The 115,343-nt window shown below is 72.5% G+C and carries 77 protein-coding genes (2 of these 77 cut by a window edge); 39 read left to right on the forward strand and 38 right to left on the reverse strand.

Annotated features, from left to right (window positions below; all coding sequences use genetic code 11):
• A protein-coding gene (locus tag PV682_RS05900) for a TIR-like protein FxsC (protein WP_319724705.1) crosses the window boundary here: on the forward strand, positions 1 to 245 show its final stretch. Its footprint begins 1,237 nt before the window's first position; only the last 245 of its 1,482 coding nucleotides appear in the window; its start codon lies off the left edge, out of view; its stop codon occupies positions 243 to 245.
• On the forward strand, positions 242 to 4,294 hold the full coding sequence (gene fxsT / locus PV682_RS05905; protein WP_319724707.1) for an FxSxx-COOH system tetratricopeptide repeat protein: 4,053 nt from the start codon (positions 242 to 244) through the stop codon (positions 4,292 to 4,294). Before PV682_RS05900 ends, fxsT begins: the two co-directional genes overlap by 4 nt.
• Positions 4,295 to 4,301: 7 nt before the next feature.
• Here the strand turns inward: fxsT and PV682_RS05910 are convergent, their stop codons facing one another.
• From PV682_RS05910 to PV682_RS05950, 9 genes are all read right to left on the reverse strand, one after another.
• Positions 4,302 to 5,195: an alpha/beta fold hydrolase gene (locus PV682_RS05910; protein ID WP_319724709.1), complete on the reverse strand. Its 894-nt coding sequence runs from the start codon at positions 5,193 to 5,195 to the stop codon at positions 4,302 to 4,304.
• A gap of 135 nt (positions 5,196 to 5,330) precedes the next feature.
• Positions 5,331 to 6,152, reverse strand: coding sequence for a PaaX family transcriptional regulator (locus PV682_RS05915; RefSeq protein WP_319724711.1), 822 nt, complete (start codon positions 6,150 to 6,152; stop codon positions 5,331 to 5,333).
• A 225-nt stretch (positions 6,153 to 6,377) separates the two neighbouring features.
• Positions 6,378 to 8,063, reverse strand: coding sequence for a PHP domain-containing protein (locus tag PV682_RS05920; RefSeq protein ID WP_319724713.1), 1,686 nt, complete (start codon positions 8,061 to 8,063; stop codon positions 6,378 to 6,380).
• Between the two features lie 35 nt (positions 8,064 to 8,098).
• Positions 8,099 to 9,952 (reverse strand): LamG-like jellyroll fold domain-containing protein, encoded by a 1,854-nt coding sequence (locus PV682_RS05925; protein WP_319724715.1) that lies wholly within the window; start codon positions 9,950 to 9,952, stop codon positions 8,099 to 8,101.
• Between the two features lie 37 nt (positions 9,953 to 9,989).
• Positions 9,990 to 12,905 (reverse strand): glycoside hydrolase family 2 TIM barrel-domain containing protein, encoded by a 2,916-nt coding sequence (locus PV682_RS05930; RefSeq protein ID WP_319724717.1) that lies wholly within the window; start codon positions 12,903 to 12,905, stop codon positions 9,990 to 9,992.
• Positions 12,905 to 13,750 carry a carbohydrate ABC transporter permease gene (locus tag PV682_RS05935; protein WP_319724719.1) on the reverse strand — a complete coding sequence of 282 codons (846 nt, stop codon included), beginning with the start codon at positions 13,748 to 13,750 and terminating at the stop codon, positions 12,905 to 12,907. The genes PV682_RS05930 and PV682_RS05935 overlap by 1 nt, the downstream gene beginning before the upstream one ends.
• A 12-nt stretch (positions 13,751 to 13,762) precedes the next feature.
• On the reverse strand, positions 13,763 to 14,716 hold the full coding sequence (locus PV682_RS05940) for a carbohydrate ABC transporter permease (protein ID WP_319724721.1): 954 nt from the start codon (positions 14,714 to 14,716) through the stop codon (positions 13,763 to 13,765).
• Entirely contained in the window at positions 14,716 to 16,002 is a 1,287-nt protein-coding gene (locus PV682_RS05945) for an extracellular solute-binding protein (protein ID WP_319724723.1), read from the reverse strand. Before PV682_RS05945 ends, PV682_RS05940 begins: the two co-directional genes overlap by 1 nt.
• Before the next feature lie 66 nt (positions 16,003 to 16,068).
• Positions 16,069 to 17,094, reverse strand: a complete 1,026-nt coding sequence (locus PV682_RS05950) for a carbohydrate kinase family protein (RefSeq protein ID WP_319724725.1) — start codon at positions 17,092 to 17,094, stop codon at positions 16,069 to 16,071.
• Positions 17,095 to 17,235: 141 nt separating this feature from the next.
• On the opposite strand from PV682_RS05950, the gene PV682_RS05955 reads away from it, so the two are divergent.
• The 4 genes from PV682_RS05955 to PV682_RS05970 all read left to right on the forward strand — a co-directional run bounded on the left by PV682_RS05955 (position 17,236) and on the right by PV682_RS05970 (position 23,778).
• A complete protein-coding gene (locus PV682_RS05955) occupies positions 17,236 to 18,000 on the forward strand; it encodes a DeoR/GlpR family DNA-binding transcription regulator (RefSeq protein ID WP_319724727.1) in 765 nt (254 codons plus the stop codon).
• A complete protein-coding gene (locus PV682_RS05960; protein WP_319724729.1) occupies positions 17,997 to 19,334 on the forward strand; it encodes a 6-phospho-beta-glucosidase in 1,338 nt (445 codons plus the stop codon). The genes PV682_RS05955 and PV682_RS05960 overlap by 4 nt, the downstream gene beginning before the upstream one ends.
• Before the next feature lie 69 nt (positions 19,335 to 19,403).
• The gene (locus PV682_RS05965) at positions 19,404 to 22,448 is read left to right on the forward strand and encodes an alpha-mannosidase (protein WP_319724731.1); all 3,045 of its coding nucleotides are present in this window, start codon (positions 19,404 to 19,406) and stop codon (positions 22,446 to 22,448) included.
• A gap of 61 nt (positions 22,449 to 22,509) precedes the next feature.
• The gene (locus tag PV682_RS05970) at positions 22,510 to 23,778 is read left to right on the forward strand and encodes an alpha-L-fucosidase (protein ID WP_319724874.1); all 1,269 of its coding nucleotides are present in this window, start codon (positions 22,510 to 22,512) and stop codon (positions 23,776 to 23,778) included.
• Positions 23,779 to 24,070: 292 nt separating this feature from the next.
• Here PV682_RS05970 and PV682_RS05975 read toward each other — a convergent pair whose 3' ends face one another.
• The gene (locus PV682_RS05975) at positions 24,071 to 25,216 is read right to left on the reverse strand and encodes an ATP-grasp domain-containing protein (protein ID WP_319724733.1); all 1,146 of its coding nucleotides are present in this window, start codon (positions 25,214 to 25,216) and stop codon (positions 24,071 to 24,073) included.
• Positions 25,217 to 25,508: 292 nt separating this feature from the next.
• Between PV682_RS05975 and PV682_RS05980 the strand changes: the two genes are divergently transcribed.
• Both PV682_RS05980 and PV682_RS05985 read left to right on the forward strand, forming a co-directional pair.
• A complete protein-coding gene (locus PV682_RS05980; protein WP_319724876.1) occupies positions 25,509 to 26,417 on the forward strand; it encodes a metallophosphoesterase family protein in 909 nt (302 codons plus the stop codon).
• Complete coding sequence (locus PV682_RS05985; protein ID WP_319724735.1) at positions 26,414 to 27,100, forward strand: 4'-phosphopantetheinyl transferase family protein; 687 nt, start codon at positions 26,414 to 26,416, stop codon at positions 27,098 to 27,100. The genes PV682_RS05980 and PV682_RS05985 overlap by 4 nt, the downstream gene beginning before the upstream one ends.
• Before the next feature lie 3 nt (positions 27,101 to 27,103).
• Here PV682_RS05985 and PV682_RS05990 read toward each other — a convergent pair whose 3' ends face one another.
• The 3 genes from PV682_RS05990 to PV682_RS06000 all read right to left on the reverse strand — a co-directional run bounded on the left by PV682_RS05990 (position 27,104) and on the right by PV682_RS06000 (position 28,675).
• Positions 27,104 to 27,313: a hypothetical protein gene (locus PV682_RS05990; RefSeq protein ID WP_319724737.1), complete on the reverse strand. Its 210-nt coding sequence runs from the start codon at positions 27,311 to 27,313 to the stop codon at positions 27,104 to 27,106.
• A 142-nt stretch (positions 27,314 to 27,455) separates the two neighbouring features.
• Positions 27,456 to 27,983 (reverse strand): hypothetical protein, encoded by a 528-nt coding sequence (locus tag PV682_RS05995; RefSeq protein WP_055724687.1) that lies wholly within the window; start codon positions 27,981 to 27,983, stop codon positions 27,456 to 27,458.
• A 32-nt stretch (positions 27,984 to 28,015) separates the two neighbouring features.
• A complete protein-coding gene (locus PV682_RS06000) occupies positions 28,016 to 28,675 on the reverse strand; it encodes a helix-turn-helix domain-containing protein (RefSeq protein WP_319724739.1) in 660 nt (219 codons plus the stop codon).
• Positions 28,676 to 28,954: 279 nt separating this feature from the next.
• Between PV682_RS06000 and PV682_RS06005 the strand changes: the two genes are divergently transcribed.
• Positions 28,955 to 29,632, forward strand: coding sequence for an MmyB family transcriptional regulator (locus PV682_RS06005; RefSeq protein ID WP_319724741.1), 678 nt, complete (start codon positions 28,955 to 28,957; stop codon positions 29,630 to 29,632).
• Positions 29,633 to 29,635: 3 nt separating this feature from the next.
• Here the strand turns inward: PV682_RS06005 and PV682_RS06010 are convergent, their stop codons facing one another.
• From PV682_RS06010 to PV682_RS06020, 3 genes are read right to left on the reverse strand one after another with little or no spacing between them, the layout of a single operon-like run.
• Positions 29,636 to 30,574 carry a PDR/VanB family oxidoreductase gene (locus tag PV682_RS06010; protein WP_319724743.1) on the reverse strand — a complete coding sequence of 313 codons (939 nt, stop codon included), beginning with the start codon at positions 30,572 to 30,574 and terminating at the stop codon, positions 29,636 to 29,638.
• Entirely contained in the window at positions 30,571 to 30,729 is a 159-nt protein-coding gene (locus tag PV682_RS06015; protein ID WP_319724745.1) for a hypothetical protein, read from the reverse strand. Before PV682_RS06015 ends, PV682_RS06010 begins: the two co-directional genes overlap by 4 nt.
• Entirely contained in the window at positions 30,726 to 31,790 is a 1,065-nt protein-coding gene (locus PV682_RS06020; RefSeq protein ID WP_319724747.1) for an aromatic ring-hydroxylating dioxygenase subunit alpha, read from the reverse strand. The genes PV682_RS06015 and PV682_RS06020 overlap by 4 nt, the downstream gene beginning before the upstream one ends.
• A 458-nt stretch (positions 31,791 to 32,248) precedes the next feature.
• On the opposite strand from PV682_RS06020, the gene PV682_RS06025 reads away from it, so the two are divergent.
• The 19 genes from PV682_RS06025 (at position 32,249) to PV682_RS06115 (ending at position 77,428) form a co-directional block, all read left to right on the forward strand.
• Positions 32,249 to 32,569, forward strand: coding sequence for a DUF5132 domain-containing protein (locus PV682_RS06025; RefSeq protein ID WP_319724748.1), 321 nt, complete (start codon positions 32,249 to 32,251; stop codon positions 32,567 to 32,569).
• 247 nt (positions 32,570 to 32,816) lie between these two features.
• The gene (locus tag PV682_RS06030; RefSeq protein WP_319724749.1) at positions 32,817 to 35,069 is read left to right on the forward strand and encodes an ABC transporter ATP-binding protein; all 2,253 of its coding nucleotides are present in this window, start codon (positions 32,817 to 32,819) and stop codon (positions 35,067 to 35,069) included.
• 160 nt (positions 35,070 to 35,229) lie between these two features.
• Positions 35,230 to 52,644, forward strand: coding sequence for a non-ribosomal peptide synthase/polyketide synthase (locus tag PV682_RS06035; RefSeq protein WP_319724750.1), 17,415 nt, complete (start codon positions 35,230 to 35,232; stop codon positions 52,642 to 52,644).
• A gap of 4 nt (positions 52,645 to 52,648) precedes the next feature.
• Positions 52,649 to 52,861 carry an MbtH family protein gene (locus PV682_RS06040; protein WP_319724752.1) on the forward strand — a complete coding sequence of 71 codons (213 nt, stop codon included), beginning with the start codon at positions 52,649 to 52,651 and terminating at the stop codon, positions 52,859 to 52,861.
• 1 nt (position 52,862) lies between these two features.
• A complete protein-coding gene (locus PV682_RS06045) occupies positions 52,863 to 54,086 on the forward strand; it encodes a cytochrome P450 family protein (RefSeq protein ID WP_319724754.1) in 1,224 nt (407 codons plus the stop codon).
• Positions 54,087 to 54,094: 8 nt separating this feature from the next.
• Positions 54,095 to 54,844: an SRPBCC family protein gene (locus tag PV682_RS06050; protein ID WP_319724756.1), complete on the forward strand. Its 750-nt coding sequence runs from the start codon at positions 54,095 to 54,097 to the stop codon at positions 54,842 to 54,844.
• Positions 54,845 to 54,937: 93 nt separating this feature from the next.
• Positions 54,938 to 55,120: a hypothetical protein gene (locus PV682_RS06055; protein ID WP_319724757.1), complete on the forward strand. Its 183-nt coding sequence runs from the start codon at positions 54,938 to 54,940 to the stop codon at positions 55,118 to 55,120.
• A 20-nt stretch (positions 55,121 to 55,140) separates the two neighbouring features.
• A complete protein-coding gene (locus PV682_RS06060; protein ID WP_319724759.1) occupies positions 55,141 to 55,917 on the forward strand; it encodes a thioesterase II family protein in 777 nt (258 codons plus the stop codon).
• 22 nt (positions 55,918 to 55,939) lie between these two features.
• On the forward strand, positions 55,940 to 57,187 hold the full coding sequence (locus PV682_RS06065; RefSeq protein WP_319724761.1) for a cytochrome P450: 1,248 nt from the start codon (positions 55,940 to 55,942) through the stop codon (positions 57,185 to 57,187).
• Positions 57,188 to 57,319: 132 nt separating this feature from the next.
• Positions 57,320 to 58,945 (forward strand): phosphorylase family protein, encoded by a 1,626-nt coding sequence (locus PV682_RS06070; RefSeq protein ID WP_319724763.1) that lies wholly within the window; start codon positions 57,320 to 57,322, stop codon positions 58,943 to 58,945.
• The gene (locus tag PV682_RS06075; RefSeq protein WP_319724765.1) at positions 58,939 to 61,962 is read left to right on the forward strand and encodes an AAA domain-containing protein; all 3,024 of its coding nucleotides are present in this window, start codon (positions 58,939 to 58,941) and stop codon (positions 61,960 to 61,962) included. Before PV682_RS06070 ends, PV682_RS06075 begins: the two co-directional genes overlap by 7 nt.
• The gene (locus PV682_RS06080; protein WP_319724767.1) at positions 61,959 to 63,041 is read left to right on the forward strand and encodes a hypothetical protein; all 1,083 of its coding nucleotides are present in this window, start codon (positions 61,959 to 61,961) and stop codon (positions 63,039 to 63,041) included. The genes PV682_RS06075 and PV682_RS06080 overlap by 4 nt, the downstream gene beginning before the upstream one ends.
• Positions 63,042 to 63,261: 220 nt before the next feature.
• Positions 63,262 to 65,433, forward strand: coding sequence for a vWA domain-containing protein (locus tag PV682_RS06085; protein WP_319724769.1), 2,172 nt, complete (start codon positions 63,262 to 63,264; stop codon positions 65,431 to 65,433).
• A 22-nt stretch (positions 65,434 to 65,455) separates the two neighbouring features.
• A complete protein-coding gene (locus tag PV682_RS06090) occupies positions 65,456 to 68,833 on the forward strand; it encodes a tubulin-like doman-containing protein (protein ID WP_319724771.1) in 3,378 nt (1,125 codons plus the stop codon).
• Positions 68,830 to 71,172, forward strand: coding sequence for a hypothetical protein (locus PV682_RS06095; protein ID WP_319724772.1), 2,343 nt, complete (start codon positions 68,830 to 68,832; stop codon positions 71,170 to 71,172). Before PV682_RS06090 ends, PV682_RS06095 begins: the two co-directional genes overlap by 4 nt.
• On the forward strand, positions 71,169 to 72,119 hold the full coding sequence (locus PV682_RS06100) for a hypothetical protein (RefSeq protein WP_319724773.1): 951 nt from the start codon (positions 71,169 to 71,171) through the stop codon (positions 72,117 to 72,119). The genes PV682_RS06095 and PV682_RS06100 overlap by 4 nt, the downstream gene beginning before the upstream one ends.
• A 1-nt stretch (position 72,120) precedes the next feature.
• A complete protein-coding gene (locus PV682_RS06105) occupies positions 72,121 to 73,197 on the forward strand; it encodes a hypothetical protein (protein ID WP_319724775.1) in 1,077 nt (358 codons plus the stop codon).
• Complete coding sequence (locus PV682_RS06110; RefSeq protein ID WP_319724777.1) at positions 73,181 to 75,241, forward strand: hypothetical protein; 2,061 nt, start codon at positions 73,181 to 73,183, stop codon at positions 75,239 to 75,241. Before PV682_RS06105 ends, PV682_RS06110 begins: the two co-directional genes overlap by 17 nt.
• A 165-nt stretch (positions 75,242 to 75,406) precedes the next feature.
• Positions 75,407 to 77,428 carry a phosphocholine-specific phospholipase C gene (locus PV682_RS06115; protein WP_319724779.1) on the forward strand — a complete coding sequence of 674 codons (2,022 nt, stop codon included), beginning with the start codon at positions 75,407 to 75,409 and terminating at the stop codon, positions 77,426 to 77,428.
• Positions 77,429 to 77,485: 57 nt separating this feature from the next.
• On the opposite strand, the gene PV682_RS06120 is transcribed toward PV682_RS06115, so the two are convergent.
• The 3 genes from PV682_RS06120 to PV682_RS06130 all read right to left on the reverse strand — a co-directional run bounded on the left by PV682_RS06120 (position 77,486) and on the right by PV682_RS06130 (position 81,414).
• Complete coding sequence (locus PV682_RS06120; RefSeq protein ID WP_407705605.1) at positions 77,486 to 79,345, reverse strand: DUF4157 domain-containing protein; 1,860 nt, start codon at positions 79,343 to 79,345, stop codon at positions 77,486 to 77,488.
• A 195-nt stretch (positions 79,346 to 79,540) separates the two neighbouring features.
• On the reverse strand, positions 79,541 to 80,623 hold the full coding sequence (locus PV682_RS06125) for a DMT family protein (RefSeq protein ID WP_319724781.1): 1,083 nt from the start codon (positions 80,621 to 80,623) through the stop codon (positions 79,541 to 79,543).
• Positions 80,620 to 81,414, reverse strand: coding sequence for a phosphatase PAP2 family protein (locus PV682_RS06130; RefSeq protein ID WP_319724880.1), 795 nt, complete (start codon positions 81,412 to 81,414; stop codon positions 80,620 to 80,622). Before PV682_RS06130 ends, PV682_RS06125 begins: the two co-directional genes overlap by 4 nt.
• A gap of 176 nt (positions 81,415 to 81,590) precedes the next feature.
• On the opposite strand from PV682_RS06130, the gene PV682_RS06135 reads away from it, so the two are divergent.
• The gene (locus tag PV682_RS06135) at positions 81,591 to 82,202 is read left to right on the forward strand and encodes a TetR/AcrR family transcriptional regulator (protein WP_319724783.1); all 612 of its coding nucleotides are present in this window, start codon (positions 81,591 to 81,593) and stop codon (positions 82,200 to 82,202) included.
• 166 nt (positions 82,203 to 82,368) lie between these two features.
• Here PV682_RS06135 and PV682_RS06140 read toward each other — a convergent pair whose 3' ends face one another.
• Positions 82,369 to 83,586 (reverse strand): DUF2510 domain-containing protein, encoded by a 1,218-nt coding sequence (locus tag PV682_RS06140; RefSeq protein WP_319724785.1) that lies wholly within the window; start codon positions 83,584 to 83,586, stop codon positions 82,369 to 82,371.
• A 298-nt stretch (positions 83,587 to 83,884) separates the two neighbouring features.
• On the opposite strand from PV682_RS06140, the gene PV682_RS06145 reads away from it, so the two are divergent.
• On the forward strand, positions 83,885 to 86,548 hold the full coding sequence (locus tag PV682_RS06145) for an ATP-binding protein (RefSeq protein ID WP_319724787.1): 2,664 nt from the start codon (positions 83,885 to 83,887) through the stop codon (positions 86,546 to 86,548).
• Between the two features lie 29 nt (positions 86,549 to 86,577).
• Here PV682_RS06145 and pcaDC read toward each other — a convergent pair whose 3' ends face one another.
• The 7 genes from pcaDC to PV682_RS06180 are packed head-to-tail and all read right to left on the reverse strand — an operon-like array spanning position 86,578 to position 93,067.
• Positions 86,578 to 87,699: a bifunctional 3-oxoadipate enol-lactonase/4-carboxymuconolactone decarboxylase PcaDC gene (gene pcaDC, locus PV682_RS06150; RefSeq protein ID WP_319724789.1), complete on the reverse strand. Its 1,122-nt coding sequence runs from the start codon at positions 87,697 to 87,699 to the stop codon at positions 86,578 to 86,580.
• On the reverse strand, positions 87,696 to 89,051 hold the full coding sequence (gene pcaB, locus PV682_RS06155; protein ID WP_319724791.1) for a 3-carboxy-cis,cis-muconate cycloisomerase: 1,356 nt from the start codon (positions 89,049 to 89,051) through the stop codon (positions 87,696 to 87,698). The genes pcaDC and pcaB overlap by 4 nt, the downstream gene beginning before the upstream one ends.
• The gene (pcaG, locus tag PV682_RS06160; protein ID WP_407705606.1) at positions 89,048 to 89,644 is read right to left on the reverse strand and encodes a protocatechuate 3,4-dioxygenase subunit alpha; all 597 of its coding nucleotides are present in this window, start codon (positions 89,642 to 89,644) and stop codon (positions 89,048 to 89,050) included. The genes pcaB and pcaG overlap by 4 nt, the downstream gene beginning before the upstream one ends.
• The gene (pcaH, locus tag PV682_RS06165; protein WP_319724793.1) at positions 89,644 to 90,417 is read right to left on the reverse strand and encodes a protocatechuate 3,4-dioxygenase subunit beta; all 774 of its coding nucleotides are present in this window, start codon (positions 90,415 to 90,417) and stop codon (positions 89,644 to 89,646) included. Before pcaH ends, pcaG begins: the two co-directional genes overlap by 1 nt.
• A gap of 51 nt (positions 90,418 to 90,468) precedes the next feature.
• Positions 90,469 to 91,671 (reverse strand): thiolase family protein, encoded by a 1,203-nt coding sequence (locus PV682_RS06170; protein ID WP_319724795.1) that lies wholly within the window; start codon positions 91,669 to 91,671, stop codon positions 90,469 to 90,471.
• A complete protein-coding gene (locus tag PV682_RS06175) occupies positions 91,668 to 92,312 on the reverse strand; it encodes a CoA transferase subunit B (RefSeq protein WP_319724797.1) in 645 nt (214 codons plus the stop codon). Before PV682_RS06175 ends, PV682_RS06170 begins: the two co-directional genes overlap by 4 nt.
• Positions 92,312 to 93,067 (reverse strand): CoA transferase subunit A, encoded by a 756-nt coding sequence (locus PV682_RS06180; protein WP_319724799.1) that lies wholly within the window; start codon positions 93,065 to 93,067, stop codon positions 92,312 to 92,314. The genes PV682_RS06175 and PV682_RS06180 overlap by 1 nt, the downstream gene beginning before the upstream one ends.
• A gap of 194 nt (positions 93,068 to 93,261) precedes the next feature.
• On the opposite strand from PV682_RS06180, the gene PV682_RS06185 reads away from it, so the two are divergent.
• Positions 93,262 to 93,756, forward strand: coding sequence for a MarR family winged helix-turn-helix transcriptional regulator (locus tag PV682_RS06185; protein WP_319724801.1), 495 nt, complete (start codon positions 93,262 to 93,264; stop codon positions 93,754 to 93,756).
• 12 nt (positions 93,757 to 93,768) lie between these two features.
• On the opposite strand, the gene PV682_RS06190 is transcribed toward PV682_RS06185, so the two are convergent.
• Both PV682_RS06190 and PV682_RS06195 read right to left on the reverse strand, forming a co-directional pair.
• Complete coding sequence (locus tag PV682_RS06190; RefSeq protein WP_407705607.1) at positions 93,769 to 94,743, reverse strand: DUF3048 domain-containing protein; 975 nt, start codon at positions 94,741 to 94,743, stop codon at positions 93,769 to 93,771.
• Positions 94,744 to 94,829: 86 nt separating this feature from the next.
• Positions 94,830 to 95,903, reverse strand: coding sequence for an ATP-dependent DNA ligase (locus PV682_RS06195; RefSeq protein ID WP_319724883.1), 1,074 nt, complete (start codon positions 95,901 to 95,903; stop codon positions 94,830 to 94,832).
• Between the two features lie 64 nt (positions 95,904 to 95,967).
• Here PV682_RS06195 and ligD point away from each other — a divergent pair, with 64 nt between their 5' ends.
• A complete protein-coding gene (gene ligD, locus PV682_RS06200) occupies positions 95,968 to 96,978 on the forward strand; it encodes a non-homologous end-joining DNA ligase (RefSeq protein WP_319724804.1) in 1,011 nt (336 codons plus the stop codon).
• Positions 96,979 to 97,012: 34 nt separating this feature from the next.
• On the opposite strand, the gene PV682_RS06205 is transcribed toward ligD, so the two are convergent.
• Together PV682_RS06205 and PV682_RS06210 are read right to left on the reverse strand one after the other, a co-directional pair.
• Complete coding sequence (locus tag PV682_RS06205) at positions 97,013 to 99,214, reverse strand: OmpL47-type beta-barrel domain-containing protein (RefSeq protein ID WP_319724805.1); 2,202 nt, start codon at positions 99,212 to 99,214, stop codon at positions 97,013 to 97,015.
• On the reverse strand, positions 99,214 to 101,670 hold the full coding sequence (locus PV682_RS06210) for a ThuA domain-containing protein (protein ID WP_319724885.1): 2,457 nt from the start codon (positions 101,668 to 101,670) through the stop codon (positions 99,214 to 99,216). The genes PV682_RS06205 and PV682_RS06210 overlap by 1 nt, the downstream gene beginning before the upstream one ends.
• Positions 101,671 to 101,849: 179 nt before the next feature.
• On the opposite strand from PV682_RS06210, the gene PV682_RS06215 reads away from it, so the two are divergent.
• Together PV682_RS06215 and PV682_RS06220 are read left to right on the forward strand one after the other, a co-directional pair.
• The gene (locus PV682_RS06215) at positions 101,850 to 102,797 is read left to right on the forward strand and encodes a multicopper oxidase domain-containing protein (RefSeq protein ID WP_319724806.1); all 948 of its coding nucleotides are present in this window, start codon (positions 101,850 to 101,852) and stop codon (positions 102,795 to 102,797) included.
• Positions 102,798 to 102,916: 119 nt separating this feature from the next.
• Positions 102,917 to 104,134: a LacI family DNA-binding transcriptional regulator gene (locus tag PV682_RS06220; RefSeq protein WP_319724808.1), complete on the forward strand. Its 1,218-nt coding sequence runs from the start codon at positions 102,917 to 102,919 to the stop codon at positions 104,132 to 104,134.
• Positions 104,135 to 104,242: 108 nt separating this feature from the next.
• On the opposite strand, the gene PV682_RS06225 is transcribed toward PV682_RS06220, so the two are convergent.
• Positions 104,243 to 105,031 (reverse strand): VOC family protein, encoded by a 789-nt coding sequence (locus PV682_RS06225; RefSeq protein WP_319724810.1) that lies wholly within the window; start codon positions 105,029 to 105,031, stop codon positions 104,243 to 104,245.
• Positions 105,032 to 105,177: 146 nt separating this feature from the next.
• Here PV682_RS06225 and PV682_RS06230 point away from each other — a divergent pair, with 146 nt between their 5' ends.
• Complete coding sequence (locus PV682_RS06230; RefSeq protein ID WP_109363852.1) at positions 105,178 to 105,417, forward strand: WhiB family transcriptional regulator; 240 nt, start codon at positions 105,178 to 105,180, stop codon at positions 105,415 to 105,417.
• A gap of 123 nt (positions 105,418 to 105,540) precedes the next feature.
• Here PV682_RS06230 and PV682_RS06235 read toward each other — a convergent pair whose 3' ends face one another.
• The 4 genes from PV682_RS06235 to ssgD all read right to left on the reverse strand — a co-directional run bounded on the left by PV682_RS06235 (position 105,541) and on the right by ssgD (position 109,935).
• Positions 105,541 to 106,515, reverse strand: coding sequence for an acyl-ACP desaturase (locus PV682_RS06235; RefSeq protein WP_319724813.1), 975 nt, complete (start codon positions 106,513 to 106,515; stop codon positions 105,541 to 105,543).
• Positions 106,516 to 106,729: 214 nt separating this feature from the next.
• Positions 106,730 to 107,506, reverse strand: a complete 777-nt coding sequence (gene ddaH / locus PV682_RS06240; RefSeq protein WP_319724814.1) for a dimethylargininase — start codon at positions 107,504 to 107,506, stop codon at positions 106,730 to 106,732.
• Between the two features lie 128 nt (positions 107,507 to 107,634).
• Positions 107,635 to 109,236 (reverse strand): ABC-F family ATP-binding cassette domain-containing protein, encoded by a 1,602-nt coding sequence (locus tag PV682_RS06245; protein WP_319724816.1) that lies wholly within the window; start codon positions 109,234 to 109,236, stop codon positions 107,635 to 107,637.
• 282 nt (positions 109,237 to 109,518) lie between these two features.
• Positions 109,519 to 109,935, reverse strand: coding sequence for a spore wall synthesis regulator SsgD (gene ssgD / locus PV682_RS06250; protein WP_055723160.1), 417 nt, complete (start codon positions 109,933 to 109,935; stop codon positions 109,519 to 109,521).
• A 314-nt stretch (positions 109,936 to 110,249) separates the two neighbouring features.
• On the opposite strand from ssgD, the gene PV682_RS06255 reads away from it, so the two are divergent.
• On the forward strand, positions 110,250 to 111,338 hold the full coding sequence (locus PV682_RS06255; protein ID WP_407705608.1) for a WD40/YVTN/BNR-like repeat-containing protein: 1,089 nt from the start codon (positions 110,250 to 110,252) through the stop codon (positions 111,336 to 111,338).
• Positions 111,339 to 111,393: 55 nt separating this feature from the next.
• Here the strand turns inward: PV682_RS06255 and PV682_RS06260 are convergent, their stop codons facing one another.
• Positions 111,394 to 111,846, reverse strand: coding sequence for a hypothetical protein (locus PV682_RS06260; protein WP_319724819.1), 453 nt, complete (start codon positions 111,844 to 111,846; stop codon positions 111,394 to 111,396).
• A gap of 114 nt (positions 111,847 to 111,960) precedes the next feature.
• Between PV682_RS06260 and PV682_RS06265 the strand changes: the two genes are divergently transcribed.
• Positions 111,961 to 112,668, forward strand: coding sequence for an endonuclease V (locus PV682_RS06265; protein ID WP_319724821.1), 708 nt, complete (start codon positions 111,961 to 111,963; stop codon positions 112,666 to 112,668).
• 65 nt (positions 112,669 to 112,733) lie between these two features.
• Positions 112,734 to 112,880 (forward strand): morphogenic membrane protein MmpA, encoded by a 147-nt coding sequence (mmpA, locus tag PV682_RS06270; protein WP_165854575.1) that lies wholly within the window; start codon positions 112,734 to 112,736, stop codon positions 112,878 to 112,880.
• 84 nt (positions 112,881 to 112,964) lie between these two features.
• On the opposite strand, the gene PV682_RS06275 is transcribed toward mmpA, so the two are convergent.
• Positions 112,965 to 114,143: a saccharopine dehydrogenase family protein gene (locus PV682_RS06275; protein ID WP_319724823.1), complete on the reverse strand. Its 1,179-nt coding sequence runs from the start codon at positions 114,141 to 114,143 to the stop codon at positions 112,965 to 112,967.
• Between the two features lie 151 nt (positions 114,144 to 114,294).
• Here PV682_RS06275 and PV682_RS06280 point away from each other — a divergent pair, with 151 nt between their 5' ends.
• Positions 114,295 to 115,343: the 5' portion of a CaiB/BaiF CoA transferase family protein gene (locus tag PV682_RS06280; protein WP_319724825.1), read on the forward strand. 73 nt of this gene lie beyond the right edge of the window; the window shows 1,049 of its 1,122 coding nt (coding positions 1-1,049); the start codon lies at positions 114,295 to 114,297; the stop codon falls past the right edge of the window.

A 115,343-nucleotide genomic window follows, 5' to 3' on the forward strand; every position in this document is an offset into this window, starting at 1 on the left:
GCCGCGAGGAAGAGAAGAGCCGGCAGGGAAACCGGAGCCGGCCACCGGGCCGGGGCCGGGAGGAGGACCGGGGCCGGCCGGACAGCCACAGCCCCCACCAGCCCCAGGGCGACCAGCCATCGGCCGGCCGGCCTTCGGCCCACCAGCCCCAGCCGCCCCCGGACCACCAAGCCCACCAGCGTCACCAGGGCAGCCCCTGGGCGGCGCCCGATCGTCGTCGTGCCGAGGAGGAGGGACCGCGATGAGCCTCGACGAACAGGGTGGCCGCGCAGGCCGCATCGTGACGTTCTACTCGTACAAGGGCGGCACCGGACGCACGATGGCGCTGGCCAACGTCGCCTGGATCCTCGCCGCCAACGGCAAACGCGTGCTGGCCGTGGACTGGGACCTGGAGGCGCCGGGCCTGCACCGCTTCTTCCACCCCTTCCTCGACCCGGCCACCGTCGGCGCGACGACCGGCGTGATCGACCTGCTCACCGAGTACGCGTGGGCGGCCACCGACGACGACGGCGAGGGCCGCCCGGACGACTGGCACCGCGAGTACGCGCGCGTGCAGCGGCACGCCGTCTCCGTCGACTGGGCCTTCCCCGAGCCCGGCACCCTCGACCTGGTCACGGCGGGCCGCCAGAACCGCGACTACTCGGCGATCGTCGCCACCTTCGACTGGGACAACTTCTACGACCGGCTCGGCGGCGGCCTCTTCTTCGACGCCCTGCGCGACGACATGCGCGCCCACTACGACTACATCCTCATCGACAGCCGCACCGGCCTCTCCGACATCGCCGACATCTGCACCGCCCACCTGCCCGACGTCCTCGTGGACTGCTTCACCCTCAGCGACCAGTCCATCGACGGCGCCGCGTCCGTCGCCCGCGACATCGGCGAACGGTTCCGCCCGCGCAACATCCGCATCCTGCCCGTGCCGATGCGCATCGACGAGGGCGAGAAGGAGAAGGCGGACGCCGGACGGATGCTCGCGCGCGCCAAGTTCGACGGCTGGCCCGCCGGCCTGACGGACGATCAGCTCACCAACTACTGGCTGTCGGTGGAGGTCCCCTACCGGCCGTACTACGCGTACGAGGAGACCCTCGCCACCTTCGCCGACGAGGCCGGCAACCCGATCTCCCTGCTCGCCGCGTTCGAACGGCTCACCGCCGTCATCTCCGCGCAGGCCGTCACCGCCCTGCCCCGCATGGACGAGGAGCAACGCCTCGGCGTCAAACGGAAGTTCGTCCGCACCCGCGCCGCGCTCCCCGCCGACCTGCACCTCAGCTACGTGTCCGAGGACCGCATGTGGGCGGAGTGGATCACCGTCCTGCTCACCCGCGCCGGCTTCCGGGTGGTCCCCCGCTACGCGGGCGGCGAAGGTGACGGCGCCGACAAACCCGCCGACCGCACCGTCGTCGTCCTCTCCCCGGCCTACCAGCGCTCCGCGCGCGCCCGCCACGTGTGGGAGACCGCCACCGGCAACGACCCCACCGGACGGCGCCAGGTCCTCGCCGTCCGCGTCGGGGACATCCGGCCCGCGCCCGCGTTCACCGACTGGCCCAGCGTCGACCTCGTCCGCACCAGCGAGAAGAACGCGGCGACGGCCCTGCTGCGCGCCCTCGGCAAGCCGCCGCTGCCCGCCGACCTCGCCGACGACACCGGCACGACGGCCGCCGCCCGCTTCCCCGACACCCAGCCCCGCTTCTGGAACGTGAGCCCCCGCAACTCCTCCTTCACCGGCCGCAGCGCCCTCCTGGAGAAGCTGCGCGACCTCCTCGGCGCGAGCGGCACCGGCGGACGCAGCGCCGCCTACGCCCTGTACGGGCTCGGCGGCGTCGGCAAGACGCAGATCGCGCTGGAGTACGTCCACCGGTTCGCCGCCGACTACGACCTCGTCTGGTGGATCTCCTCCGAGCGCAGCGAGTTCGTGGTCTCCGCGCTCGCCGACCTCGCCCCCCGGCTCGGCCTGCGCGGCGGGGAGGACGCCGCCCAGGTCGCCCAGGAGGTCCGCGACCACCTGCGGCAGTCCGGGCCCTCGCTGCGCTGGCTGCTGGTCTTCGACAACGCCGACGAACCCCAGGAGGTCAGCCATCTGCTGCCCGGCGGCAGCGGACACGTCCTGATCACCTCCCGCAACCAGACCTGGCTCCAGTACGGCGAGGCCCTGGAGATCGACCCCTTCCTGCGCGAGGAGAGCGTCGAGCACCTGCTGCGCCGGGCCCCCGACCTCAGCGCCGAGGACGCCGACCGGGTCGCCGCCGCCGTCGGGGACCTGCCCCTCGCGCTCGAACAGGCCGGCGCCTGGCTCGCCGAGACCGCCACCCCCGTCGACGACTACCTCCTCGAACTCGACCGGCAGGCCGAACACGTCCTGTCCCTCAGCCAGCCCGCCGGCTACCCGCAGCCCGTCGCCGCCACCTGGAACGTCTCCATCGAACGCCTCAAGGAACGCTCCCCGGCCGCCGTACGCCTGCTGCAACTGTGCGCGTTCTTCGCCGCCGAACCGATCTCCATGAAGCTCCTGTACGGCGACGAGATGATCCGTGTGCTGGCCGCCGAGGACCCCTCGCTCCACGAGAAGATGGTCCTCGGCCGGGTCATCCGCGAGATCGGCCGCTTCGCGCTCGCCAAGGTGGACCGCTCCCAGCAGAGCACGATCCAGGTGCACCGGCTCGTCCAGGCCGTCATCCGCTCCCAGCTGACACAGCGCGAACAGCTGGAGGCGCAGCACGTCGTCCACCGCATCCTCGCCGGGGCCCGCCCCTCGGGCGAGGAGCCCATCGACGACCCCGAGAACCAGCCCACGTTCGCCGCGATCTGGCCCCACCTCGACGCCTCCGAGGCCAGCATCTGCGACGACCCCGAGACCCGGCAGCTCCTCATCGACCGCGTCCGCTACCTGTGGAAGCGCGGCGAACTCCCCGCCGCCATCACCTTCGCGGAGAACCTGCGCGCCCTGTGGGAGGAGAAGCTGGACGACTCCCGGAGGCGCATCGCCGCCTTCTCCCGGGAACCCGAGGACCCGCCCCACCTCCCCGCGCAGTCCGGCGGACGGCCGCTGCGCACCCTCGACGAGGAGCGCCTCTACCTCACCAACCTCCGGATCCAGCTCCTCCACCTGCGCTTCCACATCGTCAACATCCTGCGCTCCTTCGGCAAGTACGTGGAGGCCGAGCAGCTCGGCTCCGACGTCCGCGACCAGCAGCGCTCCCTGCTCGCCCCCGACCACCCGCACATCCTCATGACCACCAGCGGCCTCGCCACCGACCTCGGCTCCGTCGGCCGCTTCGCCGACGCCCTCCAGATGGCCGACGAGGCCTACCTCGGCTTCAAGGAGGCGTTCGGCGAGGACCACCCGCGCACCCTCAGCGCCAACAACAACCGCGCCGTGTGCCTGCGCCTGCTCGGCCGCTACAACGAGGCCCGCGACATCGATCAGGAGATCTACGACCGGCGCCGCAACGACCTCGGCGCCAAGCACCCGCACACCCTGATCAGCGTCACCAACCTCGGCCGCGACCTGCGCGAGACCGGCGAGTACGACGCCTCGGTCTCCCTGCTGCGCGGCAGCCACGCGGCCTACATCGAGACCTTCGGCGAGCTGTACCCGGAGACGCTGCGCGGCGCCAAGAGCCTCGCCGTGTCCCTGCGCAAGGCCGGGCTCGTCGACGAGGCCCGCGCCCTCACCCACCAGACCCGCGAGAACTACCGGCTGCGCGAGACCCCCACGGCCACCCCCGACGTCCTCGACTGCACCCTCAACTACGCCACCGACCTGTACGCCACCGGCGCCCGCGAGGAGGCGCTCGCCCTCACCGAGGACATCGTCCGGCAGTACCGCGTCGCGCCCGGCGAACGCCATCCCGCGACGCTGGCCGCCCTCAACAACTGCGGGATCTTCCTGCGCGGTTCGGGCCGCGTGGAGGACGCGCGGGTGCTGCTGGAGGGCAACCACGCCACCCTGCGCGAGGTCCTCGGGGACGCCCACCCGTACGTGCTGGCCTGCGCGGTCAACCTCGCCAACACCCTCGCCGAACTGGAGGAGCTGCACCGCTCGGAGGAGCTGGAGCGGTTCGCCGTCACCGGGTTCCAGAAGGCGCTCGGCTACAAGCACCCGGACACGATCGTCTCCCGCGCCAACCTGTCCGTCACCCTGCGGGCGCTCAGGCGGATACCGGAGGCCGAGCAGTTGCAGGAGAGTGCCCAGGCCGACCTGGAACGGCTCCTCGGCGAGGGGCATCCGCACACGGTGAGCGTGCGCGAGGGCAAGCGCATCCACCGGGACCTGGAGCCGCCCCTGATCTGACGGTTCGTCACATCTGGGACGGCGCCAGCTGGCTGGGGCCGCCCGACAGCCACGTCACGATGTCCGGCAGCACCCGCAGCGCCGCGAAGTGCGCCGCCCTCGGATGCACGACGACCGTACGGCCCGGGATGTGCTCCGCCAGCCACCGCGTGTGGCTGGCCGGCGCGAACACGTCCTGCTCGCCGTGCCACAGCAGCACCGGTACGGAGATCGCGTCCAGGGCGAAACCCCACGGCGCGCAGAACGACAGCGCGTCGTCGACCCAGCCGTCCGCCGAGACGCTGAGCGCCTCCGCGTAGCTGCGGATCAGCATGGAGCGGATACCGGCGTCCGCGATCACCCTGAGGTCCGACTCCGTGAGCTCCCAGCGCAGTTCGGACAGCAGCTTGCGCGGGTCGGCGCGGATCGCGACCGAGCGGGCGCGCAGGCTCGCGGCGAGCCGGTCGGGGCCGACGACGGCCTGCGCGTACTCGCGGACGTTCGACGCGGCCATCCCCGCGAACCAGTCCAGGCCCGCCGCGTCGCGCGGGGCCAGGCTCACCAGGACCGCGACGCGCGTCACACGGCCCGCGAGCAGCGCCGCGCAGGCCAGCGCGTGCGGGCCGCCGCCCGAGCGGCCGACCACGGCGAAGCGCTCCACGCCGAGCGCGTCCGCGATCGCCGCGACGTCCTCGGAGACATGCGCCACCGAGCGGCCCGGCAGCCGGTCCGAACTGCCGTACCCCGGACGGTCGTAGGTGATCAGGCGGACCCGCTGGTGGTAGAGCAGCATCGGGCGGGGCGCCGGGCCGATCCGGCTGCCGGGGGTGCCGTGCAGCAGGAACACCGGGAAGCCGCGCGGATCGCCCGCGATCTCCACCGCCAACCGCCTGCCGTCCCCCGTGAACACCTCGGTACGCATCCGCGGCCCTCTCTCCGGAAGGAAGCCCCCGTCAACTGCGGTACACGCTGCGGTCATCTCCCATGGTGGCCCAGATCATCCGGGTGTGCGCGGGTGTTGGCCTTTTCGGGTGGGACCGCGGCCGGGAAACGACCCTCAACTCTGGGCCGGCACCAGGTCGATGAGGCGGGCCGCCGCTTCCTCCGCGAGCGGCGTGAGGCGTTCGTGGACGCGCCGGAACGTCTTCTCCGCGCCGTCCGCGGGCCAGTCGGCCGGGAGGTGGAGCACGGGGAGGCGGGGGTCGCGGCGGATGATGTTCAGCCAGTCCGTCTGGAGCAGCAGACGGCGCGCCAACGCGTCCTCCGCCGACGGGAGTTCCCCCTCCCAGCGCTGCCAGCGCTCCCGGAACGCCGCGTACCGGGACGCCAGTTCGCCCAGCTCCCAGGTCTCCTCGATCATCGCCGTGATGTCCGTGCCCGCGTCCGCCTGCGCGCGGAACACCTTCACGTGCGCCGACAGCCCCAGCTCCTCGACCAGCTCGGCGACGTCCACCTCGCCCGGCGCGATCCACAGCCCGCTGAACAGCGGACCGAACCCGTGCCACGCCAGCTTCGAGCGCAGGTCGTGCCGTTGCCGCTGCCACGACTCCGGCAGCGAGAACCCGAGCAGCGTCCACGAACCGTCCCACCGCCGGTTCACCGCGCCCGTGTGCCACACCCGCCGCTCCCCGTCCCGCAGCACGGCCTCCGAGTGCGCGGTCAGCCCGAAGTACATCCGCCGGCCCTCCCGCTGCCTGCGCAGCAGCCCCCGGTTCACCATCCGGGTCAGCGTCGAGCGGGTCGCCTGCTCCCCGACCCCGGCCCGCGCGAACACGTCGATGACGCTGCCGGAGTACACACAGACGGAGCGCCCCAGTACCTGATCGCCCAGGAACGTGAGCATCAGGGACTGGGGCCGCACCGATTCTTCCGTGGTCACACGGCCAACCGTACGCCGTGACGGGAGAATTCACATGATGGTGGCTTGTCCACCGTTCGGTCCCGCAATCGGCATCCGCCGGCGCGCGGGGGCGTTACAGTCCAACCACTCCGAGACACCGGCTCGTCCGCCGTGATCGTGATGCGCCGCCTGGGCGCCGTCGTCAAGGACCGCGTCGTCGCGGGAGGTGTCACCTTCGTCGCGATGCCGGCGCCTGACCGCGGGTCAGCGCACCACGTCCACGAAGATCGGGTTCGCGTAGAACCAGGTGTCCGCCCACGGGTCGCCGTCGCCCGGGGCGTGGGGGACCGGGCCGTGCGGGTCGACGGAGGCGCCGAGGTAGCCCGTGCCGTGGCGGTTGCCGTCGCTGCCGCGCAGGCGCAGGTAGAAGGAGTCGTCCTCCACCGTGACCGGGATGCGCAGCGTGTAGGTGCCCTTGAGGCCGGAGACGTCCTTCGTGCGGACCACCTTCGTGTCGGGCGCCTTCCACGTGTCGGCGTCCGTGACCGGGCCCGTCACCGTGCCCCGGATGACGTCCACGTGGGCCAGCTTCGGGAGGATGCCGTGGGGGTTGACGCGGGACGCCGTGGTGACCGTGATCTCCAGGGTCAGCTTCTCGCCCCTGCGGACCCGCAGGCGGCCCCCGAGGGTGACGCCCCGGCCGTGGCTGTGCCGGCGCTTCAGGCGCACCTCAAGGCCGTCCAGCAGGTGGCCGTGGTCCGCCCAGACGCGGCCCGCGCGCATACCGGCCATGACCGCGCGGTAGCCGTAGCGGGTGACACCGACGTGCGTACGGCTGAACTGGCCCGGCCAGAAGTCGCTGCCCGGCTGCGGGGACGTCGTGTCGATGGGGTCGGGCAGCTTGCCGGTGTTGTCGAAGTTCCGCCCGGCCGGCCAGTCGCCGTTCTTCCACGTGTCGAAGACCACGCGGTGCGCGTCGGAGTTGCTGGTGATCGAGAACAGGCCGCCTTCTGCCAGCATCGAGTCCCACAGCCCGCCGACGGTCGCCGTCGCCCAGTCGAAGCCGCCGTACGTCAGATACGCCTCCTTCGGGTACCCCGCGAAGGAGTTCGCCGACGGCGCGTTCTCGTACTCGCCCCGGATCGAGTTCGCCCCGCGCCAGCCGGGGATCGCCGCGCCCTGAGCACCCGGCGCCCCCTCCATGCCGATCATGATCTCGGGGGCGGCGTCGCGCCAGGCCCGCAGCTCGTGCGGGGAGTCGATGCCGAGGCGCATCGGATGGTTGGCGAGCACGAGGACGTCGTCCACGTAACCGGTACGGCGCTGCTCCGCCAGCCACTTGATCGCCTTGACGGCGTGGGCCTCGTTGCGCGCGGTGTTGGCGTTGCCGGGCGCGCCGTCCGTGTAGTTCAGGAGCTTGCCGTCGAAGGCGCTCTCGAACCGGGTCAGGACGTCGACCTCGTGGGGGCCGGGCGGGGTGAACACCGTGCAGTGCTCGGCGGCCGGGATGTACCACTCCAGGCCCTGGAAGATGAGCTGGCGCGGGTTCTCCTTGCGGGCCTTGAGGATCTCCTGGTGCTCCAGGGCGGCGCCGAAGTCGGCGTGCCCGAAGTTGGAGTGCTCGGTGAACACCATCCAGTCGAGGCCGAACTCGGCGGCCTTCGCGGCGAGTTGGGAGAACGTGTACTTCGCGTCGTGGCTGTACACGGAGTGGATGTGGTGGTCGCCGACGAGGTAGGCGAGGCGCGGGTCCTCGCCCCCGTAGCCGCCGTGGCCCTTGCCCGCGGCCGGTGCGGCGGACGCGGGGGAGGCCAGCGCCGGGGACAGCGCGAACGCCGCCCCGAACAGGCCCGCGCTGCGCAGGAGTCCACGCCGGGAGACGCCCTGCGGATCGAGGTCGGCGGGCGCGACGGAGGGGTCGGCCCAGGTGGGGAGCTGTTGCTCGGTCATGACAGGTCTTTCTGGGAAAGGCGTTGCGGGGACGGTCAGTGGTTCATGAACTGGCTGACGGGCAGCGCCCGTTCGACGATCCGCACATCGCCGAGGCGCGCGTGCAGGATCTGGTCGATCTTCCCGGCGTACTCGTAACCGCCGAGCAGCCACGGCAGCCCGACCGACGTGATCCCCGTGGAGACGGCCTTGGGGTTGCGCACGACCGGGCAGCCGTCGACGTACAGCGTCGTGTGCTTCCCGTCGTTGACGACGGCGACGTGCCACCAGGTCTCCAGCGGCGTCTGCTGGCCCCAGTTGGTGGCGATGCCCTCCTGGTTCAGCGGGCGCATCGCCCACTGCGGCTCGCGGTCGTTGGACAGCGAGAGCGTGGCGAGCGGCTCGTCCGGGTCGTCGCCGGTCTTGTGCGCGGCCCCGCCCGTGCCGGTCCGGCCGACGATGCCCGACCAGGCGTGGTGCGCCGGGTCCCAGTCGGCGGGCAGGCGGTAGAACGCCTCGATGGTGTACCCGTTCCTGAACACGGCCTTGTTGATCGGCGCCGAGTCCACGGTCTTCAAGTAGGCGCCCCGCAAAGGCGACTTGAACCCCTGGAACTCCAGGCTCCCGTGCCCGGGCTGGTCGGGGTGGTGGTCGGCGGACCAGCCGAGGGAACCGCCGCCCACGCTCACCTGCGTGAGGTCGTTGCCCTTCCCCGACAGGTCGCGGACCGTGCCGCCCACCGCCTTGTCGAACCGCCAGTACGCGACCGTCCCCCGCACCAGCATCTTCGACGCGGGCCGCGCCGCCCGCACCGGCACCGGGTCGAAGCCCTGGAACCGGGCCGCGAAGTCGATGTCGACGCTGAACCGGTCGGCGTCACCGCTGAGTTCGATCTCCTGCCGCTCGAACTCGTTCAGCCCCTTCTTCGCCCGCCCGAGGATCCACGGCGACACCGTCTCGACGTCGATGACGTTGCGGTCGAGGTCGAAGCGGTACAGCCGGATCATCGCCGCGCCGCCGAAGTACCGGTTCTGATAGTTCGTCAGATGCAGGTGGACGTCGTTCCCCGCGCTGTTCTTGCGCGTCGCCCGCCCCGCCGGCCAGTAGTGCCCGTTCAGCGTCAGGAAGATCTGGTCGTGGTCCTTGACCAGCCGGTCCCACAGCTGCTGCCCGTAGTCCGACAACTGGTCGTCGTCCACGACGAGTTCGTGCGTCGTGAGGATCACCGGCGTCTTCGGGTGCTTCGCGAGGACGCTCTCCGCCCACGCGTACCCCTGGTCGGACAGCCGCCAGTCCAGCGCGAGGACCAGCCACTGACGGCCCCCGGCGTGGAAGCGGTGGTACGTGTTGTACCCGTCCGGGGACGCCCCGCCGAACGTCGGCTTGGCCGCGAACCGCTTCGGCCCGAACGCGTCCAGATAGGGCGAGGCCCCGCGCTGGTCGGTCGTCGAGGACTTCACGTCGTGGTTCCCGGCCAGCACGCTGTAGCCGACCCCCTTGCGGTCCAGCAGCCCGAACGCCTCGCCGATCGCGGAGAACTCGGCGGCGGCCCCGTTCTGCGTCAGGTCGCCCAGGTGCGACAGGAAGACGATGTTCTCGTCCTTCCCGTGCTCCAGCAGGTACTTGAGGGACGCCTCGACGGGCTTCGCGTCGATGCTGGGCCCGTCGAAGAGGTACTGCGTGTCGGGCATCACGGCGAGCGTGAACCGACGGCTCTTCGCGTCGGGACGCCAGGAGGGGCGCTTCTCCGCCACGGAGGCCGAGGCGGTCCCGGCGGGCAGCGCCACCCCGGCGGTCGCGGCGGCGCCGAGCAGCGCCGTCGCGCGCAGGAAGCCGCGCCGTCCGGCAGCGGCCTGCGGAGCCTCGCAGGGCTCCTGGCCGGAAGAGTCATGGGCATGCGACGTACACACAGGTGCTCCGGTGGTGCTCAGAAGTGAGAGGTGGGTGTTACAGCACGCGCAGGGTCCAGCTCCAGTGATGGCAGCCCGTCGCGACCAGATAGGAGGGGAAGGTGTCGGGCCCGCACGAGGCCGTGCCGAGCCCCCGGTGCGCCGCGTCGACGTGCACCACGCAGCCCGCGCGCGGCACCAGCTCGTCGTGGTGCGCCGCCGCCGTCAGGTCGCCCGCGCGGTGGCGCGTGACGGAGACCTGACGCGGCGCGTCCAGGGTCACGGCGAGCCCGGTGGCGTCCGGCGCGGACAGGGTGAAGCGCCGTACGCCGTGCAGGCCGCCGCTCTCCTGCGGGCGCAGGTACGGCGTGAACAACGCGTCGACAGGCCGCGCGTGGTGGCCGACGGGGGCGCCGGCCGCGCGGTCCGGGTACGACTCCCAGGGGCCCTGCCCGAACCACTCCAGCAGGTCGAGCCCGGGCACCGTCTCGAAGACCGAGCCGACGCGCGCCACATCGTGGAACGCCTCCGGCACCTGCGCCGACTCGTCGACGTGGATGCCGCCCTCGACCGGCGTGAGGATCTGCCGGTGCCGTACGACACCCGTCGTGCCCGCGTACTCGGCGTCGACGATGACGGCCGCGCCGTCCCGCTGCACCGAGACGACCTCGCGCACGAGCTGGTCGAGCCCCCATGCCCGCCAGCGCGCCGCGATGCCGCCCAGTTCGTCGTTGTCGGTGGGCGCCCGCCACAGCGAGAGCACCGGCGCCGAGGTGAGCAGCGGGTGGACGAGCAGCCCGTCGCCGTCGACCTCCACGCGGCCCTTCGCCACCGGTTTCCCGGCGGGGGAGGGCCCCCGCAGCCGCACCTGCGGCACGCAGACCTCCGCCCCCGCCGGCGCCCACGGCAGGTCCTCCGCCGTCGTCACCCGCAGGGTCAGCCACGCCTCGCCGCCGTCCTGAGGCAGCGCGAACGGCACGGGGACGGTGCCGGAGTCACCCGGCGCCAGTTCCGGCAGTTCTGCCACGGCGGTGAGAACGGTGCCGTCGGCGAGCGCGAGCCGCCACTCGGCGGCCAGCTGGTCGAGGCCCCGGAAGTGCTGGTGGTTGGAGACCACGAGATCGCCGTCGTCGTCCAGGGCCAGCCGGACCGGCGCCGCGATCTCCCGGTGTTCGAACATCACCGGCTTCGGGGTCCGGTCGGGAAAGACGACGCCGTCCGCGATGAACGCGCCGTCGTGATCGGGTTCGCCGAAGTCACCGCCGTACGCCCAGCGGTGGCCGGGTCCGGCGACGCCGCTCTCGTAGAGCCCGGCGCCCCCACGCCCGGCCGGTCGTCCGTCGTTCACACGTTGGAGGATTCCGTGGTCCCAGAACTCCCAGATGAACCCGCCCTGAAGTCCAGGCGTTGACTCGATGGCGGCCCAGTGGTCCGCGAGCGTGCCGTTGCTGTTGCCCATCGCGTGCGAGTACTCGCACCAGATCAGCGGCTTGGTCTGGGTCCCCGAGCGGGCGTGCGCGACCACGTCGTCCAGCGAGGCGTACATCGGGCAGGCGATGTCCGAGGCGTCCGAGCGGGCCGCCCAGTCGAGCTTCGCGGCGCCCTCGTACTGAACCGGTCGAGTCGGGTCGTGCCGGCGCACCCAGCCGGCCGCCGCGTCGTGGTTCGCCCCGTAGTCCGACTCGTTGCCCAGCGACCAGACGATCACCGAGGGGTGGTTCTTGTCCCGCAGCACCATCCGCGAGACGCGGTCCACGAAGGCGCCCAGGTAGCGCGGGTCGTCGGCGATCTCGTGGGCGTGGTCGTGGGACTCGATGTCCGCCTCGTCGACCACGTAGACGCCGAGTTCGTCGGCGAGGTCGTAGAACGCCGGGTCGTTCGGGTAGTGCGAGGTGCGGACGGCGTTGAAGTTGAACCGCTTCAGCAGGGCGAGGTCGGCGCGCATGTCCTCGTACGACACCGTCCGGCCCGTCAGCGGGTGGAAGTCGTGCCGGTTCACCCCGCGCAGGAACACCCGCACCCCGTTGACCAGCAGATCCCGGCCCACGACCGCGACGTCCCGGAACCCCACCCGGTGCCGGGAGACGTCGGCGACCGAGCCGTCGGCGCGGTGCAGGCGGACGGCGAGGTCGTACAGGAACGGCGTCTCGGCGGTCCACGGCCGTACGCCGGTGACCTGGTGGTTCAGGCGGACCTCGCCGAGGAAGCCGGAGACGCGGCCGTCCTCCTCGTTGAACCGGTCGAGTTCGGCGTCCTGGGTGAGGAGGGCGCCGTTCAGCTCGCCGGTGACGTACCAGCCGTCCGGCAGTTCGCCGCCCGTGTGCCGCACCGCGCAGTCGACGCGCAACGCCCCGTCGGCACGGGCGCGCACGTCGACGTCGGCGAGGTGCAGGGGGTCGGTGGCGTAGAGGAGGACGGACCGGGTGATGCCCGCGTGCCACCACTGGTCCTGGTCCTCGATGTGCGAGACATCCGACCATTTGACGACCGTGAGGCGCACCAGGACGCGCTCGCCGGGGCGCGCGAACCGCGTGATGTCGAAGTCGGCCGCGAGGTGCGAGTCCTTCGAGACGCCGACCGGGCGGCCGTCCACGTGGACGAGGAGCACGCTCTCGGCGGCACCGACCTGGAGGACGATCCGCTTGCCGGTCCACTCGGCCGGCACGTCCACGACCCGCTCGTACACGCCCGTCGGGTTCGCGGCGGGCACGGACGGCGGGACGTCCCCGAACGGCATCCGGACGTTGAGGTAGACCGGCAGGTCGTCGGTGTTCTGCATCGTCCAGGCGCCCGGCAGGGTCTGCGAGGACCAGGCGCCGCCGAGCGCCGCGTCCGGCGAGGGCAGGAGCTGGAAGCGCCACTCCCCGTCCAGCGAGAGGGCGCCCGCCCGGCGGTCCACGGCGGACATGGGCAGCCGCCCCCAGGAGGTCACCTCGGGTGACTCCCAGGGGCGGAGCGCGGACAGCGGGTCCATCACTTGATGGCCCCCTTCGCGAGGTCTCCGATGATCTGGCGGGCGCCGATCGCGAACACGATCAGCAGCGGGACGAGCGCGAGCAGCGCGCCGGTCATGACCATGCCGTAGTCGGTGGTGCCGTGCGTGCCGTTGAGCTGGGACAGCGCCACCTGGAGGGTCACGTTGTCCGGGTTGGTCAGCGCGATCAGCGGCCAGGCGTAGTCGTTCCACTGGCCCATGAACGTGAAGATCCCGAGGAACGCGAGCCCGGGACGCACCACCGGCAGCGCGACGTGCCAGTACTGGCGCAGGAAGTTCGCGCCGTCGATGCGCGAGGCGTCGAGCAGCTCGTCGTGGATCGCGCCCCGCATGTACTGGCGCATCCAGAAGATGCCGAACGCGTTCGCCGCCGCCGGGACGATCAGCGACGTCATCGACCCGATCCAGCCCAGCTTCGCCATGATCACGAACTGCGGGATCGCCGCGAGCTGCGCCGGGACCATGAAGATGACCATCAGCAGCGCGAACAGCAGCCCGCGCCCCGGGAAGTGGAACTTCGCGAAGACGAACGCGGCCAGCGAGTCGAAGAACAGCACCAGCACGGTCACGCTCCCCGCGACCAGCAGCGAGTTGCCCATCGACCCGAAGAAGTCGATCGCGTCGAAGAGATTGCGGACGTTCTCCCCGAAGTGCGAGCCCGGCAGCAGCTTCGGCGGGTAGGAGAAGATCTCCGACGAGGTGTGGGTCGACATGATGACGGCCCAGTAGAACGGGAACGCCGACAGCAGCAGCCCGACGACCAGGACGGCGTGCAGCGCGATACCGCGCCTGCGGGAGCCCTTGATGCCCTTGGTGGAAGACATGGCGCGCGGCTCCTAGTCTTCGCCCCGGCGCTGCACCAGGCGCCAGTTGACGATGGAGAAGATGATGACGACGAGGAAGATCCCCCACGCCACGGCGGCGCCGTAGCCGAAGTCGTTGTTGTCGAAGGTCTGCTGGAAGAAGTAGAGGACCATCGTCTGGCCCGAGTGCCCCGGACCGCCCGCGTACGTCGAGTCGTTGGCGGACGACTGGAGCAGCACCTGCGGCTCCGAGAACGACTGGAGCCCGGTCACCGTCGAGACGACCAGCACGAACAGCAGCACCGGACGCATCATCGGCAGCGTGATCCGGAAGAACGTCTGGAACGGGTTCGCCCCGTCGACCTTCGCCGCCTCGTACAGCTCACTCGGGATCGTCTGGAGCCCGGCGAGGAAGATGATCGCGTTGTAGCCGGTCCACTGCCAGGTCATCAGCGTCGCGATGGCGACCTTGATCCCCCACGGCGTGTTCAGCCACGCCACCTGATCGAGCCCCACCGCCTGCAACAGGGCGTTCATCAGGCCGAAGTTGGTGGAGAACACCGACCCGAAGATGATCGCGACCGCGACCACCGAGGTCACGTTCGGCAGGAAGTACGCGAACCGGTACACGTTCTTGAACCGCACGGCCGAGTTCAGCATCACGGCCGTCACCATCGCCAGGAAGATCATCGGGAAGGTCGCGAGCGCCCAGATGATGATCGTGTTCCCGATCGAGTTCCAGAAGTCCGTGTCGGAGATCAGGTACCGGTACTGCGCGAGCCCGGCCCACTCCATCGAGCCGAGCCCGTCCCAGCGGTGGAACGACACGTACAGCGAGAACCCGACGGGGATCAGGCCGAAGCCGAGGAACAGCAGGTAGAAGGGGGAGATCGCGGCGTACAGATGCCAGTACTTGCGCCAGCCCTTCTTCGGCTGCGACGGCGCGGATCTCCCGATCACGGGAGGCTTCTCCAGGGCGGTGGCCATCAGTAGCTCACCCCCAGGTGCTTCGCGATCCGGCGGCACTTGCTCATGGCGTCCTTCCAGGCCTGCTCGGGGTTCTTGCCGAGGACGCCGACGTTCTTGATCTCGTCCTTCAGGGGCTGGCCCAGCGCGATGTCGAACGGGCTGTTGTAGGCGACCGGGATCTTCTGCGCGGCCGGCCCGAAGACGTCCATGGTCACCTGCCCGCCGAAGAACGGGTCGGGCTCGGTCAGCTTCCTCATGCCGTACGACGCCGGGGTCGACGGGAACAGCCCCGCGTCCACGAACCCCTGCGCCTGGTTGCCGGCGTTCAGCAGCCAGGTGATGATCTCGAACGCCTTCTCCGGCTCCCGGCACTCCTTGGTGATCGCCAGGAACGAACCCCCGATGTTCGAGGGCCCGCCCGGACAGTTCGCCACCCGCCACTTGCCGGCCGTCTTCGGGACGCCCTGCTTGAGGTCGCTCGTCGACCAGGACGCGTTCAGGTTCGACGGCAGCTTGCCGTCCTCCTGCGCCGACAGCGCGTCCGGCGTACCGCTGACGATGCTGGACACGATCCCGCGCTTCTTCGCCTCCACCGCCCGCGCCCACGCCGTACGGACGTGGTCCCCGTCGCCGATGAAGTGCCGGTCCCTGTCGACGTACTGCTTCGTGCCCTGGTTCATCGACATCGTGAAGACGCTGGTGATGTCGGTCAGCAGGTAGGTGCCCGGAATGCGCTTCTTCAACTGCTCGCCGGCCGCGAAGAACTGCTCCCAGGTCGCGATCTCCCGGGACACGTCGGCCGGCTGCGACGGCAGGCCCGCCTTCGCGAACACGGCCGGCTGGTAGTAGTGCGCGACCGGACCGCAGTCGATCGGGAAGCCGACCATCGTCCCGTCGTCGGCGACCCCCTGGTCCCACTTCCACGACAGGTACTGGCTCTTCAGCTTGTCGGCGCCGAGCGTGCGCAGGTCCACGAACTGGTCCGCGTTCGGCAGGTAGGACGCCATGTCCTCGCCCTTGAGGCCCGCGATGTCGGGGATGTGGGCGCGGCCGGCCATCGTGGTGATCAGCTTCGAGCGGTAGTAGCCGCCGATCTGGATCGCCTTCAGGTCGACCGAGGGGCCGTAGCGCTTCTTGGCGTTCTTCACGACGGTTTCGCTCAGGCCGCCGTTCCAGTACCACAGCACCATGTCGTCGCCGGTCGAACCGGCCGGTACCGCGCACGCGGACGCCAGGCCGCCGAGCGCGCCGGCGGCGCCGGTGGCAAGGCCCGCGCGCAGCAGGCCTCTTCGTGAGAGCCGCACAGCTCCCACCGCCTTTCGGGATCTTTACTGGACTACTCGGGAGTGGGGGTCTTTTCCAAGGGGGGGCTAAAGGGGCTTCGCCGGAGGTGTGACCGGCGCGTACCGCACCGGCCGTCCCGGGTCGGCCGGCAGCCGGTCCGCCAGGAAGCCGTACGCGTGCCGCAGCCCGGGGTCGGTCACCGAGCGCCACCAGCGGTCCACGCCGTACCAGCCCGGCGCCGCGAGCGCGCCGCCGTGGTGCTGTACGGACAGGCCCGCGGCCAGCACCGCGAACTTGAGGCGCTCCTCCAGCGGCCACCCGCCGAGCGAGGCCGCGACGAAGCTCGCGCCGAACACGTCACCGGCGCCCGTCGCGTCCAGCACGTCCACCGGGAGCGCCGGGACCTCGGCGTACTCGCCGGTCGTCTGGTCCACCGCGACCGCGCCGTCGCCGCCGCGCGTGACGACCGCCACCGGCACCAGCTCGGTGAGCGTGCCGAGCGCCGCGACCGCGCTGTCCGTGCGGGTGTAGGCCATCGCCTCGGCCTCGTTCGGCAGGAACGCGTGGCACAGCGAGAGCTGGTCCAGCAGGTCCCGCGACCACTCCTGGGTCGGGTCCCAGCCGACGTCCGCGTACACCCGGGTGCCGTTCGCGGCGGCCTTGGCGATCCACTCGCGCGGCTCGGCCTCCAGGTGCACCAGGGCGGTGCGCGCGGCGGGCGGGTCGGCCATCAGCTCGTCCTGCGAGTACGGGGGCTCCTGGCCGTGCGTGACCAGGGCCCGGTCGTCGCCGTGCGCGAGGGCGACGGTCACCGGGGTCGGCCAGTCCTTCGCGACCCGGGACAGGGTGAGGTCGACGCCCTCCTGACCGGCGATGACCTCCCGGCAGTACGCCCCGTAGAAGTCGTCGCCGAAGACCGTCGCGAGCCGGGTGCGCAGGCCGAAGCGGGAGGCGGCCACCGCGAGGTTCGCGATGCCGCCGGGGCCGCAGCCCATGCCGGCCGTCCAGACCTCCTCGCCGGGCGTGGGCGGCTTGCCGAGGCCCGTGAGGACGAGGTCGTAGAAGAGCAGCCCGGTCAGCAGGACGTCGGGAGTCCGGGGGGTGTCGTCCACGGGGTGGCGCCTCTCGTCGGAACGTTCTTCAGAACTGTTCACATTCGGTGCACGGAATCGTGCGCTCTCTTGCAGACCTGGTCAATAGTCGAGCAGAAACGAGCATGGATTTGATTGAAGATGACGAGTAGTGTTCGTGTCGTGCTGGCAGAACGACGACATCAACTCATCCTCCGGGCCCTGCGCTCCGGCGGCCCCGCGGCCGTCACCGACCTCTCCGAGCAACTCGGCGTCAGCCCCGCCACGATCCGGCGCGACCTGGTCAAGCTGGAGGAGGACGGCCTGCTGACCCGCGTCCACGGCGGCGCGGTCGCCGAGGAGGGCGACCAGCCCTTCGCCGAGGTCGCCGAGGTCCGCGTCACCGAGAAGGACGCGATAGCGGCCCGCGCGGCGGCGATGATCACGAACGGTCAGTCGGTGCTGCTCGACATCGGCACCACCGCCTACCGCCTCGCCCGGCAGCTCCACGGCCGCCGCCTCACCGTCATCACCAGCAACCTCGTCGTCTACGAGGAACTGGCCGACGACGAGGGCATCGAGCTGGTCCTGCTCGGCGGCGTCGTCCGCCGCGACTACCGCTCCCTGGTCGGCTTCCTCACCGAGGACAACCTCCGTCAGCTGCACGCCGACTGGCTCTTCCTCGGCACCAGCGGAGTGCGCCCCGGCGGACAGGTGATGGACACGACCGTCGTCGAGGTGCCGGTCAAACGCGCGATGATCAAGGCGAGCGACAAGGTCGTCCTCCTCGCCGACCGGGCCAAGTTCCCGGGCACGGGCATGGCGAAGGTCTGTGGTCCAGAAGATCTGGACGTGGTGGTGACGAACGCCCCGGTCGACCCGGTGACCCGCTCCTCCCTGGGAGAGGCGGGCGTCGAGGTGATCGTGGCAGGAAAGGTGCAGGCGTGAAACTGACGATTCTGGGCGGCGGCGGATTCCGGGTGCCGCTCGTGTACGGGGCGCTCCTCGGTGACCGCGGCGAGGGCCGGGTGACCGAGGTCGTCCTGCACGACCTGGACGCGGGGCGGCTCGGGGCGGTGACGCGCGTGCTGGCCGAGCAGGCCGCGGGCGTCCCGGACGCGCCCTCCGTGACCGCCACCACCGACCTGGACGACGCCCTGCGCGGCGCCGACTTCGTGTTCTCCGCGATCCGCGTCGGCGGCCTCGAAGGCCGCGCCAACGACGAGAAGGTCGCCCTCGACCAGGGCGTCCTCGGCCAGGAGACGGTCGGCGCCGGCGGCATCGCCTACGGGCTGCGCACGGTCCCGGTCGCCGTCGACATCGCCCGGCGCGTCGCCCGGCTCGCCCCGGACGCCTGGGTCATCAACTTCACCAACCCGGCGGGCCTCGTCACCGAGGCCATGTCCCGCCACCTCGGTGACCGCGTCATCGGCATCTGCGACTCCCCGGTGGGCCTCGGCCGCCGCATCGCCCGCGTGCTGGGCGCGAACCCGAACGACGCCTACATCGACTACGTCGGCCTCAACCACCTCGGCTGGGTACGGGGCTTGAAGATCGCCGGACGCGACGAGCTGCCCCGCCTCCTCGCCGACCCCGACCTGCTCGGCTCCTTCGAGGAGGGCAAGCTCTTCGGCACCGACTGGCTCACGTCCCTCGGCGCGATCCCCAACGAGTACCTCCACTACTACTACTTCAACCGCGAAGCCGTCCGCTCCTACCAGGAGGCCGAGAAGACCCGCGGCGCCTTCCTGCGCGACCAGCAGGCCCGCTTCTACGACGAGGTCGCCGCCCCCGGCGCGCACGCGCTGGACGCCTGGAACCGCACCCGCGCCGAGCGTGAGGCGACGTACATGGCCGAGAACCGCGAGACGGCCGGGGCGGGCGAGCGTGACGAGGACGACCTCTCCGGCGGCTACGAGAAGGTCGCCCTCGCCCTGATGCGGGCCATCGCCCGCGACGAGCGCACCACCCTCATCCTCAACGTCCGCAACCGCCACACCCTCTCCGTGCTCGACACGGACGCGGTCATCGAGGTGCCCTGCCTGGTCGACGCCAACGGCGCCCACCCGGTCGCCGTCGCGCCCCTGCCCGGCCACGCGGTCGGCCTGGTCAGCGCGGTCAAGGCCGTCGAGCGCGAGGTGCTGGCCGCCGCCGAGTCCGGTTCGCGCACGACCGCGGTGAAGGCGTTCGCGCTGCACCCGCTGGTCGACTCGGTGAACGTCGCCCGCAGGCTGGTGGAGGGCTACACGGCCGTCCACCCGGGTCTCGACTACCTCAAGTAAGCTCCCGGCGGAAAGCGTCTGGAAAGCGCTTTCTGCGGTTGGTCCGGTATCTCTCCCTGGAGACCTCTCATGCATGACGAACGCCAGCGGATCGAGGAGCGCGTAGAGCGCCTCCACACCCAGCGCATCAAGCCCGCGATCTACGCCGCGACCGTTCCCTTCGCGGTGGAAGCCTGGCAGGCCCCGGGAGAGCCGGTGTCCTTCGAGGAGGCCACCGGGGCTGTTTACGAGCCGTTCGAGATGGGCACCCCGTGGGGCCCGCCGTGGGGCACCACCTGGTTCCGGATGCGCGGCACGGTCCCCGCCGAGTGGGCGGGCCGCCGCGTCGAGTCGGTCATCGACCTCGGCTTCGTCGGCGACTGGCCCGGCAACCAGGCCGAAGCCCTCGTCCACACCGTGGACGGCACCCCGCTGAAGGCCGTCAACCCCCTCAACCAGTACGTCCCCGTCGCCAACCCCGCCGTCGGCGGCGAGGAGATCGACTACCTCGTCGAGGCCGCGTCCAACCCGGACATCCTCGCGGAGAACTTCTCCAAGATCACGCCGATGGGCGACATCCTCACCGCCGGCGACAAGCCCCTCTACACCTTCCGGCACGCGAACCTCGCCGTCCTCGACGAGGAGGTCTGGCACCTCGACCTCGACGTGCAGGTCCTGCGCGAGCTGATGGTCGAGCTGAGCGAGCACGAGCCGCGCCGCCACGAGATCATGCACGCGCTCGACCGGGCCATGGACGCGCTCGACCTGGACGACGTGGCGGGGTCGGCATCCGAGGTACGCGCGATCCTGGCGCCGGTGCTGGCCAAGCCCGCCAACGCCTCGGCGCACATCATCTCGGGCGTCGGCCACGCGCACATCGACTCCGCGTGGCTGTGGCCGATCCGCGAGACCAAGCGCAAGACGTCCCGCACCTTCTCCAACGTCACCTCGCTGGCCGACGAGTACGAGGAGTTCGTGTTCGCCTGCTCGCAGGCCCAGCAGTACGAGTGGGTGCGCGACAACTACCCCAAGGTGTGGGCCCGCATCCAGGAGTCCGTGAAGAAGGGCCAGTGGGCGCCCGTCGGCGGCATGTGGGTCGAGGCGGACGGCAACCTGCCCGGCGGCGAGGCCGTCGCCCGCCAGCTCATCCACGGCAAGCGGTTCTTCATCGAGCACTTCGGCATCGAGACCAAGGGCGTGTGGCTGCCCGACTCCTTCGGCTACACCGCCGCCTACCCGCAGCTCGCCAAGCTCGCCGGCAACGAGTGGTTCCTCACCCAGAAGATCTCCTGGAACCAGACCAACACCTTCCCCCACCACACCTTCTGGTGGGAGGGCATCGACGGCACCCGCATCTTCACCCACTTCCCGCCCGTCGACACCTACAACGCCCGCTTCAGCGGCGAGGAGATGTCCCGCGCGGTCCGCCAGTACCGCGAGAAGGGCAACGCCAACCGCTCCCTCGCGCCCTTCGGCTGGGGCGACGGCGGCGGCGGCCCCACCCGCGAGATCATGGAACGGGCCCGCCGACTGCGGGACCTGGAGGGCTCGGCCAAGGTCGAGATCGAGCACCCCGACGAGTTCTTCGCCAAGGCCCGCGCCGAGTACCCCGACGCCCCCGTCTGGGTCGGCGAGCTCTACCTGGAGCTGCACCGCGCCACCTACACCTCGCAGGCCCGCACCAAGCAGGGCAACCGCCGCAGCGAACACAAGCTGCGCGAGGCCGAGTTGTGGGCGACGACCGCCGCGCTGCACGCGCCGGACTACACCTACCCGTACGAGAAGCTCGACCGCCTCTGGAAGACGGTCCTGCTCCACCAGTTCCACGACATCCTGCCCGGCTCCTCCATCGCCTGGGTGCACCGCGAGGCCGAGGCCGAGTACGCCCGCGTCGCCGAGGAACTGGAGGAGCTGACCGCCGAGGCGATCGACGCCCTCGGCCACGGCGGCCTGCGCGTCTTCAACACCAGCCCCTACGACCGCGCCGAGGTCGTCCGCACGCCGGACGGCACCCGCGCGTACGTCGAGGTACCGGGGAGCGGCAGTGCGGCGCTGACCGACTCGGAGGCCCCGCACCCGGTGACCGTGGACGGGCTGACCCTCGACAACGGCCTGGTCCGGGTGGAGTTCGCGGAGGACGGCACGCTGTCCTCGGTACGGGACCTGCGCGCCGGCCGCGAAGTCCTCGCCGAGCCCGGCAACCTGCTGCGCCTGCACACGGACCTGCCCAACTACTGGGACGCCTGGGACATCGACAAGCACTACAAGAACCGGTACACCGACCTGCTCGACGCGGACTCGGTGACCGTCGTCGAGGCGGACCCGCTGATCGGCGCCGTCCGCATCGAGCGGTCCTTCGGCAAGGGCTCCACGATCGTGCAGACCGTCACCGTCCGCGCGGGCAGCTCCCGCATCGACGTCGAGACGGACATCGACTGGCACGAGGCCGAGAAGATCCTCAAGGCCGCGTTCCCCATCGACATCCGCGCCCCGCACTCCTCCGCCGAGATCGCCTTCGGCCACATCCAGCGCCCCACCCACACCAACACCTCGTGGGAGTCGGCCCGCTTCGAGGTCTCCGGCCACCGCTGGGTCCACGTCGCCGAACCCGGCTACGGCGTAGCGGTGTTGAACGACTCGACGTACGGCCACGACGTGTCCCGCACGGTCCGCGAGGACGGCGGCACCACGACCACCGTCCGCCTCAGCCTGGTGCGCGCCCCGCGCATCCCGGACCCCGGCGCGGACCAGGGGCGCCACCGCTTCACCTACTCCCTGCTGCCCGGCGCGAGCATCGCCGACGCGGTCGCCGAGGGCTACTCCCTCAACCTGCCGCTGCGCCTCGCGGAGTCGGCGGGCGCGGCCGAGCCGGTCGTCTCCGTGGACGGCGAGGGCGTGACGGTCGAGGCGGTCAAGCTCGCGGACGACGGCTCCGGCGACCTCGTCGTCCGGCTCTACGAGTCGAGCGGCGGCCGGGCGACCGGGACGCTGCGCACGTCGGTGCCGATCGCCGGGGCGCAGATCACGGACCTGCTCGAACGGCCGCAGGAGGACGCCGAGTCGGCGGCCGACGGGTCGGTGGCGGTCACGCTGAGGCCGTTCCAGATCCTCACCCTGCGCCTGCGGCGCGCATGACCCCTGGGGGACGGGCACTCGGCGGTGCCCGTCCCCGCAGGTACGCCCCAAGTCCCCAGCTCTGTCGAGGAGTTCAGCCGTGCCCATGCAACCCTGGTTCACCGACGCCAAGTTGGGGATCTTCGTCCACTGGGGCATCTACGCCGTGGACGGCGTCCCGGAGTCCTGGTCCTTCTACGACGGCATCGTCCCCTACGACCGGTACGTCTCCCAGCTCGACCGGTTCACCGCCTCGAAGTACGACCCCCGCGCCTGGGCCGACCTCTTCGCGCGCGCCGGGGCCAGGTACGCCGTCCTCACCACCCGGCACCACGACGGCGTCGCCATGTGGGACACCGAGCACAAACACCTGGGCCTGGACCGGGACTTCCTCACCGGATACGCCGACGCGCTGCGGGAGAAGGACCTCAAGGTCGGCTTCTACTACTCGCACTCCGACTGGAGCCACCCCGACTACGCGTCCACCCGCAAGCCGGGCCGCCCGCCGGAGCAGGAGGACAACCGGTACTCCGAATGCGCCGCCGAGGACGAGGACCTGGCCGCGTGGGACCGCTTCATCGCCTACCGGGACGGCCAGATCAGGGAGTTGGCGTCCCGCTTCCGCCCCGACCTGATGTGGTTCGACGGCGAGTGGGACCGCAGCGAGGAGCAGTGGCGCATCCCCGAACTCGCCGCGCTCATCCGCTCCTACGTGCCGGACGTCGTCTTCAACGCCCGCATGCTCAGCGAGGGCGACTACGCCACCCCCGAACAGGGCGCCCCCATCGTGCCGCCGGACGGGCCGTGGGAGCTGTGCCTCACGATCAACGACTCGTGGGGCTACCAGCACCACGACCACAACCACAAGTCCCTGGCCCAGCTGATCCGTTACTTCACGGAGACCATCGGCGGGGGCGGCAACCTGCTCCTCGACGTCGGCCCCATGGAGGACGGCACGATCCCCGCACCGCAGGCCGAGCGCCTCGAAGGGCTGGGGGAGTGGATCCGCCGGCACGAGGAGGCGGTGTACGGGACCGTGCGCGGGCTCCCCGCCGGGCACCACTACGGCCCGAGCACCCTCTCCGCCGACCGGCGCACCCTCTACCTCGTCCTCTTCGACGCGCCGCGCGCGGAGATCGGCGTACGGGGGCTGGCGACCGGCGTCCGGAGCGTACGGGTCGTGGGCTCGGGCAAGGAGCTGGGGCACCGGGTGGTCGGGGGGCTGCACGACGCGGTGGGCGTCCTGTGGATCGACCGGCCGGAGGCAGCGGATCTCGATCCGTACGCGACGGTCCTGGCCGTCGAGCTGGAGGGCGAACTGGAGCTGTACCGGGGAGCGGGCCGGTTCTGAACGTCGTTCGGGTCGGTCGGTCGCTCCCCGTGACAGCGGCCGACCGACCCGATCCCCCGATCGCTCCACGGACCTCCCGTACCCCGTTCGGTCCCCCGTGAGGTCCATGGAGCTTGTGGTGCTCCCCCGTGGTGCTCCCCCTGGTGGTGCTTCCCCGGAACGTCGGCGCTTCCCCCGTCGAGCCCCTTGCGCCCACATGAGTAAGAGCGCCCACCCCGCCCCCTGATACACCCCCGCGCAAAAAAATCTCCCCCGGTTTTTCGTGACCGGGGGAGACGGGGGTGAGCTGCGCTTACGCGGAGGCGGTGGCCTCCGAGGCGACCGGGCTCTCGACGACGGCCGCGCTCTCCACCGGCACGGCGGGCGCGGCGACCGCGGGCAGCACCGGCTCGTCGACCCGCTGCTGCGGCAGCGTCACCGGCCGCAGCTGACGCGGCCCGGAGACGACCGTGTAGTCCTGCCCGAGGAACGGCGGCGCGATCTCGCCCGGGTCCTCGCCGAGCGCCAACTGCACAGCCGCCCAGGGGGCGTTGACCCCGCACAGCGAGAGCTGGTGCAGCCCTCCGGCGGGCCGCGTGTTGACGTCCATGAGGACCGGCTCGTCGCCGAACATCCGGAACTGGATGTTGGACAGGTAGTGCAGCCCGAAGCCCTCGGCGATCAGCCGGGCCGGCTCCAGCCACCGCCGGTCCAGCGTGAACCCGCGACGGCGCCCGTTCTTTGTTCGCCCGATGGACATGCGGACGATGTTGTCGGGCCCGGTGAGGCAGTCCACCGACACCTCGGGCTGCTCCAGGCGCGGCATGACGATCCAGTCGACCTCTTCCCCGGCCTCCTCCAGCGCGGCCGTCACCAGGTCCAACGGGACGTAGGGGGACGGGAATCCGGTGAGGTGCGAGAGCGAGAAGGGGGCGCGCGTGACGATGCGGAAGCCCACCCCGCCCGCGCCGGACGCCGGCTTGAAGCACGCCTTGTGGCCGTCGGCCTCCAACGCGTCGACGGCTTCGACGAGTTGTTCCGCGTTGCGCACCCGGAACCACGGCGGCACACCCACGCCGACGGCGCGCACGGCCTCGTACGCCACGATCTTGTCCTCGAAGACGGCCACGGCCTGCGGCGTCGGCGCGAGCAGCGCGGTGCCGACCGCCTCGAAGTCGGCGCGGTGCGCGACGATCGCCGACTGGTGCAGGCGCGGCACGAACACGTCGATGGAGCGGCGCGCGCACTGGTCGAGGGCGAACTCGACGTAGGCGGCGGGGGAGAGGCCCTCGGGCTCCAGGTCGGCGGTGTCGGCGGCGGCCAGCACGGGGGAGTCGGCGTCGCCGTGCGTCGCATGGATCTCCACGGCGCGGTCGCTGGGATTTCTCCGCAGCTGATCCATGAAGAAGACGTTCTCCGCGTACGTGCGGTTGAGCCAGACGCGTACGCGAGAGACCATGCGAGGCCGCCTTTCAGGGTTCGCGGGCAGGGCGAAGCAGGCCCGGCCCGGGCAGGAGGAAGTGGGGACACCAAACCGCCCTGCGCGAAGGGAAGTTCATGGCGGTGGTGTTGGGGCGATCATACGGCCTGCGCGGGGTCCCGCGTGCAACACGCGTGTTACGGATTCCCGGGCGGTGGGTGGCCCCTGCACCGACGTCGCGGGGACGGCCTTGTCGCGGGGCGCCGAATGTGTTGTCGTGGTGACCTTGGAAAGCGCGGAGAGCGTTGCGGACGAGGGACGGGGGCGCGTGGTGACGACGACGGCCGGGGGAGCCGGGCGGCTGCTGGCCATCAGCGACCTGCACATCGGGTACCCCGAGAACCGGGCCCTGGTGGAGGAGCTGCACCCGGACACCGAGGACGACTGGCTGCTGGTCGCGGGCGACGTCTCCGAGAACGTCGCGGACATCCGCTGGACCCTCAAGACCCTCGCGAGCCGCTTCGCCAAGGTCGTCTGGGCGCCCGGCAACCACGAGCTGTGGACCCACCCCGCCGACCCGGTCACACTGCGCGGCGTCGAGCGGTACGAGCACCTCGTCGCCGTCTGCCGCGACCTCGGCGTCGTCACCCCCGAGGACCCGTACCCGGTCTGGGAGGGCCCCGGCGGTCCGGCCGCGGTCGCCCCGTTGTTCCTGCTGTACGACTACTCGTTCCTCCCGGCGGGCTGCGCGACGAAGGAGGCGGGCCTGGAGTACGCGCACGGCACGGGCGTCGTCTGCAACGACGAGTACCTCCTGCACCCCGACCCCTACCCGACCCGCGAGGCGTGGTGCCGGGCGCGGGTGGAGCTGACCGAGCGGCGGCTCGCGGAGCTGCCGGCGGACCTGCCCGTCGTCCTCGTCAACCACTATCCGCTCGACCGGCACCCCACCGAGGTGCTCTGGTACCCCGAGTTCGCGATGTGGTGCGGCACCACTCTGACCGCTGACTGGCACCGCCGCTTTCCGGTGGCCGCCATGGTCTACGGGCACCTGCACATTCCGCGCACCACCTGGCACGAGGGCGTCCGGTTCGAGGAGGTCTCGGTGGGTTATCCGCGCGAGTGGAAGAAGCGTCAGCAGCCGCCGGGGCGCCCGCGGCTGATCCTGCCGGCTCCGGTTTCGGCTGCGTCCCCGGCTCCGGTTTCGGATTCGGCTTCGGTGAAGGGCGAGAGCGAGTGATCGAGCGGTTGCTGCCCGCGTCCGTGGTGGCGGTGGAGGCGATCGGGCCCGCCGCAGCGGACCCGGCCGCCGAGGCGGGCCTGTACCCCGAGGAACGCGCGGTGATCACGAAGGCCGTCGACAAGCGGCGCCGCGAGTTCGCGACCGTACGCGCCTGTGCGCGCCAGGCCATGGAGAAGCTCGGCGTCCCGCCCCGGCCGATCCTGCCCGGCGAGCGCGGCGCGCCCGGCTGGCCCGAGGGGGTGCGCGGCAGCATGACGCACTGCGCCGGGTACTGCGCGGCGGCCCTCGTCCGCACCGCCGACCTCGCCTCCCTCGGCATCGACGCCGAGCCCCACGACCGGCTGCCAGAGGGCGTCCAGTCCGCGATCGCGCTGCCCGCGGAGGAGGAACGCCTCGCCGCGCTCACCGCGAGCCGGCCCCACGTCCACTGGGACCGGCTGCTGTTCAGCGCGAAGGAGTCGGTGTACAAGGCGTGGTTCCCGCTGACGGGGAAGTGGCTGGACTTCTCCGAGGCGGACATCACGCTGACACCGGTGGAGGAGGCGTTCGGGACGGTGTCGGCGACCCTGCGCGTGCCGGGGCCGGTGGTGGACGGGCGGGAGGTCGGGCGGTTCGAGGGACACTGGATCGTCAGGGACGGGCTGCTGGCCACGGCGATCGCCATTCCCCACGCATCCTGAATGTCAGGGACACCACCCCCGTACGAGCTTGAAGAAATCCGCCTCGTTCCCCGTGAGGCCCGCCTGCCGCAATGCCTCCTCCGCCTCCGCGAGCACCGAAGCGGGAACCACCCGCACCTCTCCGTCGTACGCGGCGGCCACGGTGTTGAGGAGCCTCAAGTACGCCTGGACTGCGGCGCGTTCACGGTCGGTCAGTACGGAGGTGGTGGGCATCGGACGGCTCTCCCCTGGTCGGCATCGGCTGGTTGGTCTCGTCGTACCGTCCAGCTTGCCGCCCGCCACTGACAATCGCCCTCAACCCCGTTGCGATGCGCTCCGGTTCACCTGCATAGCGGACGGCATGTTCGGCCGCGCGTCATTTCCCGTCCTGCCGCAGATAGCCGAGCGACGCCTCGATGCGCCCCGCCAGCCGGTCGCGCTGGCCCTTCTCCGGTGTGCCCGCGAGCAGCCCCCGGCAGCGGCTCGCCAGGAGCAGGCCGAAGGTCTCCGCCTCGCGCTCGTCCTCCTCGTCGAAGCGTGTGCGCGCGGCGACCCGGCGGACGGTCTCCTGGAGGTCGGCGCCGTCGTGCAGCAGGCGCGCGGCGACGACGGCGCCCTCGACGGGGTGGCCGTGGTGCCCGGCGGTCATGTGCCACAGCTCGTGTCCGAGGATGACCAGTTGATGATCGGGCGCCGTCCGTTCCTCGATCACGACGAGGTCCTGGTCGGTCATGTCCAGCCACAGCCCGCTCGCCGTACCGACCGGGAACGCGGCCGTACGGAAGTGCACGGGACGGCCCCGCCGGCGGCTCATCGCCGCGCACAGGCCGGCGTACACGTCCTCGGGCGCCGCAGGTGTGTCGAGGGCCAGACCGGCGACGAGTTCGCCGCACAGCCGCCGCATCCGCCTGCTCATGCCCACCGCCCTCCAGGGGTTCACGACTCGGGTCGCTTGACGCTCTCCAGCAGCATGTCCAGCCACTCGGCGACCTTGTCGCGGTGCTGGTCGGTGGGGAGTTGGGCGGCGCGCCAGGCGATCCCGCGCACACCGTGGTCCTGGAGGAGCTTCTCCAGCGGGTCCGGCTCCGAGGCGGCCTCGCGTTCGGCCTCGCGCGCGGCGAGCTGCTGGAGGAGCTCCTGTTCGGTGTGGAGCAGGACGCTGGCGAGCGCCTCGGGGTCCTCGGCGGTCAGGAAGCCCGCGTGGACGCGGAAGAACCGCTGGATCGCGTCGCAGTGCTCCATCGTGGGCCGCCGGTCGCCGTTGATCAGCGCGCCCGCCTGCTGCCGGGACATGCCCGCGCCGTCCGCGATCTCCTGCTGCGTGTACTTGCGCCCGCCCGGCTTGAGGCGGGTGCGCCGCAGCAGCCCGAGCCGCTGGAGGAAGCGGGCCTGTACGTCGGGCTCGCCCGCCGGGCGCCCGCTCAGCAGCGCCTTGACGACGGGCTCGGGCACCCCGGACGACACCGAGAGGCGGGGGACGTCGAAGACCTGCGCGTGCGGCACGCCGAGCCGGCCGGCGAGCGCGGTGACCCGGGCGACGAGCGCCGACAGCGAAGCCGTCGCCGGGTCGCCAGCAGCCTCGTAGCCATCCGTCACGGAACAGGTCTCCTACATCTCTCGCGAACGCCCCGCGGCCCGACCGGCCGAAACCGCCTCCTCCGCACCGACGGTCACACTCATCCATACCGGCAGTCACGGTCAACTGCCCGGAGGGTAACCGGTTTTTCGAACTCACATCCAGGTCTCGCCACAACTGTGGCCAATTTCAGCCGTCAACCACCGCCGAATGCCACGATAGTTGACATGACGAGTGCGGGGGCCGCAGGATCGGGGCGCCGCGAGACGGCCGCATCAGGCAAGAGGGGTGACCTCCCGATGGCATACAGGGCAGGTGGGCAGCGGTCCGTACCGCCGTCCCGCCCCGAAGGGCCCGAGGCCCACGCATACCTCCAGGACTACGCCGCGCTGCTGGACGCGGTCTCCTTCCCGTCCGTCGTGCTCGACCGGCGCTGGGGCGCGGTCATCGCGAACACCGCTTTCCGGACACTTTTCCGCGAGGTCGGCCCGCACCCCACCGCCATGCCCGACGACAACTTCCTGCGCTTCGTCCTCTTCCACCCCGACGCCTCGCTCGTCCTCGGCGACCACGAGTCGCGCTGGTGCCTGCCGATGCTCGCGCAGTTCGCCGCGGCCCTGGAACGCGACGGCGACGACCGCGAACTCCAGTCCGTACGGCGGGAGATCGCGCAGGACCCGATCATGGAGGCCGCCTACCGGCACGGCCTGCCGCGCTGGATCCGCGAGGTCGGCCCCGCCGGCCTCGCCCTCGACGGCGCCGTCCGCCCCCTCCTGCACCCCGACCCGCGCTGGGGCGCCACCGACTGCCGCGTCGTCACGGAGACGACCAAGTCCCTTCAGGACATGGGGTGTACGCGGCTGACGCTGGTCCTGCGGGAACCGCCGCGGGCACGGCACGCGGGGCGCCGGAGCGGGGCGTGGGCGGGGCGCAGGGGGGCGAGCCACCTCACGGTGGTGCCGGCGCCGGAGGCCTGAGTCTCACAGGTCCAGTGTCAGCCGTTCCCCTTTGCACCTCGACACGCAGATCATCATCGTCTCCCCGGCTTCCTGCTCCTCCGCCGTCAGTACCGAGTCCCGGTGGTCCACGACCCCGTCCAGAACGTCGGTCTCACACGTCCCGCACGTCCCTTCCGTGCACGAGTACAGGACCTCGACCCCGGCCGCCCGCACCGCGTCCAGCACCGAGACGTCCGCCCCGACCGTGACCGTGCGCCCGCTGCGCTCCAGGACGACCTCGAACTCGTGTGCCTCATGGGCTTTCTGGGATCGCGGCTGGAACCGCTCGACGTGCAGCACCCCCGAGGGGCACCGGCTCTCCACCGCGTCGAGCAACGGCCCGGGACCGCAGCAGTAGACGAGCGTGTCCCCGGGCAACTCGTCCAGCACCGGCCCGAGTTCGAGCAGCGCCCCGGTCTCGTCCTGCGGCGCGACGCTCACCCGGTCGCCGTAGCGCAGGAGTTGGTCCGTGAACGCCATCGACCGCCGCGACCGTCCGCCGTACAGCAGCGTCCACTCCGCGCCCGACGCCTCGGCGGCGGCCAGCATCGGCAGCAGCGGGGTGATGCCGATGCCCCCGGCGACGAAGCGGTAGCGGGCGGCGGGCAGGAGGGGGAAGTTGTTGCGGGGGCCGCGCGCCCGGACCTTGTCGCCGGGCGCCAACTCCTCGTGCACATAGGCCGATCCGCCTCTGCCGGCCGCCTCTCTGAGCACCGCGATCCGCCACTCGTGCCGGTCCGCCGGGTCACCGCAGAGCGAGTACTGCCGCTCCAGGCCGGGCGCTAGGAGGAGGTCGACGTGGGCGCCGGGCTCCCAGGCGGGCAGGGGGTCGCCGAGGGGGTGGCGCAGGGACAGCAGGCGTACGCCCTCGGCAACCGTGTCGATCTGATGGACGGTCAGTTCACCGTCGTAGGCGGTCACTCGGCCTCCCGCGTCTCGTGGCCACGCGGGTGCGCCAGCATCCACTCCCACATCTCCACCGGGTCCTGCGCGGTGTGCTCGCGTCCGCAGTGGCAGGTGCCGTGCAGGACGTCCGTGCCGGGGAGCCAGGCGATGCGGTAGACCTCGCCGGTCACAGGGCCCGCTCCACGGGCTTGTCGCCCTCCTCGACCAGACGCGCGAGGATACGGCGCGCGGCGAGACCGCCGGTGTCGATGTTGATGCTCAGCTCCTGGTAGCCGTCGCGCTCCGAACCCAGCGTGCGCTGAAGGAGGTTGAGGGCGTCGACGTCCTGCATGACGACCGTGTGGTTGTTGCCGCGCAGGAACTCGGTGACCTCCTCGTCGTCCGTCGCCCAGTCCCGCGACACCATCCAGAAGTCGTACACCCTGCCGTCGCCGGACGGGGTGATCGCGTACGTGATCTCCGTGTGGAAGCCGTGCGGATCGCTGCCGTCCGCCTCGGGCACCACCCCGGCCGGGGCGATGCGGCTGTGCAGCAGGTACAGGCACGGCGCGTGGTACTCGATGTCCTGCCAGCGTGTGATCCGGCCCTCGATGCCGGTCGAACGGGCGTAGAACGGGGGGCACTCGGCGTCGTCCATGTGCCGGCTGACCCGGACGACCCCGGCGCCCTCGTCGACCTCGGTGGTGATCGGCGTCTCGGCGACCTCGGGGGTGCCGATGTAGCCGCCGTGCAGATACGTCTCGTGCGACAGGTCGAGGAGGTTGTCGACGAGCAGGCCGTAGTCGGCGTCTATCGCCTCCATGCCGCGTACGGTCGTCCAGCCCGGCGCGTCGAGGTGGCGGGCGCGCGGGATCGCCGCCGGGTCCGCGAGCGCCGGGTCCCCGATCCACACCCAGATCAGGGAGTCCTGCTCGACCACCGGGTACGCGGCGACGCGCGCCGTGCGCGGGACGCGTTTCTGGCCCGGCACGTACACGCACGTACCCGTCGTGTCGTACGTGAAGCCGTGGTAGCCGCACACGATCCGGTCGCCGTCCAGGCCGCTCGCCGAGAGCGGGTAACGCCGGTGCACGCAGCGGTCGTGCAGGGCGACCGGGGTGCCGTCGGCCTCCGTGCGGTACACGACGATCGGCTCGCCCAGGACGGTGCGGCCGAGCAGTTCGCGGCCCACCTCGTGGCTGTAGGCCATGACGTACCACTGGTTCCTGGCGAAGGCGGTGATGTGCGGCATGGGGGTTCCCGTCTCTCGGTCCTGCCGCCATCGTCTTGAGGTGCGTGGGGGTGGTGCAACGGGACTTCCGCCTCGCGGAAGGATCGCTGGTGCGGGGTGTGTGCGGGGTGCGTGCTGGGGGTGGGGAATTCCGGTTGGCCGAAAAGGGCGGACGCGGTCCGTTAATTCGTGGGGAGAGGTGGGGGGTGAGGGCGCTCGTTCCGGGAGGTGTGAGCGGTCGGTGCGCGGTGAACCGCTATTCGGGGGCTGGCCGAAAACTCCGGCGGTGTGACACGTTCGGGTGAAGGTGTGCGAACGGGCCGGGGGCCATACGGAGTACCTCGGATAGGCTTCCTTCGTCGCTGCCGCGTGTGGTGTGAAACGAACCGGGTGAGACAGGTGAGAAAGCCGGTCCGCATTTCCCGCGACAATCGCCGTCATATTCCACGATCCCCCACCCCGGAAAGGGAAACCGAGTCATGCCTCCCGTAGTTCCCCCGTTCCTGATCGGTCTCATCGCCGCACCTCTGGCCAAGCGAATCGTCACACCTCTGATGAAGGGGCTCGTGAAGACCTCGGTCGGGCTCGTCCTGGAGGTGAAGCGCGCCGCCCACGAGGCGACCGAGGGGCTCCACGACCTCGCGGCCGAGGTGACCGCCGAGGTGATGGCCGCCCAGCTCGCGACCGGCGGGGCACCGGCCGCCGCGCCCGCCCCCGCCTCCGTCGCCGCCGACACCGGCGCCGCGAAGACCGCCGCACCCAAGGGTCGGCCCGCCGGCGGGGCCGGCAAGACCCACTGAGAACACGCACCCGGAATTCGTCGCACGACAGCCGCCCGGCGCGCGGTGTCGCAGAGAGCATGGGAACCAGCTGGACATGGCACTACTGGTGGGGGCGGCGGCCGTCGGACGGCCGGTCCGGAGCGATGTGAGAATGCGCTCGAACGTGCCGGGGCGGCAGCGGTGGAGCGTTCCGCAGACGGTCGGGAGACCGGATTTCGCGGAATCTCTGGCGGATGTGCTGCGGGGGGTCAGGGGAATCAGGTCGGTGCGGGTCAATTCCGTCACCGGGAGCGTTCTCGTGCTGCATGCGGCGAGCGTCACGGGTACGGACGTCGGGGAGTTGTTGCGGCGAATTCTCGGACGGTTATCGGCCGCTCCCGTGGCGGAAATCAGCGCGCGTACGGAAACCGTGGCGCCCGGGACGGAAACCCTGGCGCCCGGGCCCGCGCCGACGGCCGCTGAACCCGCGCCCGGCACCCTCCGCGCCGCCCTCGCCGTCACCGGGGGCGTCGCGGGGGCCGCGGGGCTCGCGCTCGGGGGCGGGAAGCTGCTGCGCAGGCCGCTCGTCGCGCTGGGGGCGGTCGCCGGGGCCACGGTCGTCGTCGTGCGGCGGGCCATGGCTCGGGCGGGTGCGGTGGGGGACGCGGCAGGGGGCGCGGGCGCGGTCGGAGATGCCGCGGCAGGCGGCGCGGGTGCTGTCGAAGGGGTTGCGGCGGGCGGCGCGGGGGTGGTTGAGGGTGCCGGGGTCCGGCGGTCCCCTCTCCGGGCCCTGCTCGACCTCGTCGGCCCCCATCGGTCCAAGCTCGCCCTCGCCACCGGGCTCTCCGCCGTCTGCCAACTCGCCGAGGTCGCCTGCGGGTTGTTCCTCGGGTGGGTCGCGCTGGTACTCATCAAGGGGTCCTGCCCGCCGCTCCTCGCCCTCGGGATCACCGGCGCCACCGCCCAGTTGTGGTTCCTCTCCGGCGCGGCGGCCGTCGCCTGCGCCGCCGTCGCCGTCCTGTCGTACGCCGCGAACACCCAGTGGCGCGGGCTCGGGCAGGCCGTCCAGCAGGACTGGCGCGACTCCACCTACGCCCACGTACAGCGCCTGGAACTCGGCCAGTTGGAGGGCGAGCGCACCACCCGGATCGCCGGGGTCCTCACCGACGAGGTCGCTGAGCTCGGCGGGTTCTTCGCGACCTGCGCCAATGACGCCGTCCAACTCGGCACCAGCTTCCTCGTGCTGGTGCCCGCGTTCCTGATCCTCGCCCCGCAGATCGCGTGGATCGCGTTCCTGCCGATGCCGGTCGTCGCCTGGCTGTCGTTCCGCCACCAGGGCCGGGTGGCCGACGACTACGCCGTCTCCAGCGAGCACCGGGCCGAACTGCACAGCCAGTTGGTCAACAGCCTCCAGGCGAGCGCCACCGTCAAGAGCTTCTGCACCGAGGAGTACGAGGCCGCCCGCCTCGACGAGCTCGGCGAGAAGTACCGGCTCAGCAACCGCCGTACCGACCGGCACACCGTCCGCCACGGAGAGACGGTCCGCGCGACGACGACCGCCTCCATGGTCGGCATGCTTCTCCTCGGCGGCCGGTCCGTCCTCGACGGGGACCTGCCCTTCGAGGTGTTCAGCCCCCTCATCGGCCTGCCCCAGCAGGTCCTGTTCCGCCTCACCCGGCTCGGCACGATCGTCGACCAGTACCAGCGCACCCTCACCGCCTACGACCGCGTCCAGCACCTGCGCGCCCTGCCGGCCGAACCCGGCGGCAAGGACGAGGAGTTGGACCGTACGACCGTCCAAGGGGCCATCTCCCTCAAGGACGTCACCTTCGCCTACCCCGGACGACCGCCCGTCCTGGAGAACTTCTCCCTCGACATCGCGCCCGGCGGCGTCACCGGCATCGTCGGCGCCACCGGCTCGGGCAAGACCACCGTCGCCCGGCTCCTCATGCGCTTCCAGGACGCGGCCGAGGGCCAAGTCCTGCTGGACGGGCGGGACATCCGCGACCTCGACCGCCACGACCTGCGCCGCGCCGTCGGGTTCGTCGCCCAGGACCCCTTCCTCTTCGACGGCACCATCGCCGACAACATCCGCTACGGCACCTTCGACGCGAGCGACGAGGACGTCGAGCGCGCCGCCCGCGCCGCCGAGGCCCACTCCTTCGTCGACACCCTGCCCGACCGCTACGACACCCGCATCGGCGAACGCGGCGCCGCCCTCTCCGGCGGTCAGCGCCAGCGCATCGCCCTCGCCCGCGCGATCCTCAAGGACTCGCCGGTCGTCATCCTCGACGAGGCGACCTCCGCCGTCGACAACGAGACCGAGGCGGCGATCCAGCGCGCGCTGCGGTCGTTCGCACAGGGGCGGACGCTGGTCGTCATCGCCCACCGGCTGTCCACGATCCGGGGCGCCGACCGCATCCACGTCCTCGACAAGGGCGGGGTGGTGGCGGAGGAGGGAACCCACGCGGAGCTGCTCGAACGGGGTGGGCTGTACGCGTCGCTGTGGAGCTTGCAGTCGGGGGAACGGGCCGCGTAGGCAGCGGGGTTCGGGGACGCCGGGGGCAAGTCCGGGGCTGTCCTCGGCCTGTTCCTGCCCTCTCCTGCCTCCTCGGCGGCAACTCAAGTAACCGTTTTCACTCCTCTTTCTCCCTGTAGTCCCCCCTTTTTTCTCCCGCACCACTTCCGGAGGTACTCCCATGTCTGCCCGCGACGGCGCCGCTCTTCCCGCGACCGCGGCCCAGCGCGAGATCTGGCTCGCCGAACAGCGCACGCCCGGCGTGCTCCCGGTGTACCGCGTCGGCGAGTACCTGGAGATCGACGGCCCCGTCGACCCGGACCTGTTCGCGACGGCGCTGCGGCAGGCCGTGGCCGAGTACGACGGCCTGCGCGCCGTGTTCGGCGACGGCCCCGAAGGGCCACGCCAGACCCTCCGGCAGACCCAGGCCCCGGACCTCGCCCGCCTCGACCTCGACTCCATCGACGAGGCCGTGAGGTGGATGCACGCGGACCGGCTGCGCCCCCTCGACCCGGCCCGCGACCCCCTCCACTCGCACGCCCTGATCCGCCTCGCCGACGACCACTGGCTCTGGTACCACGCCTACCACCACCTGGTCACCGACGGCGTCGGCCTCGTCCTCCTGGCCGAGCGCGCAGCCGCCGTCTACACGGCCCTGGCCTGCGGCGATACGGTGGACCCGGCGCCGTTCCCGACCCTGCGCGAGGCTGTCGACGCGGACGCCGAGTACCGCGCCTCAGCCCGTTGCGCGGCGGACCGCGCGCACTGGGCCGACCACCTCGCCGGCCTCCCCGAACCGGCGCACCTCGGCAGCCCGACGACCGACCCCACGGTCCGCCCCCGCGTCGTCCCGCTCCCCCTGGACGGAAACCCGCTGCAAGCGGTTGCACAACGCACCGGCGCCCGCGCCTCCCGCACGCTGATCGCGGCCACGGCCCTGCACGTACACCGGCTCACCGGCGCCCGTGATCTCCTGATCGGCCTCCCCGTCACCGGCCGTTCCCGGTCGGACCGCGTCCTCGCCGCCTTCCCCGGCCTCGTCTCCAACGTCGTCCCCCTGCGCCTTACGGTCCATCCCGGCCGGACCTGGCAGGCACTCCTCGACGACGTGGACCGCGAGGTGTGGTCGGCGCTGCGGCACCAGCGCTACCGGGGCGAGGACATCCACCGCGACCTCGGCCTGGCCGGAACGCCGGGGTCGGCGTGGCCGGTGGTCGTCAACTACCGCGCCTTCTCCCGGTCGTTGGACTTCGCCGGGCACCCGGCGGCCGTCCGCGACCTCTCCGAGGGCGGGGCGACGGACCTCGCGGTGTGGGGGGTGGACCGGCAGGACGGCCAGGGGCCGCGGGTCTCGCTCCAGACCGGCGCCGACCGGTGGGAGGAGGCCGAACACGCCGCCCAGGCGCGGGCGTTGGCGGGGCTGCTGGGGAGCCTGGCGGAGACGGACGGGGGGCAACTCCTGGGGCGGGTGCCGTTCTTGAGGGCGGGCGGGTATTCCTCCGTGGCGGCCCTTGCCCCGGGTGCGGTCTCGCCGGAGCGGGTGGCCTTCGAGGAGCCGGGTGGGAAGTCTGGTGGGAAGTCGCCCCTGCGCTCTGGAGTCCCGGCCCCGGAAACCCCCGACCTGACCGCTCTCTTCGAGCACCAAGCCGCCGCCACCCCGGACGCCCTGGCCGTCGTAGCCCCCGAAACCACCCTCACCTACGCCGAGTTGGACGCCCGGGCCAACCGCATCGCCCACCTCCTCCTCGCCCGCGGCGCCGCCCCCGAACGCCTCGTCGCCCTGGCCCTGCCCCGCTCGGCGGACCTGGTCGCCGCGATCCTCGCGACCCTCAAGACCGGCGCGGGGTACGTCCCCCTGGACCCCGACCACCCCACGGCCCGCCTCGCCGAACTCCTCGACGACACCGGCCCCGTGACGGTCCTCACCGACGAGGCGACCCGCGACCGCCTGCCCACCGGAACACCGACGACCCTCCTGGGTACCGGACTTGACGACCAGTCACCGACGGCCCCCCGGCGCACGGTCGACCCCCTCCACCCCGCGTACGTCATCCACACCTCGGGCTCCACCGGCCGCCCCAAGGGCGTACTGGCCACCCGCGGCGCCCTGGCGAACCTGATCCATCACCAACACGCCACCCTCTACCCCGAGAACACCCCGGCCCTCCGCGTCCCCCTCACCACCTCGGTGACCTTCGACGCCTCCTGGGACCAGCTCGGCTGCCTCTTCGCCGGCCACACCCTGCACGTCCTGGACCGAGCCACCTGGGCCGACCCCACCGCCTTCGTCGCCCACCTCCGCACCCACCGCCTCGACCTGGTCAACGCCACCCCGACCTACCTGCGCGCCCTCCTCGACCACGGCCTCCTGGACCCGGCCCACCACCGCCCGTCCCTCGTCATCGCGGGCGGCGAGGCTCTCCCGCCGGGCCTGTGGGACGAGTTGAGGAACGCGGACGGCGTCCGCTGCCTCAACTTCTACGGCCCCACCGAGTGCACGGTCGACGCCCTCACCGCCCCGATCGAGGCCCCCCGCCCCACCCTCGGCCTCCCCCTCCCCGGCGTACGCGCCCACGTCCTGGACACCGCCCTCCACCCCCTCCCCGACGGCCTCCCCGGCGAGCTGTACCTCTCCGGCGAAGCCCTCGCACGCGGCTACCTCGACCAACCGGAGGCGACAGCGGCCCACTTCGTGGCCGACCCCTTCGGCGCCCCCGGCACCCGCATGTACCGCACGGGCGACCTCGTACGCCGCTCCCCGGACGGCACCCTCACCTACCTCGGCCGCACCGACACCCAGCTGAAGATCCGCGGCTACCGCATCGAACCCGGCGAGATCGAAGCCAAACTGACGGACCGTCAGGACATCGCGGAAGCCACGGTCGTCACCCGCGACGACAAGCTCGTCGCGTACGTCGTCCCCGCACCCGGCGCCACCGCCGCCCCGCAGGCCCTCCGCGACCACCTGCGCGCCCGCCTCCCCGACCACATGGTCCCGGCGGCGATCGTCGCCCTGGCCGCCCTCCCGCTGACCGCGAACGGCAAACTCGACCGCGCCGCCCTCCCCGCCCCCGACCGGGCGACGGCCACCCCGGCCGGCCGCCCCCCGCGCACAGCCCGCGAAGAACTCCTGTGCACGCTGGTCGCCGACGTCCTCGGCATCCGCCAAGTCGCCCCGGACGACGACTTCTTCGCCCTCGGCGGGCACTCCCTCCTCGCGATGCGCCTGCTGGCGCGCATCCGCTCGGCGTTCGACGTCGACCTCAGGCTCGCCGACCTCTTCGACGCCCCCACCCCGGCCGGCCTCGCCCGCGCGGTCGACTCCGGCGAGCACCGCACCCGCCCCGCCCTCACTCCGTACGAGCGCCCCGACGCGGTCCCCCTCTCGTCGGCCCAGCGCCGGCTCTGGTTCCTCCAGCGCATGGAGGGCACCGGCTCGACCTACCACATCCCCCTCGCCCTCACTCTGACCGGCGACCTCGACCGAACGGCCCTGGAGCAGGCCCTCGTCGACGTCGCCACCCGGCACGAGAGCCTGCGGACCGTCTTCCCCGACGAACGCGGCGTGCCCTGCCAACGGGTCCTCGACAACCCCGGGATCCCGCTGACGGTGTCGACCGCCGACGCATCCGACCTGCCGGCCCGCATGCTCGCGTCCGCCCGCCGCACCTTCGACCTCGCCACCGAACTCCCCTTCCGCGCCGAGCTGTTCCAGACGACGGCTACCGACCACACCCTGCTCCTGGTCCTGCATCACATCGTCGGCGACGGCTGGTCCGTCGGCGCCCTCGCCCAGGACGTCACCCGCGCCTACGCCGCCCGCCGCGAAGGCCGGACCCCCGACTGGCCCCGACTCCCGGTCCAGTACGCCGACTACACCCTCTGGCAACGCGACCTGCTGGGCGAGGCCACCGACCCGGACAGCCTCTCCGCACACCAACTCGCCTACTGGACCGGCCAACTGGCCGGACTCCCCGAACAGCTCCAACTCCCCTTCGACCGCCCCCGCCCCGCCGCCACGACCTACCGGGGCGAACAGCTCCCGCTGACCATCGACCCCGAACTGCACGAAGAACTCCGCGAGTTGGCCCGACGCCACGGAACGACCCTCTTCATGGTCCTCCAGGCATCCCTGGCCACCCTCCTCGCCAAGCTCGCCGCCGGACACGACATCCCCATCGGCACCCCCGTCGCCGGCCGCACCGACGAGGCGGCCGACGACCTGATCGGCTTCTTCGTCAACACCCTCGTCCTGCGCACCGACCTGACCGGCGACCCCACCTTCGCCGAACTCCTCGCCCGCGTACGGAAGTCGGCGCTGGCCGCCTACGCCCACCAGGACCTCCCCTTCGAGCACCTCGTCGAGGAGCTCAACCCCACCCGCACCCTCGCCCACCACCCCCTCTTCCAGACCATGCTGGCCCTCCAGAACGCCCCCCTCGGCGCGTTCGACCTCCCCGGCCTGCACGCCACCGCCGACCTGGTCCCCACCCGCACCGCGAAGTGCGACCTCACCTTCAACCTCACCGAACACCCCACCGGCCCCCTCACCGGCACCGTCGAATACAGCACCGACCTCTTCGACCCCGGCACCGTCCGCAGCATCACCGACCGCTGGCTACGGCTCCTGCGCACGGTCGCCACCGACGCCGCAGTCCGCCTGAGCGAGGTCGACGTCCTGTCGCCCGAGGAACGCGCCGCACTCCTGCCCGTGCCGGTGTCTGGTCACGTGACCCCGGCCGACGACCTCGTGTCCGTCTTCGAGGCCCAGGCACGGGACCATGCCGACGCGGTGGCCGTCGTCGCGGGCGCTGACCGCGTGACGTACGGCGAACTCAACGCCCGTGCCAACCGCTTGGCCCACTGGCTGATCGAACAGAGCGTCGGGGCGGAAGACTTCGTCGCCCTCGCCCTGCCCCGCTCGGCGGACCTCGTCGTCGCGATCCTGGGCGTCCTCAAGTCCGGCGCCGCCTATCTGCCGGTGGACCCCGAATACCCGGCCCAGCGACGCGAGTTCATGATCGAGGACGCCCAACCCGTCCTGATGCTGGACGACTTGGGTGTGGTGGGGGAGGGGTATCCCGACACGGACCCGGGTGTGCGGATCTCGCCGGATCATCCGGCGTATGTGATCTATACGTCGGGCTCGACCGGCCGTCCTAAGGGTGTGGTGGTTCCGCATGGCAACGTGGTGCGGTTGTTCCGTGCTACGGATCAGTGGTTCGGGTTCGGTCCGGACGATGTGTGGACGTTGTTCCATTCGTACGCGTTCGACTTCTCGGTCTGGGAGCTGTGGGGACCGCTCTTGCACGGTGGCCGGCTGGTGGTCGTGGACTATCACGTCTCGCGCAACCCTGTCGCGTTCGCAGCCCTGTTGGCGGACGAAGGTGTGACGGTCCTCAACCAGACCCCGTCGGCCTTCTACCAGCTGCCTTCCGACGCTTCCGGCCTCTCTCTGCGGTATGTGATCTTCGGCGGTGAGGCCCTGGAGCCCGCCCGTCTGGCGGACTGGTACGCCCACCACGCGGACGACGCTCCGGTGCTCGTCAACATGTACGGCATCACCGAGACGACCGTGCACGTCACCTACGAGGCCCTCGACGCCGCCTCCGCCGCGCAGCCGTCCAGCGTCATCGGCACCGCGATCCCGGACCTGCGGACGTACGTCCTGAACCGGCATCTGAAGCTCGTTCCGCCCGGCGTCGTGGGGGAGTTGTACGTGGCCGGGGCCGGGCTCGCCCGGGGGTATCTGAACCGGCCCGGGCTGAGCGCGGAGCGTTTCGTCGCCGACCCCTTCGCCGGGTCCGGCACGCGGATGTACCGCACCGGTGACCTGGTCCGGCGACGGGCGGACGGGGTGCTGGAGTACGCGGGACGCGCTGACGACCAGGTCAAAGTCCGGGGATTCCGGATCGAGTTGGGCGAGATCGAGGCGGCGCTCGCCGTGCATCCCGAGGTCGCGCAGGTCGCCGTGCTCGCCCGGCAGGACCGCGCCGACGACACGCGTCTCGTCGCGTACGTCGTGGGTGACGCGCCTGCGGACGACCTCCGTGCCCACCTGCGCGGGCGCCTCCCCGAGCACATGGTCCCGGCCGCGTTCGTCCGCCTGGACGCCCTGCCGCTGACCGTCAACGGCAAGCTCGACCGCGCCGCCCTGCCCGCGCCCGACCTCACGCCGACGGAGTCGGGCCGCGCGCCGCGCACCGCGCGCGAACAGCTCCTGTGCGACCTGTTCGCGGAGGTGCTCGGCGTCGACCGAGTCGGCCTGGACGACGACTTCTTCGACCTCGGCGGCCACTCCCTGCTGGCCACCCGGCTCGTCGCCCGGGTCCGCGCAGCGCTCGGCGTGGAACTCGAACTGCGGGCGCTCTTCGAGTCCCCGTCCGTCGCCGGGGTCGCCGCGAGTCTCGGTACGGCGGGCGAGGCCCGCCCGGCGCTCGTCCCGGCCGCCCGGCCGCAGCGCCTGCCCCTGTCGTCGGCCCAGCGCCGACTGTGGTTCCTGCACCGGCTGGACGGCGGCAGCGCGGCGTACCACATCCCGCTGGCCTGGCGCCTGACCGGCCCGCTCGACCGCCCCGCCCTGGAAGCGGCCCTCGCCGACCTGACGGCCCGTCACGAGAGCCTGCGTACCGTGTTCCCGGACGTGGACGGCGTCCCGTACCAGCACGTCCTGCCCGAACACCGCCCCTGCCTCCCGGTCACCGAAGGCGTGGACCTCGCCGCCTCCCTGGCCCGCCCCTTCGACCTGGCGACCCAACCGCCCCTGCGCGCGGACCTGTTCACCGACGGGCCCGGCGTCCACGTCCTCCTCGTCACCGTCCACCACATCGCGGGCGACGGCTGGTCCCTCGGCCCGATCAACCGCGACCTCGCGGCGGCGTACACGGCGCGCTGCGCCGGCCGGGCCCCCGACTGGGCCGAACTGCCCGTGCAGTACGGCGACTACACGCTCTGGCAGCAGCAACTCCTCGGTGACGCCGGGGACTCGGAGAGCCTTTTCGCCCGCCAGGCCGCCTACTGGACGCGGACCCTCGCCGGGCTCCCCGATCAGATCCACCTCCCCACCGACCGGCCCAGGCCCGCCACGCCCACCTTCCGAGGGGGCCAGATCCGCGTCGAGCTGGACGCCGGCCTGCACGCCGGGCTCCTCGACCTCGGCCGCCGTCAGGGCGCGAGCCTGTTCATGGTGCTCCAGGCCGGGCTCGCCGCCCTGCTGACCAAGCTCGGCGCGGGCGACGACATCCCCGTCGGCAGCCTCATCGCGGGCCGCACCGACCAGGCGCTGGACGACCTGGTGGGCTTCTTCGTCAACACCCTGGTCCTGCGCACCGACACGTCGGGCGACCCGACGTTCACCCAACTCCTGGGCCGAGTCCGGGAGTCGGCCCTCGCCGCCTACGACCATCAGGAGCTGCCGTTCGAGCACCTGGTCGAGGCCCTCAACCCGGCGCGCTCACTGGCCCGGCAGCCACTGTTCCAAGTCCTGCTGGCGCTCCAGAACGTACCCGGCGGGACGTTCGAACTCCCGGGCGTACAGGCCGAGATCGTGCCGGTGCACGCGCCCACGGCCATGTTCGACCTGTCGTTCCACCTGCTGGAGCGGGAAGGCGCGGGCGTCCACGGGTACGTGGAGTTCGCGGCCGACCTGTTCGACAGGGACACGGTGGAACGGCTCCTGGCGCGCTGGGTCCGGGTGCTGCAAGCGGCCGCCGCCGAACCGGAGTCGACCCTGAGCCGGTTCGACGTCCTGCTCGACGACGAATGCCCGCGTGAAGCGGCCGTCCAGTACCGGGAGTTCGTCCCGCTGCCCGCCCTCTTCACCCACCGCGCCACCGAACTCCCCGACGCCCCGGCCCTCGTCTTCGAGGACACCACCCTCACCTACGCCGACCTCGAAACCAGCGCCAACCGCCTCGCCCACTCCCTGACTTCACGCGGCATCGGCCCCGAGGACATCGTCGCGATCTCCCTGCCGCGAGGCGTCGAAGCGGTCGTCGCGACCCTCGCCGTCCTGAAGGCGGGCGCCGCCTACCTCCCCGTCGACCCCGAATACCCCGCCGCCCGCCGTGAGTTCATGCTCGCCGACGCCCGCCCGGCCCTCGTCCTCGACGACCCGGCCGCCGTCGACCCCGGCCCCGGCCACCCCGGCACCGCGCCCGAGGTGCCGTACGCCGCGCAGCACCCGGCGTACGTGATCTACACCTCCGGCTCGACCGGCCGCCCCAAGGCGGTCGTCATGCCCGCCGAGGCGCTCGCGAACCTCCTGCACTGGCACCACGCCACCCTCGGCGGCCAACCCGGCACGCGTGTCGCGCAGTTCACCGCCGCGGGCTTCGACGTCGCCGTCCAGGAGACCCTGTCCGCGCTGCTGTACGGCAAGACGCTGGTCGTGCCCACGGACGACGAACGGCGCAGCGCCGAACGGTTCGTGGACTGGCTGGAGCGGCACCGGGTCGAGGAGCTGTACGCCCCGACCCTGATGCTGGAGGCGGTCGCGCAGGCGGCCGAGGAGCAGGGCAGGGGCCTTCCGGACCTGCGGCTGATCGTGCAGGCCGGCGAGGCCATGCGGGTCGGCGCTCTGCGCGCCTTCCGGGACCGGCGGCTCCACAACCACTACGGCCCGGCGGAAACGCACGTCGTGACCGCCTACGCACTGCCCGCCGGACACGACACCCACCCCGTGCCGATCGGCCGCCCGATCGACCAAGTCCGCGTCCACGTCCTGGACTCGGCCCTGCGCCCGGTCCCGCCGGGCGTCCCCGGCGAGCTGTACCTGTCCGGCACCTGCCTGGCCCGCGGCTACCTCAACAGGCCCGCCCTGACGGCGGATCGGTTCGTCGCAGACCCGTACGGCCCGCCCGGCGCCCGCATGTACCGCACCGGAGACCTCGCCCGCCGCCGCACCGACGGCGAGCTGGAGTTCCTCGGCCGCGCCGACCAGCAGGTCAAGGTACGGGGCTTCCGCATCGAACCCGGCGAGGTCGAGGCCGCCCTCACCGCGTACCCCGGAGTGTCCCGGGCGGCGGTCCTCGTCCGTGACGACCGCCTCGTCGCCTACGTCGTCCCCGCCACCGTCCCCGCCGCACTCCTCCTCGCCCATCTCCGCGACAGGCTCCCGGACTTCATGGTCCCCTCGGCCGTACTCGCCCTGGACGCCCTCCCGTTGACGCCCAACGGCAAACTCGACCGCGCCGCCCTGCCGGCACCCGCCCCAGAGGCGACGGGCCGCGCCCCGCGCAGCGCACGCGAACAGCTGCTGTGCGACCTCTTCACCGAGGTGCTCGGCGTCGACCGAGTCGGCCCGGACGACGACTTCTTCGCGCTCGGCGGCCACTCGCTGCTCGCCACCCGCCTGATCTCCCGCATCCGCGCCACCCTCGGCGTCGAACCCGAACTCCGCACCCTCTTCGAGGCCCCCACCCCGGCCGCCCTCGCCGCCCGCCTCGGTGACGCGGACACGGCACGCCCCGCCCTCACCCGCCAACTCCGCCCCGCCGTCCTGCCGTTGTCGTTCGCCCAGCGCCGCCTGTGGTTCCTGCACCGCATGGAGGGCCCGAGCGCCACCTACGCCATGCCGCTCGCCCTGCGCCTGACCGGCCCCCTAGACCGGGAGGCACTCGGCCTCGCCCTCAGCGATGTGACGGACCGTCATGAAAGCCTGCGGACGGTCTTCCCGGACGTGGACGGCGTACCCCACCAGCACATCCTGGCGGACACCCACCCGATCCTGACCGTCACCGGCACCGACGAGGCCGGCCTCCCCGAGGCCCTGGCCCGCGCCGCGCGCCACGGATTCGACCTGGCCGCCGACATCCCCCTGCGCGCCGAACTGTTCACCCTCGCGCCCGAAGAACACGTCCTGCTGCTCCTCCTGCACCACATCGCGGGCGACGGCTGGTCGCTGCGGCCCCTCTCCCGCGACCTCGCGACGGCCTACGCGGCCCGCACCCGGGGCGAGACGCCCGGCTGGGCCCAACTCCCCGTCCAGTACGCCGACTACACGCTCTGGCAGCGCGACCTCCTCGGCGAGGAGTCCGACGCCACGAGCGCCTTCGCCGGACAGACCGCCTACTGGCGCGAGGCACTCGCGAACCTCCCCGAACAGCTCCACCTCCCCACCGACCGCCCCCGCCCGGCGGACACCACCCACCGAGGCGGCCTCCTCACAGCCACCGTCGACGCCGAACTCCACGACGCCCTCCACGAGTTGGCCCGCCGCAACGGCGCGAGCCTGTTCATGGTGCTCCAGGCCGGTCTCGCCGCGCTGTTCACGCGGCTGGGCGCGGGCACGGACATCGCGGTGGGCAGTCCGGTCGCGGGCCGTACGGACCAGGCGCTGGACGACCTGGTGGGCTTCTTCGTCAACACCCTCGTCCTGCGCACCGACACGTCCGGCGACCCCTCGTTCGAGGAACTGGTCCGGCGCGTCCGCGAGACGTCCCTGTCGGCGTACGCCCACCAGGACCTGCCGTTCGAGAACCTCGTCGAGGAGCTGAACCCGGTCCGCTCCCTCTCCCATCACCCGCTGTTCCAGGTGATGTTCGCCCTCCAGAACGCCCCCATGGGCACCTTCGACCTGCCCGGCCTGCGCGTCACCCCGCTGACCGTGCCGACCGGCACCGCCAAGTTCGACCTCGGCTTCAACCTGTACGAGCGCCCCGAGGGCGGCATCTCCGGAGCCGTCGAGTACGCCACCGACCTCTACGACCCCGACACGGTCACCGACCTCGTCGACCGCTGGACCCGCCTGCTGCGAGCGGGAGTCGACAATCCCGCCCGTCCCATCGGCCGCGCCGACCTCCTCACCGCCGACGAACGCAGCCGCCTGCTGGAGCCCGCCGCCGACAGCGCCATCCCCGCGGAGCCCCTCCCGACCGCCTTCGCCCGCCAGGTACGCACGACCCCCGACGCCGTCGCGCTGGTCGCGGGGGAGCGGGAGCTGTCCTACGCCGAACTCGACGCCCGCGCCAACCGGTTCGCGCACCACCTGATCCAACAGGGCGTCGGCCCCGAGGACTTGGTGGCGCTCAAGCTGCCCCGGTCCGTCGAACTCGTCATCGGCATCCTCGGCGTCCTCAAGGCGGGCGCGGCCTACCTGCCCGTCGACCCGGCGTACCCCGAGGCGCGGATCGCGTTCATGCTGGACGACGCGCGGCCGGCGGTCGTCGTCGACTCCCCGGAAGCCGTCACGGCAACCGGGCACCCCGACACGACACCCCCGATCCGCGTCCTGCCGCAGCACCCGGCCTACGTCATCTACACCTCGGGCTCGACCGGCCGCCCCAAGGGCGTCGTCGTCAGCCACGCCGGGCTCGCCCACCTGGTCGCGGGCCAGGTCGAGCGGTTCGCCATCGACGCGGACAGCCGCGTCCTCCAGTTCGCCTCACCCAGCTTCGACGCGTCCGTGTCCGAGCTGTACACGGCCCTGCTGACCGGCGCGGCCCTCGTCCTGCCGCCCCCCGGCAACCCGCTCCCGGCGCTCACCGAGCTCGACGTGACCCACGTGACGGTCCCGCCGTCCGTACTGGTCGCGCTGGAAGGGGAGCTGACGGCTTCGACGCTGGTCGTCGCGGGCGAGGCGTGCTCGCCGGAACTCGTCGCGAAGTGGGCTCCCGGCCGCCGGATGATCAACGCCTACGGCCCGACCGAGACGACCGTCTGCGCGACGATGAGCGACCCGCTCACCCCGACCGGCCAACTCCCGCCCATCGGACGCCCGATCACCGGCGCCCGCGTGTACGTCCTGGACGCCGGCCTCCAGCCGGTCCCGCCCGGAGTGCCCGGCGAACTGTACGTGTCCGGCGCCGGGTTGGCGCGCGGCTACCTCAACAGGCCCGCCCTGACGGCGGCTCGGTTCGTCGCCGACCCGTACGGGCCTCCCGGCGCCCGCATGTACCGCACGGGCGACCTCGTCCGCTGGACGCGCGGCGGCGAGCTGGAGTTCGCCGGACGCGCCGACGACCAGGTCAAGGTGCGCGGCTTCCGCATCGAACCCGCCGAGGTCGAGGCCCAGTTGACCGAGCACCCGGCCGTCGCGCACAGCGTCGTGACGGTACGGGACGACCGCCTGATCGCCTACGTCGTCCCGGCCACCGCCCACCGTGACCACGAACTGGACATCGTGGAGACCTGGCGGGAGACCTACGACGCCCTCCCCGTGACCGCGGCGCAGACCGCGTTCGGTGAGAACTTCACCGGCTGGAACAGCAGTTACGACGGCCGGCCGATCCCCGAGGCGCAGATGCGGGAGTGGCGGGACGCCACCGTCGACCGTATCCGCGCCCTCGCCCCCCGCCGCATCCTGGAGGTCGGCGCCGGAACCGGCCTGCTGCTGGCGAAACTCGCGCCCGACTGCGAGACCTACTGGGCGACCGACTTCTCGGCGACCGCGATCGGCGTCCTCACCGAACACGTCCGCCACCAGCCGGAGTTGACCGGCAAGGTGGTCCTGCGCACCCAGCCCGCGCACGACGTGACCGGGCTGCCCGAGGGCGAGTTCGACACGATCGTCGTCAACTCGGTGATCCAGTACTTCCCGAGCGGCGCGTATCTCCGCGACGTCGTCGGCAAGCTGACGGGTCTCCTCGCGCCCGGCGGCGCCCTGTTCCTCGGAGACGTCCGCAACCTGCGGCTGCTGCGGCCGTTCCTCACCGCCGTGCACGGGCAGGACCCGGACGCCGTGGACCAAGCGGTGCGGCGGGAGGAGGAACTTCTCGTCGACCCGGACTGGTTCACCGCGCCGGACCTGCGCCTGGACGCCTCGATCGAGGTCCGCCGGGGCCGCCACCACAACGAACTCACCCGCCACCGCTACGACGTCACCCTCCGCAGGCCGACCGGGACCGCGCCCCTTCAGGTCACCCAACTTGCCTGGGGTCAGGACGTGTTCACCCTGGACCAGGCGCTCGCGGCGGCCGACGCGACCCCGGCCCTGCGGATCACGGGCGTGCCCAACACGCGGCTGGCCACCGAGGCCGGACGCGATCCGCAAGGCGCGCCGGACCCCGACGAGTGGTACACGTGCGGGCGCCGCGCGTACGTGACCTGGTCGCCCGACGGCCCCGACCTCCTCGACGTCTGTCTCATCGCCGAGAGCCACCGGACACTTCAAGGCCACCCCACCCTCTATCGACCCGCCCCCGAGTCGAGCACCCCCCTCACCAACTCCCCCCGCGCCACCGGCAATCTCCCCGCCACCCTCCGCGCCCACGCCCGCGAGCGGCTGCCCGAGCACCTCGTCCCGTCGGTGTTCGTCGTCCTCGACGACCTCCCGCGCACGGCCAGCGGCAAGCTCGACCGCGCCGCCCTCCCCGCCCCCGAGGCGGACCGCACGACCACGGGCCGCGCACCCCGCACGCCCCAGGAGGAGCTGCTGGCCGACCTGTTCGGCGAGCTGCTGAACACCGGACGCGTCGGCGTCGACGACAACTTCTTCGACCTCGGCGGCCATTCACTCCTCGCGACCCGCCTCGCCTCCCGCGTCCGCGCGACCCTCGGCGTCGAACTCGACGTCCGGGCCCTGTTCGAGGCGCCCACCCCGGCCGCCCTCGCCGCCCGCCTCGACCGGGCCGGCACCGCGAGGCCCGCGCTGACCAGGGCCGAACGGCCCGAGCGGGTACCGCTGTCGTTCGCCCAGCGCCGCCTGTGGTTCCTGCACCGCATGGAGGGCCCGAGCGCCACCTACAACATGCCGCTCGCCCTGCGCCTCACCGGCCACCTCGACCGCGCGGCCCTGGAGGCGGCCCTCGGTGATGTGACGGGCCGTCACGAGAGCCTGCGGACGGTGTTCCCGGACGTCGGCGGCGTGCCCCACCAGCACATCCTGGCCCCCGCCCGCCCCACCCTGTCCGTCCTCGACGCCGACGAGGAGCGGCTCCCCGGACTCCTCGCCGAGGCCGCCGGGCACGGCTTCGACCTCGCCGGTGAACCGCCCCTGCGCGCCCACCTGTTCAAGCTCGGCGCCGAAACGCACGTCCTGCTCGTCGTCGTCCACCACATCGCGGGCGACGGCTGGTCCATGGGCCCGCTCTCCCGCGACCTGGCGAGCGCGTACGCCGCCCGCTGCCGGGGAGAGGCGCCGGACTGGGCCGAACTCCCCGTCCAGTACGCCGACTACACGCTCTGGCAGCGGGAGCTGCTCGGCGAGGCCGACGACACGGACAGCCGCCTCGCCGGACAACTCGCCTACTGGAAGCAGGCGTTGGCAGGCATCCCGGACCGGACCCCGCTGCCCGCCGACCGGCCCCGGCCCGCCACCGCGTCCCAGCGCGGCGCCCAGCTCGCGCTGCACCTGGACGCCGAACTCCACGGCAGGCTGCGCGAGATGTGCGCCCAGCACGGCGCCAGCATGTTCATGGTGCTGCAAGCGGGCCTGGCCGCCCTCCTCACCCGGCTCGGCGCCGGTGAGGACGTGCCGGTCGGCAGCCCGGTCGCCGGGCGCACCGACGAGGCCCTCGACGACCTCGTCGGGTTCTTCGTCAACACCCTCGTCCTGCGCACCGACACGTCCGGCGACCCGACGTTCGCCGAACTGCTGGGCCGGGTCCGGGAGACCGCCCTGTCGGCCTACGCCCACCAGGACGTGCCGTTCGAGCACCTCGTGGAGGTCGTCAACCCGGCCCGCTCCCTCGCCCACCACCCGCTGTTCCAGGTGATGCTGGCGCTCCAGAACGCCCCCACGGGCGAGTTCACGCTCCCCGGACTCACCCTCGGCCACGAGTCCGTCCCCACCGGGACCGCCCGCTGCGACCTCACGTTCAGCCTCGCCGAGCGGTACACCGAGGACGGGCGGCCGGACGGGCTGGTCGGCGCGGTCGAGTACGCCACCGACCTGTTCGACCCCGGGACGGTCGGCACACTCGTCAGCCGGTGGGTGCGGTTCCTCGACATCGCCTCCCGGAACGCCGGCGTGACGATCGGTCAGGTCGATGTCCTGGACGACGAGGAACGCCGGCACCTCCTCGCCGTCGCCACCGGCACCGAACTCGCCCCCGTCCGCCCCCTCACCGACCTGTTCGCCGGGCAGGTGCTGGCCACCCCCGACGCCGTCGCCGTCGAACAGGGCGGCACCACCTGGTCGTACCGGCAGCTCGACGAGCGGTCGAACCGGCTCGCGCACGCCCTCGCCGGGCAGGGAGTCGGGGCGGAGACGGCCGTCGCCGTCCTCATGGAACGGTCGGCGGACCTCGTCGTCGCACTCCTCGGGATCCTCAAGTCGGGCGGTACGTATGTGCCGTTGGACCCCGGGTTCCCGCCCGCGCGCGTCGACCTCGTCGTCCGGGAGACCGGCGCGGCGCTCGTCCTCACGGAGGACGTCCTCACCGCGCTGATCCAGGCCGAGGCCCGGACCGAGGCGCCCGAGGTGACGTGCCGGGCGGACCAGGCGGCGTACGTGATGTACACGTCCGGATCGACCGGGCGGCCCAAGGGAGTCGTCGTCACGCACGGCGACGTCGCCGGGCTCGCGCAGGCGCCCTGCTTCGCCGGGGACGCCCATCGCCGGGTGCTGCTGCACGCGCCGGTCGCGTTCGACGCCTCGACGTACGAACTGTGGGTACCGCTGCTGAACGGCGGCACGGTCGTCGTCGCTCCCCAAGGCCGGTTGGACGTCCGGGAGTTGGGGCAGGCCATCGGTGACGGCCGGGTGACCGGGCTGTGGCTCACCGCCGGGCTGTTCCGGCTCCTCGCCGAGGAGGAGCCGGAGGCGCTGGCCGGGGTGCGGGAGGTGTGGACCGGCGGCGACGTCGTGTCCGCCGCCGCGGTCGCCCGCGTCATGGCGGCCTGCCCCGGTCTGCGGGTCGTCGACGGGTACGGCCCCACCGAGACGACCACCTTCGCCGCCCACCACGTCATGGACACGGAACCCGACCCGGCCCGCCCGGTCCCGCTCGGCCGCCCCATGGCCGGGATGCGGGCGTACGTCCTCGACAACCGCCTGCGGCCGACACCCCCCGGCGTCGTGGGCGACGTGTACCTCTCAGGTACGGGGGTGGCGCGGGGCTACCTCGGCCAGCCCGCCCGCACCGCCGAACGCTTCCTCCCCGACCCCTACGGCCCGCCCGGCGCCCGCATGTACCGCACCGGCGACCTCGCCCGCTGGACGCGCGGCGGCGAGCTGGAATTCGCCGGACGCGCCGACGCCCAGGTCAAGGTACGCGGCTTCCGCGTGGAGCCCGGCGAGGTCGAGGCCGCCCTCACGGCCTGCCCCGCAGTGGCCCAGGCGGCGGTCGTCGTGCGGGAGGACCGGGAGGGGGACAAGCGGCTCGTCGCGTACCTCGTACCTGAGAGGGACGGGGTGTACGGCGCTCCGGCGACGGCTGAGGGCGGTACGGGGGGTGAGGTGCTACCCGTAGCTCCCGAGGCGGACCCGGCGTGCGACCCCCGCCTGAGCCCCGCCACCCTCACCGCTCACCTCCGCCGCCACCTCCCCCCGTACCTCATCCCCTCGGCGTACATCCCCCTCCCCACCCTCCCCCTCACCCCCAACGGCAAGCTCGACCACGCCGCCCTCCCCGCCCCCGGCCACACCCCGTCCACCACCCCCCACCGAGGCCCCCGCACCCCGCAGGAACAGGTCCTCTGCGACCTCTTCGCGGAAGCCCTAGGCGTCGAGCGGATCGGCATCGAGGACAGCTTCTTCGACCTCGGCGGCCACTCGCTGCTCGCGGCCCGCCTCGTCGCGAGGGTCAGGGACACCCTGGGCGTCGAGATCGGCCTGCGGACCCTGTTCCAGGCCCCGACCGTCGCCGAGCTGTCCGGCAGGCTGGCGCTCCAGGACGCGGACGGCTCGCTGGACGTCGTCCTGCCGCTGCGGCCCACCGGCACCGGCACACCCCTGTTCTGCGTGCACCCCGGCGGCGGCGTGAGCTGGTGCTACAGCGGACTGCTCAGCCACGTCGACCCCGACCACCCCGTGTACGCCATCCAGGCGCGCAGCCTCGCCCGGGACGAACCCAGGCCGGGCAGCTACCAGGAGATGGCCGCCGACTACGTGGAGCAGATCCGCAAGATCCAGCCGGAGGGCCCCTACCTGCTCCTCGGCTGGTCGGCCGGCGGACTCATCGCGCACGCGGTCGCCACCGAACTCGGGCGCCTCGGCCAGCGCACGGCGTTGCTCGCGATCCTCGACGCCTACCCGGTCGTCGACCTCACCTTCGACGAGGCGCCGGTCCCGGCCGAACGCGACGTCCTGGTCGGCATGTTGGACTGCGACCCCGGCGAACTCCCGGACGGCGACCTCACCTACGACGAGGTGATGACGGTCCTCAGGCAGCGCGGCAGCGCGCTCGCCAGCCTTGAGCGCCGCCACCTCGAAGCGATCGTCGCCGTGATGATCAACAACGCGAGCCTCGCCCTCACCTTCGAACCGGCCGTGTTCCAGGGCGAGATGCTCCTGTTCAACTCCACGATCGACCGCGAGCAGGACTCCCCGGGAGCCGACGTGTGGCAGCCGTACGTCGACGGCCCGATCACCTCGTACGACATCACCGCACGCCACGACCGCATGACCCAGCCGGGCGCACTCGCCCAACTCGGCCCCGTGCTCGCCGCACGCATCGCCGAACTCACCAACTCCACCGACACAGAGGAGATCTGACGCCATGTCGACCAACCCCTTTGAGGACGACACCGCCCGCTACCTGGTGCTCACCAACGACGAGGGCCAGCACTCGCTGTGGCCCGCGTTCGCCGAGGTCCCGGACGGCTGGACCGTCGCCCACCCCGAGGACACCCGCCAGGCCTGCCTCGACCACGTCGAGCAGCACTGGACGGACATGCGGCCCAAGAGCCTCGTGGAAGCCATGGACGCCTGAGATGACGGCGACCCCCACCGACACCCTCGACTACCCGGCGGCCATGGCGAGCGACGCCTTCCGCCGGGACCCGTACCCCTTCTACGCCCGCATGCGCGGCGCCGATCCCATCCACCGTACGGCGCAGGGGATCTGGTATGTCTTCCGGTACGACGACGTCGAACAGGCCCTGGGCGACCTGCGGTTGTCGAACGACAAGGACCGGATGACCGGCGCGCTCGTCGCGCAGGACGGCCGGATGCGGCAGCTGAGCCGGCTCGTCGCGCGGCTCGGACGCGTCATGAGCAACACCGACCCGCCGGACCACGCGCGCCTGAGGAAACTCGTCAACAAGGCGTTCACCGCACGGCGGGTGGAGGAGCTGCGGCCCCGGATCCAAGGGGTCGTGGACCGGCTGATCGACGAGGCCGGCGGGTCCACGTTCGACGCGCTCGCCGCCGTCGCCTCACCCCTCCCGCACGCCGTGGTCTGCGAACTGTTCGGCATCCCCGAGACGGACCGCGCCCAAGTCAAGGAGTGGTTCCGGGGGTTGGGCCGCATCCACGAGGACATCGACAAGGCCGAGAAGGTCGTCGACGCCTTCGAGACCTACCTGACCGGCCTCGCCCGCGAACGCCGCGCCGACCCGGGCGACGACCTGATCAGCGCCCTGGTCACCGCGCAGGCGCAGGACGACCGGCTCACCGACCACGAGGTCCTCTCCACCTGCTTCATGCTGATCACGGCGGGCGACGAGACCACCACCAACCTCGTCGGCAACGGCCTCCTCGCCCTCCTGCGCCACCCCGACCAGCTCGAACACCTGAGGGCCGAACCGGAGTTGATCCGCCAGGCGGTGGAGGAGTTCGTCCGGTACGACACCCCGAGCCAGGCCATCGTCCGGGTGGCCGCCGAGCAACTCGACCTGGGCGGCCGTACGTTGCCCCCCGGCGACCTGGTCTACCTGCTGCTCGCCTCGGCGGGCCGCGACCCCGGGCGCTACGACGACCCCGACCGCCTCGACCTGACCCGCGCCCACCCCCGGCACCTCGGCTTCGGCCACGGACCGCACTTCTGCCTGGGCGCCCCGCTGGCCCGCCTGGAGACCGAGATCGCCGTCTCCACCCTCCTCGCCCGCTGCCCCGGCCTGCGCCTCGCGGTCGGCCCGGACGAGCTGGACTGGCGCCCCAACCCGCTGCAACGCCGCCTCACGGCGCTGCCCGTCACCCACAACTCGAGGAAGTGACCACCGAGGTGACCGAGACTCAGGAACTCACCCCCACCCGCGAGTTGAAGGTGACCCGCGAACAGGTCCTGCCCTGCACGCCCGACCGCGTCTTCCGCGCGGTCGCCACCACCGACGGCAACGTCGGCTGGCTGTACCCCATGGACGTCGAACCCCGCCTCGGCGGCGCCGTCTCGCGCGGCTCCTCCACGGTCGTCGCCTGGGACCCGCCGCACGAATTCGCCTGCCGCACCCCCGACGTGGACGGCTTCACCAACACCCTCAGCTACCGCGTCGAGCCGCACGAGGACGGCTCCCTGCTGCGGATGGGCATCCACTGGGTGCACACCGGCACCCCCGACGACGGCTGGGACACCCGCGCCGACGCGGCCGAACGGCACGTCGACTTCTACCAGCACAGCCTCGCGGAGTACCTGCGGCACTTCGACGGGCGCCCCGCCACGTACGTCAAGGCGTCCAGGCCCGGGCCGCCCACGTCGCCGGACGCCTTCGACGCGGTACGGGAGAGGCTCGGCGTGCCGCCGGGGGCCGCGGCGGGAGACGTGGTCGTGGCCCTGCTGCCCGGCGGTCCGGTGGAGGTCCAAGTCGACCACCGGGACGGGGACTTCCTCGGACTGCGCGGCCCCGACGGCCTGTACCGCTTCTTCAACGGGGCCCGCTGGGACTGGCCGCTGTGGGTCGGCCACCACCTGTTCACGCCGGCCCCGGACACCGACGACGCCGCGTGGGACACGTGGCTCGCCGAAACGGCCCCCTGAGCCGAAACGACCCCCTGAGCCGAAACGACTCCCTGAGTCGAAACGGCCCGCTGAAGAGTCCAGCTGAAAGACCAGCTCGAAAGGAGCGCACCCATGCAGACCCAGACCCTCGTCTACTCCGCCGAACTCGTCGAGCAGGACGGCGTCTTCACCCTCGTCGTCACCGACCGCACCCACGGCACCGTGCAGTCCGTCCAGGTCCCGAAGCGGGCCGTCGACAAACTCCCGTACTTCCTCTCGCTGCTGACGTCACGTCAGTTCGGCATGTTCCGCTAGCAGTTAGGCACCGCACCGCCATGCCCCACCTCGCCCCCACCCGGCACCCCGCCCCGCCCCCGCAGCACACCGCCGACCGCTGGTTCCGCGCCCACCGCACCGCCCGGCCGCCCCGCCGCCGGCTGATCTGCTTCCCGCACGCCGGCGGCACCGCCCAGTTCTTCCACGGCTGGAGCGCCCACCTCCCGGACGACGTCGAGGTGCTGGCCGTCCGCTACCCCGGCCGCCAGGACCGCCTGATGGACCCCTGCATCGCGGACATGGCCGCGATGGCGGACGCCGTCACCGAGGCCCTGGCCGGCCGGCTCGACCTCCCCGTCTCCCTGTTCGGCCACAGCATGGGCTCCGCCATCGCCTACGAGGTCGCCCTCAGGCTGGAACGGCGCGGCGTGCGCCCCGAGCGGCTGTACGCCTCCGGCCGGGCCGCCCCGCACCGCGCCCGCCCCGCCGGAGTGGACCCCGACGACGAGGCCGGACTGATCGCGACCGTGCGCGGACTCGGCGACTTCCAGGCCGAGGTGTACGACATCCCGGAGCTGCGCGAACTCCTCCTGCCCGCCCTGCGCGCCGACTACCGCCTGATCGAGACCTACCGCCCGCCCCGCGCGATCCCCCTGCGCACCCCCGTGACCGCCTACACCGGCATCGACGACACCCACTGCCCCCTCGCCGACGTCCACGCCTGGTCCGAACTCACCACCAGCGGCTACGACTTGCGCACCTTCCCCGGCGACCACTTCTTCCTCGTCCCCCACGAGGCGGAACTCGTCCAGGACATCGCCGTCCGGCTGCACTGAACTCCCCGCTCTGGAGCACCCCTTGACCGACCTGACGGACACCCCCACCCGCCGCCCCCCGAACGAACCCCTCCTCCTCGACCGCGGCTTCCTCGCCGACCCGGCCGCCTCCTTCGGCGTCATCCGCGAGCAAGGCCCCGTCGTACGCGGCTGGTTGACCGAGACGCAGCCGGTGTGGCTCGTCACCCGCTACGACGACGTCCGCGAGGGGCTGCGCGACCACGCGCGCTTCGTGCACACCCCGGAGAAGGTCGACGGACACACCGGCGACGACCCCCGCCGCGTCCTCGTCGACATGCTCAACCTGCCCGAGGAGATGCGGAAGTACTTCCTCGTCTCCGCCCTCGACGCCGACCCGCCCGCCCACACGCGGCTGCGCGGCGCCGTCGCCCGCACCTTCACCGCCCGCCGCATGCAGGCGCTGCGCCCCCGCATCGCCGGGATCACCCACGACCTGCTCACCGAGGCGCTCGCCGACTCGGTGGACGGAACACTGGAGTTGGTGGAGGGCCTCGCCTTCCCCTCCGCCCTCACCGCCGTCTGCGAACTCGTCGGCGTACCCGAAGCGGACCGGGCCGTCTTCCGGCGCTGGGGCGACGACATCCTCGCCATGGACCCCGAACGGCTCGGCGCGTCCTCGCCGCCGCTGATCGAGACGATCACCCGGCTGCTCGACGAACGCCGCCGGGCCCCCGGCGAAGACCTCCTCAGCGGGCTCGCCCGCGGGCTGGACGAGGTCGAGGCCGTCGCCATGGTCATGAACGTCGTCATGGCCGGCTACGACAACACCGCCCAACTCCTCATCAACAGCCTCGCCGCACTCCTCACCCACCCCGGCCAACTCCGGCTCCTGCGCGACGACATGACGCTCATGCCGCGCGCGGTCGAGGAGTTCGTGCGCTGGTGCGGGCCCGACATCGTCGTCCGGATGCGGCTCGCCGCGCAGGATGCCGACCTGCACGGGACGCGGGTGCGGAAGGGGGACTGCGTGCAGTTCGTCCTCGTCTCCGCCAACCGCGACCCCCGGCGCTTCCCCGACGGGGACCGGCTCGACATCACCCGCGCCGGGACCGAGGAACACCTCGGGTTCGGGCAGGGCATCCACTACTGCGTCGGCGCCGGGCTCTCCCGGGTGCACTGCGAGGTCGCGCTCGGCGTCCTGCTCGAACGGTTTCCCCAACTACGGCTCGCGGGCGGGCCGGAGAGCCTCAAACGGGACGTCATCCCGGGAACCGCGCCGAGACTTCCGGAGCTGCGGGTGCTGGTCTGACGGAAAAACAGAAAAGGGCTCGGCTGTGCGAATTCGGCCGGACCCCGGGGATTGCCGAATTTCTTCCTGGCCTCTCCGTACCGTGACTAAAGTGGCCGTGCTGTCCACCGTCCGGGTCGAGGGGGTGCAGGCGTGGCCAACGCGCGAGAAAAACAGGACGGCGGCCCCACGGTCGTCGTCCTCACCACGTCGCACGTCGAATTCGACGCGGTGGAAAGACTGCTGGCGGGAGACCGGGAGAGTTCGGCCCGCGACGGGATCGGTACCGTGTACCGGCTCGGCTGGATCGACGGGACACGCTGGCGGGTCGCTCTCGCGGAGATCGGTACGGGGAACGGGGGAGCGGCCGTCGTCGCGACCCACGCGGTGAAGCGGTTCCGCCCCCGGCTCGTGATGTTCGTCGGCCTCGCCGGAGCGCTGCGCGCGGATGTCGCCGTCGGGGACGTGGTGGTCGCCACCAAGGTGTACGGGGTGCACGGAGCCAAGGTCACCGACGACGGGTTCCATGCCCGGCCGGAGAGCTGGCAACTCGCCCACGAGGTACGGCAGTCGGCCGCCGCGGCCCACCGCCGCTGGCGGCGCGGGCAGGGCGCCCCGGCCGTCCGCTTCGGACCGGTCGTCGCCGGGGAGGTGGTCCTTGAGGGGGACAGGTCCCCCTTCCGTGAGCGGCTGCGCCGGCATTACGAAGACGCGCTGGCCGTCGAGACCGAGAGCGCGGGGCTGGCCCAGGCGGCGCACATGCACCAGGGGTGGCCGACGGTGACCGTACGCGGGATCAGGGACCGGACGCGCGCCGGCGAGGAGGCGGGGGCGCGCAACGCGGCGGCGTTCGCGGTGGCGGTGGTGCGGGAGCTGGAGTGCGAGGAGGAAGAGCAGGACGTCCCCGAGGTGATCGAAGCGCGGGTGGACGTACCGCGTGGGTGGCGGGCGGGGGCCTCCGTGCGCGTCGCGGAGGCGAGATTCCTGCTGGAGGCCGATCAACTCGGGGAACAGGACGGGGTCTTCTGGGGACGGGCGTTGCGCCTCGGCCCCATGGCCCGGTTCGCGTGGCTGCGGAAGGCCGAAGGGCGCGGCCAGGGGCGGGAAGCGCTGCGCAGAGAGAACGAGTTCCTTCCCCGTGCCCCGCACAACACCTGGCGGGAACTGCCGCCGCGCGGCATCTACGAGGCCCGCGGCGACACCACCCTGCTGGCCCTCACCTGGCCGCTCGCCGGCTACGGCAGAGGGCGCCCGGCCCCGACCGTCGCGGACGCCTTCAACGCGCTGCCCCTGCCCGGTGGCGCACAGCGCCGGCTCCTCGAAGCCTGCGCCCGCCTGGCCGACGCCCTCGCCTTCCTCCACCACGCGGGCCTGGCCCACCGCGCCCTGTCCCCGGAGACCGTCCTCCTCCTCACACCCGACTCCCTGCGCCTGCGCGACCTCGGTGCCGCCTTCCGCCGCCCTCACCCCGGCGAGGGACACCCGGGCTACCGGGCTCCCGAGCAGGAGTACGCCACCTACCGCCCCACGCACCTGGGTCCCCCCACCGACATCCACCAACTCGCCGCCCTCACCTACCGCTTGCTCACCGGCACACCCCCCGCACCGACCCGCCCGCTCCCGCTGCGCACCTACCTCCCGACCGCTCCCACCCCGCTGGACGACCTCCTGCGCACCGCCCTCGGCCCCGACCCCGCCGCCCGGCCCACCGCCCCCGAACTCGCCGACCGCCTCCGCCGATCCGCCGCCGCCCTCACCGAGAATCCCACCCCATGCTGACCCGCACCCTGGACCTCCCCACCCCCCTGGTCCTCACCCCCTCCCGCTCTCTCGACGGCATCCTCGCCCGCCTCCGCCGCGACCACCCCCATCTCCCCGGCACGATCGAGGAGGTGGAGGCCGACCTCACCGCGAGGGACACCACCCCCGCCACCTTCCCCCCGCCCGGCAGACGCCAACAGGCCCTCGCCCTGTACGGCAGGGGCTGGCTCGCGCTGCTCGTCCCCGCGCCGGACGGCCGTGGCTACCAGGTCCGTACGGTCACCCCCCTCCGCTTCGACGACCACCACCGCCTCGCCCGGGGCTGCCTCCTGCTGCGCCCCACCGCGTGGACCGTCCGCGACACACCCCCGGGCCACGCCGACACGCACTGGGACCGCCTCACCGTCGAATGGGACCTCCTGCGCAAGGAGATCGCGACGAAGGGCCACCGCGCCCCCGACGAACGCGAGGCCCGCCACCTGGACCTCCTCACGAAGGCCGTCGACACGGAACACGAGCTGCAACGCGAACGAGCGGCGGCGGCACGGCCGTTCACGTACCGGGACGTCCTCCCGACGGCCCACCGCGCGACGTACACGTTCGTCCTGCACGGCCGCCGGGTCCCCGCCGAGGACGAGGTCCTCAGGGTCGCCGGTGAACCCGCCCTGCGCGGCCAGGTGTTGTCCGTCGACCAGCGGGGCGCCCGCCTCACCCTGGCCCTGGACCGGCCGGTCGACTGGCAACACCTCCCGAAGCAGGGCGAGTTGCAGCGCGTCGAGAACACCACGGTGCACGCCCGCCGCACCGACGCCCTCACCGCCCTCCGCGACGGCCACACCCGCAACCCCCACCTCCTCCCGATCCTCGCGGGCACCCGCGCCCCCCGCCCGGGCACGGACAAGGAACCCCGCGAAACCCTGCGGGGCCGGAGCAACACCCGTACACGGCGAGACACTTCGACGCCGGTCAAGGGCAGCCCTCCCGCGACGCCGCCCACCCCGGCCCTGGACCCATGGCAGCAGGCCGCCCTCCACACCGCCCTCACCACCCAGGACCTCAGCGCCATCATCGGCCCACCCGGCACCGGCAAGACCACCGTCATCACCGAACTCGCCCGCGCATCAGCCGAGTCGGGCCACCGGGTCCTCCTCACCGCCCACAGCAACACCGCCGTCGACAACGTCCTCACCCGCCTCCCCGCCGACCTCGTCACCCTCAGGGTCGGCCCCGAACACCGCGTCGACCCCGCTGCCCGCCACCTCCTCCTCGACCACCGCGCGACGGACCTCCGCCAGGGCATCCTGGACCGCGTCGGCGCCCGCCTCTCCGCCCACACCTCGGGCGGCCCCGGCGCCGACCGCTGGCCCAAGGCGCTGTGCGAGGCCGTCGGCGCCCTGGAAACAGCGCGGGAGCGGGAGCGGGACGCGAGGGCGGCGCTGGACGAGGCCCGCCGGGGCGTCGCGGGCCCGGCGCAGCTGCGGCTGGACCGCAGCGCCGTACGCCTGGCCCGCACCCTGGACCGCAGGGCCCGTACGGCGGACCGGCTGGAACGCCTCACACAGCTCACCGGGCACACCGGACACGCCGACGACACCGGCCCCCGCCCGAACTGGTGGCGCCGCCGCCAACTCGCCCGCGCCGAAAAGGCATTGGCCGTCTACGACGAGGCCGTCGAACAGGCCGCACGCGAGCGCCGCACCGCCGAGGACGCGCTCGACGAGGCGACCCGCGACCACCCCGCCGTGCACGAGCAGCGCGAGAACGTGGAGCGTGCCGCACGGGAGGTGACCCGCTGGCGGAAGGAGGCGGAGTACGCCGAGGCCCCGTGCCGCGCCCTGCTCGCCCCCGTCGGCGACGCGCCGCGGGACCTGCACGAGTTCGCCCGCTGGACCCGCACCGCGCACCCCCTCCTCGCGGCCCGCCGCACGGTCCTCGCGCAGTGGCGGGACGACGTGCGCGCGGCGAACGGCCAACTGCACGCGGAACTCGTCCGGTACGCCCACGTCGTGGGCGCCACCAGCAGCGGCTGCGCCGGACCGGAGCTGCTGACCGGCGTCGAGTTCGACCTCGTCGTCGTGGACGAGGCCGGCCAGATCACCACGGCCGACGCGCTCGTCCCGCTGGTGCGTGCCCCGCGCGCGGTCCTGGTCGGCGACCACCGCCAGCTCCCGCCGTACGCGGACGACGAGACGGTCTCCCGGGTCCACGCCGAACACGGCCCGGACGCCGCCGAGTTGACCGTACGCAGCATCCTCGAACTCCTCCAGGACCACCTCCCGGACACGGCCGTCGCCCCCCTGCGCACCCAACGCCGCATGCCCCGCGAGATCGCCGACTTCTGCTCGAAGGCGTTCTACGACGGCCAGTTGCTCACCCCGGACACCCCGGACACCCCGGATGCCCCGGCGCCCGGCACCACCCGCGGCAACCCGGGCCGCCCCGGCGACCCCCGCCGTCCCGCCACCACTTCCCCGAAACCCCCGCACCCCGACTGGCCCGCCCCCCGCCCCCTCTTCCGCACCCCCCTGGCCCTCATCGACACCTGCGACCTCCCCCCGGCCGACCGCGCCGAAGGCGGCGACCCCCGCTCCCGCGTCAACCGCGCCGAGGCCGACCTCCTCGCCGCCCTGGCCCGCCGCTGCACGGCGGACGACGAGGAGTGGGCGGTCATCGTCCCCTACCGGGCCCAGGCCGCCCTGATCCGCAACCTGTTGAAGGACCTCCCGCCCGGCACGGGGGACATCGCGACGGTCGACTCCTTCCAGGGCGGCGAACGGGACGTGGTCCTGTACGGCTTCACCCGGTCGAACCCGTCCGGCGAGGTCGGCTTCCTGGACGAACTCCGGCGCGCCAACGTCGCGTTCACCAGGGCCCGGCGCCGCCTGATCCTCGTGGGCGACTTCGACACCCTCACCCGGGCCACCGACGAGGGCTTCCGGGACCTGGCCCGCGCCCTGCGCGAACACACGGCGGACGTCGGCGAGTCGCTGCCGTCCCGCGACCTCGAAGCACGCCTCGGAGCCCGCACCGCATGATCCCCCGCCAGCGCCACAACCCCCTCGGTTTCCCGCCCGCCCGAGCCGTCGAGCACGCGGCGTTCCACCTGAGGGCCGCCCCCGAGTCGGTCCACCACCTCCTGCTGCCGGTGTGGCGGGTGGAGGTCGAGGCGAGGGTGACGGCCGCCGAGCCGTACCAGCTGATCGACCGCTACCTGATCAGAGCCGTCGCCGAAGCGGGGGTCACCACTCCCGAGGGACTCGCCTCGTTCCTCGCCCTGGACCCGGCGCTGACCCGCCAGGCCCTCGCCTACCTCACGGCGGTCGGCCACCTCACCGACCACCAGGGCGAGTTGGCGCTCACCCCCCTCGGTGAACGCTCCCTGGAAGCCGGCGAGATGTACACGGTGAAGCTCGGCGACCGCCGCATCGTCCACTTCGACGCCTGGACCGGTACCCCCCTACCCGAGAGCTACGCCGAACGGGGACCGGCAGGCCCGTCCCCCCTCGACACCTGGACCTCACCCCCCGCGCTCCTCGCCCCCGACCCCTTCCGCCCGGAGGCCGCCGAGGCCCTCGCGGAACCCGGCGTGTCCGACCCGAAGGCCCTGGCCTGGGACGTCGAGTACCTCCTGGCCCACGTGGTCCGCACCGCCGACGGCCGCCACCTGGTCTGCACCCGCCCCCACCGGGGCGAACCCGACCCCGTGCTGAGCCGCGCCCTGGACGGCGCCCCCGGCTGCGTCAGCGCCCTCGCGGTGGCGAGCGGCGACGCGCGCAACCGGTTCGAGGAGGAGGCGGGCCGCTGGCTGAGCCGCCACACCCTCGCCGACCACCGCCCCTACCGCGACCCGGACGGCCTGCACCGGGTACGCCTCGCCGAAGACGCGTGGGCGCAGGACGCCGGCCACGCGGACCTGCCCCCGCTCGGCTCGGTCGTCGTCCTGCGCTCCGGAGGCTTCTTCCAGCTCTGGTGCGAGGACCCCCGCGCCCGCCGCCGCGAACTGCGCCGCCGCATGGACGCGTTCGGCGCGGCCCGCCCGCGCGACGCCGAGACCCTGCGCCTACAGGAATTCCGGTTTGCCGCGCTCCTGGACGTCCAACCCGGTCAGAAATAGTCACCGGAAATCGAAAAAAGAACACGGTCAATCACTGATCGATTTCCAATCGAACTCTCCGCAACTAATTCGCCACGCTCTTATGGAAATCAGACACGTCGGCTGTCCGGCGGGAATAGCGTGAACGTCCACACGGAGGTGCCCCTGGGGAGAGGGGTGCCTCCTGAGGTGACGCGATTCCACACGCGATTCCATGCTCGATTTCAGGGGAGCACCGAGATTGACCATTTCACGGGTACTGTGCGCGGCCACGGCCGCGCTCGCCATTCCCGCAGCAGCCGTACCCGCGCAGGCCGCACCCGCCCCGGCCGCCGACCGCCCCGTCCACTACGTCGTGGCCGTCGACCAGTCCGGCAGCCTGGACCCCGCCGATGTCGGCCGGGAGCGTGAGGCGGTCGGCGCGATCGCCGTCAGTGAGCCGTCGAACCGCTCCACGCTGGAGGTCCTGGGCTTCGCGAGCGCCGAGAAGGAGGGCCAGACCGCCGTAGACAAGGTGTGCCCGGCGCGCGCCCTGGACGCGCTGGCGCGGGCCAGGACGGCGGACTGCGCGGGGCGGTTGCGGCGGCGCGAGCAGAACGAGGGCGCGGGCACCGACTTCATCGAGGTGATCCGGCAGGCCGTCGCCGACCTGCGGTCCGCGCCGGACACCGACCCGCGCGTCCTGTTCCTGATGACGGACGGCGTCCTGGAGGTGAAGGACAGCCTCAAGTACCGCAACCTGGACGCCGTCACGGCCCAGGAGGCCGCGGAGAAGGACCTCGCGGACGCGCTCGCCGAGGCCGCCGCCGCGCGCGTGCAGATCTGGCCGCTCGGCTTCGGCAGGGCCGACGAGAACGCGCTCACGAAGATGGCCGACGCCGGCTACCGGGCGGGCTGCGCCAACCTGAAGGACGCCCGCCCCCGCCCCCACATGGCCGACGGCCCCGAGCGCATCAGCGGCGCCCTCCAGGACGCCTTCGCGACGGCCCGCTGCTACTACCGCGACGAGGGCGGCTCGAAGCGCCCGCCGGGCGAACTCGCCGTCCGGATCTCGCCGTTGGCCACCGAGGGCACGATCGTCGTCGAGAAGGGCGACCCGGCCGTCACCGTGAAGTACTACGACCCGAGAGGCAGGCCCGTCGAGCCCGGTACGGGGGACGCGGACTCGACGTACGCGTTCACCGGGCAGGGCACCGCCACCGAGTCGCTGCGCGTCACCCGCCCCCTGCCCGGGAGGTGGAAGGTCGCGCTGGACGCGCCCGAGGGGCACCGGGACAAGGCGGCCAGCGTCAGCGTGCTGTGGCACGGCGCGGTGCGCTCCACGATCTCGCTCAGCGAGTACGCGCCCGCGCCCGGCGCGAAGGTCGAGATGCGGGTGCCGATCCTGACCCGCGAGGAGTCCGTGCCCGACCCGCGCGACCTGCGCGGCATCACGGTCACCGGCACCCTCGGTGGCGAGGGCATCGCGAGGCCGGTGCCGTTCGCGCTGGCCGGGGACGGCCGCGGCAGGTTCGCCGGCACCGTCACCGTGCCCCGGCAGGCGTCCGGCGCGCTCCTGTTCACGTCGAAGGTCATGGCGGTCGGCCTCCAGCCCGACGTACGCAGTCAGCCCGCCGCGGTCTTCACCCCCGGCAGGTCCCTGGAGGCCGCCCTCGCCCTCGGCGGCGCCGAACTGCACCCCGGGGACACGCACGAGGCGCAGCTCACCGTATCCAACACGGACACGAAGCCCCGCACCCTGACCCTCGCCTTCGCCGACACGAAGGCCACCGGGCTCACCCTCACCCCGCGCCACGTGACGGTCGCACCCGGCGCGGAGGCCCACCGCACCACGGTGAAACTCACCGTCGGCGACCACCTCGGCTTCCGCGTCCGCACCGACCCCACCGCCCTCGGCGGCAAGATCGTCGTCACCGACGACACCGGCACCGTCCTCGACGACCAGCTCCTCGACACGGTCTCGGTGAGCAAGAAGGCCAACCCGTGGGCGTGGGTCGCCGCGGGCGCGGCCCTGCTCCTGCTGCTCGCCGCCGCCTGGGCCGCCCTGCGCCTGCACACCCGCAGGCGCGCCGCACGCCCGCGCGGCACGCTCGTCCTGGCGGACCCCTGGGGCCGCGAACTGGCCACCCACCCGGTGCTGGACGGCCGGGGCGGCTGGTACCGCTTCGACGTCGAGGACGACGGCGACAGCCCCCGCGTACGGCGCTCCGCGCAGGGCGAGTGGGCCATGCGCCGCACCCCCGAGGGCGACGCCCAACTGCGGCGCGGTACCGACGAACCGGTGACCGTACGGCCCGGCGAAGGCGTGAGCGCGGGCGCCGACCTGGTCCTGAAGGTCGTCGACGGCACGCCCTCGCCGCCCCCGGACACCTGGTCGCCGTACGCCTCCGAGGTCGGCCACCCCGACCTGTGAACCGCCAGCGGGAAGGCACCCCATGAAGATCAACCAACCGATGCTCTACGTCGGCCTGGGCGGCACCGGAGGGCTCGTCGGCGCCGAACTCGAACGCCGGCTGCGCGCCGCGCTGTGCGGCCCGGACGGCACCGCGCTCGCCTCGCGCGGCATCAACCAGCGCTACCAGCTGCCCGAATGCCTCCAGTTCGTGTACGCCGACTACAGCGAGGCCGAGTTGGCCCGGCTCCCGCACCTGAGCGTGGAACCCGCGCTCCAGGCGGCGTACGCGCGCACCGCCCGCGCAACCCACGATCTCCTTCCCGGCTACGACAGTTCGCCGAGCGTGACCCGCGAACTGCGCGCCGCGATCCCGCGCGAGACCCGCGACTGGCTGCCCCCGCAGGCCACCGAGCCGCGCATCACCCCGCTGCGCAACGGCGCCGGCCAGCTCCCCACGGTCGGCCGCGCCGCCCTGTTCGGGACGCTCCTGCGGGACGACATGACGCCCGTGATGGGCCCGTTGCAGCAGGCCATCGACATCATCGGCCGCTCCGGCGGCGAGTTGAGCCGGCTCGGCGGCGGACCGATCTCCGGATGCGACGTGTTCGTGGCGTTCTCCGTCGCCGGGGGCACCGGCACCGGGATCTTCCTGGACTACCTGCACTTCATCGGGCAGGCGTTCAAGGAGAAGAACTTCAGCGGCGCCCGCATCTACCCGCTGGTCGTGATGCCGTCCGCGTTCCCCCTCGCCAAGGGCGGCGGCCGGGACGCCGAACTCAACGCCGCCCGCGCGGTGGTGGACCTGTTCCGGCTCGTCGACGAGCAGAACGTGCCCGTCGCGGACGACGTGATCGGCGACGTCGACCACGCCTCCGGGACCGCGATCCGCTACCCGCACGACCGGACCGTACGCCTGGACGCCGGGGTCATGCCGACGGCGTTCCTCTTCAGCCGCACCGCCGGGATCCGCCCGGACGACCTGCGCCGGTCGATGGTGTCGCTCATCATGTCGCTGATCGGCGCCGAACTGGGCGACGCCCCCGGGCGGGACGACGAGCACCAGACCTTCGCGTCCAGCTTCATCAACTCCGACGCCAAGCGCCGCATCCGCGCCAAGTCGGGCATCGGTCACCGGGGCGTCTCCACGAGCCTCGTCGCCTCCATGACCGTCCCCCTGGAACCCCTCGCCGACCTGGTCTCCGCCCGCCTGCTCGCACACGGCGTGTCCCGGCTCGCGGACGCCTCCGCGCAGCACAGCCACGAGTACGCCGGGACGGTGCGCCGCATGTTCGCGGACGCCGGGCTCGAAGAGCTGTGGAACCGCGATCCCCTCCCGCCGCCCGAGGCCCGCCCCGCGCAGCGCGGCGGCGCCGGCATCGAGGAGTCCCTGACGACCCGACTGCGCGAGATGCAGGCGACGTTGGAGGATCTACGGCGCCGGGTGGCGCGCCGTGTGCCGGTGCTCGCGGAGCAGTTCTCGCCGCAGACGGCGCTGGAGCGCGCCCTGCGCACCATGGACCCCTTCCAGGTCGAACGCGTCGTCAAGGGCGTCCCCGGCGACCCCGACCCGGTCACCCGGCAAGGTGTCCTCGGCATGCTGGAGAGCCGGGCCCGCGAACCCGGCGGCGGCGAGCACCGGGCCCTCCTCCCGCCGCCCGTACCGAAGTTCAAGGACGGCATCGCCGCCCGCCTCGCGCGCACCCGGCACGACGAACTGCGCGCGCGGACCGAGGCCGAGCAGAACACCTGGTACGCCGCCCGCACCAAGGCGATCTGGCACGAGGCGTGGCGGGCGGAGGAGCAGCGCTGGCGCCCCAAGGCCGCCGCCCTCACCGCCGAGATCGCCGCCCTCGTCGAGGCGTTCCACAAGCACCGCGAGGAGGAGCCGCGCGCCTACAAGGCGCAGGTCCTGGAGCTGTACGACGACCGCACAGGCGTCTCCTACCTGCTGCCGCCACAGAACAACCTCACCGATTTCTACGACGACCTGCGTGAACGCCTCACGAAACGCGAGAACTTGAGGGACAGCGACGACGAGGCGGCGCTCGTGCACGCCCTCGTCGACGCCGACGCGTGGCAGGCGGCCCGCACGATCGCCCGCCGCAACCCGGACGCGGCCGTCGCACCCGTCAAGGCGGCGATCGAGCAGCGGATCAAGCAACTCTTCGCGCAGAGCGGCACGTTGCACGACGAGAAGCCCCTCCTGCCGTCCATGGCCATGCTGCTGGAGGCGGCGGCCGGGGTCGGTGCCTCCGCCGAGTCCGTCGGGAAGGCCGCGCTCGACCAGTTCCGGTTCAAGATCGCCGGGCTGATCCCGCACGGCTTCGTGCCCGAGGGCGGCGGACCGCTCAAGGTCCTGGTGGTGTACCCGCGTTCGTCGGCGAAGGACACCGTCGAGGACTACCTCCGCAAGCACCTCTCGCTGCCGCGCGGGAGCACCGAGTTCAACGGCGTGGACACCGACTCGATCACCGTCGTCCTGTTCCGCCGCGAGATGAGCCTCACCGAAGTCCCGGAAGTCCGCAAGGTGTTGAAGCGCTGGGCGAAGGCGCGCGAGACCGAGGTCGCCGCCGACTACCTCGACTGGCGCCAGCGCCTCGGACGCGGCGGCGAGTGGCTCGCGGCGACCGCGGAGGACCGCCGCGAGATCCTGCACCGCCTGCTGTGCGCCCTGTGGAAGGGGCAGGTCGAGGTCGTCGAGGGCACCGACCAGGAGCCCGTCAAGGTCCTGGTCCGCCTGCACAGCAGCCTCCCCGACGACGTCACCACCGACGTCCCCGGCATCGAACTGCGCCTCGGCGACCGGCCCCGGCACGGCGTCTCCGGCTGGGCCCGCATCCTGCACGCCTACGAACAGATCGCCCTCCTCACCGAGGACGCCGTCGTCGAGACGTACTGCCAGGCCCTCATGGAACGCAGCGCGAACAACCTCGGCGAGGAACCCCACCCGCTGTACACGTACGTCGTCGAGGAACTGGCGCCCCGTCAGATCGCCCTGATCCGCGACCGGTTGGCGCGCTCCGTGCACACCTCCGGCGAATGGGCCGACTCCCTCCTGGAGTTCTGGACCGAGCTGCTGCCCGCCGCCCTTGACACCCCGTTCGCCGACAAGAACGCCGTCGCGCCCACCCTGCGCTCGCTGCGGCACGCGCTGCGCGAGATCGACGTCATCGAAGTGACGGAACGTCAGGTGCCGCGCGCCCGGGGCGCGTTCCCCTGGGACGACCGCCCCGACGCCGGGCAGCCGCCCCGCGAGCAGCCCCTGCCCCCCTTCGCCGGGGTCGCCGCCGCAGGCGACGGCTGGCCCGGCGAGGAACCCGACACCCCCGCCCCCGCCTGGACCGAGGCCCGCGAACAGGAGCCGGCCAGGCGCCCCGGCGCGGGCGAGGCGGGCGACCCGTGGAAGGACGTGGAATGACGAGCCCGGTCATCGTCCTCGACCTGAGGCAGGCGGCGAGCGGCCTCGCGGACGCCGCCGGACTGCGGTCCGCCGTCGCCGAACGGCTGCGCGAGGCCGGCCGGCCCGAACCCGCCGACGGCCACTACCGGTTCCTGCTCGTCGACACGCCCGCCGGGCTCGGACTGCGGCACAGCGTGTACGAGCGCGTCATCGCCTACGGCAAGCGGACGTCCGTACTCGCCCTGGCCGTCGGGGAGTTGACCCCGCCGCCGCAAGCGCCGCCCGCGCCCGCCGCCGAGGCGTGGGACCCGCTCGCGGGGCCCGTCGACACCTGGGAAGGGGCCGGTGCGTGGGGGGCCACCGGGTCCACTCGGGCCGGGGGCGACGACTGGGGGCCGGCCCCTGACCCCGCCGATGCCTGGGGCGCCACGCCCGGGGGCGCCGACCGAGGCACCCCCGCCGATCCAGCCCCCACCAGAGGCACCGCCCCCGACCCCGCCCGCCCCGCCCACCACGGCCCCCGCCTCACCCGCCCCGCCGCCCTCCAGGGCGAGGGCTGCGGCCTCCTGTGGGCCGGCGACCTGCGCGCGGCCCGCACGGCGGGCGACCCCGACGTCACCCCCGACGACCCCCGCGCCCTGTCCGTCCTCGTCGACGTCCTGTGCGGCCTCTTCGACGACGTCCTCGACCGGCTCGCCGCCCTCACCGACTCCGCCGCCGTCCCCGCCGTCCGCTTCCTGGAGCACGACCTGTCCCCGGCGGCCCGCGACCGGGCCTGGACGGACGCCCTCCTGCGCCTCGCGGGCGACACCGGACAGCCCCTGCCGGAAGGGGCCCTGGACCTGGGCGACCTGCTCTCCGGAACCGGCGCGGACGTCCACGCCACCCCCGGAGGCCGCCTCGAACGCTCCCGGAGACGCTGCGCCGACACCCTCACCGCGCTCGCCCGCGCCCGCCGCACGGGCGCCGCCCCCGGCGCGCTGGCCGAAGCGGTGGAGGTCCTGGAACGCCACCGGGCCCTGATCGTCGAGGTGTTGAGGTCCGAGGACCCGCCGACGGCGGACGTGACGGTCGCGCCGAACACCCTCACCCGCGAGGACCTCGCCCGGGCGCTGCGCGTCGCGACCGAGCAACTCCTCGACCGGGGCACCCCGTTGCGCACGGTCGCCGCTCGACTCGTCGCCTTCGGGGAGGAGATCGTCCCCGCCGCGAGCACGGAGACCGCCTCCGAGGCCGAGCGCCGCTGCCCGCCCGACCGCATCGCCCGGATCACCCCGCACCAGCCGTACACCGTCCGCCCCGCCCTGCCGCTCGCCCTCCTCGCGGGCGCCGCGTCCGGGCTCTGGCCGCTGGGCGCGCCGGTCGTGCTGGCCGCGATCTGGGCGGGCCTGCGCAACCTCAGGGCCGGGCTCCTCGCGAGTGCCGCCTTCGTCCCCGGCGTCGCGGCCGGCGCCTTCGCCGGCAGCGCTCTCGACCTGCCCGCCTGGACCCCCGTACCCGCCCTGACCTGCGGCCTGCTCGCCGCCCTGCTGCTGGTCCGGCTCGGCCGGCGGGCCGCCGCCGACGCCTGGTGGCGGACCTCGGGCGCCGACGACACCGGCCGCATCCTCACCGACCTCGACGCGCTCCTCGCCCAGGGCGCCGCCCGCCGCTGGTGGGCCGCCGGGCACCGCCGCGACCTCGCCGACCTGGCCCGCGCCACCGCCGGGGTCCTGCGCGCCGCCGCCGACACCGCCCAGGAGTACGCGGGCGTCCCCCGGCCCCGGCAAGGGGCGTACGACAGCCTGGGCGAGGGCCTCAGGCTCGTCCCGCCGGAGCTGCTGGACCCGCCGACGGCCACCGGGGACGACGTACCCCGCTGGCTGGGCCGCGAGGCCGGCGAGGGCGGGCCGGCGCTGGTCGCGACGCTGCGCGACGACCTCGACGCGGCCGTACGCACCACGCTGAGCTGGAGCGCGAGCCGCACGCGCGGGGATGTGCGCGCCCTGTTCGACGCGGCCCGCCGGCATCTCGACCGGCACGGCGTCGTCGCCCCCTCCCCGCACCGGCCCGACCGTGAACGCCCCGACACCGAGGCCCTGTTGGGGGTCGCCGCCCGCGAGCCGGAGGACGATACGGCGGACCTCGTCGAGCTGGTCACGCCGCAGCAGTCCGCGCTGCTCAGCAAGGACCCCGGGCAGGCCCGCCGCATCCGGTTCGCCCCGCACACCGCGCGCCGCCCCGCCTGGGCCGCCGACCAGCCCGTCCTCTTCCCCGGCCGCTACAGCGGCACCCTGCGCCTCACCCCCCTGCGCCACGGCGTCATCCACACCGTCCGCCGCACCGCTGCCGCCGCCGACACCGAGGACACCTGGTGAACGACATCCCCAAGGGCCGCCTGTCCTTCCTCACCCCGCAGGGCGTCCGCCGCACCGAACCCGTGAGCATCGGCGACCGGCGCCGCCGCACCGTCCCGCCACCGCTCACCGCACGCGACGTACGCCTCGCCGACCGCCCCGCCGTCAAGCTCACCGCCGCCGACCCCGAGACCGGACCCGCCCGCCTCGAAGCCGAGGCCCGCGCCGCGCTCACCGTGCACCGCGCCTTCGCCACCACCCCCTACCGCAGCCTGTTCCCGGCGCTCGTCGGCCACGACATGGACGCCGACGAGCCGTTCCTCCTCTACGAGGCCCCGCGCGGCGACCCCGCCGCCCGCCTCTCCTACGGCATCTCCACCACCGAACAGCGCACCGTGGAACGCGACCTGGTGCTCGCCGTCCGGCTCCTGGAGAGCGTCGGACTCGTCCACACAGGGCTCGTCCCGGCCGCCGTGCGCTGGGACGGCAAACACGTCCAGCTCTGGGACCTCGCCTCCGCCGTCCCCCTCGGCGCCCCGCGCCGGCCCGCCGGGACCCCGCCGTACGCGTCTCCCGAACAGCGCCGGGGAGTCGGGCGCTGCGACGCACGCGACGCGTTGTGGAGCGCCGCGCAGATCGTCTACCAGCTCGCCGCAGGGCACCCCGGCGACCCCGACGGGCCGCCCGCCGACCTCGCCTCCTACCGCTCACTCGAACTCGGCGACGCCTTCGCCCCCTCGGCCGACGCCCGCCCCGAACCCGCCCTGGTCCTGGCCCGGTTGATGCCGGGACCCGACCCGGCCGCGCTCGCCGAGGCCCGCCCCGACCCCCTCGAACCCCACCGGCAGGAGTACGACCGCGCGATGGAACGCAAACGCAGGGCGGCCGGCGTCGTCCCCGACCACCCCCCGGCCCCCGAGCCCGGGCAGCCCCGGCGCCGCACCTGGTTCGGCGGGAGGGCCTACTGAGATGACCGCCCACGAACGCGTCCTGTGCCCCTACTGCCTCGACCACGTCCAGTACGACGAGTCCCGGCTGCACCGCCGCACCGAGACCTTCACCTACGAACGCCTCGACCCCGCCGACCTCGCCAGCCCCCTGCGCCGCGCCGACGTCCTGCGCTCCGCGTTCCAGGCGTGCGCGGGCGGCGAGGGCGGCGAACCCCACTTCGTGCCCGTCCCCTACCTCACCAACGGCCGCCCCTTCACCGTCGCCATGATCGGCGCCTCCGGCAGCGGCAAGAGCCACCTCCTCACCCAGATGGTCGCCGAGGTCATCGGCGGCGGCCTCGACCCCTACGGCGTGCGCTGGCAGTCCGTCAACCCCGCCGACCACGCCGCGTTCGTCCGCGAACGCGTCGTACGGCTGCGCCAGGGACGGCAGCTGGAGGCCACCGGGCAGACCTCGTTCGCCGAGTTCGTCGAAGCGCTGCTGCTCACCGGCGCCGACCGGCAGGTGCGGCCCGTCGCCTTCTTCGACCTCGGCGGCGAGGACCTCATGCGCACCGACAGCCTGCTGCGCTTCCTCCTCGGCGTCGACGCCCTCGTCTTCGTCGTCGACCCGCTGCTCGCCCTCAAACTGCCCCACCTCGACGAGCCCCGCAAGGACGCCGGGCTCGAACTCACCGGCAGCGACCCGGCGTTCGAGACCGTCCTCGACCGGCTCCCGCTGCGCGACGGCTACCTCGACATCCCCTGCGCGCTCGTCGTCGGCAAGGCCGACCTCCTGCGCTTCGAACCCCCGGTGGACCGCTGGCTCGGCCAGGACTCCTCCTACGACCCCCGGCTGCTGCGCGAGGAGAGCCGCGACGCGTACGCCTTCCTGCGCCGGCACGCCGACCCCGGCTGGCTGCGGCCCTTCGACAGCGCCCTGCGCTGCACCCTGCACTTCGCGTCCGCGACCGGAGGCAGCGCGCGCGACAGCCACTTCCCCCAAGGGGTGCGCTCCCGCCGGGTGTTGGGGCCCCTGGTGTCCCTCCTCGCGATGTGCGGGATGTTCACGAAAGAGACGGCCGTGGGGGGTGTCGCCGGTGGCGGACTCCGCTGAGGCCGACCTCCTGCTGTTCCGCTGGGAGGGCAACCGCGACCGGTACGTCACCGGGATCGCCGCCAGCGCGCACTCCTGCTCGGGAGCGCGCGCCGAGGAACTCCGGGCGCTGCTCGCGCCGTTGCTGCGCGTCGAGGGCGCGGGGAGCCGGCGGCCCAGCGTCGTGCGCTGCCTCGACCCCGGGACCGGGGAAGCCGTCGTCGTCCACCGGCGCCCCACCCTCGACGCGCGCGGCCGGGAGTCCACCGTCTCCCGCGCCCTCGTCGGCAGCCCCGCGCTGCTCACCGCCCGCGACTCCATCACCCTCGCCGACCCGCACTGGGACTGGCTCGGCGTGCCCGACGACGCGTCCGGAGAACTGGACCGCGTCCCCGCCGACGCCGTACGCCGCCGGTTCGCGCAGGCCCTGCCCGACTACCTCGACTGCGTCTCCTACATCCGCACGCCCCTCGAAGTCGCCGTCGCCCAGCTCATCCGCACACCCGGACACCGGCTGACCTTCCTGCGCCGGGAGGTCCACGACCTGGAGAACGTCAACTACGCGCCGCTGCTCATCTGGGGCGTGTGCGCGATGCTGGGGGAGTGGCTGGGGGACTCCTCCCTGACCTACGCCAGCTTCGACACCCAGGCCGACGCGCGGCTGCGGCTCGTGTGCGTGCCCGAGTGGCCCCGGTCCGCCGTGGGCGGCTCCGGCGTCGAACGGATCTCCTTCGCGCAGGCGCCCCGCGACGAGGCCCGCGAAGTCGCCGCGCGGCTGGTGGAGCTGTTCCTCGCGGCGCCGGGGCAGCCGGAGGAGCTCGCGGCCGTGCTGCGGGGGTGTCCGGGGCCGGGGGCGATGGGGGTGGGGGAGCGGTTGGACGCGCTGATCTCGGGGCTGGGGGGTGGGGTGGGGCGCGGGAGCGGTGGGGGTGTCACGGGGGCTACGGGTATGACGCCGGTGCCTGAGGTGGTGGCCGAGGAGGTGGTGGCCGAGCCGGAGCCGGTGCACGTAGTACCCGTAGCACCGGTAGTACCCGTGGTACCGGTAGTACCCGTAGTACCGGCCGTACCTGTAGTACCTGCACCGGAACCGGCACCCGGCCCAGCACCCGTCATATCCGTAACCCCCGTAGTACCCGTAACCCCGGTAGCACCCCCGGCTCCCGTGGACCCCCCGCACCCACCGCCCCCCGACCCCCTACCCCTGGTACCACCCCTTCTCCAGCCCTACGGCCCGTACGACCCACAACCCCCCGCTCCCGCTCCCACCCCTGCCCCCACCCCCCGCCCCGACCGCAACCTCCCCCACCGCACCCGCCGCCTCGGCCGTCTCGGCAAGTACTCCTCCCCGGACTGGTGGCGTCAGCGCCCCACCCGGGAGGCACCCGGGCTGCTCCTCACCCGGCTGACGGGACTGGACCGCCTGTCCGACGACACCCTCTGCGCCGAACTCGCCCGTCCCGGCGTGTCCCCCCGGGCCGCGCAGGAGATCCTGCGGGCGCTGGAGCGCCGGACCAGGTGGCGTACGTTCGGGGAGGCCGTCACCCTCGCCGGGACCGTCTTCGGCCACGGCATGTTCCTGCGGAGCGAGTGGCGGGCGGCGCTCACGGAGGAGGACCCCCGGCACGGGGGAGTCGCGGGGGCCGTACGGATGTTCCGCTGGGCGGTGCTGCCGTACCTGTGCCGGCCGGAGCTGGCGGCGCGGGTGGCGGGGATGCTGGACTCCCTCGCGAAGGAACAGCCGCCGGAGGTGCGGGAGTTCTGGCGCCGGGCGCTCTTCGAGCAGGACCCCGCGCCGGAGCTGCCGGCCGTGCTGTGGCGTGAGCTGGCGTGGAACCGGCCGTGGGAGGAGCGCCGGGCCACCGGACCGGCAGCCCTCCGCGTACCCCCTCAGTCGTCCCCGGTGACTACCCCCGTACCCCCCACCCCCTTCACCCCCGCCACCCCCGTCACCCCCTCCACCCACCGCACCCCCTCACCCCCCGACGACACCGCGAAGGTCGTCACGATCGCCCTGGTCCTGCTCACCCTCTTCGTCCTGCTCGTCCTGCTGCTCGGCCGGTAAGCCTCTTACCTCCCTCCGACCCCGCCGTCCCCACCCGTACCCGTCGCCTTCACATCACCGCCACCCGCCCCACCCCGCTCGTTCGGCCCCTCTCGCGACACTCCTGGCGCACGCGTTCCGACACGAACCGGCCGGAAGAAGTCCGCCCAGGTCGAGAGGTCACCCATGTCAGAGGTCAACCGGCGCCGCTTTCTCCAACTCGCGGGTGCCACCACGGCGTTCACCGCGCTGTCCGGGAGCATCGAGCGGGCCGCGGCGCTGCCCGCGAACCATCGGACGGGGTCGATCGAGGACGTCGAGCACATCGTCGTCCTGATGCAGGAGAACCGCTCCTTCGACCACTACTTCGGCCGGATGCGCGGGGTGCGCGGCTTCGGCGACCCGCGTCCGGTCGTCACCCGCGAGGACGGCAAGCCGGTCTGGTACCAGTCGGACGGCAAGAAGGACGTCCTCCCGTTCCGCCCCGACCACGACGACCTGGGCCTCGCCTTCGTCCAGGACCTTCCGCACGGCTGGAACGACGGCCACGCCGCGTTCGACGGCGGCAAGTACGACCAGTGGGTCCCCGCCAAGGGCTCCACGACGATGGCGTACCTGGAGCGCGGCGACATCCCCTTCCACTACGCGCTCGCCGACTCCTTCACCATCTGCGACGCCTACCACTGCTCGTTCATCGGCTCGACCGACCCCAACCGGTACTACCTGTGGACGGGGTACACCGGCAACGACGGCAAGGGCGGCGGCCCGGTCCTCGGCAACGACGAGGCCGGGTACTCCTGGACGACGTACCCCGAGCGGCTGGAGAAGGCGGGCGTCTCCTGGAAGATCTACCAGGACGCCGGTGACGGCCTCGACAAGGCGGGCGGCTGGGGCTGGATCCAGGACGCCTACCGGGGCAACTACGGCGACAACTCGCTGCTGTACTTCACCCAGTACCAGAACGCGAAGCCCGGCGACGCCCTCTACGAGAAGGCCCGCACCGGCACGGACGCCAAGCACGGCGAGGACTACTTCGCGCGGCTGAAGGCCGACGTCAAGGCGGGCACGCTCCCGCAGATCTCCTGGATCGTCGCCCCCGAGGCGTTCACCGAGCACCCCAACTGGCCTGCGAACTACGGGGCTTGGTACGTCTCGCAGGTCCTCGACGCGCTCACCTCGAACCCCGAGGTGTGGTCGAAGACGGCCCTGTTCATCACGTACGACGAGAACGACGGCTTCTTCGACCACGTCGTCCCGCCGTTCGCCGAGGAGGGCCGCTCGACGGTCGAGACCGGCCCCGACGTCTTCAAGGGCGACGCGGCGGGGCACGTCCCCGGTCCCTACGGGCTCGGCCAGCGCGTCCCGATGATCGTCGTCTCGCCCTGGAGCAAGGGCGGTTACGTCTGCTCCGAGACCCTCGACCACACCTCGGTCATCCGGTTCATGGAGCGCCGCTTCGGCGTCCACGAGCCCAACATCTCGCCCTGGCGGCGCGCGGTCTGCGGCGACCTGACGGCCGCGTTCGACTTCTCCCGCAAGGACGTCCGCCCGGTCGCGCTGCCCTCGACGGCCTCCTACGAGCCCGCCGACAGGAACCGGCACCCCGACTACGTCCCGACCCCGCCGGCCCACCCCGCCCTGCCCCGGCAGGAGCGCGGCCACCGGCCCACCCGGCCCCTCAAGTACGCGCCCAGCGTCGACGCGAAGACCGGCTCCGGGGCGCTGACCCTGACGTTCGCCTCCGGGGCGCACGCCGGGGGCGCGTTCCTCGTCACAACGCCCGGCACAACTCCGCGGAGCTACACGACCGGCGCGGGCAAGAAGATCTCCGACACCTTCACCGGCGCCTCCTACGACCTCACGGTCCACGGGCCGGCCGGGTTCCTGCGCGCCTTCAAGGGCGAGACCGCGCACGCCGGGCCCGAGGTCGTCGCCCGGCACGTCGGCGACCGCGTGGAGCTGACCTTCACCAACACGTCCAAGGACACGGTCGAACTCCGCGTCACCGACGCGTACCGCTCCCGTACGACCACGGTGAAGCTCCGCCCGCACGCCGTCCTCAAGCGCACGGTCGAGACCGGCAAGGGACACCGCTGGTACGACCTGACGGTCACCTCCCACGCTTCCTCCACGTTCCTGCGCCGGTTCGCGGGGCACGTGGAGAACGGGCGGCCGGGGGTCAGCGACCCGGCGATCATCACCGAGTAGTCGTACCCGGGTAGTACCACGGGACCGCTCGCCTCCCGGGCGGGCGGTCCCTGCGGGTCAGGACGTGTACCTGGCCGTCTTGTACTGCTTCCTCTTCTCCTCGGGGCTCGCCCTGTTCTCGCCGGGGCCCGGAGTGCGGTCCATCACCTCGTCGGTCCACGAGTTGGGGACGGTGAGCCCCCACTGCTTCCTCAGCAGCTTGTGCTCGTCCTTGTTCATCGTCACGTACCACTGGCCCCAGCGGCACCACCCCATGGGTTCGTCGCTCTCCGTCGCCACCGCCTTCACCAGCTTCGCCACCACCGGCCGCATCCCCTCCGCCTGCGCCTCCAGGTACTGGTTCATCCGGTAGGTGGCCTGGTCGCCGTGCTGGAACATCGCGTACGCGGAGTCCTCCATGTGCAGGCCGTGCCCCTCCAGACGGGCCGTCCCCTCCCGTCGCACCGGCACGGCGGAGCTGTTCGCGACCCCGGCGTTCAGCCGGTTCAGCAGGTTCACCTTCTGCTGGGACGCCTCGGCGATCTGACCGCCGCCGCGCATACCGCCCATCAGGGAGTACGCCTCGTGCAGGTCGTAGTCCCCGGTGTACAGATACGTCTGCCAGTTCGGCACACCCCTCAGGGCGGTCAGCTGCGGCCCGCCGCCCGGCGCCAGCACCGTGATCGGCACGTACTCCTCACCCCGGGCACCGGTCTCCACGATGCCGAGGTCCAGCACCTCCTGGGACGGGTCGTCGACCCGCACCCCCAGCAGCCCGCCCTGCCCCCAGTGCCCGACGAACCCGTCCAGGTCCTCCTGAGCGAGCCAGGCGAGCACGGCTTCCGGATCGGCCTGCGACCCTTCACGCCCGTACTCCTTCCGCACCGAGGACGGCTTGATCGACTTCTCCAGGATGGTGTGCGGCTTGGGCTTGGCACCCTCCGCGATCCGCCGGATGGAGAACTCGCCCGTCTCCCGCACGGCGATCGTGTAGTGGTACTTCTTGCACACGGCCGCGATCGGCGCCCAGTGCTCCTCCCAGGCGATCTGCCGAAGCGTCGCGGCCCGCACGCCGTCGGCGACGGTCCCGACGGCTCCGGCGCGGCCGGGCGTGTAGGTGGCGGCGGCAAAGTCACGCAAGGGATCGACGGGTGCGGCGGGCTGCTGCGCGGGCTGGGCGTCCTCGCCGTTGTCCATGCGCTGGAGAGGGGCTGCGGGGGCCCGCTGGAGAGACGCCTCCGACGCGGGCAGGACAGCGGCCTCCGGCGCCGTCCCGACCGCCGCGTCCGGCACCTGCTCGACCGTCGTCCCCGGCGCCCGCTGGACGGACGTCCCCGGTGCCCGCTGGGCCACGCCGGACGGCTCCGCCCCCGGTACCGGCCCCGACATCACCCGGTGCGCCGTCCGTTCCGCCTCCCGTTCGAAGCGGTCCGACGGGTCGGAGACCCTCAGCCCCGCACCGTTGTCGGTGCCCGACACCGGCCCCGAGCGCTGCTGCACGACGTGCACGAGTTCGTGCGCGAGCGTGTGCCGGTCGCCCCCGCCCTCGCCGAGCACCACATGGTGCCCGGACGTGTACGCCCGCGCCCCGACCTCCGTCGCGGACCGCTGCGCGGCGATGTCGTCGTGCACACGGACGTCGGAGAAGTCCGCCCCGAGCCGCCGCTCCATCTCGGCCCGCACGGGCTGCGCCAGCGGCCGGCCGGGCGAGCGCAGCACATCGGGCACAGCCGACCGCTGCACGGGCGGCGCCTCGGAGCCGGCCTCCTCCCGCCGCCGCATCATCCGGGCGACGGCCGCGTTCCCGATGGCCCGCTGCAACGGCGCGAGGGCCTGCGGCGCGAGAGCCCCACCCGCCACCGGCCCCTCCGCCCGGACCGGACCCGCGGCGCGACGCACCCCGCCGGACCCCTCCGGCCGCTCCTTCTTGGCGTACATGACGACCCCACCTCAGCTCTGCCCGCGATCACTTCCCCCTTGCTACGAGCACACCCGCCCCGGGTGAAGGTCCGAACGGGCAGTACCGAGGCACCGTCGTCTGCCCGCAGGGCGGGTGGTGGACGGGCGGAGACCGGTTCGGCGGGGTGTGCGCTCAGTTCAGCCGCTTCGCGCTCCCCGCCCTGATCGTGGGTGCTACAGCGCCGTCAGCCGGCCCGGCCCCGGCGCCGGGCGCGGCAGCATCGCCGGTTCCTGGGACGCCGACTCCGGCCGCAGCGCCAGGACCGCAGCGACGGGGTGCTCGTCGTGCGGGACGCCCGCGGGTTCGGGGAGCACGATGTGGTCGGGTACGACGATGTCGTCCGGTACGCCGTCGTCGTACCGGATCCCGCCGGCGCGCTCGCCGTCCTCGTACCGGTCGAAGCCCTGTGCGGTGTCCTCCGGGACCGGCGCCGCCACCGCCTCCGGGGCCGCCCGGGACAGGAGGACCACGCCCCGGCCCGCGAGCCCCGCTCCCGCGGTCGCGAGGAGGATGCCCGCGGCGCCTCCCTGGAGGCTCTCGCCCAGCAGGGTCAGCCCGATGACCGCAGCGGCGACCGGGTTGGAGAGGGTGACCATGGAGAGGGGCGCGCCGAGGCCGTCCTGGTAGGCGGTCTGGGAGAGGAGCAGGCCCGCTGTCGCGAACGCGGCGACGAGCAGGGCGATGCCCAGGACCTGGTACAGCGGGAGGGAACCGGTGTCGGTGAGTGCGACCGTCACCGTCTGGGTGAGCGCCGAGGCGACCCCCGAGGCGATGCCGGACGCGGTCGCGTGCCGCAGGCCCGGCTTCGCGCCGGGCCGGGCCAGGAACGCGATCACGGCGACCGTGGCACTGGCGACGGCGATGGACTGGGCGCCGTCGAGCACCTTCTCCGGCGCGGGCCCCGACGCCACGACCAGGATCGCGGCGAGCCCGGCGAGGGTGTACGACGTCCCCCGCCACTCGGCCCGGCTCACCTTGCGCCCGGCGATCCGCGCACCCAGCGGCACGGCGGCGACGAGCGTCAGCGCGCCGAGCGGCTGCACGACGGTCAGCGGACCGTAGTTCAGCGCGACGACGTGCAGCAGCGCACCGCCCCCGTTCAGCAGCACGGACCCCCACCAGGCACCGCGCCGGACCATCCGCATGATCCCGGCCCCGGAGGACCGCGAGGCGAGCCGCTCCTGGGCGACAGCGGCGGCGGCGTACGCGACCGCGGAGAACAGCGACAGGACGACCGCGACGAGGGTGGCGTTCATCGGCCCGCTCCCACGAGTTCCTTGACGGGCTCGGCCGTCGTCTCCGGTACGGGCGGTACTTCAGGAGTACGGGTCCTGGGCGGCCGGACGAAGGCCAGCGCGCCCCCGAGCAGGGCGCCCGCGACGATCGCGTCGAGCCAGTAGTGGTTGGCCGTCCCGACGATCACCAGCAGCGTCAGGGCGGGATGCGCGAGCCACAGCCACCGCCACCGCGAGCGCGTCGCGACGATCATCCCGACCGCCAGCATCAGCGCCCACCCGAAGTGCAGCGACGGCATCGCGGCGAACTGGTTGGAGAGGTGGTCGGTCTGCGGCGGCCCGTACACGGACGGCCCGTAGACCCGGGCCGTGTCGATCAGCCCCGTGCCGGACAGCATCCGGGGCGGCGCCAGCGGGAAGAGGAGGTGGCCGACGAGCGCGGCCCCGGTGACGGCGGCGAGCACCCGCCGCACCCACACGTAGTGCGCGGGGCGGCGGAGGTACAGCCAGACCAGGAAGGCGAGCGTCGCGGGGAAGTGGACGGTCGCGTAGTACACGTTCGCGGCCTTCGCGAGTCCGTCCCCGTGCAGCAGCAGCCCTTGCACGTCGACCTCGGAGGGGAGGCGGGCCCAGCGTTCGAAGTCCCACACGTGGCGCGCGTTGCGGAACGCTTCCCCGGTGTGCCCGGTCGCCAGCTGACGGCCGAACTTATAGACGAGGAAGAGCCCCGCGACCAGCAGCAGCTCGCGGACTATCGGAGGCCGGGCCGCTGTGGACCCCGCTCCTTCTCCAGGCTCGGTGCGGGCATTCATCCCCATGCCTTTTCGTTCACGGTGGTGCGCTGCGACGGTGGCCGCAGTGTCGATACGAAAGCGTATCGATACGCCAGTGTACCGATACGATCCAGTACCGGTACACTGGAGTATCGATTGACGTACGCCACATCGATCCGATCACCGGACCGGGAATGAAACGGAGAGGAAGAACGATGACGTCGCAGGCCGCGGAGGTGCCGGAGACGGCCGCGTCGCGCCGCTCCAAGCTCACGCCCGAACGCGAGCAGGAGTTCTTCGACGCCGTCCTCGAACAACTCCGGACCTGCGGATACGACGCCGTCACGATGGACGGCGTCGCCACGAGCACGCGGTGCAGCAAGTCCACGCTGTACCGGCAGTGGAAGACGAAACCCCAGTTCGTCGCCGCCGCCCTGCGCTCCTGCCGCGAGGTCCGCTTCGCCGGCATCGACACGGGCTCCCTCGCGGGCGACCTGCGCGCGGCGGCCCTCGCGGGCGCGGACTCGGCCGGCAAGGACACGGCGCTCATGCAGGCGCTGGGCCACGCCGCCATCCAGGACCCCGAACTCCGCCAGGCCCTGCGGGAGACGCTCATCGAACCCGAGGTCGAGGCCGTCCGCCAGATCCTCCACCGGGGCGTGGAGCGCGGCGAGATCCCGGCCGACCACCCGGCGCTGGAGTTCGTGCCGGTCCAGCTGTACGGCGTACTGCGCGTCCGCCCGGCCCTGGAGGGCAGGGAAGCGGACCCGGACTACCTGCTCCGCTTCGTGGAGGCCGCCGTCCTGCCCGCGCTGGGCCTCCCCTAGAACCGGGCCGGCCGTCCACGGGATGACTGGACGCCGGTCCGACGCGCCGCACCGTGGGGACGGGGGCGGCGCACCACCCGGCCGGGTGGAACCCTTCTTGAGCGGAGAGGGGCTCCACCCGGCCGACCCTTCTGGGCCAAGGCCGTGCGCGGGTCTTCGGGGCCCGTCAGATGTCCTGGCCGCTGCCCCCGCCGGAGGACACCTTGATCCCCGTCGTGATCTGGTCGATCACCGTGGCCTTCTGGTCCGCGTCGACACCGAAGCGCAGGACGACGAAACGGGTGGGGTCGGCCGGGGACGGGAACGCCACGGACTCCACGATCCCGTCCGCGCCCTTGCTGGTCACCGCCTTCCAGCGGATCTGGTAGCCCTTCTGCCCGGCGACGGTCACGGCCTTGGCCGCGAGGACCTCGTGCGAGGTGATCGCGCCGTACGTGGACCCGCCGTACGACTGCTCCGCGTTGGCGGCGATGTCGGCCTTGGCTATCTCCTCGGCGGTGGACCCCTTCGTGCCGAGGGCGACGGCGGGGGCGGAGTAGACGCCGCCCTTGGTGCAGCTCTTGGACGTGTCGCCGGGGCACGGGTACGTGGAGTCGGAGTTCACCTGCGCCCCGACCTGCATCTGCTGCCCGGTCCAGCCCTCGGGGATGGGGATGCTGATGCCGTTGACGGGATCGGTGACGGCACCGCTCTTGATCTCGGGCGCCTCGGACTCGCCGGGGGAGGGAGTCCCGCCACCGGACCCGCCCGAGCCACCGGACCCGCCTGATCCGCCGCCGTTCCCGCCGAAAGGCCCGCCCTGCCCACCGCCGGGCCCGCCCGGACCCTGCGCCGTACCGGTCCTGTCGCTCCCGCCGCTGTCCTTGGTCAGCGCGAACACCCCGACCCCGATGCTCGCGAGCACGGCGACAGCGGCGGCGACGGCTATCCCGATCCGCACACCGTTCCTGGACCCGCCCTGGGGCGCGGCCGGATACCCGGGCTGCCCCGGATAGGGCTCCTGCCCGGGGTACGCGGGGTACGCGGGGTACCCCTGAGGTGCGGTGGGGTACCCGGAGGAGAGCACGTCCCCCTGACCGCCGCCGTCATACCCAGGAGCTCCGGTATGAGTACTCGAGAACTCGGCAGGCCCGACGGCCCCCGCAGGCCCCTCGGACTCCGGCTCCTTCTCCAGCCCGACGGCCGGTTTCTCCTCCGTGGAATCCTCCGGCCCCGGGGAACCGGAGTCGTCCGGCGCGGCCTCCACCGCGTCCGCCTCCGCCTCCGCCCCCACGACCCGGGTCCGCTCCGTCCACGCCCCGCCGTCCCACCACCGCTCGGAGGGAGGACCGTCACTCGTCTGCCCCGGGTCGGGGTACCACCCGGGTGGAATCGCCTGCGTCATGCCCCCACCGTATGAGGCATCGGTGAAAGCCGTATGAGAGGGAGCCCCCGGAGCCCCGCGAAATCCGCCGGCCCGCCCCCGGCATGGCGCGATCCCGCCGTCCGACACCCCGTCAACCCCGCTCCCCGCACACCGGAGTTGACCCGCACCCCCGTGCGACGCAGGCCGCGAGCCCCGCGTACCCCACCCCGATGTCACCCACCCGGGGAACGCCTCCCCGGACCGGCCCCTAAGACCCCTCCCATGCGGCTACGCTCAAGGTTTGTACATCGTTCGGGCGACTCGGGGAGGTAACGGGATGACGGAGGCAGGGCCACAGCCGGCCACCTCGGCCTCCCTGTGGGAGCGCGACGCGGAAGTCGTCGCCATCGCCCGGGCGGTGGCCGACCTGCGCGACGACACGCCTTCCCGGGGCCGTCTTCTGGTCTTCCGCGGCGAAGCGGGCCTCGGCAAGACAGCGCTGCTGGCCGAGACCCGCCGCCGGGCGGAGGCCGCGGGCTGCACGGTCTGGTCCGCGCGGGCCGGCGAGACCCTCCGCTCGGTCCCGTTCCACGTCGTACGCCAGCTCCTGCAACCGGCCCTCCTGTGCCTCCTGGAGGAGGAGGCCCGCGCCTACCTCGGCGACTGGTACGACATCGCCGGCCCGGCCCTGGGCCTGACCCGGCCCGGCCTCACCCCGAGCGACCCGCAGGGCGTGTACGACGGCCTGGTCGAACTCGTACGGCGCCTCGCGGCCCGCGACTACCCCCTGGTCCTGCTGATCGACGACGCGCACTGGGCGGACCAGGAGACCCTGCGCTGGCTCGCCGCGTTCGCGGAACGCCTGGCCGACCTGTCGGTCCTGGTCGTCGTCGCCCACCGCCCCGGCGAGGCGGACGAGGCGGCAGCGGCGTACCTGACGGCGGTGGACGACCTCGCCGGCGACGCCGTACGCGGCCTGACCGCCCTCTCCCCGCCCGCCGTCGCGGCGCTGACCCGCGCCACGCTCGGCGACCGGGCGGACGACCCGTTCTGCCGCGAGGTGTGGGCGGTGACCGGCGGGAACCCGTACTACACGGTCGAACTGCTGGCGAAGGTCCACGACCGGGACCTGGAGCCGACGGAGTCGGCCGCCGAGGAACTCCGCACCATCAACAAGGCCGCCCACGACGGCGGTTTCGTCGCCCACCTCGAAGGGCTCGGCATCGAGGCGACCCGCTTCGCGTGGGCGGCGGCCATCCTCGGCACCGGCATCTTCGTCGAGCACGCGGCCGGCATGGCGGGCCTCGGCCCCGCCAAGGCCCAGCAGTGCGTCGAGGTCCTGCGCACCGCCCGTATCCTCACCGCGCCGGGCCCGGCGGACGACGGCGACCTCGTCTTCGTCCACCCGCTGATAGCGACCGCCGTCTACAGCAACATCCCCGAGTACCTGCGCGGCGCCATGCACGGCGTCGCCGCGAAAGTCGTCCTGGACGCGGGCCGGGGCATCGCCGCCGCCTCCCGCCACCTCCTCGAAGTGCACCCGGAGGGCGACGCCGACCTCGTCGAACAGCTCCGCGAGGCCGCCCGCGCCCACCTCGCCGTCGGCGCCCCCGACGCGGCCCTGCGCTGCCTGGAACGCGCGCTCGCGGAACCCCCGCCCGCCGGGGCCCGCGCCCAGGTCCTGTACGAACTGGGCTGCGCGACCCTCCTCACGTCCCCGTCCCAGACGGTCGCCCACCTCAGCCGCGCCCTCGAACTCCCCGGCCTGGAAGGGGACGTCCGCGTCGACGCCGTATGCCGCCTCTCCCAGGCCCAGATGCACAACAACGAGCTGGACGAGGCCGTCCGCACGGTCCGTACGGAAGCCGCCCGGCACGAACCCGGGCCCGCGCGGATGCGGCTGACGGCCGTCCAGTTCATGTGGGAGCGCCTCGTCCTCGGCGAGGCGTCCGCCCCCGGCAGCTCCGAACGCCTCGCCGAACTCGCCGCGACCTGCACCGGCCGCGACAACGGCGAACGCGCCCTGCTCGTCCTGCGCGGCTTCGACGCGACGTGCCGGGGCGAGAACGCGGAAGAGGTCGCCGAACTCTGCGACCGCGCCCTCGTCAACGGCGGCCTCGCACCCGGCCTCGACTGGACCGGCACCGAGTGGGGCATCGAACTGCCGATGATGCTCGCGTCCGCGTACGCCTACACGGACCGCCTCGACCGCGCCGACACCCTCTTCAACGGCGCCCTGCGCGCGTACACCTCCGCCGGCTGGAGCGGGGGCCATCTCTCGCTGGCCCACGCCTACCTGGGCCTCGGCCTGCGGCGCCGGGGGCGCCTGCGGGAGGCGGAGCAGTCGCTGCGGGAGGCTCTGCGGCTCGCCGAACGCGTGGGCCGGGGACTCCCGCTGTACTGGTCGGCGATCTGCAACCTGGTCGACGTCCTGCTGGCCCGGGGCCACATCGAGGAGGCCTGGCGGACGGCCGAACAGTACGACTTCGTCGCGCCCTACCCCTCCACGATCGTCCTCCCCGACCCCCGCTCGGTCCGGGGCCGCCTGCTCCTCGCGGTGGGCCGTACGACGGAGGGCGTCAACGAACTGGAGGAGGCGGAGAAGGCGGCAGCCGCGCGGGGCCACTTGAACCCGGTGATGGTCCCGTGGGCCCTCGACCTGGCCCGGGCCCTCTCGTCGGAGGACCCCGCCCGAGCCGCCCGCCTCGCAGCCGACGCCCGCACCCGCGCGGAACGCCTCGGCACGGACACGGCCATCGGAGAGGCGCTGCGCTGCGCGGCGGCCCTGGAGACGGGGCAGCGCGCGGTGCGGCTGGCCGAGCGGGCGGTGACGTACCTGGAGTCGTCACCGTGCCAGTACGAACACGCGGCGGCGAGGATCGAGTACGGCGAACTGTCGCGCTCGGCATCGGAGTTGAGGCGCGGGATGGACCTGGCGGGGGCGTGCGGGGCGGACGGTCTGGTACGCCAGGCGGAGGAGGCGCTGGCGGCCATGGGGTAGGTGGAGGCAGGGGCCCTTCCCGGGGCCCTTCACCCCGCCTCTTCCTCCGCCAGAACCCTCTGCGCCACGGCGAACGCCGAATTCGCGGCGGGCACCCCGCAGTACACGGCCGTCTGCAACAGCACCGCCCCGATCTCCTCCGGCGTCAGCCCATTGCGCCGGGCGGCCCGCACATGCATCCCCAGCTCGTCGTAGTGCCCGTGCGCGACGAGTGCCGTCAGCGTCACAAGGCTCCGCTCCCGCCGGGACAGCGTGGGGTCGGTCCAGATCTCCCCCCACGCATAGCGGGAGATGAAGTCCTGGAACCGCGCGGTGAACGGCGACTGCCGCTCCTGGGCCCGATCGACATGCGCGTCCCCGAGAACCTCCCGCCGCACAGCCATCCCCGGCCCGGCCGCACCCCCGAGGTGCGCACGAAGCGCACTCGACACGGCGCCGGGACACTGCGCGGGCGCGAGATGCGCGGCCCCGGGAATCTCGACGAGCGTCGCCCCGGGCACCCCGTCGGCGATCTCGCGGGCATGCGGGGGAGGGGTGGCCGGATCCTCCCGCCCGGCGATGACCAGGGTCCGCGCCTGGATCTCCCCGAGCCGCTCCCGCACGTCGAAGGACGCGAGGGCGTCACAACAAGCGGCATACGCGCCGGAGTCGACTGTGGCCAGGTCCCGCAACAACGCGGGCACCCGGAACTCCCCGGCGAACCACCGCCCGGCGGTGCTCTCAAGCAGCCACTCCGTCCCCTCTCTCCGCACACGCGAGGCCCGCTCCTCCCACGGCGCGGCCCCACCGAAATGCGAGGAGGAACAGATGACGGCCAACGAGGAGACCCGCTCGGGATACTCCAGGGCCAACTGCATCCCGACGGCCCCACCGATGGACACCCCGGCATACGCGAACCGCTCGATCCCCAGGGAGTCGGCCAACCGCACGACGAGCGCGGCGAGTTCACTCATACTCGCCCCGGCAGACACCAACTCCGCCGCGGACCCGCCATGCCCGGGCAGATCCCACCGCACGACCCGATGCGTCACCGACAACTCGGGCGCGACCTGATCCCACAACGCGTACGAGGTCCCCACGGACGGCCCGAGCAGCAACGCCGGAGCCGAAGCCGACCCCTCGGCACGGTAGTTGAGCAGCTTCTCGGTCAACGTCGCTCCAACGCGCGATCGGTGAGAACACCGGCAAGCCCGGTGTAGCGGACGGGATCAGCGAGGTCCGAAAGATCGAGCCCCTTCAACTCGGCCTCGTCGGCCAGGAGGTCGGCAAGCGACCGCCCCTCGGAGTACGTCCGCCGAGCAAGCGACGACAACAACTCCTTGGCCCGCCCCCGCCCGAGGACGACGGCCAGCTCGGCGGCGAGCCGCTCGGACACGATCAACCCGTGCGTGAGCCCGAGATGTTCCCGCATGACCTCGGCGAACACCCGCAGCCCCGCGACGAGTTCCACGGCGTCCCGCGCGGCCCCGCCGACGACCCGCAGCAGATCCCGCAGCGGCTCCCACTCGGCATGCCAGGCCCCGGCGGGCCGCTCGTCCTCGGCGACGAGAGCCCCGTACAGTGTCGCGGCGAGCTGCGGCGCGCGCCGGGCGGCGGCCGACATCAGCGTGGACCGCACGGGGTTGGCCTTGTGCGGCATGGCGGACGACCCGCCCCCGCTGCCCTCGGCGACCTCCCCGACCTCGGTGCGCGACAGCGCCAGCACATCGACGGCGACCTTCCCGAGCGCCCCGGCGCCGAACGCCAGCGCCCCGGCGAGATCCGCGACCGGCGTCCGCAGCACATGCCAGGGCAACTCCGGCTCCCGAAGCCCGAGTTCGGAGGCGAAGACCCCGGGCAGAGACATCACGTCCCCGGCGCCGTACACGGTGAACGCCGCCAACGTCCCCGCCGCACCCCCCAGTTGTACGGGCAGCGACTGCCGGACGCCGGCCAGCCGGTCCCGCGCGTCGAGCACCAGGGCCCGCCACCCGGCCGCCTTGAGCCCGAAGGTCGTCGGCACGGCGTGCTGCGTGAGCGTACGCCCCGGCAGCACCGTGTCACGGTGGGCCGAGGCGAGGCCGGCCAGCGCCCGCGCGGTCCGGTCGAGGTCGGCGAGGACCAGGTCGAGGACGCGGGCGGCGACCAGCATCGCGGCGGTGTCCAGGATGTCCTGGCTGGTGGCACCCCGGTGCACGTACGGCCCGTACCGCGCGCCGACCGCCGCCGTGAGGTCGGCGACCAGGGGAATCACCGGGTTCCCGCCCGCGCGGGCGCGCTCGGCGAGGGCGTGCACGTCGAAACGCGCCGGGTCGGCCGCCTCGGTGACGGCGACGGCGGCCTCGGCGGGCGCCAGGCCCAGCGCCGCCTGCGCGCGGGTCAGTGCGGCCTCCGCGTCGAGGAGGGCCCGCAGGTACGCGGCGTCGCTCGTCGCGGCTGCGGCCGGGGAGCCGGTCCAGCCGGGCGCGAGCAGGCCGTCGTCGCCCACTTCGCCGCTCGCCCCGCCACCCACCTCGTCGCTCACCGGAACTCCAGGAAGACCGTCTCGCCCTCGCCCTGGAGCCGTACGTCGAACCGGTACGACCCCGGCCCCTCCTCGGCGGCGACCAGCGTGCCGCGCCGCTCGGGCTCCAGCCGCGTCAGCAGCGGGTCGACGGCGTGCGCCGACTCGTCGCCCGGCAGGTAGATCCGCGTGTACAGGTGCATGAGCAGGCCGCGCGCGAACACGCACACACTGACGTACGGCGCACTCGCCCCGCGCGCCGCCGGGCGCAGCGTCCGCGCCGACCAGTGCCCGTTGCTGTCGGTCTGCACCCGGCCCCACCCGGTGAACTCCACGCCGTTGCGCCCCAGGAACCCGCCGGTCGCCGGGTCCCTGCGCATCGACCCGTCCACCTGCGGGACCCTGCCCTCGGGGTCGGCGCCCCACAGTTCCAGCAGCGCGTCCGGCAGGGGGGTGCCCTCGCCGTCGTACACGTACCCCTGGAGCGTGATCGTCCCCGGATGCCCGACCGGCGCGATCTCGCCGCCGCCGGGGAACGGCAGCGCGTGCCCGTAGAACGGCCCCACGGTGTGCGAGGGCGTCGGAAGCACGGCCTCACCCGTCTCGATCCTCATCAGCGCCCTTCCTCCATCCACGTCGCCCGCGGCCCGTCCAGCACGATGTCCCACCGGTACCCCATCGAGAACTCCGGCACCGACAGCCCGTGGTCGTACGTCGCGACGAGCCGCTGCCGCGCGGCGTCGTCGGTGACGGACTGGATGATCGGGTCGTACGGAAACAGTGGATCGGCGGGAAAGTACATCTGCGTCACGAGCCGCTGGGTGAACGCGCTCCCGAACAGGGAGAAGTGAATGTGCGCGGGCCGCCACGCGTTCACATGCTGCCGCCAGGGATAAGGGCCCGGCTGAATGGTGGTGAATTCGTAGACCCCGTCCTGGTCGGTCAGGGTCCGCCCGACTCCGGTGAAGTTGGGATCGAGCGGCGCGTCATGCTGCTCGCGCTGATGCGCGTACCGCCCGGCGGAGTTGGCCTGCCAGATCTCGACGAGCTGCCCCCTCAAGGGCCGCCCGTCCCGGTCGACCACCCGCCCGGACACGGTGATCCGCTCCCCGACGGGTTCGCCGTTGTGCTGCCGGGTCAGATCGTTGTCGATCTCGGTGATGTCCCGCTCCCCGAAGGCGGGGGAGGAGAGCTCGACCAACTCCGGGTCCTTGCTGGTGTCTATGGCGACAAGGGGCTGCTTGGGATGCCGCAGGACGGAGGACCGGTAAGGCGCGTAGTCCCGACGGGGATGATGCTCGACGGGAGCCCCGTCACCGATCCGCTTCTCATAAGCGGCATGCTCAGCGGCTATTTCAAGGTCGATGTCATGCTGGGTAAGAGTCATGGGACAGGCTCCGAGTGTTTTTTCAGGGGCGTGTGTCTGACCAGGCAGGACCTATCGCTCAAGCACGACCGCGAGCCCCTGCCCAACACCGATGCACAACGTGGCAACCCCGACCCCCCTCCCCTTCCGGGCCAGTTGATGGGCGACCGTCCCCGCCAGCCGAGCCCCGGACGCCCCCAACGGATGCCCGATGGCGATAGCCCCGCCCTGCGGATTGAGCACCGCCGGATCAAACTCGGGCCACTCGGCCACACACCCCAACACCTGCGCGGCGAACGCCTCGTTCAGCTCCAGCACATCCAGATCCCCGAACCCCTTGCCGGCCTTGCCCAACGCCCGATGGACGGCCTCGACAGGAGCCAACCCGAAATACTGAGGCGCGATCCCGGCGACCCCGACACCCGAAACCCGCGCAAGGGGTTCACGCCCGGTCCGCCGAAGCCCTTCCTCGTCGACGAGCAACACCGCAGCCGCCCCGTCGTTCAACGGCGAAGAACTCCCGGCAGTAACCCGCCCACCCTCTTTCCGGAACGACGGCTTCAGCTTGGCCATGGCCTCCAGCGAAGCATCCTCCCGAACACACTCGTCCGCCCCGAAGACAACGTCGTCCCCCTTCCGCTGAGGAACGGGAACACCGGCCAACTCGACGTCGAACAACCCCTGTTCCCGAGCGGCGGAAGCCTTCCGGTGCGACCCCAACGCGAACTCGTCCTGCTGCTCACGCGTGATCTTGTGCTTGTCGGCGATCAACTCGGCCGATTCCCCCAGCGGAATGGTCCACTCGGGCGCCATCCGGGGATTGACCATCCGCCACCCCAGCGTGGTCGAGTACAACTCCGCATTGCCCGCGGGGAACGGCCGATCACTCTTGGGCAGCACATACGGCGCCCGGGTCATCGACTCCACCCCACCGGCGACAACGACGGACGCGTCCCCGACGGCGATGGCCCGCGCCCCCTGAACCACCGCCTCCAGCCCGGACGCACAGAGCCGATTGACGGTCACCCCGGGCACACTCACCGGCAACCCGGCGAGCAGTGCGGCCATCCGCCCGACGTTCCGGTTCTCCTCGCCCGCCCCGTTCGCGTTCCCGAAGTACACGTCCTCCACGAGCCCGGGATCCAACTCAGGCGTACGCCCGAGCAGTTCCCGGATCACATGCGCCCCGAGATCATCGGGCCGAACGCTCGCCAGCCCTCCGTTGTACCGCCCGAAGGGCGTACGGACCGCGTCGACGATGTAGACGTCCTTCATCCCAGACCCTCCGTCACGATCACCTTGGCCTCGGTCTTGGCCACGATCTCCTCGGCCGTCACTCCGGGAGCGGTCTCGACGAGCACCAGCCCGTCCCCGGTGACGTCGAGGACCCCCAGGTCGGTGATGACCCGGTTCACGCACCCCTTGCCGGTCAGCGGCAGGGCGCACTGTTCGAGAATCTTCGGCGAGCCGTCCTTGGCCGTGTGCGTCATGACGACGATGACGGTCCGCGCCCCGTGCACGAGGTCCATCGCCCCGCCGATCCCGGTGATGAGCTTCCCGGGAATGGCCCAGTTGGCGAGATCCCCGCCGGCGGAGACCTGCATCGCCCCCAGCACGGCGACGTCGATGTGCCCGCCCCGGATCATCCCGAAGGACAGCGCGGAGTCGAAGAAGGAGGCCCCCGGCAGGACGGTGACGGTCTCCTTGCCGGCGTTGATGAGGTCCGGGTCGACGGCGTCCTCGGTGGGGTACGGGCCGGTCCCGAGGATGCCGTTCTCCGACTCCAGGATCACCTCGACGCCGGAGGGCAGGTGGTTCGGGATGAGCGTCGGCAGCCCGATCCCCAGATTGACGTACTGCCCGTCCCGCAGCTCGCGGGCGGCCCGCGCGGCCATCTCCTCGCGTGTCCAGGCCATCAGCTGCTCACCGTCCGCTGCTCGATCTTCTTGTCACCGGCCTGCTCGGGCGTCAGCGCGATCACGCGCTGGACGAAGATCCCCGGCAGATGCACGGCGTCCGGGTCGATCTCGCCGGGCTCCACCAGCTCCTCGACCTCGGCGATCGTGATCCGTCCGGCCATCGCCGCGAGGGGGTTGAAGTTGCGCGCGGACTTGTTGAAGACGAGGTTCCCGTGCCGGTCGCCCCTGGCCGCGCGCACCAGCGCGAAGTCGGTGCGGATGCCGCGCTCCAGGACGTACTCGACCCCGTCGAACTCCCGCACCTCCTTCGGCGGCGAGGCCACGGCGACACCGCCCTCGCCGTCGTACCGCCACGGCAGGCCGCCGTCCGCGACCTGCGTGCCCACCCCGGCCGGGGTGAAGAAGGCCGGAATCCCGGCACCTCCCGCGCGCAGCCGCTCGGCCAGCGTGCCCTGGGGGATCAGCTCGACCTCCAGCTCACCGGCGAGGTACTGGCGCGCGAACTCCTTGTTGGCCCCGATGTAGGACCCGGTGACCCGGGCGATGCGCCCGGCCGCGAGGAGCACCGCGAGCCCGGACTCCATCGCGCCGCAGTTGTTGGAGACCACCGACAACCCGCCCGACCCGCGTGCGAACAGCGCGTCGATCAGCACGGTCGGTACACCGCTCAGTCCGAACCCGCCCACCGCGAGCGACGCGCCGTCACCCACATCGGCCACCGCCTCGCGGGCCGTGGCGACCACCTTGTCCATCCGTCGAGCCCCATCTCTCCCATTGCTCAGCACACTGAGCATTTCAGCGAGGATGTCCTCACGCTCCCACCGCGACGGCCGACCGTCAAGACCCTTGCATTGAAGCAGGCAGAGCGTGTGCGGAGCGTAAAGACAGCGAGTGGACCGTGCGGGTATCGTTCAGTGCACCAACGAATTCGACGAGGGGAGTCTCCATGGGCGCGGTGGACCTCACCACTCACCCCGGGCACCTGGCCCGGCGGCTCCAGCAGGCCCACTACCTGCTGTGGAACACGATGGTCTCGGAGGAGACCACCTCCCCGCAGTTCGCCGTCCTGAACACGCTCGTCGCCGAGCCCGGCCTCGACCAGCGGACGGTGGGGGAGCGCGTGGGGCTCGACCGGTCGACGATCGCCGAGGTGATCAGCCGGCTGGGCAGGCGCGGGCTCATCGACAAGGTCCGCGACCCGCAGGACGGCCGCCGCTCCCTGCTGCGGCCGACCGAGGAGGGCGTACGCGTCCACCGCAAGCTGACCGTCCGTACGGCGCGCATGAACCAGGTCTTCCTCGCGCCCCTGTCGGTCACCGAACAGGCTCTGTTCTTCGCGCTCGTCCAGCGGCTCGCCGACGCGGCGGAGAACCTCCGCCACCCCGGCGAACCGGCGTACGCGCGCGAGGCCGCCGCCCCCGACCCGCAGAGCACCCGCTGACCCCGCTGACTTTCAGGACGCCCGCGCGAACACCACCCACACCTGCCCGCGCGCGAAGTTCACGCTCTTCCCGTCCCGCGTGGTGAACCGCGCCCCGTCCGCCGCCCTCGGCCGCTTCCAGACGACGTCGTACGCCCGCCCGCCGCGCAGCACGACCGCCCGCCCGGAGCCGACGGTCTGCGGGTACGGCGTGTGGTTGCCGAGGACGTCGTGGAAGCGGCTCCTGCGGACCTTCACGTACTGCACGACGACCGTCGCCGGGGCCACCCGCCGGGCCGTCGCCCCGTCCATCCGCACCAGCCAGCGCCCCCTGCCCGCCGACCAGGTGAACGTGAACCGCGCCGCCGGGTAGCGCACCGTGCGGGAGCCGGCCGCCCGCCCTCCCGCGGGCGCGGGCCCGAAGCGGAACCCGGTCGCCTCCAGCGCGGCGGCCCCCGGCGCCGAGCGCACCAGCCGGTCGGGACGCAGGTAGAGGTTGTGCGGCGCCGGTTTCGCGCGGCCCCGGTAGTACGCGCCGGACACCTCACCGGGCTCGATCGCCCTCAGCGGCGCCTTGTCGATCAGCGGGTGCAGCTTGCGCTGGGCGCCCGAGAACGCGAGCACCGGCCGGTCGAACTGGCGCAGCAGCTCCAGGTCCGACTGGCGCGCGCTGCGGACCGGTCCGATCGCCCGGGGGAGCTTCGTCGCGTACACCGCCATCAGGCGGCTCATGCCGCCCTCGACCGGCTCGACGTACACGACGTCCGCCGCGTCGAGGCCCGTGTGCGGGCGTGCGGGGCGCGCGTTGTCGATCTTCACGGCGAGGACGGGGCCGGTGCGCGCGCGGGGCTTGAGGGAGCCGTTCAACGCGTCGTCGCCCGCGCGCGGGGCGGTCGTGCAGCCCGCCACCAGGGCCGTCGTCAGGGTCGCGGTCAGCAGGAGCGCGGCCGTGCGGGCCGTACGCGCCGGGTGTTTCGGGTTCGATCGTGCGATGTCCACGGGTGCCACCAGTCCGTATCCCTAAAGGGTGCGCCGAAGAGGTCGCTGGTGGCCATACCCGATCAAAAGCGATCAGGCTCGATCTGTTACGCCGTTCAGGTGGCGGGCGTCCCCAGGATCTCCCCGAGGTCGTACCCCACCGGCTCCTCCAGCTGCGCGTACGTGCAGCTCTCCGGCGTCCTGTCCGGGCGCCAGCGGCGGAAGCGGGCCGTGTGGCGGAATCGGACGCCGTTCTCCATGTGGTCGTACGCCACCTCGGCGACCCGCTCGGGCCGCACCGGCACCCACGACAGGTCCTTCTTGCCCGACCAGCGGCTCGGCGCCCCCGGCAGCCTGGCCGCCTCGTGCGCCGCCGCGTCGCCCCAGGCCGCCCACGGATGCCCCGAGGCGTCCGCCATCCGCAGCGGCTCCAGCTCCGCCACCAGCTCCGCGCGCCGGGCCATCGTGAACGACGCCGACACGCCCACATGCTGGAGGGTGCCCTCGCCGTCGTACAGGCCCAGCAGCAGCGAACCCACCACCGGGCCGCTCTTGTGGAAGCGGTACCCGGCGACGACCACGTCCGCCGTCCGCTCGTGCTTGACCTTGAACATCGCGCGCTCGTCCTGGAGGTACGGCAGCGCGAGGGGCTTGGCGATCACGCCGTCCAGACCGGCGCCCTCGTACTGCTCGAACCAGCGCGCGGCCACCGCCGTGTCGGTCGTCGCCGGGGCCACGTGGACGGGCGCGCTCACTCCGGCCAGCGCGCGTTCCAGGAGGGCGCGGCGGTCGCTCAGGGGGACGTCCAGCAGGGCCGTGTCGGCGAGCGCGAGCAGGTCGAAGGCGACGAACGACGCCGGGGTGCGCTCGGCGAGCGTGCGGACCCGGGAGTCCGCCGGGTGGATGCGCTCGGTCAGCGCGTCGAAGTCCAGCCGCCCGCCCCGCGCGATCACGATCTCCCCGTCCAGCACGCACCGCTCGGGCAACCGCTCCCTCAGCGCCGCCACCAGCTCGGGAAAGTACCTGGTCAGCGGCTTCGCCGTCCGGCTGCCCAACTCGACGGCGGCCCCGTCGCGGAACACGATCGCGCGGAAACCGTCCCACTTCGCCTCGTACTGCATGCCCGGCGGGATCTTCGCCACGGACTTGGCGAGCATGGGCTTCACGGGAGGCATCACCGGCAGATCCATGGAGGAAGTCTCGCTCTTCATGCGATGAAATGCCTGATATGTGAGGTTCGCCTACCGTGGCCCCATGGGAGAAGCGGTCGAGCTGGAAGCGGGCGGACGGACGGTACGGCTGTCCAGCCCCGACAAGATGTTCTTCCCGGAGCGCGGATTCACGAAGCTGGACCTCGCCAGGTACTACCAGGCCGTCGCCCCCGGCATCCTGCGCGCCCTGCGCGAGCGCCCCACCACCCTGGAGCGCTACCCCGACGGTGTGACCGGCGAGAACTTCTTCCAGAAGCGCGCCCCCAAGAACATGCCCGACTGGATCCCCACCGCCCACATCACCTTCCCCAGCGGACGCAGCGCCGACGAGATGTGCCCCACCGAACAGGCCGCCGTCCTGTGGGCCGCTCAGTACGGCACCCTCACCTTCCACCCCTGGCCCGTCCGCCGCGCCGACGTCGACCACCCCGACGAACTCCGTATCGACCTCGACCCCCAGCCCGGCACCGACTACGCCGACGCGGTCCGCGCCGCCCACGAACTGCGGGCCGTCCTCGACGAGTTCGGCGGGCTGCGCGGCTGGCCGAAGACCTCCGGCGGGCGCGGACTGCACGTCTTCGTCCCCATCGAACCCCGCTGGACGTTCACCGAGGTCCGCCGCGCGGCGATCGCCGTCGGGCGGGAGCTGGAACGCCGGATGCCGGACCGCGTCACCATCAAGTGGTGGAAGGAGGAGCGCGGGGAGCGGATCTTCATCGACTACAACCAGACCGCCCGCGACCGCACCATCGCCTCCGCCTACTCCGTACGCCCCCACCCGCACGCCCCCGTCTCCGCGCCCCTGCGCTGGGACGAGCTGGACGACGCGCACCCCCGGGACTTCGACCTCGCGACCATGCCCGCGCGCTTCGCCGAACTCGGCGACGTGCACGCGGACATGGACGATCACGCGTTCTCGCTGGACGCCCTGCTGGAGCTGGCGCGCCGGGACGAGCACGAGCACGGGCTCGGCGATCTGCCGTACCCGCCCGAGTACCCCAAGATGCCGGGGGAGCCCAAGCGGGTCCAGCCGAGCCGAGCCCGTACCGAATAACGGCCTTTCAGAGAGCGGGAGTTGAGCCTGGTGGCTACAACTCCTTGATCCTGACGTCCCGGAACGACACGACGTCGGTCGTCCCGTGGACCTGGAGCCCGATGTACCCGGCCGCGTACCGCCGGCCGTCGGTCCCCGGATCGTCACCGCGCGGCGGCTCGAAGACCTGGCCGCCGATGTTGTCGAACTCGTTGATCAGCACGCCGTTGCGGAAGACCGAGTAGTGCTGGTCGACCACCCGGATCTCGTAGTCGTTCCAGGTGCCCTTCTGGGTGACCTGCGCCCCGGCGAGCCCGACCCGGTCGAAGCCGTAGACCGACCCGGACTTGTACAGGTCGCCGGTGGGCGAGTCGAACGCCTGGATCTCGTGCCCGTACTTGATGGCCACCCACTCCGGGCGCGACTCCTCGGGGTGGTCGTGGACCCACGGGAACCGCACGAACACACCGGAGTTGGCGTTCGCGGTGCCCGGCGCGTCGTCACGCCACTGGAGGCGCAGCGAGAAGTCGCCGTACGTGCGCTGCGGGAACCACAGCATGCCGAGGCCCGCCCGGGTGGTGCCGCTGGTGATCGAGCCGTCCGCGTTCAGCGCGAACGAACCGCCGCCCACCTGCTGCCACTTGGCGAACGAACCCGCCGTCCCGTCCATGATCGTGCGGTAGCCCTCGGTCTGGCCCGGCGTGCCGATCCCGGACTCCCGGGCCGCCGCGTCGATCGCGTCGTACTCGCGCTCGTCGACCACCCCGCTCCCGAACAGCCCGTCCAGGACGGTCTTCACGTGCTTGAGGAACAGCGCGTGGGACGTCCACTCCTTCTCGTCCTCGATCAACTCGTTGATCCTGCACCGGCTGCCCGTGAGCCGGTTCGGCACGCCGGAGTCGACCGTCCCGACGATCACGGTCAACCGCTCGTCGAACTCGGGGCAGTTGGGCGCCGGTACCTGGCTCCCGACGACCGTGAAGGTGACGTTCCGCGCCGCCGACGTGTTCCCGGCCCGGTCCGTCGCCCGGTAGGCGAGCGTGTGCGTGCCCGCCCGGTCGACGACCACGGGTGCCCCGTACGCCAGATAGGGCCCGGCGTCGATCGAGTACTCGATCCGGTCGACCCCCGAACCGCCCTCGTCCGTCGCGCTCACCGTGACCCGCGCCGAACCGACGTACGCGCCGTCGGAGTTGCGCGTCCCGGCGACGGTCGCACCGGTCACCGGCGGCACCTTGTCGGGCGCGGGCGCGGCAACCACCGTGAACTGCACGGACTTCGCCGCCGAGACGTTGCCCGCCTTGTCGGTGGCCCGGTAGCGGACCGTGTGCGCGCCGAGCTGGTGCACCATCACGGGCGCGGTGTACGCCTGCCAACTCCCGTCGTTCACCGCGTACTCGATGGTGTTGACGCCCGAACCGGTGTCGGACGCCGTGACGGTGACGGTCGCCATGTCGATGTACGAGCCGTCGGGCCGCTGTTCGCCGCCGACCGTCGCCGAGGTCTCCGGCGCGGTCGTGTCGTCGCTCTGCGGCGCGACGACCGTGAAGCGGACGCTCTTCTCGGCCGACACGTTCCCGGCCTTGTCGAACGCCCGGTAGCGTCCGCTGTACTGGCCCACCTGGTCGACGACGATCGGCGCGGTGTACGGCCGCCAGACGTCCTCGGCGCCGATCGCGTACTCGATCCGGTCGACGCCCGATCCCGCGTCCGTCGCGGTGATGGCGACGCTCGCCGAACCGACGTACTCGCCCTGGGCGTTCTGCGTGCCTGACACAACGGCATCGGTCTCAGGGACCGTTGTGTCCTCGCCGGTGCCCTCGGTCACCACGAGGATGCCCTGCATCTGGCCGTGGCCGGGGATCGTGCAGTGGTAGAAGTAGCGGCCCGAGGTGAGGGTCACCTCGGCGGTGTGCCGGCCTCCCGTGTCGTCGAACGGGTTGGCCAGGATGTTGAGCTGGACGTCGCCGTTGAACTCGGGGTCGCTCGTCACGAACGTCAGCGTGTGCGGCATGCCCGTCGTGTTGCCGGTCGCCGCGCTGTTCTCGAAGACGATCGTCGCCTTTCCGGCCACGGCGGTCTTCGGCGCCGACGTGTACTTCGTGATGTCGTCACCGGCCGTCCAGGTCAACACCTGGTCCTGCGCGGCCTGTTGGCGTGCGCTGCTGGGCAGGGCCTGGAGCCCCAGCACCATCAGTACGGCCGCCAGCAGGGCCGTCCACAGGCGCTGCCGTTGTCGTTGTTGCTGTTTCACCATCACCACCCCCGCGCCAGTTGCCCGGCGGCAGGCGTCGGCCCGCCGCCCGTGTAAGCGACCTTCCACAGCGCCGACTTGGCGTCGGAGGTGAAGAACCCCCGGCCGTAGTCGAGGACGTACAGCGCGCCGTCGGGACCGAACTTCCAGTCCATGAGGTTCTTGATGCGGTCGTTGCCGACCGGCACGATCTTCTTCAGCGACTCGGAGTGCACGGGGAGTCCGCCGTCGCCCTGGTTCGCCGGGTCCATCACGACCGCGTTGCGCGGCTGGTCGGCGTCGTAGAAGTCGCCGACGAACCACTTGCCGTCCCAGTACGACGGCCACTTGGCGGTGCTCGTGCTCGCCGCGTCGTAGCGGTAGACCGGGCCGTTCATCGCGGCCTGGCCGCCGCCCTTCAGCCACGGCAGCAGGTAGGTGGCCTGCGACTGCTGGTAGGAGGGGATGCCGTTCGCGTCGCGCGGATAGTCCGGGGCGCCGCCCTGCGGGGAGTACCAGATGTTGTTGCCGGTGACCGGCGGCAGGTTGACCAGCCCGTCGTTGTTCGGCGACTCGTTCTTCGGGTGGTCGCAGTCGTACCAGCCGAGCGGCTTCGACGGGTCCGGCAGATTGCGGTCCCGGTAGGGCTGCTTGTTGCCCATGCAGTACGGCCAACCCCGGTTGCTCGCACGGGTGATGACGGCGAACGTGTCGTACTTCGCCGGACCCCACGTCGTCGAGGGGGCGCCCGCGTCGGGGCCGACCCACCCGGCGTACAGGATGTCGGTCTGCTGGTCGACGAAGATGCGCGCCGGGTTGCGGACGCCCATCACGTAGATCTCGCCGCGCGTCTTGCCGCCGCCCTCGGCGGTCTCCCTGCCGGTGAACAGGTTGCCCGCCGGGAGGGTGTACGTGCCGTCGGGCTCCGGGTGGATGCGCAGGATCTTGCCGTTGAGGTTGTTGGTGTTCCCGGCGGTGCGGCGCGCGTCCGCGAAGGAGACGCCCTTGTAGTTCGGCGCCGGGTTGTTGCCGGAGTAACCCTCGCTGAACTGGCTGGAGTTGTTGTCGCCGGTCGCGATGTACAGGTTGCCCTTAGAGTCCCAGGACATCCCGCCGCCCGCGTGGCAGCAACTGTGCACCTGCACCGGCCAGTTGAGGAGCACCTTCTCGCTGCCCAGGTCCAGCTTGTTCGTCGCGAGGTCCAACGTGAAGCGGGAGACGCGGCGTTCGGCCATCCGTGTGTCCCGGTTCAGCCGGGAGTGCGGCGTGTAGTGCAGGTACACCCAGCCGTTGTCCTCGAAGCGCGGGTCCAGCTCGATGCCGAGCAGACCCTCTTCGACCTTGACCAGCTCGTCGCCGCCGCCCTTGTTGCCGAAGACCGTCAACGCCCCCGCCAGAGTGACCTTCTTGGTCTTCGGGTCGTAGACGTGGATCTCGCCCTTGCCCTTGCCGATGGCCGGGTCGTTCCAGTCGGTGACCACCGGCTGGGAGGAGTCGGCGCCGCCCCGGCCGATGTACAGCACCCGTCCGTCGGGCGCGGTCACCAGCCCGTGCGGCTCGCCGATCTGGTCGTTCTGACCCGGCTGGTTCGGCTGAGTCAGGCGCTCCGCACGGTAGTTGGCGGTGATGGTCGCCTTGCAGTCGGCCTGCGCCAGCCGCGTCGTCCACAGCAGCGCGCCGCGCAGATGCGCCCGGAACTCGGTCTCGTCGTACGACGACACCGTCCCGCCCATCCCGGTGTAGAAGGACCGGCCGCCGTCGTAGTCACGGCACCAACTCACCGGGTGATCGGCGCCGCCTGCCCCCGTGCCGGGCTGGTACGACCGCTCGCGGACCCGGGCGACCGTGTGCACCTCGCCGGACGGGTTCTTCGCCCAGTTGAACCACCGGTCCGCCCGCTTCCACTGCACCGGCACGTCCTTGGTCGCCGGATGCTGCCGGTCGCCGACCTCGACGACCGCGCGCTGTACGGCCGTCGGGCTCGACGCGGCCGGGCGGGCGCCGATCAGGCCGGTGAACCAGTCCGAGTACGGCTCGGCGCGCGCCGCGTCGTGGACGCCGAGGAAACCGCCGCCCGCCTCCATGTACGCCTCAAGACCGGCCTCTTGGTCCGGGTCGAGGACGTCGCCGCCCCCGGTCAGGAACGCGACCGCGTTGTAACTCCCCAGCGCCGTACCGTCGGTGAAGATCCGCGCGTCGTCCGTCGCGTCCACCGCGAACCGCTGGTCGGCCGGACCCGTCAGGCCGATCCGCTCGATCGCCGCGATCCCCGCGTTCACGACCGGCGACTCGTCACCGGCCGCCGCCGAACCGTAGAAGACCAGCACCCTCACATCCGCGCCGCCCGGGGGCGACTTCACCGACAGCGTTGTCGGGGGTGGCAGAGCCTGCGCGGCGGCCGGCGCGGACAGCAGCCCCGCGACGACCACCCCGGTGGCCAGCCAGATCCGTCTTCTCGTGCTCGATCCTCGTAAGTGCACGGGCACCTCCTCGGTCACGGCGGACAGCGCCAAGGAAGCTAGACCCCTTTGTGCCGTTCGCCAACACCTAAGGCCGGAATACCTCGAACTTTGTCCTGAGTGTGGATAAACAGCCTCAAGGTCGGTACCGTCTCACAGGTTCATCACAGGCAACCCTTCTCACGACGGGGAGTTGAGGCGTGGACGGACGCGGCTTCGATCGACGGACCCTGCTCGGAGGCGCTGCCGCAGCCGCCTCGCTGAGCCTCGCACCGACCGCCCGCAGCGCCGCCGCCGCGCCTCCCGGCGGCACGGTCCGCCACCTCACGATGTACGCCGAGAAACTCCCCGACGGACAGCTCGGCTACGGCTTCGAGAAGGGCAAGGCCACCGTCCCCGGCCCGCTCATCGAGCTGTACGAGGGCGACACCGCGCACATCGCCTTCGAGAACACCCTCGACGTACCCGTCAGCCTCCACGTCCACGGCCTCGACTACGAGATCACCAGCGACGGCACGAAGATGAACCACAGCGACGTCGCCCCCGGCGCGACCCGTACCTACACCTGGCGCACGCACCTCCCCGGGCGCCGCGCGGACGGCACCTGGCGGCCCGGGAGCGCCGGGTACTGGCACTACCACGACCACGTCGTCGGCACGGAACACGGCACCGTCGGCATCCGGAAGGGCCTGTACGGGCCGGTCGTCGTCCGCCGCAAGGGCGACGTCCTGCCCGACGCGACCCACACCATCGTCTTCAACGACATGCTCATCAACAACCGGCCCGCCCACTCCGGGCCCGACTTCGAGGCCACGGTGGGGGACCGGGTCGAGTTCGTCATGATCACGCACGGCGAGTACTACCACACGTTCCACCTGCACGGGCACCGCTGGGCCGACAACCGCACGGGCCTGCTGACCGGCCCTGACGACCCCACTCGCGTGATCGACAACAAGATCGTGGGACCCGCCGACTCGTTCGGGTTCCAGGTCATCGCCGGGGAAGGGGTGGGCGCGGGCGCCTGGATGTACCACTGCCACGTCCAGAGCCACTCCGACATGGGGATGGTGGGGCTGTTCCTCGTGAAGAAGACGGACGGGACCATTCCCGGGTACGAGCACGGGCACGGGGAGGGACACGAGCACTGAGGGCGGTACGGGACGAGGCCGCCGGAAGGGGGCAACTTCCCTCTGTCGGGGGGGCTGTTGAGTCCGGGCGCGGGCGCGGTGACTACTCTGGACCGCAGACCGGCCCTGGAGGAGACGACGTGACGGACACCGCCCCGCGCCCCACTCTGGAGGCCGTGGCCGCGCGGGCCGGAGTGTCGCGGGCGACCGTCTCCCGCGTGGTGAACGGCGGCGACGGGGTACGCGAACCCCTCGTCGAACGCGTCCGCCGCGCGGTCGAGGAACTCGGGTACGTCCCGAACCAGGCCGCCCGCAGCCTCGTCACCCGACGCCACGACGCCATCGCCGTCGTCATCGCCGAACCGGAGACCCGCGTCTTCGCCGACCCCTTCTTCGGCCGCCAACTCCGCGGCATCAGCAAGGAGCTGACAGCCCACGACAACCAACTCGTCCTCCTCCTGACGGAGGGCCGGGACGACCACGCGCGGGTGGCCCGCTATCTGGCGGGCGGGCATGTGGACGGCGCCCTGGTGTTCTCCCTGCACCTCGACGATCCACTGCCGGCGCTGCTCCAGGGGGCCGGGGTGCCGATGGTGATCGGGGGGCGACCGGGGTGGGACGTGGAGGGGCGGGGCGGGGCGGACGGGGTGAGCGACGGGGTGCGTGGAAGCGGTCGTGTCGTGGTTGAGGGGGTGGGCGGTGCGGGTCCGCGGGACGCCGGGTATCCGGGCGCCGGCCGCCTCGCCGGTACGCGGCAGCGGGATGTGTACGCCGGTGAGGCGGGCGGTGAGCGTGCGGCGGGGCGGCGTCCCGGAGGCGGCACCCTCTACGTCGACAGCGACAACCGGGGTGGCGCCCAGGCTGCCGTACGTCACCTCGTCGGCCTCGGGCGTACCCGGGTCGCGCACATCACCGGTCCCCTCGACCAGACCTCCGCGGTCGACCGGCTCGACGGGTACCTCGATGTCATGGGCGACACCGACCCGGCGCTCCTCGCCGAGGGCGACTTCACGCCGACCGGCGGGGAACACGCGATGCGGGAACTCCTCGCCCGACGCCCCGACCTCGACGCCGTCTTCGCCGCGAACGACCTCACGGCGTCCGGTGCGCTGCGCGTCCTGCGGGAACAGGGGCGCCGGGTGCCCGAGGACGTCGCGGTGATCGGCTTCGACGACATGCTGCCGATCCCCGAACAGGCCGACCCGCCCCTCACGACCGTCCGCCAGGACATCGAGGAGATGGGCCGCCTCATGGCCCGCCTCCTCCTGAACCGCCTCGCCCGCACCCCGTCGACGACCGAGGTCCCCCTGAGCAGCGTGGTCCTCCCGACGAGGCTGATCCGCAGGGCCTCGGCCTGAGCACCAACTCCTGGACTCCGCACGGGACGAGCCGCTTGGGGCCGACCGGCACGGCCAAGGCGAGACCGGCCCCGCAGCCCCGCGTCCCTCACGACGCCCCCCGTCGCCTCACCCCTCCACCGGCGTCGCGCTCGTGATCACCGCGAAGCGTGCCCCGTACGGGTCCGCCAGTTTCGCGAAGCGCCCGACGCCCTCCATGTCCACCGGCGGAGTCCGCACGCTGCCGCCCCGTTCCACCGCCGTCGCGACCGCCGCGTCCGTGTCGGGGACCTCGAAGTACGGGAGCCAGTAGGCGCTGTCCTCGTCGGGGGCGTCGGAGAGGGGGACGAAGCCGGCGAACATCGCGTCGTCGCCCATGTCCTTGGGGTTGACGCAGGTGTACGTACCGCCGGGGAACGGCATCGCGGAGGTCTCCAGGCCGAGCGCGGAGTGGTAGAACGCGGCGGCAGCGGCGATGTCGGCGGTGTAGAGCTCGGCCCAGCACAGGGACCCCGGTTCGTTCACGACGTCGAGCCCCGGCAGGGCGGCGGGCTGCCAGAGCCCGAACGGCACGTCCGCCTCGTCCGCGAGGATCGCCATCGTGCCCTGCCCGAACACCTCCATGGGCTGGACCAGCACCTTGCCGTGCGCCTTCTCGGCGGCCAGCGCGGTCGCGCTCGCGTCCAGCGTCTGGAAGTACAGCGTCCACGACGGCGGCCCCTGCTCCTCGCCCGTCCGCATCCCGGCCGCCACGGTCTTCCCGTCGAGCTGGAAGAACCCGTACCCGCCCGCCTCGGGCCCCGCCGACACGAACCGCCACCCGAACAGCGCGCCGTAGAACGCGCTCGCCCCCTCGATGTCGGCCGTCCCGAGATCGATCCAGTTCGGTGCGCCCTCGACGAATCGTGTGGTGAGCATCGCCAGCCTCCTCGCTAGGAACCCCTGCCCTGCCGAGTCTTGCACCGCCCACTGACAATCGCCCCCGAACACCCCGCCCGGCCCCCGCACCGGCCCGTTGATCGGCCGTTGATCAAACGTTTTCCCGCACCCGGCACGATCCCGTCATGTCCACCGACACGAAGCCCGTACCCGACCTCTCCTGGCAGCAGGAGGCCCTGTGCGCACAGACCGGGTCGGTGTTCTTCTTCCCGGAACCGGGCAGCTCGGTCCGCGAGGCGAAACAGATCTGCGGCCTGTGCCCGATCCGCCCCGCCTGCCTCGACCACGCCCTCACCCACGACGAGCAGTTCGGCGTCTGGGGCGGCCTGTCGGAGAAGGAACGCCACCACCTCAGACGCCACTGACGACGCCGCCGACACCCAGCCCGGCACCACGCGCCCGCGTACGACGGAAGGCGGCCCGGGAAACCCCGGACCGCCCCTGTCACCGTCACCGCCCGCAGGAGCCCCGCGAGCCGGAACCGGCGCCTACGCGCCCGCGCGAGCGGCCATCCGCGCCTTGCGCGCCGCGAGCTTCTCGTCGAACTTCGTCGCCTCCGCGTTGAGCCCGCCCATGAACATGCCGAGCTCCTCCTGGGCCTGGCGCCCGTCGGGGCCGAGCCCGTCGATCTCCATGACCTTGAGGAAGCGCAGGACGGGCGCGAGGACGTCGTCGTGGTGGATGCGCATGTTGTAGACCTCGCCGATGGCCATCTGCGCGGCGGCCCGCTCGAAGCCGGGGATGCCGTGCCCGGGCATCCGGAAGTTGACGACGACGTCGCGGACGGCCTGCATCGTCAGGTCGGGGGCGATCTCGAACGCGGCCTTCAGGAGGTTGCGGTAGAAGATCATGTGCAGGTTCTCGTCGGCGGCGATGCGCGCGAGCATCCGGTCGCAGACGGGGTCACCGGACTGGTGCCCGGTGTTGCGGTGCGAGATGCGGGTGGCGAGCTCCTGGAAGGACACGTAGGCCACGGAGTGCAGCATGGAGTGGCTGTTGTCCGACTCGAAGCCCTCGCTCATGTGGGCCATCCGGAACTGCTCCAGCTTGTCCGGGTCGACCGCGCGCGAGGCGAGCAGGTAGTCGCGCATGACGATGCCGTGGCGCCCCTCCTCGGCCGTCCAGCGGTGCACCCACGTGCCCCAGGCGCCGTCACGGCCGAAGAGGCTCGCGATCTCGTGGTGGTAGCTCGGCAGGTTGTCCTCGGTCAGCAGGTTGACGACCAGGGCGATCCGCCCGATCTCGGTGACCTTCGACTGCCCCTTCTCCCACGCCTCGCCGTCCTCGAAGAAGCCGGGGAAGTTGCGCGCGTCGCTCCACGGGACGTACTCGTGCGGCATCCAGTCCTTGGTGACCTGCAAGTGCCGGTTGAGTTCCTTCTCGACCACTTCCTCCAGCGCGTACAGCAGCCGCGCGTCGGTCCAGCCGGCGGAACTGCCCAGGTGGGGAGAGGTGATCGTCACAAGAACTCCAGGGACGTGAAAACGGAGCGGAACAATCCGGCGAGCGGTGCCGGAACCTACGGGATCGTAGGCTACGAAACCGTAGGTTACGAGACCGTAGGTTAAGCGCGTTGTAAAGGGCGCTGATCAGCAGGGTCGCCGCCGATTTCCGGAGTGCTCCGACGGCCCCGGAACCCGCAGGTCCCGGGGCCGTCGGAGTGACGTCGTCAGCCGGTCAGTCGTACAGCTCGCGCAACCTTACCGAGAGACATGTCACACAGCCCTCCAGCTTCTCGAACTCGCTGATGTCGACCGTGACGACCTCGTACCCGAGGTCGGTGAGCAGCTCGGCCGTCTTCGGCGCGCTCGCCGCCATCAGCAGCTTGTGCCCGCCGAGCAGCACCGCGTGCGCGCCGGACTCCTCCGGCACGGACAGGAAGCGCGGGAACAGGGCGGGCCGGTCGACCTGCGGGATGTGCCCCATCACGGTCCCGTCGGGCAGCGCGGTCACCGCCGACTTCAGATGGAGCACCCGGCTGACCGGAACGGCCACCACGCGCGCGCCGAGCGGTTCGAACGCGGCCCGCAGCTGCTGGATGCCCGCCGCGTTCGTGCGCCCGCCGCGCCCGACGTACACCGTGTCGCCGACCTTGAGGACGTCGCCGCCTTCCAGGGTGCCCGGCTCCCAGATCCAGTTCACCGAGCAGCCCAGCCGCGCCACCGCCTCCTCCACGCCGGCCGTCTCGCCCCGCCGGGAACGCGCGCCCGGGCGGGTGATCAGCGCGACGTTGCGGAACATGACGACGGTGTCCTCGACGAACACCGCGTCCGGACAGTCGTCGGCGGGCTCCACCTCGACCGTCTCCCAGCCGTGCGCGGCCAGCGCCTCGACGTAGCCCTCCCACTGCTCCAGGGCGAGGCCGGGGTCGATCTTCTCGCGCTCGATGTGCGTGACCAGCCCGTCCGGGAGGCGCGGGCCGGGGCGGCGGATGAGGGCCTTCTTGCTGGGCACGTCCAGGTCTCCGAATCGGCGGCTTTCCGGCGCCCCGGAACAGGGCACCGGTCCGCCATCATGCAACCCCGCGCGGGTGGGACAAAAGCCCTCCCGTGAGGCTGTGGCTCAGCTGAGATACCGGTGAGTCACCCCGCGTCGCCCTCGTGTAGCCCACCGTCGAGCTCCAGCCAGCGCGTCACCCCGATCGACCTCAGGAACGGCATGTCGTGACTGGCCACGATCAGCGCGCCCTCGTACGACTCCAGAGCCGTCGTCAGCTGGTGCACGCTCGCGAGGTCGAGGTTGTTCGTCGGCTCGTCCAGCAGCAGGAGCTGCGGAGCGGGCTCCGCGAGCATCAGCGCCGCCAGCGCCGCGCGGAACCGCTCCCCGCCCGACAGCGTCCCGGCCCTCTGGTCCGCTCTGCCGCCCCGGAACAGGAACCGGGCCAGCCGGGCCCGGACCCGGTTGTTCGTCGCCTCAGGCGCGAACCTGGCCACGTTCTCGACCACCGTCAGCTCGTCGTCCAGCACATCGAGCCGCTGCGGCAGGAACCGCACGGGGACGTGGACGGCGGCCTCGCCCGCGACCGGCGCCAGCTCCCCGGCCACCGTCCGCAGCAGCGTCGTCTTGCCCGCCCCGTTGCGCCCCACCAGCGCGACACGCTCCGGGCCGCGCAGATCGAGGTTCCCCACGCGCGCGCCGTACACCGTCTCCAGGTCCAGCAGCGTCAGCACGCCCCGGCCCGGCGGTACGGCCGTGTACGGCAGGTCGACGCGGATCTCGTCGTCCTCCCGGACCGCCTCCGCCGCCTCGTCGAGCCGCTCCTTCGCCTCCGCGAGGCGCTCCTGATGCAGGATCCGGTGCTTGCCCGCCGACTCCTGCGCGGAGCGTTTGCGCAGCCCCATGACGATCTTCGGCTCGCGCTTGTTGTCCTGCATCTTCTGCCCGTACTTCTTGCGCTTGGCCAACTTCATCTGGGCATCGCTCAGTTCGCGCTTCTGCCGGCGCACGTCCGCCTCGGCGACGCGCACCATCCGCTCGGCCGCCTCCTGCTCGACGGCCAGCGCCTCCTCGTACGCGCTGAAGTTGCCGCCGTACCAGGTCACCTCGCCCGCGCGCAGGTCGGCGATCTGGTCGACCAGGTCCAGGAGTTCACGGTCGTGACTGACGACGACCAGGACACCCGACCACGCGGAGACGGCGGCGTACAGGCGTGCGCGCGCGTGGAGGTCGAGGTTGTTCGTCGGCTCGTCCAGCAGGAGGACGTCCGGGCGGCGCAGCAGCAGGGCCGCCAGCCGCAGCAGGACGGACTCGCCGCCCGACACCTCGCCGATCGTGCGGTCCAGGCCGATGTGGCCCAGGCCCAGCTCGCCCAGCGTCGCCAGGGCGCGCTCCTCGACGTCCCAGTCGTCGCCGAGGGCCTCGAAGTGCTCCTCCGAGGCGTCACCGCCCTCGATGGCGTGCAGGGCGGCCCGCCGCGCGGCGATCCCGAGGGCCTCGTCGACCTTCAGGGCCGTGCCCAGGGTGATGTTCTGCGGGAGATAGCCGACCTCCCCGGCGACCCGTACGGCGCCGTCCGCCGGGGTCAGCTCCCCGGCGATCAGCTTCAACAGGGTGGACTTGCCGGACCCGTTGACCCCGACGAGCCCGGTCCTGCCGGGGCCGAAGGCGAGGTCCAGGTCCTCGAAGACGGGGGTGCCGTCCGGCCAGGCGAAGGAGAGGGCGGAAGCGGTGATGGAATGACTCAAGAAAGCCTCGCGGTGTGCGCATGCGGTCAGGGGCAGACGCGTGTCGAGACACCGGAGGTCGGCTCGGGACGCCGTAGGGCCGCGGGGACGGCTCGTACGCCGAGGTCGGACGCAACGCACACAGCTCGCGAAGGCGGTGGCTGTGCGACGCGGTGTCTCGGGACCTCAGACGAGCAACGTCCTTCTCCAATCGGCGGCAACAGAAGCGAGATCAACCGTAGGGAGGGTGCTGCGGGGGTGTCAAAGGATTAAAACGAGCCTCCCGCGAAGGCGGGGTTCCGGTCAGCATGCGTCGCGCATCAGCTCCGCCAGGTCGTGGTCCAGGTCCAGCTGGAGGTGCTCCAGACCGACCGGGACCAGCTCGCTCGTCGCCCGCAGGAAACGGCGTACGTCCGCCGAGTGCACATGCACGATCGCCGTGCCCTCCGGGGCGTGGAACTCCAGCACCGTCCGGTCGAAGCCGTACGGCCGCACCCGTACGTCCCCGTCCCCCTCCGCCTCCGTCAGGCCCGCCGCGAGCAGTTCCCTCGCGAACGTCCAGCACACCTCCACGCCCTCCAGCGTCGCCGGCGCCGGGAACGCCATCCGTACCGCGAACGGATCGGTCCGGTCGTACTGCAACGTGGCGGGGATGCTCTGCATCCGAGGCGCGGCGGCGACCAGACGGGCCTCTACGGGCTGCTCGATGACGGTGGACATCGCCTTGCTCCCTTGTGACTGCTGGACGGACTTCCTGTCGGACGACACTCGACACTTGAAGAGACGCCGGAACCGCCGGATCCGTGCACCTGAATTCCGCGTGACATCGGTCACCGTCAGCGGGGGACCAGAGGGACTTGTGGGGACATCGGGGGTGACGGTGGGGGACGGGGCGGGAGTTGGGGGGTACCCGGGGGCGGGAAAAGCATGCGAGGCGCGCGCGTACGGATGGCCGTCCTGCCTCGCGCGCGGGGGCCTCTGGACGGCGCCGGGCGTGTCCGCTAGCTTCGCCCGGCATGAGGCGCTCGGGGATCATGCGACGTGTGGCGGGCAGAGGGCGCAAGGGCGCTGTCCTGGGGGTGGTCTGCGGGGTGGTGCTGGCCGTCGCGGGCGGTGCTCCCGCGCAGGCCGGTACGGCGCCGTCCGGCGGCCCGCAGTGGGCGCTCAAGGACACCGGGACGCCCACCGTGCGGTTCCGGGGGCTCGCGGCCGTCAGCGGGGACACGGCGTGGCTCGCCGGGACGCAGGGCACCGTCCTGCGGACCACGGACGGCGGCGCGAGCTGGCGGAACGTGTCGCCGCCCGGCGCGCAGGACCTCCAGTTCCGGGACGTCGAGGCGCTCGACGCGCGCCGCGCGGTGGTGCTGGCGATCGGCGAGGGGGAGGCGTCGCGGATCTACCGCACGGACGACGGCGGGGCGACGTGGACGGAGTCCTTCCGCAACACCGACGCGCGCGCGTTCTACGACTGCCTGGCCTTCTTCGACCGCCGCCACGGCCTCGCGATGAGCGACCCCGTGGACGGACGGTTCCGCGTCCTGTCCACCGCCGACGGCGGACGCACCTGGACCGTCCTCCCGGACACCGGCATGCCGGCCGCCCTGGACGGCGAGGCGGGCTTCGCGGCGAGCGGCCAGTGCCTCGTCACCTCCGGCCCGCGCGACGTCTGGCTGGCGACCGGCGGCGCAGCGCACGCGCGCGTACTCCACTCCGCGGACCGGGGCCGCACCTGGACCGCGGCCGACACCCCGATCCCCGCCGCCGACCCGGCCCGGGGCGTCTTCGCCGTGACGTTCCGCGACCCCCGCCACGGGATCGCGGTGGGCGGCGACTACCGCCCCGACCAGCCCTCCCCGCGAGCGGCGGCCGTCACCACGGACGGGGGCCGCACCTGGCGCCCCGCCGCCACACCCCCGCCGTCCTACCGCTCGGGCGCCGCCTGGCTGCCCCGCACCCGCACGACGGCCCTGGCCGTGGGCCCCGCCGGCACCGACATCACCACGGACGCGGGCCGCACCTGGCGCCCCCTGGCCCCCGGCTCCTTCGACACGGTCACCTGCGCACCGGACCGCACCTGCTGGGCGGCAGGCGAACAGGGGAGGGCGGCCCGCCTGGAACGCTGACCCCGCGCGCGTCGTGCGCGGCGTCGACGGGCCGGCCCACGAGGCGACGGCGGTTTCAGGCCGCGTAGACCCTGCCCTGCTTCACCACGTAGTGCACGGTGTCCGAGCAGCCGAGGGAGGGCGTGAGCAGCAGGCTCACGGTCAGCGGCGCGGGCTCGGTGCTCGCGGTCGAGAACTGGCAGACCGCGCCCTTGCCGGTGAGCGGGTACCAGAACCAGCCGTCGACGTCGCCCACGGTGACGCGGTCCGACTCCGTCCAGGCGCCGCCCGCCTGCGTGTAGACCTGGAGCCGCACGGAGGCGGCGTACTCGTCCTCCGTCGAACGCAGCGCGGTCAGGGTGATCCTGTAGTCGGAGCCCAGGGTGGACGAGGCGATCTCCCGCGTCTGCGGCGGGATGGCGACGGCCGCGTTCGAGACGCCCGCGCCGGCGGCACCGAGGCCGGCCGCCATCAGCAGGGTGAGGGCCGCGGCGGTGCCGCGACGGGTACGGGTGCGGGTGGAGTTCATGTGTTCCCCCGTGGAACGAGTCGGTCCGGAACGTCGGAATGTTCCGTTGTGGGTGAAGACCCGTCAGACGCCCCCAAGGTTGCCCGGAGACTCCTCCCGTACCCTCGACCCACCATGACGACCGTACAGATCCCCGCCGACTGGCCCACCACCGAAGCGGAAGCCCGAGCCGTGCAGGACGCCCTCCGCGCGCGCGTGGTGCTCGACGAACCCGGCCCGCCCCCGGGCACGGGACACGTCACCGGCGTGGACGTCGCCTACGACGACGAGCGGGACGTCGTCGCGGCGGCGGCCGTCGTGCTGGACGCGGCGAGCCTGGAGGTCGTCGCCGAGGCCACGGCGGTGGGGCGGATCTCGTTCCCGTACGTCCCCGGACTGCTGGCGTTCCGGGAACTGCCGACCGTCATGGCGGCCCTGGACGCGCTGCCCTGCGCTCCGGGGCTGGTCGTGTGCGACGGGTACGGCCTCGCGCACCCGCGCAGGTTCGGCCTGGCGAGCCACCTGGGCGTTCTCACGGGCCTGCGCACGATCGGCGTCGCGAAGAATCCGTTCACGTTCACGTACGACGAACCGGAGCCCGCGCGCGGGGCGGCGGCGCCGCTCAGGGCGGGGGACGAGGAGGTCGGCCGGGCGCTGCGCACGCGCGCGGGGGTGAAACCGGTGTTCGTCTCCGTGGGACACCGCACCACGCTGGACACCGCCTGCGCGCACACCCTCGCGCTGACCCCCGCGTTCCGCCTCCCGGAGACGACACGCCGGGCGGACGCCCTCTGCCGCAGGACGCTTCAGCAGGCCACGGACGCCTCGGTGCCGCGGAACTGACGCACAGACCGATCTGAGTATCTGTACGGATGTGACGCCCCGCCCGCCCCGGCAGGCTGGCACCCATGACGAGCCACCGCGCCCCCAAGCCCCTCACCGACCCCGACCGCCCCGTCGAGCGCGCGGTCAACGCCGCCCTGATCCTCGCCGCGCTGGCGGGGTTCGGCTGGATCGTGGGCATGATCTACACCCTCGTGCAGTGGCAGATCTGACCTGACCGGAACGCGCTCCCGAAGCCGACCGATCCTGACCGGAACACGAGCAGTGGTGGACGCCCTCCGACAGCGCGGCACCCCTCACACCCGGGCCGCCACCCGGAACCGGATCCCCGCCTTCTGCAACCGCCCGATCAACGCGTCCCCCATGGCCACGGCGGTCGTCACCTGCCCCGCCACCGGCGGAAGGTCGTCGACGGCCAGCGACATGGCGCTCTCCGCGAACATCTTCGCCGTCTCCCCGTACCCGGGGTCCCCGCCGGACACCTCGGTGAACACCCGCCGCCCCCCGCCCTCGCCGACGAACCGTACGGAGAACCAGCTCCGCGCCCGCTTCTCCTCGCTGGGCCCCTGGCCGGGTTCCAGGCGCGCGGACAGCCACCGGCGCGCGGGCGGCACCTGCGCGGCGGCGACGAGCGCGCCGACCCCGGCGACACCCCCGAGCGCGATCGGCAGCCGGCGGACGGCGGCGTAGTGCCGGTAGCGGAAGTCGGGCCCGTACCGGGGCAGCGCCCGCGCGGACCGCACGACGACCTGGGGGTCGAGGGTGGGCAGCGGCAGGGCCCACGCGCCCACCTCGGAGGCGAACCGGGGCGCGGCGGCGGGCGCGGTGGCCCGGCGCCCGACGAGCCGGGGTTCGTACCGCGCGCGGTCGCGGGCGGCGGCGAACACCTGGCGCCCGCGCGCGAACTGGTTCAGCGCGGAGGCGAGCGTCCCGCCGGAGATCATCGCGTCGGCGGTCACGAACCCGTCGACGCCGATCGGCACCCCCTCGGGCAGTTGGCACACCGTGAAGTACGCGCCCAGGTCGTGCGGCACGGAGTCGAACCCGCACGCGTGCACGATCCGCGCCCCGGTCTCCCGCGCGCGGGCGTCGTGCCGCACATAGGTCAGATCGACGAACTCGGGCTCCCCGGACAGGTCGAGACAGTCGGTGCCGCTGTCCGCGCACGCGGCGACCAGGTCGTCCCCGTAGGTCACGTACGGCCCGACGGTCGTGGCGACGACGCGCGCCTGCTCGGCGAGCGCCCGCAGGGACGCCGGGTCGGCGACGTCCGCGCGCAGCACCCCGACGCCCTCGCCGCCGGGCAGCCGCTCGCGCAGCCGCTCCAGCTTGGCCCGGTCGCGCCCGGCGATCGCCCACCGCAGCCCTTCGGGGGCGTGCGCCGCGAGGTACTCCGCGGTGAGCGTGCCGACGAAGCCGGTGGCCCCGAACAGCACGACGTCGTAGGGACGGTCCGACTTCTTCGGCCTGCTCATGACACCCCTCGGGTCGTTGTCAGTGGCCGAGGCTAGCGTGGAGAGCGCGGCACTGATCAAGCACCCGGGCGGCCCAGTTTCCAAGCGCTTGCTCTTGTGCTCGACCGGAACACGTTCCTAGCATCGGCGGTGACGACAGCGAGGGGGCCGGATGACGACGGCAGGGCACGGACCGCTCGCCGGAGTGCGCGTGGTCGAGCTGGCCGGCATCGGCCCCGGCCCGTTCGCCGCGATGCTCCTGGCCGACCTCGGCGCCGACGTCGTCCGGGTGGACCGCCCCGGCCGCCCGGTGCTGGCGATCGACCCGGCGTACGACGTCACCAACCGGAACAAGCGCTCGGTGGTCGTCGACCTCAAGTCCCCGCAGGGCGCCGAGCGGGTGCTCGACCTGGCCGCCCGCGCGGACGTCCTCATCGAGGGCCTGCGCCCCGGAGTCGCCGAACGCCTCGGCGTGGGCCCGCGGGAGTGCCACGCCCGCAACCCCGCGCTGGTGTACGGCCGGATGACCGGCTGGGGCCAGGAAGGACCCCTCGCGCACCGCGCGGGCCACGACATCGCGTACATCGCCGTCACCGGCGCCCTCGGCATCACCGGCACCCCCGACCGGCCCCCGCCCGCCCCGGCCAACCTCCTCGGGGACTACGCGGGCGGCTCGCTCTACCTCGTCGTCGGCGTCCTCGCGGCACTGCACCACGCGCGCGCGACGGGCACCGGCCAGGTCGTGGACGCCGCGATCGTCGACGGCACCGCGCACCTGACGGCGATGCTCCACGGCATGCTCGCGGCCGGCGGCTGGCAGGACCGGCGCGCGGCCAACCTCCTGGACGGCGGCTGCCCGTACTACGGCACGTACGAGACCGCCGACGGCGGTCATATGGCGGTCGGCGCGCTGGAGCCGCAGTTCTACGACGAGTTCACCGCCCTCCTCGGCCTCGACGGCTTCGCGGACGCCCGCAAGGACCCGGCCCGCTGGCCCGCCCTGCGCGAGGCGGTCGCCGCCCGCTTCAAGTCCCGTACGCGGGACGAGTGGACGGCCCGCTTCGAGGGCTCCGACGCGTGCGTGGCACCCGTGCTGTCCCTGCGCGAAGCCCCGCACCACCCGCACCTCGCCGAGCGCGGCACCTTCACCGACCACGCCGGCATCACCCAGCCCGCCCCCGCGCCCCGCTTCTCCGCGACCCCCACCACGATCCGCACCCC

Origin of the sequence: Streptomyces niveiscabiei (assembly GCF_033794345.1) — a bacterium.
In the GTDB taxonomy this organism is placed as follows: Bacteria; Actinomycetota; Actinomycetes; order Streptomycetales; family Streptomycetaceae; genus Streptomyces; species Streptomyces niveiscabiei.

Excerpts from the sequence above, each read along its gene's own strand:
- fxsT (WP_319724707.1), top strand. The coding sequence starts at position 242 with ATGAGCCTCGACGAACAGGGTGGCCGCGCAGGCCGCATCGTGACGTTC.
- PV682_RS05910 (WP_319724709.1), bottom strand. The coding sequence starts at position 5,195 with ATGCGTACCGAGGTGTTCACGGGGGACGGCAGGCGGTTGGCGGTGGAG.
- PV682_RS05920 (WP_319724713.1), bottom strand. The coding sequence starts at position 8,063 with ATGACCGAGCAACAGCTCCCCACCTGGGCCGACCCCTCCGTCGCGCCC.
- PV682_RS05930 (WP_319724717.1), bottom strand. The coding sequence starts at position 12,905 with ATGGACCCGCTGTCCGCGCTCCGCCCCTGGGAGTCACCCGAGGTGACC.
- PV682_RS05935 (WP_319724719.1), bottom strand. The coding sequence starts at position 13,750 with ATGTCTTCCACCAAGGGCATCAAGGGCTCCCGCAGGCGCGGTATCGCG.
- PV682_RS05940 (WP_319724721.1), bottom strand. The coding sequence starts at position 14,716 with ATGGCCACCGCCCTGGAGAAGCCTCCCGTGATCGGGAGATCCGCGCCG.
- PV682_RS05965 (WP_319724731.1), top strand. The coding sequence starts at position 19,404 with ATGCATGACGAACGCCAGCGGATCGAGGAGCGCGTAGAGCGCCTCCAC.
- PV682_RS05975 (WP_319724733.1), bottom strand. The coding sequence starts at position 25,216 with ATGGTCTCTCGCGTACGCGTCTGGCTCAACCGCACGTACGCGGAGAAC.
- PV682_RS05990 (WP_319724737.1), bottom strand. The coding sequence starts at position 27,313 with ATGCCCACCACCTCCGTACTGACCGACCGTGAACGCGCCGCAGTCCAG.
- PV682_RS05995 (WP_055724687.1), bottom strand. The coding sequence starts at position 27,983 with ATGCGGCGGCTGTGCGGCGAACTCGTCGCCGGTCTGGCCCTCGACACA.
- PV682_RS06005 (WP_319724741.1), top strand. The coding sequence starts at position 28,955 with ATGGCATACAGGGCAGGTGGGCAGCGGTCCGTACCGCCGTCCCGCCCC.
- PV682_RS06020 (WP_319724747.1), bottom strand. The coding sequence starts at position 31,790 with ATGCCGCACATCACCGCCTTCGCCAGGAACCAGTGGTACGTCATGGCC.
- PV682_RS06025 (WP_319724748.1), top strand. The coding sequence starts at position 32,249 with ATGCCTCCCGTAGTTCCCCCGTTCCTGATCGGTCTCATCGCCGCACCT.
- PV682_RS06035 (WP_319724750.1), top strand. The coding sequence starts at position 35,230 with ATGTCTGCCCGCGACGGCGCCGCTCTTCCCGCGACCGCGGCCCAGCGC.
- PV682_RS06040 (WP_319724752.1), top strand. The coding sequence starts at position 52,649 with ATGTCGACCAACCCCTTTGAGGACGACACCGCCCGCTACCTGGTGCTC.
- PV682_RS06045 (WP_319724754.1), top strand. The coding sequence starts at position 52,863 with ATGACGGCGACCCCCACCGACACCCTCGACTACCCGGCGGCCATGGCG.
- PV682_RS06055 (WP_319724757.1), top strand. The coding sequence starts at position 54,938 with ATGCAGACCCAGACCCTCGTCTACTCCGCCGAACTCGTCGAGCAGGAC.
- PV682_RS06060 (WP_319724759.1), top strand. The coding sequence starts at position 55,141 with ATGCCCCACCTCGCCCCCACCCGGCACCCCGCCCCGCCCCCGCAGCAC.
- PV682_RS06075 (WP_319724765.1), top strand. The coding sequence starts at position 58,939 with ATGCTGACCCGCACCCTGGACCTCCCCACCCCCCTGGTCCTCACCCCC.
- PV682_RS06080 (WP_319724767.1), top strand. The coding sequence starts at position 61,959 with ATGATCCCCCGCCAGCGCCACAACCCCCTCGGTTTCCCGCCCGCCCGA.
- PV682_RS06090 (WP_319724771.1), top strand. The coding sequence starts at position 65,456 with ATGAAGATCAACCAACCGATGCTCTACGTCGGCCTGGGCGGCACCGGA.
- PV682_RS06095 (WP_319724772.1), top strand. The coding sequence starts at position 68,830 with ATGACGAGCCCGGTCATCGTCCTCGACCTGAGGCAGGCGGCGAGCGGC.
- PV682_RS06105 (WP_319724775.1), top strand. The coding sequence starts at position 72,121 with ATGACCGCCCACGAACGCGTCCTGTGCCCCTACTGCCTCGACCACGTC.
- PV682_RS06115 (WP_319724779.1), top strand. The coding sequence starts at position 75,407 with ATGTCAGAGGTCAACCGGCGCCGCTTTCTCCAACTCGCGGGTGCCACC.
- PV682_RS06120 (WP_407705605.1), bottom strand. The coding sequence starts at position 79,345 with ATGTACGCCAAGAAGGAGCGGCCGGAGGGGTCCGGCGGGGTGCGTCGC.
- PV682_RS06125 (WP_319724781.1), bottom strand. The coding sequence starts at position 80,623 with ATGAACGCCACCCTCGTCGCGGTCGTCCTGTCGCTGTTCTCCGCGGTC.
- PV682_RS06130 (WP_319724880.1), bottom strand. The coding sequence starts at position 81,414 with ATGAATGCCCGCACCGAGCCTGGAGAAGGAGCGGGGTCCACAGCGGCC.
- PV682_RS06135 (WP_319724783.1), top strand. The coding sequence starts at position 81,591 with ATGACGTCGCAGGCCGCGGAGGTGCCGGAGACGGCCGCGTCGCGCCGC.
- PV682_RS06140 (WP_319724785.1), bottom strand. The coding sequence starts at position 83,586 with ATGACGCAGGCGATTCCACCCGGGTGGTACCCCGACCCGGGGCAGACG.
- PV682_RS06145 (WP_319724787.1), top strand. The coding sequence starts at position 83,885 with ATGACGGAGGCAGGGCCACAGCCGGCCACCTCGGCCTCCCTGTGGGAG.
- pcaG (WP_407705606.1), bottom strand. The coding sequence starts at position 89,644 with ATGAGGATCGAGACGGGTGAGGCCGTGCTTCCGACGCCCTCGCACACC.
- pcaH (WP_319724793.1), bottom strand. The coding sequence starts at position 90,417 with ATGACTCTTACCCAGCATGACATCGACCTTGAAATAGCCGCTGAGCAT.
- PV682_RS06170 (WP_319724795.1), bottom strand. The coding sequence starts at position 91,671 with ATGAAGGACGTCTACATCGTCGACGCGGTCCGTACGCCCTTCGGGCGG.
- PV682_RS06175 (WP_319724797.1), bottom strand. The coding sequence starts at position 92,312 with ATGGCCTGGACACGCGAGGAGATGGCCGCGCGGGCCGCCCGCGAGCTG.
- PV682_RS06180 (WP_319724799.1), bottom strand. The coding sequence starts at position 93,067 with ATGGACAAGGTGGTCGCCACGGCCCGCGAGGCGGTGGCCGATGTGGGT.
- PV682_RS06185 (WP_319724801.1), top strand. The coding sequence starts at position 93,262 with ATGGGCGCGGTGGACCTCACCACTCACCCCGGGCACCTGGCCCGGCGG.
- PV682_RS06195 (WP_319724883.1), bottom strand. The coding sequence starts at position 95,903 with ATGGATCTGCCGGTGATGCCTCCCGTGAAGCCCATGCTCGCCAAGTCC.
- ligD (WP_319724804.1), top strand. The coding sequence starts at position 95,968 with ATGGGAGAAGCGGTCGAGCTGGAAGCGGGCGGACGGACGGTACGGCTG.
- PV682_RS06205 (WP_319724805.1), bottom strand. The coding sequence starts at position 99,214 with ATGGTGAAACAGCAACAACGACAACGGCAGCGCCTGTGGACGGCCCTG.
- PV682_RS06225 (WP_319724810.1), bottom strand. The coding sequence starts at position 105,031 with ATGCTCACCACACGATTCGTCGAGGGCGCACCGAACTGGATCGATCTC.
- PV682_RS06230 (WP_109363852.1), top strand. The coding sequence starts at position 105,178 with ATGTCCACCGACACGAAGCCCGTACCCGACCTCTCCTGGCAGCAGGAG.
- ssgD (WP_055723160.1), bottom strand. The coding sequence starts at position 109,935 with ATGTCCACCGTCATCGAGCAGCCCGTAGAGGCCCGTCTGGTCGCCGCC.
- PV682_RS06255 (WP_407705608.1), top strand. The coding sequence starts at position 110,250 with ATGCGACGTGTGGCGGGCAGAGGGCGCAAGGGCGCTGTCCTGGGGGTG.
- PV682_RS06260 (WP_319724819.1), bottom strand. The coding sequence starts at position 111,846 with ATGAACTCCACCCGCACCCGTACCCGTCGCGGCACCGCCGCGGCCCTC.
- PV682_RS06265 (WP_319724821.1), top strand. The coding sequence starts at position 111,961 with ATGACGACCGTACAGATCCCCGCCGACTGGCCCACCACCGAAGCGGAA.
- mmpA (WP_165854575.1), top strand. The coding sequence starts at position 112,734 with ATGACGAGCCACCGCGCCCCCAAGCCCCTCACCGACCCCGACCGCCCC.
- PV682_RS06275 (WP_319724823.1), bottom strand. The coding sequence starts at position 114,143 with ATGAGCAGGCCGAAGAAGTCGGACCGTCCCTACGACGTCGTGCTGTTC.